Raw genomic sequence first — 115,343 nt, forward strand, 5'->3', positions numbered from 1 at the left:
CCGGCGGCGACTTCGGCCTTGCGCCACGAGTCGGCCGCCGTCTTCAAAGCGGTTTGCGCGGCGACGAGTTCGGGCGGCAACGGCCTGCCCAGTGCCTTCTCCGCCGCCTCGATCGGCAGGGGGACGTCGGCGGCGCCCGGCACGAACAGATCGACCACACCGGTCTTGCCGTCGCCGAGGCCGGCCACCACGCGGAACTCGAAGTCGTACCGCACGAGGCCGGTGCGGCCCTTGGTCGCGACTGAGCCGACCTTGTTGTGGGTCGGGCCGCCCGTGACAGCGGCGCTGTCCTCCCCGGCGAGCCGGACGTCCACGCCCCTCGTGAAGAACCGGACATCCGGGTTCTCCGCGGACGCACCACCGGTAGCGGCACTCGGCGCCACATCTCCGGACTCGGTGTGCTTGGCCTCGTTGGACGTGGCGAAGACTACCGTCGTCGAATCGTCGAGGTTGACGCCGTCGCTCAGCCCCTCGAGCCTCGGGTTGACGGCCTTGGCGTAGATCCTGAGGGTCGGGTGTTCCCCGCCGAACAGGTCCGCCGAGTGCAGACCGGGCACCTCGACCGCACCCGTTCTCATGCCCAACAGGTTGGCCTGCAACGACTCCGAGCTCAGCGCGGCCTGCAGCGCGTACCTCGGCGCGGTGCCCTTGCCGGTGATTTCCGCGGTGGCTCCCGCGTGGGTCAACGCCCGGACGCTCGCGCCCTGCAAGGCCGCGGCGACGCGTTCGCTCACCACGGTCGCGGACGGCGGCAGCTCCGCCGGATTCTCGCCGGGCAGGTGTGCCTTCTGCCAGGCTTCGGCGTGCACCGGCTCGCCGTGCGCCGGGCTCCGGTCCGTCGTTCTCCTCACGGGGAGGACGACCGACCGTCCGGTGATCTTCTGGTAGTCCGCCAGCAGCCGGACCGACAGGGTCCGGCCGGTCCCGGTCGAGACCCGGCCGACGACCTCGTCGCCCTTCTCCAGCACGAGCTCGAAGGTGACCGGAACGGCGTAACGGGCAGCGGGTCCCGTGCCGGCGACGAGGTGGCTGACCTGCTCGGTCACCGAGTCGGTCGCGGAGTTCGAGTACACCTGGCCGCCGCCGGCCGCGAACGCGCCACCCGCCGATCCCGCGACGTTCTCGCCGTCCTTCGGCGGCATTCCCACCGCGGGCGTCCAGAGCGTGGCACTCCACCCGGAGCCGGTCCCGCGTCCCTCGGACGACGTCCGGAGCCCGGTGATCGTCTGCTCCAGGTCGACGCCGTCGTTGACCACGTTCACGAACACGGGCTCGCCGAGCGTCGCCTTGAGCGTGACCTGGTACGAGTCGCTGTCGAACACACCGGGCTTGTGCAGGAGCAGCGGGATGCCGCCGTCGAGGGCGCTGTCCACCAACGCCTCGACGTCCGCACCCGACGTGAGGTCGGTGAGCCGGCGCAGGTTGTTCATCGAGTCGTCGAGGACGGACTCCGGCAGCAGATCGGCGCCGAGCTCGCCGAGCTCGGCCCGCAGCAACGGCGCCAGATCGGAGAGATCGGACAGGTTCTCCACGGCACCGAGCCCGAGCGAACCCGGCTGACCGGGGACGAGGGTGGACGGCGGTGCCATCGTGACGTCCACTGCCGGGCCGGCCGTGGTGTCCGGCGGAACTGGGGTGGGCAGCACGCCGAGATCGCGGGCGACCTGCTCACTGACCTGCAGAAAGACACCGCCCGGCAGCGTGACGACCGCGCCGCCGTAGCGCGTGGTGCCCTTGCGCAGGATGTTGCCCGAGCGGGTCTCGACGACCCCGGTGAAATCGCCGTCGAACTGGACCAGCACCTTCCGCTCCTCGGGCGGGGTGACCTTGTTGCGCTCGACGCTGCCACCGAGTTCCCTGCCCTCGGTGGAGGTCTTCGACCACGGGGTCCATTTCGCGGTCACGCGGGCGGTGGCGGTCGCGACGGCGTCGGTGGCGGCTTTCACCGCGGTGTTGACCGCGGCGATGAAGTCGACGGATCGGGAGTCGGTGGTGCTGTCGCCCGACTTGAACCCGCCCACGTGCGACAGCTCGTTGCCGGTGCTGTCGGCGAACGCCACGAACGTCGGCTTGGAGAGCTCCAGCGACAACGCGATGGCGCCGGTGCGGTCCTTGATCCGGCGGCTGTACTTCAGGCCGCCCTCCTGCATGCCCGTCCCGAGAATCGTGCGCAGGTTCGCCTTGATCTTCTCCGGGCTGAACATCTTGTCGATGCGGTTGCGCGAAGGAGTGCCCGGCACGGTGAGCACGTTGTCGCCATCGGCGGCCTCGCCGAACGCCCCGACGAACGCGTCGCGGAGCGCCTCCGTGTTCGTCACCGCTTCGACGTGCAGGAACTGTGGAGCCTCCGCCTTCTTCGCGCCGAGCAGCTCCTTGATGGTGATGCGCTTGGGCAACGGGCGCGTCGTCGGCACGCCGGGCGTGAACGGGGTCGGATCCGCGTCCATCGTGGAGCTGTCGGACACCCAGAAGTCCACCTTGCCGCCGATCGGGGGCAGGCCCGCGCCCGTGCGTGCCACCGTGACCGGAACGGGTACCTCGGTGGCCGGCGAGTCCGGTGTGAGGCGCCGGACCCAGGCGCGGCTGCGGCTGAACCGGGTGATCTCGACCTCGTAGTCGATGTCGTACCGGAACACTTGCGCGTCGGGGCTGCCCGTGTCCAGGCTGGTGCTGCCGGCCGTCGGGCCCGCCGCGCTCTTGACGGCCTCCGCGCTGGTGTACTTCACACCCGCGATCGGCGCCGGCGTGACACTCGCACTGCCGGGCACGGTCGGTATCACCGTCCTGCCCTCGACGCCCGCGGTCCAGCTCTTCTGCGTCGTCGTCGAGCTGTCCAGCACGGGGCTGGCGGTGGCGGCGTTCCGGACGTTGCGCTGGTTCACCTGTCCGAGGTGGACGGGGTTGCGCGCCTTGGCCTTCACCGTGACGTTGATGTAGTCGTTGGTGAAGAAGCCACGCCTCTTGAGCTGAATCGGGATGCCTGCCCCGAGCAGGCTGTCCATCTGCGTGCCCTGCGCGGCCGGTGACAACTCGGTCGCGAGCTTCCGCTGGTTGCCGGTCATGCCGGCCAGGTCTTGGGCGTTCTTGCCGATGCCGCGCGGATTGCTCGCCGGGTCGGCGAAGGCCGGCAGGAACCTGTCGAATCCGGGCAGCGCGCGCAACGCGTCCTCGACCTGCTTCTGCACCTCCGCGGCCTGTGGCAGGACACCGGGCTTCGCGTTGCCCGCCGCCAGCGCCGCCGCGAGGTACGGCGGCGGGAACTTCGGCGCCGGCGTCGGCACCGTGAGGCTGGGACTCGTGCCGGGAGGCACCGGCATCCCCGCGGCGGCCGCCTCGGCGAGACCGAGCCTGACGTAGCCGGTCGAGGGCACGCGGATCGTGTCACCGTGCGGCGTTTCGATCTCCAGGTCCATCGCGACCCGGTAGAGACCGGTGTCTCCCTTGACCTGAACTCCTGCCTTCACCGTCGAGGTGTTGCCTGTGTTGGTGTTCGTGCTGATCTTCGCCGCGTAGCCGCCGACGGCACCCGCCATGCCGCCGACCTGGTGGGGCAGGACGGCGCCGCCACCGAAGCCCGAGCCGACCTCGCCGCCGCGTGACGTCGAGGCCGAGACACCCGTGGCCGTCGCCAGCGACTCGTGCAGGCGCAGCGCGGCGGTCGAGTTGGTGCCGACCAGTTCCACCTGCGTCGCGATCGCACGCATGCGCACGACGCCGGCGCGGCTGCCGTGCGGGCTGACCAGGTCGGGGGAGAGCACCCAGCCCTGCAGCGCGGCGCCGAGGTTGTCGCGGATGGTGGCCGGGTTGAGGAAGTCCTTCAGCGTCGTGCGTCCCGGCGCGCCGAGCTTGGTGATGGACGGGTGCAGGCGCTTCTGCGCGGCCGCGAACGCCTGACGGGTGTCGACGTCCACCACAGCCTCGGGAACCGCGTGGTTCCACACGGCGGGTTCAGGCGCGGCCGCCGGACGCAGCGAGGGATCGGCGGGCGTCATCGTGTTCAGCTCGCCAGGGATCCGCAGCGTGACGTCCGAGCCGACCGTTCGCTGCCCCACCTGGTTACCGTGCTCGTCGGTGAGCGTCACGACGTAGGTGGCCGGGACGGTGGCCGTCGTCGACACGTCGCCGGTCCGGATGACGCGCTGGTCGGTCGTGCTCGTACCGGCTGTCATGGACTGGACGGGCCGCGCGAGCGCAGCCCTGCCCGCGGCCCAGAAGTACGGTCCGACCCCTGCCGAGACGAAGCCGCTGAGGCCGACGTCGTGGCCGGCGTCGAGGGTGTCGGCGGTGCCCGTGGCGCTGCCGCTCTGGGCGGTCATGTTCACGACCGGCCCGGTCGCCGGCGCGGTCACTCCCGTGTCCGCCGGGAGGTTCCGCACGGCCTGGACGGTGGCCTCATACCACCGCTTGCCGACCTTGATGGGGAAGTCGCGCCCGTCGTCGAGGAAGGACTCGAAGTCCTGGGCCAGCGCGGAACCGACCTTCTCGACCCCCTCCGGCGTGACGCCCTCGCGGGGCGGGAGCAGTTCGGTCAGGACGGCTTCGACCTCCGCGCCGCCGTTGACCTCGACCGGCAGGATCGTGCCGAGCGCCTTGCCTTCCCGTACGAAGGCCGGCAGCGGCCGCCGGGCCGGTGCCTCCGGTTGTGCGCCGGCCTGCTGTGGTTGGGAGGGTGCGGCGGCGCGGTTCAGGCCGAAGACGGTGTCGAAGGCCGCGTCGTCGAGGTCGAGGACGGTGTCGAGGTCCACGGTGTCGAGGTCGACGGCGGGGTCGACGCCGGCGAGGAGGTCGGGATCGACGTCACCGGGATCGGAGCCGAGGTCGGAACTGCCGAGCGGGTCGGTGTCCTGCTGCGGCCGGGGATCGGCGTGCCGGTAGTTGCCGGAGGCGGGTTCGGGCAGGGTGGCGGTGCCCAGTGCCCGCCTTTCGATCTTCCAGAGGTTACGGGGTTTGATCTCGGCGTCGGAGGCCTCGAAGTCGACGGTCATGGGTGCGTGGTCGTGGTGCACGCCCGACGAGGTCGCCCCCTTCCGGGAGATCGTGCTGCTGTCCTGGTACTCGTCGCCGAGCCCGAGGAAGTGCCCGATCTCGTGCGCGAAGGTCTGCTTGGAGGCACCGATCCACCACTCCTGCTGGCTCGAGCGGTGGCGGCCGGCCGTGTCGACGATCTCGATGGTGCCGTGGGCGTCCTTGGCCGAGACGAACTGGACGGTGACGTGGAGCTGTTCACCCGACGGCAGGCGGTGGCCCCGGTTGTAGAAGTCGTCGACGCCCGCGCGAACGCGGGTTTGGAGATCGGTGGCGCGTTCGCGTGTCACCGACGGCGGCAGATCCAGGTGGACCTTGACGGTGAGGTCGCGCACGGGGACTCCGTCGACGGTGAACCTGCGCATGTCGTAGGCGAGCAGGCCTTCGAAGGAGTACAGGGGGCCCTGCGGAGTGGAGTACTTCCCCTTGTCGTTGCGGTCCCTGGCGTCGTTGTAGATCGTGTTCACCTTGGCGACGGGTGCCCGGTCACGATGGCGTTCGATGTCGGCCTGCGACACCGGCTTGAGGGGCCGGGACCATGCCGCGGCCGGTGCGTCGCTGTGCAGCCACGATTCGTCGTCGATGATCGAGCGCGGGGCCGGGCGCTCGACACCGGTCGAGTGAGCGACCCGGTCACGTGATGCCGCGCCCAGGTTCTGTTCCGCGGTCTGGAAGTTCCGCTTGGCTTCAAGCAGTCGCGCGCGAGCGTCGGTCTGCCGCTCCAAAGCGTCCACCATGGCGGTGATGCCGTAGCTGCGCCAGCGGCTCTTCCTCACCTCGGCCGACGCATCGGCCTCCTCGTCCCGTGCCGCGCGCAGCTCGGTCCGCGCGGCCTGGAAACTCGCCCGCGCGGCCTGCAACGCGGCCTCCGCCTCGGCGGCCTTCTTGGCGGCACCGGCATCCGGATTCTTCGCGTCGGCCGTCGGTACCTCGTACCAGTCGGACCCGTCGGACCAGTCCGACTCGTCCAGCACCTCGAAGTCGTCGGAGTTCCTCCGCTGCGCCGCGCGTGGCTGCCGCGGTGCGCCCGTGCCGGACAGACCCGCATCGGTGTGGGCGGCGGGAAGCGAGTACCACTCGAACGGCCAGATCAGCGACTCGAACGTCTCGGAGTTCTCGAGAGTGCCGTCCTGAAGATCCGTGGCGATCGTGTCCAGGTTCTGCGTGTCGAACCTGAGCACCCGGCTCGCGTTGCTGCTGCTGTCCGAAATGGACACGCTCACCGTCGGAACGCCCTGCAGCACTTGCGTCGTGACTTCGACCGAGAGCGTGGCGTCCGCTCCAGGCTTGCTGATCGTCGTAGTCGTTCCATCTGGACCGTTCGAGGCTTCGATGACCGCGTCGCCCAGCATGTCCGGATACGCGTTGCGCAGCTTGTCCTTGTCGCCGAAGAAGTCGCTCAGCAGCTCGAACGCCGTGGGCACCGGCAACGTCGACCCGGTTTCGGACAGGAGCGCGTCGATCTCCGGTACGGAGAGCTCCTCCGCGCCGACCGAGATGATCGTGTAGCCGTCCTCCTCGCGCCGGCCCGTGACGCGGAGTCGCGTCGGGCCGACCACGACCTCGGACTGCTCCGCGTTGATCTCGGCGGGGTCACCAGCCCTGCCGCGCTCGCCCGCCGGGTAGGACAACGCCATGGTGCGGTGTCCGGCCGGAACGGACATCTCGAAGATCACGTAGTTGCGGCCGCCTCCGCGGTTCTCCGTCCACGCCTTCGCGAAATCGAGCTCGTGAGTGGTGGAGGAGGGCAGACGTTCGACGAAGACGTCGTCGGCTCGCGCTTCCTGAGCCATGCGCACGGCGCGGTACACCGTCACCGGCTGCCCGCCCGCGGACCGCAGCGGTGTCGTGAGCTCACGGAACTCGGCCACCGACCTCCGCAGGTCGACCAGTTCCTCTCCTCGCACGGTCACCCGGCCACCCGCACCTCGCTTGCCGGTGAAAGCGCCCGCGGCCACCTCCATCATGAACATCCGGAGCTTCGGGTCGGCCTTCGCGGCTCGAAGGTGTGCCCGTGCCTGGCGGTAGTTCGTCGACCCTGAGGACTCGTCCTCGTTCGCCCAAGGATCGTTCTGCTCGCCGGAGCCGTGCTGTTCGGCGTTCAGGTCGTCGGCGATCTGCTGGGCGTATTCCTCTGCCTGCTCGTAGGACAGCCCGCCGGTCAGTTCGGCCGCGATGACATCCGTCAGGTCGATCCTGACCTGGTCGTCGCCGAGGATCTCCGAACCGGCCGTGCGCGCGACTATCTCCGTTGCCTGCTCACGGCTCTGGCCGTCGTTCGGCTCTTGAGCCGCCCACTCGCGAGCTTGGTCCGCCTCCGCGGCAAGGAGTTCCCGTGTCCAGCTCTGATCGGGGTAGTCGTTTTCGAGGGCTGATCCGTCGTGGTCTTCTGGGGCTTCTGGTTCGAGTTCGTCGAGGAGCCATTCCTGGTCTGGTGCGGTGGTCATGTCGAAGAAGCCGCTGGGCGCTTCGGTCGGGTTCAGGTCGTCGGATGTCCAGCCCTGATCGGAGTGGTCGTTTTCGAGAGCTGATCCGTCGTGGTCGTCTGGGGCTTCTGGTTCGAGTTCGTCGAGGAGCCATTCCTGGTCTGGAGTGGCGGTCATGTCGAAGAAGCCGCTGGGGGTTTCGCGGGTGTACTCCTCGGTCAGCCAGGACGGTCCGCCCGCCGGCTGGTCCGGCCTCGGCGGCGCGGGGCGCGTCTGCGGTTCCGGCGCGGGGTGGCGCGGGGTGTGGCTGGTCGCCTCGGAGGGCTTCGAGTCGTCGGAGTCCGTCCGCTGCGGTGCGCGAGGCCGCTCCACCGAATCCGGCTCCGCGGCCGGGTTTTCGAACTCGATGTGGAGTTCCGCGCGCCGCGCGTTCGGGTTGTCGCCGTCGGCGGACGCGGCTTCCACCGCGCCGCGGATCTCGATCCCGATGTCCTGCACCCGCACCGTGGGGCGGCCTTCCTGCAGCTCGTCGAGTGCGGTCTCGAGCTCGCGCCGGAACAGCGCCGCCATGGTCGCCGCGCGCTGCCTGCCGGTCGCGACCGCGCGTGGCCGGCCGCCGCGGCCGCCCTGCCCGTAGCCGGTGACGGTGACCGTCGGCAGCGGAAGTCCGTTCTCCTGCCGCCACAACGCGGCTCGCGCCACCTGCTTCGCGACGGCCTTGGTCCCGCCGTGCTGGTCCGGAGCGATCTCCTTGCTCCTGGGGTCGAACCACACCCGCACTGGAGCGATCCTCTGGTATCCGCCTGCGGCGATGGACACCAGAGGGTTGGTGAGGTTTGTGGACGCGTTCGTGTCGTAGAGCACTGCCCACTGGTCGTAGAAGGTCTCACCGGGCGCCTCGCGGTACATGCGGAAGTACCACTGGTCGCCGAACCTGGGCAGTTTGAGGACGGACTGCATGGCCCGGGCGGCCGACTTGCGCACGGCCGGCGGAGGATTCTCGCCTGCATCCCGCAAAGCGATGAGCGCGGTCGCGAGAGTCTTCTTGGCCTGCAAATCAGCTGCCGTGTCGCCCTGCCGCGATGCGGCCGCGATCTCCGAGTCCAGGTCAGCGGCGATGGACTCCAGTTGCGGTCCGTGGTGCGCGAGGTTGGTGGCCACCGCCTCGTCGATGAGCCTCGCCGCTTTCATGCCGCGGCGGTAGTTCTCGAGGGTGATCACCGTCCCGTCCGAGCTACGGGCCACAACGCCGGCGAAGTGGTAGCCGTAGGGGTGCGCGGACGTGTCTCCGCGTGCGGCGTTGACCTGAAGTTCCCGATTGCCGTCGGCGGTCGTCGACGAGATCGACGACACGATGAAGGCCTCACCCGGCTTGGCCGAGGCGAACTGGTTGATGCCGGTACGGCGGGCGAGGTCGTCCATCCGCTGACGTGCCCTGTCGTTGGCCGACTCGTGGCTGAGCGCCGCGCCGTAGCGCAGGCCTGGTCGTGGCCGTCCCGGCGCGTCCACGGCCGGGTCCTCGTCCAGGTTGATGACGGACGCGGCCCACTGGGGGCCGGTGGCGTCCAGCTCGGCGTCGCCCTGTGCCAGTTCGGCCAGCTGTTCGGCGAGGTGGTGCGTGCCGCTCACCTCGATGCCGGACGTGGTGTCGACCGGAGCCAGGACTGGACGGCCGTCCTGCCCGCGCAGAACCAACGCGTTGAACGGGCTTCCGGTCACCTCCTGTGCCATGTCCCGGCAGATGTCGGGCATCCTCCCGGTGAACCGGGGCACTACCCGGTGCAGCACCGTTTGCTGCCCGTTGTCCGCGGTCACGATGACCTCGGGGCCTTCGGTGACGAGTTCGACGCTGCTTTGCGCGCGGTGCAACGCAACCCGGGCTTGCTCGAGAACTTCGCTGGTGGCGAAGAACTCGCGTGCCTGGGTGACGGTGGTGCCGGCGGCCGCCACCGTGCCGACGCCGTTGATGGCGAGGCTGCCGTCGCCGGAGAGCCGCAGCGGCGGCGTCGTGAAGGTGAGGTCGGCGGACGGTGTGGTGAAGGCGGGAAAGCCGGTGCCCTGGACGAGCGCGTACGGCTGGTTCGCGGTGAAGGGCAGGGGGTCGCCGGCGAAGCGGTAGTCGTTGGCGATCAGCGGCTGCGGTTTGGGAGCACCGCTGTGCGGCTCCGGTGTGAGCGAGCTGTCGTCCGTGGCCGTGACCTCCGGCGCCGCGGAGTCGTCCGATCGGCGCGGATCGCCTGCCTCGCCTTCGATCTCGCTCGCGCTGCCGGACGAACCCTGGCCTCGTGTGGCTTCGCTGCTCGCACCGGCGCGGGCGGGCAGCGGGTCAGCGAGCACGAGAGACGGTGGCTGACCGGGGTTGAACCGGACCAGCGGTTCGTCCGAGACGTGCTTCGCGACGACGGCGTCGAAGATCTTTCGATCGAAGTCGGTGACCGGATCCCAGTACAGGTGTGCTCCGTGCTGGACCCCCACGTTCCGGTTGACCAACAGGAAGACCGTGCCCTCGTAGTCCTCCTTGCCGAGCCGGTTGCCATCGGCGTCATACATGCCGTACATGTCGGCGTCGCCGGTCAGCCAGATGAAGTCGCCTCGCGAGTTCACGCCGTGGACGACACCGTCGATGACCTTGAACTTCCCGTCCTGTTCGTACTCCTTCATCGTGCTGATCAGTTCGGCGAACTCGGCGGTTCGCTCGTCGAAGCGCTTGGCGGCCTTCTCCTGGGTCTCCGGGTCGATGCCGGAAGACTTCGAGGGAGGGTTCGGCTGGAAGAACCCGACGAGTCCGGTGTACCTCGCGTCGGCGCCGAGCAGCACATCGGTCTGGTTGATGGTCTTGGACTTGATGTCCTTGGGCTTCGGCATCGCGCCGGCATGCAGCCAGCGAACGGACTCCGGGTTCGTGGGGCGGATGTCCAGCACGATGTTGAACCGGTCGACGAAGTTCTGGAACCGTTCCTGGTTGGTCTTCGGGATACCGAACTCCCGCTCGAGCCGGTCCGGGGTGAGTGGCGAGGTGTCGTCGGGAATCCGCCATTCCACCGAGTCCCGCAGGTCCACCGGGCGCGGTGCGGTGGACGTCCTGGCATCGATCTCGTCGAAGAGATCCTCGACGAACGGCGTGCCGAGGTCCACTTCGAGACGGTGTGGTGCCGCGGCGGTGGGGGCGACACCCGCGCTCGGGTTCGGCGAGGCGGGTTCTGTGGGACCGGAGACCGGCGGACCCGACACCGGTTGCTCATCGGTATTCCCGCGATTGCTGCTCGTGGGTGCGGCTTGGTCGGCAGGTGTGGGTTCCGGGTCGTCGTCGACCATGCCGTAGGACTGGAGTTCTTCGCGTAGCTCGGCCGTCCCGGCCTGCAGGCCGGCTGCGTGGAGTTCGGTGCGGTGCTGGTCGACGACGGCGGTGAACTGTTCCGGGTCGACGGCGGTGTCGGGCGGGATGAGTTTGGCGTCCTTGAGCACGTCGAACAGCCACAGCGCCTGCGCCGAGGTGTCGCTGCCGGGGCGGCCGCGGTGCTCGATGGCCTCGCTGACTGTCGGCGGCGCGATCAGGGCATCGAGCATCGGGGCCTGGGCGAAGTTGATGGCCCTGTTGTATCCCTTGTCGTGGTTGAACACCTTGTCGGCCAGTTCGGCCGCGTTCTCGGTGAACTGCGGCTGGTTCTCAACGGTGCTCCACAGCTGGCGCGCCCAGCCGTGGAACGCTGTGTTGCCCGCGTCGGTGCTCAGGTCGAACTCTTCGAGCTGGGCGTTCTCGATGATGGGACGTTCGAACTTGTCGTTGAACGCGCGCGCGACCGTTTCGACGCCGTGCCGTCGCATCATCGCGGCGATCTCGTCGGTCCTGGTGTGCAGGACCACGGACGCGTGCAGCAGCTTGGTGCCCGCGTCGGAGTGGACGTACTGCTTCGAGCCCGCTCCCTCCACGTCGGAGTTCAGCGCTGTCTCGACGTCCTTCACCAGCGACGTGGCGTTCATCATCGCGTCCGCGGTCAGCACCGCGAGCTCGGTGCCGGCCTCGATCTTCGGATCGCTCGGGGAGTCGACGCCGTCGTGGGTGACAGAGTCCGGCAGAGCCGGCTGCTTCTCGTCGCCGTCCTGGCGTGGCTGCGCGCCTTCTGCCGGATCGCTGGGACCGGCGGTCGCAGGTGGCGGTGTGACCACAATGGACGGTACGGCCGCGGGTTCGTCCGAACGCGCGGGCGCCGGCGCGGCGGTGCCCGAAGTGGTGACTGGGTGGACGTTGCTCATCGTGACGACGGGCGGCAGCACCGCTTCGGCGTTGTTGCTCTCGGCCCACTTGCCGAACTCGTCCGGTGTGACCAGGTCGAAGTGCTTCTTCTTCGGATCGCCGATCAGGTACGCCTCGGCACCTTCGTGCCGGATCGCCTGCACGGACACCACATGCGAGGTGAACCTGCCCACCAGCGTGACCGGCAGGGTGCCGTTGCGGTGCAGCCGCGACCAGAACCCGTCGCCCAGGCTGTCCGACAGCGGTTTCGGCCTGCCCAGCGGCGCCGATCCGGCGAGCACCTGTTCCGCGGTGACGCGGTAGTCCTTGGTCACCCCGACGCCGCGCCGTCCCGGCCGGTCGACACCCAGCGGCAGCGCCAGCACCGCGCTGAGTCCCCACGCGCCACCGATCAGCTTGCGGCTGACCACCGGGATGGAGTCCGCGCCCTCACTCGGATCGACGACCGCGGAGAGCTTCTGCAGCACGCGTCCCCAGTCGTCGCTCAACGCGGCCCAGTCCGGCGCCGCTGTGCCCGCCTGGGCCTCCAGGCGGTCGAACGTGGCCCGTGCTTCCGCGATCCGGTCGCGCACCAGTTGCTCGACGGTGCGCCCGCCGGGCTTGTCCTTCTTGGCCAGCGGCTCGGGGTCCTTCGCCAGGGCGAAGTCGAGCATCTGCTGCACGCTGTCGGCGACGGCGCGGCCGGCGTGTACCTGCGCGAAGATCGTGGGCAGTGTCGACCGCAGACCGGTGTTGACCACCGCGGGTTCGCAGGTGTTCAGGAACCGCTGCTCGTCCAGGCCCTTCCCGCCGAACAGCGCGTCCGCCAGCTGTGGTGAGTCGAGCAGCGCGGCGAAGGGTGGATGGGCGAACAGCTGCGTCCGGACCTGGGGCAGCAGGTTCAGCGTTTCCAGGACCGCGAGCCGCCGGGGCAGCGGATCGGTTGCCCGGTGGGGCAGATCGGGGAGCGGAGCACGACCTGCCTCCACGTCCGCGGCCATCCTCGCCAGCGTCTTCTCCAGTGCCGACGGCGTCAGTGGCCGGACCGACCTCCAGTCGTGGACGTGGCCGAAGTTCAGCTTCGTGATGTCTCCGACGAGACGGTGCCGCACCGGCACGGCACTCGTGGACACCAGAGCGTCGGTCACGAGGCCGCGCACCCGCTCGGCCTGCTCCGGGCCCAGCGAGGCGACGGCGGCCGAGATGCGCGCCACCGGGCCCTGCACACCCGGCGAGGACAAGACGTCCGCGACATGGTTCTGCACCGAGCCCAAGGTGGTGAGGCCGTTGAACGTGGCGACCGCGCGCACCGGATCCAGGCCCATGGCGGCGATCCGGTCGGCGATCTCGCGGCGCGTCACGTCGTCGCGCTGCTCCTGCGTCGTGCCGTCGTGCCGGCTCGCGGGCGGCGGGCTCATCGCCGGTGCACCACTGGTGGGCACCTTCTCGGTCCGAATCTCGGCGTCGGGCGCGGACCGCGCCGGCGTGTCGTGGTTCGGCCTCGGTGGCGCGGGGCGCGACTGTGGTTCCGGCGTGGGTTCGCGCGGGCTCTCGCTCCGGTTGGCAGACTGTGGCGGGTTGGCCGGGTCGTGCGGGGTGTAGCTGGTCGTGCCGTTCGGGTTGGGGCGTGCGTCGAGTTCCAGCGGAGCCGGGAACACCGGCTTGCTCCACTTCTCGGCCTTCCTCCTGACCGCCTCGGAGGACTTCGAGGTGATCTCGGGCTTGGGCTCGTAGAACGGCTCGATGGCCTTGACGCCGTCCGGGCCGTGGATCGTGAGCGGCCGGCCGATCTCGGTCGCGAGCAGCTTGGCGGCCAGTTCCTCCGCCCTGGCGGTCCTGGCGTTCTCGGCACGCTCGTCAGCGGTCGGAACCGTGCCGGCGTTGTCGGCGGCTGGGTCGTCCGTGCGGGGGTTGAACGTCGCGGGGACGCCGGTCGTGGGTGCCGGGCCCGGTTCGATCAGCGCGGTGACGAGGTGGCCGTTGCCGAGGCCGTGTTCCTGGCGGAAGTTCGCGATCTGCCTGGTGATCGCGGCGGACGCGATCGCACCCTTCTGGATCGCACCGGCCCGCAGGTCCGCCGCCGGCTTGAGCTCCGCAGCGGCGTTTCCCTGCTTCGAGCTCGGCGCGACGTCGGCCATGGCGTCGTGCACGGCGTGGTAGAGGCCGTCCGGCCGCGGGGCCCCCGCGATCGGCAGGACGCCGTGCTCGAGGGTGCCGAACATGCGGGTCACGTTGCTCGGGTTGGCCGACAGGGCCAGGTTGAGCATCGCGGCCATCTTCTCCTGCTTGGCCGCCGGGTCGATGCCCATGTGCCCGTGACCGTCGATCGGGGCGGAGACCGCCGCGTTGAGGGTGTTCTTGTTCTGCGTGCCGAGCTTCTTCGCGTCGGCGCCCGACGGGTTCCAGCCGCCCTGCGACCCGATGTGGGTGTGGACGCCGGTGCGGGGGTCGTAGCTGTACTCGTGGGTGATGCGCTGCTGGGACTCGCGCCGGCGGTGCTGCTTGTTCTTCGGGTTCGGTGCTCCGTCGTCGCCCGGTTTCTTGTCCTGGAACTCGTCGCGGATCTTCGCGCCGGACACGTCGGCCTTGGCCGCCCTGTCGGCGGACGGGGTGTCCCCGCCGTACATCCGGTTCGTCACCGAGGTGAGCGCGACGTGCGACTGCGGCCACGACTTGCCCTCGGACCTGGCGAAGCCGAGCGCGAGGCGGGACAGGTCGGTGGCGACCGCGCCGTTGACGAAGTCGCTGCTGAAGTTCTCACCGCGGTAGGGGTTGCGGTTGGTCTTCATGTCGACGGCGATGCCGGCGTCGACGACGAGCTTCTCGGTCTTGTGCCGGAACGCGGGGTCGGCCGCCGCGATGGTCTTGGCGTTGATCTCGGCCCTGAGCGAGGCCAGGACCTTGGCCTGGGCGGGGCTCGGCGTGCCGCCCCGGGCCGCGATGTCGGCTTCGAGCTGGGCCATGGCCTCGGCGACGTCCTGGTTGAACACCGGCTTCGGCAGGTGGTTGGTGTGGATGTCGACGAGCTCCTTGCCCGCGAACTCGTTGATCGACTGGCTCAGGCCGCCGAACTCGTTGCCGTCCTTGCTGAACTTCACGCCGGGGTCGACGACCGCGACGTTGGCGTCCAGGAAGAGGTTGGGCTCCGGCGAGTAGGGCAGCAGGGGCGCCGAGTCCTTCTGCCGGTTGCGCGCGTCCATGTCGTCGTTCATCGCCTGCTGGAACTTCGCGACGAACCCGCCGGGATCGCGGAGCTGTCGCTCCGCGATGTCCAGCTCCTTGAGCTCGGCCTTCTGCTTGGCCGACAGCTGGGGGCTGTCGTTGATCTTGGTTCGTTCGTTGTCGATCCGGGCCTGGGTGTCCCTGATGAGCGCGTCGGGGTCGCCGACGCGGTAGCCACCCGAGTACAGCAGCGGACGGATCGGGCCGGCGTCCGGCGGGTTCAGCGAGTTCGTGAAGTGGTTGAAGATGTCGATCTGGTCGCCGGTCACCTTGCGCGAGCCGGCGTCGAAGTCCTGGAACGAGATGTACGGATGCGTGTCCTTGCCGTTCATCGCGCCGATGGCGAATGTGGTGGCGGAGCTGTGCATCGTCTCGTTCCGCATCGTGCCGAACGGGAAGCCGCCCTTGGGGTCGAAGGTCGGCAGCGGGACCAGCGCGATCGGCTCGGTCCGGTGCGCGACGGCGTTGCTCGCCTGGTCGATGCTGCTGGTGATGGCGGTATCCGACCCGGCCGGGCCGTTGACGCCGATCACGAACACCATGTCCTCGCCGATGGGACCGGCGTCCTTGGTGACGGCGTCGATCACCTTGGCGAGGTCGACGTCCGGGCCGTTGAGCTGGCTGTGGCTGACGATCATGTTGACCACGAACGACGGGCGCTTGTCACCCTCGACGCTCTCCTTGAGCTTCGCGAGGTAGGTGTCCTTGGTGGGCACCTCGATCCTGCCGTCGGCGAGCCGCGCGAACGCCTCGTTGTACCTGGTGCCGGCTTCGATGTCGGTGATCGACATGGTGCCCAGCTGGTCGGCCAGGGCTTCGGCCTGGCTGTAGGGCTCGGCGTTCATGTCGACGTCGCTGTCGGAGTTCGAGCCGCCCGGATCCGGCTCGGCCCCGGCGGCGGGTCGGGGCGTGCGCTTGCCGGGCGGTTTGGTCTTCGGCCCCGCGTCGCTGTCGCTGGCTGGCGAACGCTCGCGCTTCGGCGCGCCACGGGCTTCGGTGTCGGTCGTCGAGCGAGAGCCCTGCGTGCTGCCGGTAGCCGGGTTCGACGTTGCTCCAGTGGTCGCGCCGGTGTTCGCGGGCGGAGGCACGGTGGCGGGGCCCGCGGGCCCCAGCCTGGTGTCGCGCACCATGACCTGGTTGTTGGCGGTGCGCTCGATCAGCCAGAGGTGCCGCGGCAGGATGCCGGCGCCGGGCAGGTACAGGTCGGTGCCCATCATGCCGCCGTCGTTCTGGTGCACGCGGGAGTTCGTGTCGTGCTGCTGGAGGGCGCGGCCCGAGTCCTGGTACTCGTCCGGGATTCCCAGGTAGTGCAGCGCCTCGTGGGCGAGCACCGCTGGGCTCGTGTCGGGGCGCCAGTGCGTCTGGTCGACGATCGGCTTGCCCGGGTCGACCGTGATGATCGTGTGCGCGTCGACCGGGTTCGTGTCGAAATCGAGGTAGAGGTGGAACTGGTCACCGCTGGGGAGCCGGAAACCCTGGTTCAGCAACGAGTCGACGCCGCTTCTGGCGTTCCTCTTGACCTGGTCGATCGTTTCCTGGGTCACGCCCTCCGCGGGGTCGAGGTACACCTTGACGGTGTACTCCTGCACGAACTTGCCGGCGGTCGTCTCGATGCGGCGCAGGTCGTACTTGATGGGGCCGGGGAGCACCTTGGGAGTCGAGGGCGTGCTGTCGCTGCGGATGTCGCCGATGTCGAGGTCGACGGTCTCCTTGTCGGTGTCGTTCCTGCGCTTTTCCCAGGTGGACCTGGCGGCGGGGTTGTCCGGCTCGGACCAGTCGGCCGTCCTGGACGTGTCGTGCAGCCACGACTCGTCGGTGATGACGTCCTTGCCCTGGTGGGAATCCGGGGTCGGCGGGGTCATCCTCGGCGGCGCGCCACCACTGCGCACCTGCCGTGCCGGCTTCTCGCCGTCCTTCTTGCGGGTGGGCGGCAGCGGCGGCGCTGGGGGCGGGGACGCGACCGGTGCGCCGGCGTCGCTCTCATCACCCTTCGCGCCGGGTGTGGTCGGAAGAGCCGCCGGTGGGGGCGTGGTGCCGGTGGCGGATGACGCTGCGGCGCTCTGCGGGACAGGAGGAGTCACACCGGCCTTGAGACCCGAGCCCGGTGCAGTGGCGGTCGGCATCGTCCTGGGGACCGATCCCGTGCCGCCAGGCGCACCGCCGGAACCCTTGGGAGCGTTGGAGCCTTGACCGGCCGAGGGGTCGCTCTTGGCCGTCGTGCCCGGTGCACTCGACGAATCCGCGGCGACCGGTCGAGGCGCGCCCGTGCCGGACATGACGTCCGGGGTCTTCGTGGAGTTCGGCGTGGCACCCGCCGGCGCGCTGCTCGCAGGCTGAGCGGTGTTACCGCTGACGGTCGCGCCAGTGGACTGTGGAGCGCCGACGCCGGGGGCTGTGGTGGCGGCGACGGGGGTCTTACCGGTTGCGGTGCCAGTGGGCTGGGCACCTTCGCCGCGCGAGGTGCCGGCGTGTGTGCCGCCGGCCGTCGTACCGGTCCCGCCGGCCGTCGTACCCGCCCAACCGGCCGGCGGGGCGAGCGGCGTACCGGCAGCGGTCGAGGTCGTGATCCCGGTGCTCTGACCGGACACCGGTGCCGGGGTGCCAGCGCCGGACGAGCCCGGACCGTCCACACCGGAACCGCCGGCCGCCGCGGGTTCTCCGGTGCTGACACCGGGCATCGTGCGGGCCGGGTCCGATACAGCCCCGTTTGCCGGGGGAGCGCCCCGGCTGCCGATGTCGTCGATGGTGCGGTGGTTCGCTCCGATCGCGGCGCCCCCGTCGGCTCCGTCCACTCGGGAACCGCCGGCCACCGCGGGTTCCCCGGCGCTGACACCGGGCATCGCGCGGGACGGGTCCGGCGCAGCCCCGTTCACTGGGGGAGCGCCCCGGCTGCCGATGTCGTCGATCGCGCGGTGGTTCGCTCCGACCGCGACGCCCCCGCCGACTCCGTCCATTCCGGACCGCGGAACGACGCCGGCGACCGGAATCGGCACCACATCCGCCGGAGGAGGGCCGTCGGACGGGGAGCCGCCCTCGACGGCCGGTGGTGCTCCGGCATCGGCGTACAGGCCTTCCGGTCCGTCACCGGTGAAGTCCGCTGCGGGGCCGGAGGAACCCGCGAGGGCGTCGCCGATCTCGGAGCCGATCACGCTGGTGGCGCCGGAGACCGCGCCAGAAGTGGCGGAGAACGGGTTCATCTCGAACGAACCCTCGGTGATGTAGGTGTAGAGCCCCTCGGTGAAGGTCTCCTGGAACGCCTCCATGCCGATCTCGTTGATGATGTCCGGCAGGTCCTTGTGCCAGTCACGGCCGCCGGCGACCTTGCCGAGCACGTCGTCGAGGCCCTTGGTGGCAAGGCCCGAGGCGATCTTGCCCAGGCCGCCCAGCGGCACGGCGAGCGCGGCGCCGAGCGCGCCGACGCCCACCGCGTTGACGGTGTTCTGGGTGTTCCAGGAGGTGCGCGTGCGCATGGCGTACTGGATGCCCTGGGCGAGCGCGTCGATGAGCACCTGGAAGGCGATGCCGAACACCATCGCCTGTGCGAAGTTGATGACCAACCTGCCGATCAGTGTCTGCAGGAGGTAACGCACGACCGCCATGCGCGCCGCGAGCCAGGTCATGCTCGCGCCGCCGGTCCAGAACGCCATCGCCACGGCCCAGGCCATCTCGGCGATCAACGAGACGATCGTCAACACCGACACGAGCTTGACGTACTCGACGTCCAAGGCCAGGTCGCGCAGGAACTTCGCGAGACCGCGGAACTGTTCGTCCGCGATCGACAGGTAGTTGTCCTCTCCCTCCACGAACGGACTCATCCGGGTGGCGAACGCCCGCTCGGCCTGGCCGTGGAAGGTTGTCCTGATGGTCGTGACGGCGTGCTTCAGCTGGGGCGCCAGGTCACCGGTGAGCCGGTTCGCCGCGTTCTCCCATGCGTCAGCGAGCGCGCGAAGCTTGTCCTCGTCCGCATCCGGCCATTCCTCGCCGGAAAGGACCTGGAACAGCACGCGCACTTCGTCAGGAACCATCATCGACATGGTGGTGCTCCTAGGCGGTGTTGCTCGCGGCCGCGTTGGCCTCGTCAGCCGAGTTCGAGAAGGACTGCGCGGTGTCGACCGTCCGCTGGCTGGCATCGCCGAGCGTGTCACTCAACAGGTTCACGAAGTCCACTCCGCGTTTCGCGCCGGGAACGTAACCCCGCTCGAACTGCTCGCCCATCTCGCCGGTGCCGCCCGCGTCGCGATAGGTCTCCACGGCTGACAGGAGGTCCCGGCTGATGGACTTCGCGAGCTCGGTCGCGCCGAGAACGTCCACTCCGCTTCGGAGCAACGCGTCGGTGTCGACGCTGAGCCTGTTCTCGCTCATCGGACCCTCCGGCCGTCGATTCCCTCGAGGGCGGCGGAGAGCATCGCGTCGAGATCGGGCGCGGTGTTGCGGAGCTGATCGAGGTCCATCCCGCCGGGCATCAACCCGGAGACCAGTTCCGCACTGTTCTGCGCGGACTCGTCCTGCGCGCGGCTGACGACGTCGACCAGTCGCGCGGCGAACTCCTTCGGCGCGAGGTCGCGCCACCGCCTGCCCGACAGTTTCAGCCCGGTAAGCTTGCCCTGGCCGTCGACGGTCGCCTCGATGAGCCGGTCGTCGCTCGTGACGGTGGTGCTCGCGGACTGCAGCCGGCCGATCGCGTCCGTGATGCGGGTCTGCTGTTCACGAAGACCGGCCATGGCCGCCGCCATCTCGTTGTGCAGCGGAGTGGACATTCGTAGTTCCTCTCTTTGCCGGTGGCGGGACTCAGGTCGTGGAGCCGGACTCCGCGCTGCGCTGTTCGGAGGTCCGCTCGCGCGGAGCGGTGGTCCTGCGTGCCGCGGTGGAACGGAGGTGAACGTGGCTCGGTGCCACCTGCTCGTCGTCCTCGACCCCGGAGTCGGGCAGACCGATGACGCCGATGCCGGCCCCGCCGTCCGTGCCCCACACCTCCTCGTCCTCGGACAACCAGGTCTGACGTTCGCGTTCCTGCTGGTTGTTGTTGCCGTTCTGGGCGCCCATCCCGCCCATGCCGCCCATCATCGGCGGCATGAACGGCATCCCCGTCCTGTTGTCATCACGGCCGGGGACCGCCGCGGGGTTCGCACCCGCGCCGGAAGAGTCGCTGGAGGCACGCCCAGCCCAGTCGGCCCAGCCGTCCCCGGCGTTCTGGCCGAACGCCGCGCTGCCCGTTCCCGTCGTGCCGGAGTCGGCCGCGCCGAACCCGGCGCCCCCGAACTCGCCACTGCCCGAGACGCCGGGCGGGCTGGTGCCGGGCATCGTCGGCAGATCGGAGGGCGACACGCCGTCCGGCAGGTCGGAGAGTGAGGAGCCAGGCGACGCACCTGGCCCGAAGCCGATGTCCCCGAAGGCCGGCCCCGGCGGGACGACGCCGGGCTCGCCGCCCGGTGGCTGGTTCACGCTGCCGTGAGCATCCGGTGCCCATCCTTCGCCGTCAGGCCCGGCATCGCTGCCGAGACTGCCGGGAGGGGGCAACTCCGGGAACGGCGGCGGTGTGAAACCTCCGGAGCCGTCGGCGGTGTCCCCGGCGCCCTTGCGGTCGCTGGAACCACGGCTCCCCGGGGAGCCCAGTCCGGGCAGGCCGCCGCCGAGTCCCACCACGCCGGGTAGGCCGCCGGACCCGAACGAGCCGTCACCGGAGCCGGGCAGGTCGTCGAGCCCGTCGGCGATGTCGGACCCGCCGGGTACGTCCGCGGTACCGCCGGAGCCGAAACCGCCGCCGCCGAAGCCGTCGTCGAGTCCTGACAGGTCGATGCCGCCGGGACCCGACCCGTTGGGCGGGGGACCGGCGCTGCCGGGGCCGTCATCGGCGAGCTTGGTGAAGATCTTGGGAGGCGGAGGGCCTCCGCCGTCGGCGCCGCCGTCGCCATCGAAACCCGGTGGCGGCTTGCTGATCGTGAACGTGGGTGGTGGGACGATGCCCGGCGGTGGTGGGGCGCCGCCACCGCCGCCGGGGATGTTCGGCGGAGGACTGCCGATGGTCGGTGGCGGGTTGGTCTTCAGATCGTCGAGCGACTGGTAGGTGGTGGTGTATGCCTGGGAGAGCAAGGACATCTGCGTGCGGGCCTTGGCGTCGAGCTTCTGCAGCTCGGTGCGCAGGTAGGTGCTCATCGCCGCGTTGACGGAGTCCCAGAACGCCGCGGTCGTGAGGTCACCGGAGATGGGAGGGAAGCCGGCAGGCAGCGGTTTCATGCCACTGTAGGTGGCCCCGCCCTCGTAGAGGCGCAGCCTTTGCTTGATGTGCGCCTCGCGTTCCGTCTGGCTGCCGAGGTCGTCGAGGACGTAGGTATAGGGACCGGTATGGCCCTTGTACGCGACGGACAGGCCCTGAGTTGCGATGTAGTCGCGGATGTTGGCGAAGATCGCCGTACTTGCGTTGTGCGCCTGTGTGAGCAGGAACTGGTCGTGCTCCGCCCAGCTGGAGGCCATTCTCTGACCGAAGATCGACAGTGCCGCCGCCGAGTCGTGCATCGCTTGCGGCACGGCGGGTCTGCGGTCTTCCATGATCTGGCCACGGATGTCGTCGAACGTGAACGCGAGCCTTCGCAGGTTGACCTGGATGGCGTACGCCGCCTTGCCCTTGAAACCGGAGTCGTCGCTCTCCAGACCCTTCACCCAGGCGTTCGTCGACGCCAGGCTCTCGGTCAGCCAGGTGACGTAGGCGTTGGAGACGTGTTTGGCGTCCCACAACCGCTGGACGTCCATCAGCCCGGTCTTGGCGGAGAACATCGGATACGTGAGCTTGTCCATTTCCCTCACCAGGCCGGCCCAGTTGAGGAAGGCCGAGGTGTTGACGTCCACGCCGAAGTAGTACTTGTCCCAGGCGCGGTAATGCATGTGGTTTTGCGGTCCAGGGGCAGCCGCGAACTTGAACCAGGCGTGCTCGCCGCTACTCGCGGTGTCGAGGTGCTGGTGCAGGTCGACACCTTGCCCGGACACAGCGAAGAGGATCTGCTCGAACGTCGCTCCGGAGTAGTCCCCGGTCCCGGGGAGAGTAGGCGGTGCCACGGTCCGCTCCTTTCTGTTTCGCCGCTGTTACTTGGATCCGCCACCGGCGCCGCCGGCGCCCGCACCGCCGACGCCGGCGCCACCCGCACCGCCGACGCCGCCGACGCCGCCGACGCCGCCGACGCCGCCGACGCCGCCGACGCCGCCGCTGAAGCCGCCCCCCGCGTTGAAGTCCGGGTACTCGGCGACGAACCGGCTGATGTCGTAGGTGGCGAGGTCGTCGGTCTCCTTGAAAACGGTCTTGGCCGCGACGAGCGCGTTGCGGAACTTCACGATCGCCTGGCGGAGCAGCTCGTTCTGCTGCTCGACCGAACCGCCGAACTCCCTGCCCTTGGCGACGAGGTTCTTCGCCGCTTCCCAGTGCTGCGTGCCCGGCTGGAGGGTCAGGTCGGAGTTGAGCAGCGTGGTTCCGTGCTTGGTGGCCTTGAACAGCAACCCCTGCTCGAGCTCGTCCATCGCCTTGATGAGCCGGTTGTACTTCTCCTCGTCGAACGTGATCTTCTCTGCCATGGTGCGACCTCTGCTGTTGTTGGTTGGGGCAGGAGAGGAGGCATCGGATGTCCGATGTGGACATCCGATGCCGGCCGCGTCAGCTCATCATGATCCTCGCGCCGGCGTTGTCGCCGTCCGTGAAGATCTGGTGCACGTTGATCGAGCTCATCGTGCTCACGTTGAGCTTGGTCTTCATCTCCTCGTAGGCCGCGTTCCAGTTTCGCTGCAGCTCGAGCCAGATCGGCGTCGCCTTGCTGTCGGTGGCCGCCGAGATGCCGGCCAGCGCGCCGTTGATCTCGTTGATGATCTCGCCCACGTTGTTCACGTGGCGGAGCAGCTGTTCGTTGACCTCGAGGTAACCGTTGTTGTTGATGTCGAACTGGCTCATTGGCCGGACGTCCTTTCGGAGTTGCGGTCGGGGAAGGATCAGCGGACGGTGTTGGCCGCACTGTCGGTGTCGGCGTTGACCGAGCGGTTCTGGTTGAGCAGCGCGTTGGCCTTCTCGTTGAGCGTCCTCAGGTCGTTGGACACGCGGGTGAAGCCCGAGTTGAAGTCGCCGAGAGCACCGGCGAGCTTGACACCCGAAGCCGAGTTGTTGACGACGGACATCTGGCCGGCGAGACCCAGGACCTGACCGTTCACGTGGCCCATCTTGTCGAGCGCCGCGTGCGTGGCGTTGATGATCGAGATGAAGACCGAGTCCTCGTAGGCGAAACGACTCACAGGTGTTCTCCTTGCAACGGTGGGAATCTGTCAGGTGATGCGGTCCAGGACAGGTCCGGTCGGCAGCAGGGCCAGCAGGTCCGCGGGGACCGGCTGGGCCGACTCGACCGGTAGTCCCAGTGCCGTGGCGGCATCACTGCTCGCCACGGGGAACTTGGCACCGGTTTCGGTGATCAGGTACAGACCGGCTCCCGGTACTCCGGGTGCGGGCCGGGTGCGCGCGAGCACGCCCGCGCCGGGGGCGATCTCCACCCGGTCGGCGACTCGGTCGTCGCGGGTGATGCCGGGCGGGTCGGCGCCTCGGCCGGGGCCACTCGGCAGTGGCGCGGTCACCAGCGTCGCCCTGTCGTCGGCCCACCGCACGCAGGGGGCCTGCTCCGTGGTGTTCATCGGTGATGGCGGAGCCGGCGGCAGTCGCGCCTGCCACTCGGGTGCCGGCAGCACCGGCTGTTCGGCGAGCTGCGCGGGCGTGATCTCCAGCTGTGGCGTACTTTTCGCGGCCGGGTCCGCGGCGGCGAGTGCGGCCACCGTGGGCGTCACCGGCACGAGACCGGCCGGCGCGACCACGTAGGCCGTGTCGCCGACCGCGTCGGGCACGGTGACCAGTTGCCCGGCGGTGGTCGGCATGCCGCCGACGACCGGCCCCTGGCCGCCGCGCTCCAGCTTGAGGGCACCGAGATCCGGTCCCGCCGAAAGCGCGTTGAGCCACGCGGGATCGACCTCCCGCGCGGTGTCCGGGTCGAGTCCCAGTGCGCGTGGTGCCCAGGTGGCGGTCACCCGGAACCTGCGGTCGCGCCACACCATGTGCAGGTCGCCTCCGGCCCGGACGAGCACGGCCTGCGGCCCCGCCGCCGACCATCCGGGGACCTCGCCCACGGTCAGCGTCAGGACGGTGCGGTCCTGCTGTGTTCCGGCGCACACGGTCCAGGCCTGCGGGGCCGACCGCGACGGCATCGAGTCCGGTGCGCCCGGAATGCCGATCGCGGTGCCCTGCGACGTCCCGCCGAGGTCCCGCGTGCGCACCTTCGCGACCTTCATGCCGCTGCCGAGCAACAGGCGCGCGGACGCGAAGTTGAGCACCGGCCGCAGCCGGTTGTCGATGAACAGGTAGCGGTTGCCGGTGTCCTCGTCGACGACGAGGGTGCCCGGTTCACGCCATTTGGTGCTGCCCCTGCCCGAAAGAAGCGTCACCACCAGGACGATCGCGATCACCACGCAGCCGACCACGACACCGCTCAGCAGTCCGACGGACGTCCGCCGCAACGGCCGCTCGGCGGAGTCGGGATCGGCGCGCAACACCGCGGAGACGAGCCTGTCGACCAGAAACGAGTGCGCCTGGACCTGGTCACGCCTTCCGTACACGGGTACCTCCTTCCGGATCTCTCACCAAAGCCACGTGCCGGCGGGCCGGCAGGGTTCACGCGATCGCGTTCGCGGCGGCGCCGTACACGTCACACAGGGAAAGCGCCAGCGGGATAACGGCCAGTGCGCACGCCCAGTGCGCGATGTCGCCCCAGCGGCCCCAGCGCGGCACCAGCTTCCGCCCCGGCAACAGGTGTGCGCCCGCGAGCGCCGCGAACGACAGCGCCAGCAGTCCTAAGAGGATGGTCGCCCACCAGGCGACGTGCAGCCGTGCGGCCCAGGTGCACGCCAGCACGGCGAGGCCGGTCGCCGCGGGGAACAGCACCGAAAGCCGGTGCCACGTACCGGTGAGCTCCCGCGCGTGCAGCAGCAGGAGCAGGGAGGCGGCACCGGTGAACGCCGCGCTGTCCCAAGCCGCTTCGAGTCCCACGACGGCGAGTCCTGTCGCGGTGAGCACGCCCAAGGCAGCGAGGAACGCCGTCAGCAACGCGTCCGCACGGGTGGCGCGGTCCAGCACGTCACCGCTGGGCAGCGGGTCGAGACCCTGCTGGAACTCCTCGGCGTTCGTGGGAACCGCCTCGATGACGAGCCCCGAGGCCCTGGCGGCCGCGGTGGGAGCTACCTTCGTCAGCAGTAGTGCCACCGTCACCACGATCGACGACGACGCGACCGCGCCGAAACCGGCGAACGCCACGACCGCTCCACCTGCCGCGGTGAGCACACCGGCCGCTGCCAGCGACGTGAACGCGGGGACCGGCGTGCGCAGCAGGGCCCTGGCGGCCGCGGCGGCCACGGCGATCGCGACGCCTGCCGAGAAGACGCCGGGTCCGCTGAACCAGTGTTCAGGTCGAGCACCGCCCATCGGCACCGCGAGGCCCGCGACCGCCGCCGCGAACATCGCCACCGCGGCGAGCACGACAGCGGAGGTCCTGTCGTCCAGCACCCGGCTCACCGCGGCGGCGGCCGCGAGCAGGGCGACGGCCAGACCGGCCGCGCCGGACACCGCCGCCCATCCGGAACCGGCCAGCGCGGCGACCGGTACGGCGGTCGCCGCGCACAAGCCCATCGCGGCCACGCACGCGCGGCGAGTCAGCGCCGGCCGCCACTTGTCCTCCTGTTTGGACAGTGCGGTGTGGACACCGTCGACGAGGTCGTCGAAGTCCACCAGCGGCAGCAACTCGTCGCGCGGGCGTAGGTGCAGCACGTCGCCGTCGTAGAGACCGGCTGCAGCGGTGCCGTGGTCCTCGTCGAGCGGGGGCTCACCGAGTCGTTGCAGCACCCAGCCTCCGTGCGGGAGGCCGGTGGTCGCCAGCGCCGGATCGAGGTGACCCAGCACGGTGGGCATGAGATCGGCGAGTGGTACGTGGGCGGGGACGGCGAGCTCCACCTGCGAGGCAGGCCCACAGATCGTGAGCCTGCACATCTCACCGGAGCTCGTGGCCGCCTTGGTCTGAATCGTGGCCATGCTCTGACCACGGTGTGGCGCCCGCGAAAGGTTCGTGGGTCACCGAGTGAACCCTCAGCAGGGGTGACGCCCGTGTAGGGCGTGGAGGCCGGACACCCGACCGGAGGAGCCCACCCACATGACGACGACGTTGTTCCGCAGGCAGGCACGTGAGCAACCGCCGGAGATGCCCGGCGGTGAGCTGTCGCTGCAGGAACCGCCCGTGCTGCCCGAAAGCGTCGGCGGGGGGCTCGGCTCGGCGCTGATCATGTTGCCGATGACCATCGGCGGCGCGGTCATGATGCTGGTGATGATCGGGCCCAGCAACCCCGCGATGGGCATGGGCATGGCGGGCATGATGGCCCTGATGGCGGTCGTCATGGTCGTCAGCCAGGCGGGTCGTGGTGGTGCCGAACGCCGGCAGCGCCTGCACGGGGAACGGCGTGACTACCTCCGCTATCTCGGGCAGACCCGCAAGCAGGTGCGGTCGGTGGCCGACCGCCAGCGGACGGCCCTCGCCTGGCGGCACCCCGATCCGGCGGGACTGTGGTCGGTGGCCATGACGAACCGCCTGTGGGAGCGGCGCGCGGCGCACGCCGACTTCGCGGAGATCCGCATGGGCGTGGGTCCCCAGCGGCTGGCGATGACCATGAGTCCGCTCAGCACCAAACCGGTCGCGGACCTGGAGCCGCTGTCCGCCCGTGCGCTGCGCCGCTTCATCAACGCCTACACGACCCTCGCCAACCAGCCGACGGCGTTGTTCCTGCGCGGCTTCGCCCAGGTCAGGTTCTCCGGCGACGAGGACGCGATCCGTGGCCTGGTGCGGTCGATGCTCGCGCAGCTGGTGACCTTCCACTCGCCAGAGGACCTCAGGATCGCGGTGTGCGCCGGCGCGGAGCAGGCCGGCACGTGGGACTGGGTGAAGTGGCTGCCGCACGCACAGCACCCGACCGAGCAGGACGGAGCCGGTCAGGTGCGGTTGCTCGCCGACGGAGTGGACGGCTTGACCGAGCTGCTGGACACCGAGCTCGGTGGGCGGGCGCGGTTCGAACCCGGCGCGGCGCCGAGCAGCGAGGAACCGTTCGTGGTGGTCGTCCTCGACGGCGTCGAGGCCCCGGCGGAGTCCCGCCTCGCCGGTGCCGGCTACCGCAACGTCGTGGTGCTGGACGTGTCCGGTCACCTCGGCGTGTCGGGCGGCAAAGCGCGGCTGCGCCTCGAAGTCGCTCCCGATCAGGTCCACATGATCCGCGTCGACCGCACCGGCCAGCAGGTGCGCAACGCGCTGTGCGTCCCGGACCGGCTGAGCACGGCGAAGGCGACGGCGCTGGCCAGGGTGATCTCCCCGTACCGGCTCGGCGGCACCACCGAGGTCTCCGAACCGATGGTCGTCGACTTCGACCTGCCGCGACTGCTCGGCGTCACCGATCTCGACGAGCTCGATCCGCGCACGCTCTGGCGCACGGAGTTCGACGCCGACCGGCTGCGCATTCCGCTCGGCATCGCGGAGGACGGCTCGAAGGTCGAGCTGGACATCAAGGAGTCCGCACAGGGCGGCATGGGACCGCACGGCCTGTTGATCGGCGCCACCGGCTCCGGCAAGAGCGAACTCCTGCGCACGCTCGTGCTGGGTCTGGCGATGACGCACTCGTCCGAGATCCTGAACTTCGTGCTGGTCGACTTCAAGGGCGGTGCCACGTTCCTGGGGCTCGACCGGCTGCCGCACACTTCCGCGGTCATCACCAACCTCGCCGACGAAGCGCCGTTGGTGACTCGTATGCAGGACGCACTGCACGGCGAGATGGTGCGCAGGCAGGAGCTGCTGCGGTCCGCCGGCAACTACAGTTCGTTGCTCGACTACGAGCGCGCGCGGCAGTCCGGCACGCCGCTGGATCCGCTGCCGACGCTGTTCGTGATCGTGGACGAGTTCAGCGAACTGCTGGCCGCGAACCCGGATTTCGCGGAACTGTTCGTGATGATCGGGCGGTTGGGCCGCTCGTTGGGCGTGCATCTGCTGCTGGCCAGTCAGCGCATCGAGGACGGCCGCATGCACAAGCTCGAGAGTCACCTCTCCTACCGGATCGGCCTGCGCACGTTCTCGGCGATGGAGAGCCGCTCGGTGATCGGCGTGCCGGACGCCTACCAGCTGCCGAGTGCGCCGGGAAACGGCTATCTGCGCAGCGATGTGGCCACTTTGGTGCGCTTCAAGGCGGCCTACGTGTCGGGCAAGCACCGTCGCCGCACCGCCGAGCAACGGCAGGAGGAGGTGCGCAGGCAGGTGGTGCCGTTCGGCGCCGCCAGGATGCCTCTGCCGGCCGCGCCCGAGCAGGAGCCCGCACAGAACCTGACAGAGACCAACGAGTCCGTTCTGGACGTGGCGGTGGACCGGTTGCTGGGGCAGGGACCGCCCGCGCACCAGGTGTGGTTGCCGCCGTTGGACACGCCGCCGGCACTGGACCAGCTGCTCCCTCCACTGGAGCCGGATCCGGACCTCGGGCTGTCGGCGGTGGGCCTGCCCTCGCGCGGCGGCCTCGTGGTGCCGGTCGGTGTGGTGGACAAGCCGTTCGAGCAGATGCGGGACCTGCACCTGGTCGACCTGTCCGGAGCCGGTGGCCACGTCGGTATCGCGGGTGGCCCGCAAGCCGGCAAGAGCACGTTGCTCCGGACGCTGATCACCACCCTCGCCGTCACGCACACGCCGGCCGAGGTGCAGTTCTACTGCCTGGACTTCGGTGGCGGCAGCCTGTCCGCGCTGGAGGGCCTGCCGCACGTCGGCGGTGTCGCCTCGCGGATGCAGGCCGAGCGCGTGGCCCGCACCATCGCCGAGGTGCAAGCGGTGCTCGCGCACCGCGAGCAGGTGTTCACGGAGCACGGCGTCGAAGGCATGGGCGCCTACCGGGCCCGTCGCGCCGGCGGTGAGTTCACCGACGATCCCCACGGCGACGTGTTCCTCGTCGTGGACGGATGGGGATCATTGCGCGCCGACTTCGAACAACACGATCAGACGATCCGCGAACTTGCTCAGCGCGGACTCTCCTATGGCGTGCATCTGGTGCTCACCGCCAACAGGTGGTCCGACATCCACAGCGCCTTGCGCGACCAGCTGGGTACCCGGCTCGAACTGAGGCTGGGCGACGCGATCGACTCGGTGATCGACATGCGCAAGGCGGCCCAGGTGCCGAAGGCGCCCGGCCGCGGTCTCACGGCGGAGAAACTGCACTTTCTCGGCGCGGTGCCCCGCGTCGACGGACATGCGGGCATCGACGGGCTCGCCGAAGCCACCCGTGACCTCGTGCAGGCGGTCGCGGAGAGCTGGCAGGGCGACCGGGCGCCGGCGGTGCGGATGTTGCCGTCGGTGCTGCCCGCGGCGGAACTGCCAGAGCCCATGCGAGGACCGAGGGTGGCGCTCGGCGCGGGCGAACTGGACCTGCAGCCCGTCTGGCACGACTTCGGGGAGAAACCGCACCTCACCGTGGTGGGCGACAGCGGCAGCGGCAAGACCGCGGTGTTGCGGCTCATCGCGGCCGCCGTGCCGAAGATCTACACGCCGGAGCAGGCCCAGGTGGTCGTCGTGGACCCCCGCCGTTCGATGCTGGAAAGCGTTCCGGAGGAGTACCGGCGTGGCGTGGCGGTGTCCGGTGCGGCCGGGGCCGAGGTGATCCGCCCGGTGGTGGAGGAGCTGAAGGCCAGGGTTCCCGGTCCGGACATCGCGCCGAGCAGGCTGCGGGAGCGGGACTGGTGGTCGGGTCCGGAGATCTTCGTGATGGTGGACGACTACGACCTGCTCGTGGGTTCTCTCGGTGGTCCGCTCGACTCGCTGGTCGAGTTGTTGCCCCAGGCGGGTGACATCGGGCTGCACGTCGTGCTGGCCCGCGCCGCCGCCGGGTCGAGCAGGACCGCGATGGACTCCGTCGTGCGCAGGCTCCAGGAGTCGAACACGCCGGACCTCGCGTTGTCGATGCCGCCCAACGAGATGCCACTGCTCAACGGCGGCAGGGGAAGGCAGCTGCCGCCGGGGCGCGGCATGTTGGTGACCCGGCGCGACGTCACGGGGCTGCAGATCGGGTGGCTGGAGGAGACGTCGTGACGAAGATGGCGGGTGTCGCCGTGGTGATCGCGTTGCTCACGACGCCGGCATGGGTGGCGGCGCCCGCGGCTGCGGCCCAGAACTGCGCGGCCGCCGAGGAGAAGGTCGTGGAGTCCGAGTCGTGGGCCCAGCGCCGGATGGCGGCGTCCCGGGCCTGGTCACTGGCCGAGGGGGCGGTGAGGGTCGCGGTGGTCGGCACGGGGGTGAGTGCGCAGGCGCCCGCGCTCGCCGGCGCCGTGCTGCGCGGCACCGACCTCGCCAATGGCGCCGGCGACAGCGACTGCTCGGGCCACGGGACGTTCCTGGCCGGGCTGCTGGCCGCGAGGCCGGTGGAGGGGAGCGCTTTCACCGGTGTCGCGCCCGCCGCCGAGGTGTTGCCCGTGAAAGTGACCGACAACCCCGCCAACGTCGACCCGGCGAGGCTCGCGAGGGGCGTCCGGGCCGCTGTGGACGGTGGCGCTCGGGTCATCGCCGTGGGCGTGGTGACCGCGGTGGACGACCAGGCGCTGCGGGCGGCGGTCGCCGACGCGGTGGCGCGCGACGTTGTCGTCGTCGCGCCCGCGGCAGTGCCGAAGGAGGGGGAGCGCGCCTATCCCGCGGCCCTTCCCGGCGTGCTGGCGGTCGCACCTGTGGGACCCGGCGGCGGCGACGCCAAGGGCTCGCTCGGCGCCGATCCCACCCTGGCCGCTCCCGCGGAGCAACTCGTGGGCATCGCGCCGAGCGGTGCCGGCCATCGGACGGGCTCGGCGCCGGAACTCGCGGTGGCGTTCGTCGCCGGTGCGGCGGCGCTGGTCCGCGACTACCACGACGCGCTGCCCGCGTCCGGAGTGGCGGAACGTCTGCTCGCCACGGCCGACCGACCGGCAGGCCCCGTGCCGAATCCCTTGGTGGGACACGGCATCGTGGACCCGGTGGCCGCCGTCACGACGGTGCTCGCCGCGGGGGAGTCCGAGAAAAGCCCTGCCGCCGTGGAACGACTGGTCGTACCGATGCCGGCGCAGGTGGATCCCGGCCCTGCCCGCCGTGCGATGTGGTTCGTGGGCATTCTCGTCGCCGGGGTCGCTCTGCTGGGTGGCCGCGCCGCACTGATCGCACTCGGCCGCCACCAGCGGACTGGGGAAAACCCTACCCCCGCGGCGGGGGAGTCCCCCTGAAGCCGGGGGGATCGCCCTGGACGGCAGGAGGGGTAGTCCTACTGATTTCCGCGCCGGGAACCGTGATCCTTTCCTCACCGCAGAAACATACGGGAGGGAAGAGAAATGTCGGCGATGGAAGCCATCATCAAGACCCACGGGCCTGGGTTGCTGTCCTATGCCGCGCGACTCACCCGCGGTGATTTCCATCGGGCCGAAGACGCCGTCCAGGAAACCTGGATCCGCGCGCTGCGCAACATCGACCGCCTCACCGACGACCTGGGTTCGGTCCGCGGCTGGCTGATGCGCGTGGTGCACAACATCGTCGTCGACCAGTACCGCAGCCGTCAGGTCCGGCCGAACGAGGTCGAGCTGACCGACTACGACCCGACCAGCATCGCCGAACGCAGCGACGAGGTGATCGAACGCATGGTCGTGGACAAGGCACTCGACGTGCTGCCCTCGTTGTACCGGCGCACGGTGGTCGAGGTGTACTTCGCCGACCGGACCGCCGCGGGTGCCGCGGACGTCCTGCAGGTGCCCGTCGGCACCGTGAAGAGCAGGGTGCACAAGGCGCTGCGGGTCCTGCGCACCTCCCTGCCGGAGTCCGGCCTGCTCGATGCCGCCTGACGCGGCAACCACCGGTGGAAGGGAAGTCAGATGACGCAGACCCATTCTGGTACCGGAGCGGGCCGTGTTCGAGCCCGCACCGCACCTCCGGCTGAAATGATTATGAGCGGGCCGACCTGGGCGCTGTACGTGGACGGCGTGATCACGTCGCTGCCCCTCGTGGACGAGGACGTCGAGGACGAATCGGCTCGACCTCCGGTCAGTCCACTCCCCGCACGATGACGGGTTCGAACATTTCCGGTTCCTCGAACCACCACGTCCGGAAGGGACGGAAGAAATCGCCGGCAGCGCGCGTGTCCGTGTTGATGTCGTCGTTCCGTTGTTCCACAGCTCCTCCTTCGCCGTGATTCATGCCGATGCGGGCGACGGTACGTGCGGGCAGGTGTGACGGCTATCGCATATCCCGCAGGCCGGGACGGACCGGTTGACCGGATGAGAACGCGGTGCAGGCACCTGTCCTGCACCGCGTTGTTGTTGCTGGGCAAGAAGAGTTCACGGTGAGTGCGGCTGCATCGGGAAGTAGCCGGCCGCACGGAACTAGGGCCTGTGTCGAAGGCCATGTCCGCGATAGCCGGGCCTGAGGCGGCCCCTGGCGGCACGGCCGGACGACCCACATACAACACCGGTATGCGGCCCGTCCGGCCGCACCACCAGAAACCACCTCAGGCGCGACTCTCATCGAACGGGACTTCGACACAGGCCCTAGTGCTCCGCATCCGCGGCTGCGGTTTTCCACAGTGTGCCGGCGGCCGGAGTGACTCACGCTCGTGGTGGTTGAGCGAAGGGACGTGCGACACATCGGTCCGACCGGCCCTCTGCCGCCCAACGGATGGAGCACCGTCAATGCACGCAGCGAGAACCAACGCGGAGTCGCGGGTCCAGCGCCGGGATCTGCGGCCGAACGCCTACCTGGACGTCGCCGCCGAGGATTTCCGCCGGACCAGGTTGCCGCTCACGATCCGGGAGTTGTACGTCGAGAACCCGGACGTGCCGCTGCGCCTGCAGTGGAAAGGCGGATGGGAGCACTTCGAGCCCACGACCGGCCTGCACCTGTCGGCCGACGGTCGCAACCTTCGAGTGATGAAGTTCCTCCGCCGCACCGAAACCGCCGACTGAACCCCCCGCTCGCCGGACCCTGACGGTGCTCGACTCGCCGGCGCCGGTTCGAGCGCATCAACGATCGCGAAACCCAGTCGACATCGTCCGCGCCCGGTAGTGCCTTCGCGCCGCTGACGATCCGCCTCCCCGTGCCTGTACCGCGAACCCGAAGGAACCCGCCCGTACATGAATGCCTCCGAGCACACTCCCGTCGCCTCTCAGGGTGGAATCGCCGTAGTCGGACTGTCGTGCCGCCTTCCCCGTGCGGCGAACCCGGACGCCTTCTGGCACCTGCTCGTCGAGGGCCGCGATGCGGTGGCCGAGACTCCGGCCGAGCGGTGGGACGCGAAAGCGCTGTACGACGAAGACCTGTCGCGGCCCGGCAAGGCGAACTCCCGCTGGGGCGGCTACCTCGACCAGATCGACCGGTTCGACGCCGCGTTCTTCGGGATCTCCCCGCGCGAAGCCACGGACATGGACCCGCAGCAGCGGCTCGCGCTGGAACTGGCGTGGGAGGCGCTGGAGAACGCCGGTGTCGTTCCGGCGGCTCTGCGCGATCGTCCCATCGGTGTGTTCATGGGCGCGTTCGGCTCCGATTACGCCACGCTCTCGCAGCGTCAGGGGATCGACGAGATCGGGCACCACACCGTCACCGGCCTCAGCCGAGGGCTCATCGCCAACCGCATCTCCTACACCTTGGGATTGCGCGGCCCCAGCTTCACCGTCGACTCCGCGCAGTCGTCCGCGCTGGTCGCCGTGCACCTGGCCGCCCAGAGCATCCGCGCCGGTGAGTGCGAGGTGGCGCTGGCCGGTGGCGTACACCTCAACCTCGCGCCGGAGAGCACTGTCGGTGCCGCCAAGTTCGGTGGCCTCTCCCCGGACGGGCGTTGCCACACCTTCGACTCCAGGGCGAACGGGTACGTGCGCGGCGAGGGCGGTGGAATGGTCGTCCTCAAACCGCTGGCCAAGGCACTGGCGGACGAGGACGACATCCTCTGCGTGATCCGCGGCAGCGCGGTGAACAACGACGGCGCGAGCGACGGCCTCACCACCCCGGACGCGCGGGCGCAGGCGGAGGTCCTGCGTGCGGCCTACCGTGCCGCGGACCTCGACCCCCAGCAGGTGCACTACGTGGAACTGCACGGCACCGGCACCAGGGTCGGTGACCCGATCGAAGCAGCGGCGCTGGGCGAGGTGCTCGGCGCCGGGCGTACTCCGGGCGACGCGCTGCGCGTCGGCTCGGTGAAGACCAACATCGGTCACCTCGAAGGGGCGGCCGGTATCGCGGGTCTGCTCAAGACCGTCCTGTCGATCAGCAGGGGGAAGGTCCCGCCCAGCCTCAACTTCGCGGCGCCCAACCCCGACATCGCGTTCGACGAGCTGGGCATCAAGGTGCAGACCGACACCGCGGACTGGACCGCCGAGCCGCGGCTGGCGGGGGTCAGCTCCTTCGGAATGGGCGGTGCGAACTGCCACGTGGTCCTCTCAGGACCGCCGCAGGTCCGTCGCGAGCCGACGGCTGTCTCCAGTGAGGCCACCCTCCCGTTCGTGCTCAGCGCGAAGACCCCCGAGGCACTGCGCGCCCAGGCCGCGAACCTGCGTGGCCGTGGATTCGACCACGCGGGCCTCGCGCACGCACTGCTCACCGGACGCACGCTGTTCGACCACCGCGCTGTCGTTCTCGCCGCCACCGCCGAGGAGCTCGAATCCGGGCTCGCCGAGATGGCGCAAGGCGTTCCCGGGACCGGAACCATCCTGGGGCGCGGCGAAGAGTCGGACGCCGGCCCTGTCTTCGTCTTCCCCGGACAGGGCGCCCAGTGGGTGGGGATGGGCCGCGACCTCCTCGACGCCTCCGAGGTGTTCGCCGAGTCCGTTGCCGCCTGCGAAAAGGCATTGGCACCGCACGTGGACTGGTCACTGACCGACGTTCTCCGCACCGGCGACGGTCTCGACCGCGTCGACGTGGTGCAGCCTGCGTCCTGGGCCGTGATGGTCTCGCTGGCCCGGCTGTGGGAATCGGCCGGTGTCCGGCCCGCCGCGGTGGTGGGGCACTCCCAGGGTGAGATCGCCGCCGCAGTCGTCTCGGGAATGCTCGACCTCGAGGACGCCGCGACCGTCGTCGCCGTGCGCAGCAAGATCATCGCAGCCGAGCTGGCCGGTCAGGGTGCGATGGCCTCCGTGGCACTGCCCGCCGACCAGGTGGGCCTGCGGCTGGCCGGCGTTCCCGGAGTGGCGGTCGCGGTGGTCAACAGCCCGCACTCGACCGTCATCTCCGGGGATGAGGACGCGGTCGACGCTCTGGTGGCGCAGTGGGAGCAGGAGGGCGCCCGCGTGCGGCGGGTCGCTGTGGACTACGCCTCGCACAGCCCGCATGTCGACTCCGTTCGCGAGCAGCTTATCGACGCCCTCGGCGGGATCCGGTCTCGGCAGGGCAGCGTCCCGTTCTTCTCCACTGTGGACTGTGACTGGGCAGACCGGGTGGACGCCGAGTACTGGGCGCGCAACCTCCGGGAGCCCGTTCGGTTCGGTGAGGCCACCGCGGCGCTGCTGGCTCAGGGCTTCCGCCACTTCCTCGAAAGCAGCTCTCATCCTGTCCTCGTCGGTGCCATCGAGGACACGATCACCGCTGCGGACGTTCAGGGCGCCGTCGCCGTCGGTTCACTTCGTCGCGACGAAGGTGACTTCCGCCGTTTCCTGACTTCGGCCGCGGAAGCCTTCGTTGGCGGTGTGGACGTCGACTGGTCCACTGTGGTCCCGCCGGCGGGCCCGCGGGTCCGTGCCGCCGACCTGCCGACCTACCCGTTCCAGCGGCAGCGGTTCTGGATCGGTGACAAGAGTGAAGCGCCGGTCGAAACGGGACCGGCCCTGCGCGGGATCGACCTCGTCCGAGCCCACGCCGCCGCCGTCCTGCGGACGACTCCGAACGCGGTCAGCGTGCGCGAGTCCTTCAAGCGCCAGGGTTTCGACTCCGTCATGGCCGTCGAGCTGCGCAACCGGATCAACGCGGCCACGTCGCTGCGCCTTCCGGCCAGTGCCGCGTTCGACCACCCGACCCCGGCAGCCCTCGCCGCGGAGATCGACCGGCTGCTGCCCGCCGTGACTCAGCTGAATCCCGTCCCGGTCGCCGAGGTGGAACGGTCCACCACAGCCGAGATCGTCGAGCCCGAGGACGACCCGATCGTCATCGTGGGCATGGGATGCCGGTTCCCCGGTGACATCCGTTCGCCGGAGGACCTCTGGCGGATCGTCACCGACGAGGCCGACGCGATCGGGCCGTTCCCGTCCGACCGCGGCTGGGACCTCCGTGCCCTGTTCTCCGCGAACACCGAGTACGCCCGCACCGGCGGATTCCTCTACGACGCACCGAACTTCGACGCGGAGTTCTTCGGTGTCTCGCCACGGGAAGCACTCGCCATGGACCCGCAGCAGCGGCTCCTGCTCGAAGTCTCCTGGGAAGCGCTCGAACAGGCCGGGATCGACCCGGAACTGTTGCGCGGCACCGACGCCGGTGTCTTCGCCGGTGCGATGGCCGGTGACTACGGCACCCGGCTCCACGAAAGCCCCGAAGCTGTCGCCGGCCACCTCCTCACCGGTGTCGCGGGCAGTGTGATCTCAGGCCGGATCGCCTACGTGCTCGGCCTCGAAGGTCCTGCCCTGTCGGTCGACACCGCGTGTTCCTCGTCGCTGGTCGCGTTGAACCTCGCCGTCGAGGCGTTGCGGCGCGGGGAGTGTTCACTCGCTCTCGCCGGCGGCGTGACGGTGATGAGCACTCCCGGCATGTTCGCCGAGTTCGGCCGCCAGCGCGGCCTCGCGCAGGACGGCCGGTGCAAGGCGTTCTCCGCGGACGCGGACGGCACCGGCTGGTCCGAAGGCGTCGGCGTGCTCGTGGTGGAGCGGCTGTCCGACGCACTCCGCCACGGCCACACCGTGCACGCCGTGATCAGCGGCACGGCGGTGAACCAGGACGGCGCGTCCAACGGCCTGACCGCGCCGAACGGACCTTCGCAGCAGCGGGTCATCCGCAGGGCGCTCGCCGACGCCGGCCTGACTGTGTCCGATGTGGACGCCGTGGAGGCGCACGGCACGGGCACGGCACTGGGCGACCCGATCGAGGCCCAGGCGATCATCGCCACCTACGGCCAGGAGCGCGACCGCCCGCTGTGGCTCGGCTCGCTCAAGTCCAACCTCGGCCACACCCAGGCAGCCGCCGGTGTCGCGGGCGTGATCAAGATGGTCATGGCCATGCGGCACGGCGTCCTGCCGAAGACCCTGCACGTCGACGAGCCGTCGCCGCACGTCGACTGGACCTCGGGTGCGGTGGAGCTGTTGACCGAAGCCCAGCCCTGGCCGGAAGGTCCCCGTAGGGCGGCCGTGTCGTCGTTCGGCATCAGCGGCACCAACGCGCACGTCATCCTCGAACACCGGCCGCAAGCGGACGCCCCGGAGCGGCAGGAGCGACAGGTCCCGTTCCTGCTCAGCGGCAAGACACCGCAGGCGTTGACCGCGCAGGCCAAGAGGCTGCAAGTGCACCTCGCGGAACACCCCGAGCTCGATCCGGCCGACGTCGCGTACTCGCTCGCGACCGGTCGCAGTGGGCTCGACCACCGCGCCACCGTTCTTTCCACTGACCCGGCCGGGTTGCTCGAACTCTGCGAAGGCCGCGGGACCCGCGATCTCGCCCGGCCGGGCGAACCGGTCGCCTTCCTGTTCACGGGCCAGGGCGCGCAGCGTCTGGGCATGGGCCGGGAGCTGCACGCCACCTACCCGGTCTTCGCCGCGGCCTTCGACCAGGTCGCCGACGAGCTCGACCGGCACCTGACCAAGCCACTGCGCGAGGTCATGTGGGGCGACGACCCCGCCGTGCTGGACCGGACCGAGTACGCCCAGCCGGCGTTGTTCGCCATCGAGGTCGCGCTGTACCACCTCGTGCGCTCGTGGGGCGTCGAGCCGGACTTCGTGACCGGCCACTCGATCGGTGAGCTCACCGCGGCCCACGTCTCCGGTGTGCTGACGCTCGCCGGTGCGGCGGAACTGGTCGCCGCGCGCGGCCGGTTGATGCAGGCTCTGCCGTCGGGCGGGGCGATGGTCTCCGTGCAGGCCACCGCGGACGAAGTGCGCCCGCAGCTGACCTCCGGCGTGGGACTGGCCGCGGTCAACGGGCCCAACGCGGTCGTGCTCTCCGGAGCGGAGGACGAGGTCCTCGCGCTCGCCGCACAGTGGGCGGAGCGCGGGCGCAAGACCAAGCGCCTCACCGTGAGCCACGCCTTCCACTCGCCCCTGATGGAACCGATGCTGGAGGAGTTCCGCCGCGTCGCCGCGCGGATCACCTGCGCGGCACCGTCCATTCCGCTGGTGTCGAACCTGACGGGTGCCCTCGCGACGGCCGAGCAGCTCCGCTCACCCGAGCACTGGGTCCGGCACGTCCGTGACGCGGTGCTGTTCCACGACGGCGTGCGGTACCTGCGCGAGCAGGGCGTGACGCGGCTGGTCGAGCTCGGCCCGGACGGCGTGCTCGCGGCGATGGCGCAGAACTGCCTGCCCGGCACCGGCCAGCTCGTCCTGCCCACCCTGCGCAAGGGCAGGCCGGAAGCCGACACGCTGGTGCTCGCGCTGGCACGGCTGCACACCGCCGGTGTCGCCGTCGACTGGACGGCGTTCTTCGCCGGCACCGGTGCTCGCCGCACCGAGCTGCCGACCTACGCGTTCCAGCACGAGCGGTTCTGGCTCGACCCGGTCGCGAAGACCGCGGACCTCGCCTCCGCCGGACTCGACGCCGTCGCACACCCGATGCTCAAGGCGGCGCTGTCCGTCGACGGCACCACGGTGCTGACCGGCAGGCTCGACCCGGCCGAGCTGCCGTGGCTCGCCGACCACCAGGTCGGCGGAGCGGTGGTCGTTCCCGGGACGGCGTTGCTCGAACTCGCCGCCCGCGCCGGTGCGCACGTGGGCCGGACGGCCATCACCGAACTGCTGCTGATCGCACCGATGGTCATTCCTGCCGGTAACGCGCTGGACGTCCAGGTCCGCGTGTCGGCGGACGGTGCCCTGCGGACGGTGTCGCGTGCCGCGGGCCAGGGGGAGTGGACCACCCACGTCACCGGCCAGGTCGACACCGCCACCGGCACCGGGCCTGCCCCGGTGCAGTGGCCGCCGACCGGCTGCGAACCGGTCGGCCTGGACTCGTTCTACTCCGGGTTGGCCGAGCGGAACCTGCGGTACGGCCCTGCTTTCCAGGGCGTGCGGCGCCTGTGGCGCGGCGACGGCGAACTCTTCGCCGACGTCCAGCTACCCGAGACGAACAACGACGACTACCTGCTGCACCCGGCACTGCTGGACGCCGTCCTGCAGCCGCTGGCGGCCGGTGAGCTGCTGCCCGACGGGGGAACGGCGCGACTGCCGTTCTCGTGGGCGGGCACTCGTCTCCACTCGGCCGGGGCGTCGGTCCTGAGGGCTCGGCTGACCCGGCTCGGTCCCGACACCGCCCGGCTGGCCGCCTGGGACGGTGAGGGCAATCCCGTCCTCGCCGCCGACTCGGTGGTGCTGCGGCCGGTGTCTGAGGCCCAGCTGCGCGATGCCGTGGCAGCGGACTCGCTGTACCGCGTCGAGTGGCGGCCCACCACCGCCGCGGCCTCCACGCAGGGCACCACGCGGCGGCTGCCGGTCCAGGCTGGAGGTCCGCTGGCGCACCGGGTGCGTGAGGGACTGGTCTGGGCGCTGACCACCGTGCAGGACTGGATCGCGGGCGAGCAGCGGGGCTGCCTGAGCATCGTCACCGGTTCCGACCCGGTCGGTGCTGCCGTGCAAGGACTCGTGCGTTCGGCGCAGACCGAGCACCCCGGTCGTTTCCAGCTGATCGAGGTCGACGGCACTGCCGCCTCCGAAGCGCTGGCGCCGTCCCTGGCCGGTGCGTCCGACCCGCAGATCTCCGTGCGGGAAGGCACAGCGCTGGTGCCGCGGCTCGTGCGCCACACCGCCGCGCCCGCCGCCCCGGACATCAAGTGGGACAAGGGATCGCTGCTCGTCACGGGTGCCGGTGGAGTCGTCGGTTCAGCACTGACGTTGCACGCCGTGACCACCTACGGGGTCGGCGACGTCGTCCTGGTGAGCCGTCGCGGCGAGCGGGCGCCCGGTGTCGCGCAGCTGGCCGACCGGCTGCGGGGGATGGGTGTCTCCGTCACCGTCGAGGCCTGTGACGTGGCCGAGCGCGCCCAGGTGGCAGGGCTGCTGGCGCGCGTTCCGAACCTGCGTGGCGTCGTCCACGCGGCCGGAACGGTGGCCGACACCGTCATCGAAACGCTCACCACCGAAGGCATGGACGCCGTCCTGAGGTCCAAGGTGGACGCTGTCAGCCACCTGGACGAGCTGAGCAGGGGACTGGACCTGGACTGGTTCGTCGTCTGTTCCTCGATCGCGGGGTGGTGGGGCACCGCGGGACAGGCCAACTACGCCGCCGCGAACGCATGCCTCGACGCGATCGTCCGCGACCGCGCCGCCGCCGGGTTCCCGGCGCTGGCACTGGCCTGGGGTCTGTGGGAAGAGCGCAGTGAGCTCTCCGGGCACCTCGGTGACGCCGACCTCCAGCGCATGGCCAGGGTCGGCATCGCCCCACTGTCCACAAGGGATGCCGTCGCCGCGTTCGACAGCGCGCTGCGCTCGACGGAGCCGGTGCTGGCGCCCGTCCGCCTGGACGTCGGTTCCGTCGCCGGGCAGCCCGTGCCGCTGCTGGCCGACCTCGTCCGCACGCCGGTCGTGGCCAAGCCCGCCGCGACCGCGCCGGAGACCTCCGGCGGTGCGTTCGACCAGCTGGCCGCGGACGAACTCCGGGCGGAGCTGACCCGGCTGGTCCGCACCAGCGCCGCCACCGTACTGGGTTACGCCCAGCTGCGTGACGACCAGGTCGAGCAGCCGTTCTCCGCGCTGGGGATGGACTCGCTGGCCGCACTGGAGCTGCGCTACGAGCTCAGCGACGCGACGGGCCTGAACCTGCCGCCGACCCTGCTGTTCGACCGGCCCAGCGCACTGGACGTGATCGACCACCTGGTGGAAGAACTGTCGACCGAGAAGGACACCACTGTGACCCAGGCGGTCCAGCGAACAGAACCCGAACCCGAAGCGGCCGAGGACGACCCGATCGTGATCGTCGGCATGTCCGCCCGTTACCCCGGCGGGGTCAGCACGCCGCAGGAGCTGTGGGACCTGGTCGCCACCGGCACCGACGGGATCACGCCGTTCCCCGACAACCGCGGCTGGGACCTCGACACCCTCTTCCACGACGACCCCACCCACCGCGGCACGAGCTACACCCGCGAAGGCGGTTTCCTGCACGACGCCGCCGACTTCGACGCCTCGTTCTTCGGCGTCGCACCCCGCGAGGCACTGGCCACCGACCCGCAGCAGCGGCTGCTGCTGGAGACCTCGTGGGAGGCACTGGAGAACGCGGGCATCGACCCGCTGTCGGTCAAGGGCTCTCCCACCGGCGTCTACGCCGGCGTGATGTTCCACGACTACTCCACCCGCGTCCAGGACGTTCACGACCTCCCGGACGGCATGGAGGGGATGCTGGCCCTCGGCAGCCACGGCAGCGTCGCGTCCGGCCGCATCTCCTACGTCTTCGGCCTGCAGGGGCCCACGATGTCGGTCGACACCGCGTGCTCGTCCTCCCTGGTGGCCCTGCACCTGGCCGCACAGGCGCTGCGCAACGGCGAGTGTTCGATGGCGCTGGCCGGCGGTGTGGCGGTGATGTCCACCCCCGTCACCTTCGCCGAGTTCAGCCGTCAGCGCGCACTCGCCGCCGACGGGCGGTGCCGGGCGTTCTCCGCGGACGCGAGCGGCACCAGCTGGGCCGAGGGCGCGGGCATGCTCGTGCTGGAACGGCTCTCCGACGCGAAGCGCAACGGGCACCGGGTGCTCGCCGTGGTCCGCGGCAGCGCGGTCAACTCCGACGGTGCCTCCAACGGCCTGACCGCACCGAGTGGCCTGGCCCAGCGCCGGCTCATCGAACAGGCACTGGCCGACGCGCGACTGGTCGCGTCCGACGTGGACGTGGTCGAGGCGCACGGCACCGGCACGGCCCTGGGCGACCCGATCGAGGCGCAGGCGCTGCTGGACACCTACGGCCAGGACCGCGACCGTCCACTGTGGCTCGGTTCGCTGAAGTCCAACACCGGCCACACCCAGGCCGCCGCGGGCGTCGGCGGGATCATCAAGATGATCATGGCGATGCGACACGGCGTCCTGCCGAAGACCCTGCACGTCAGCGAGCCGTCCCCGCACGCCGACTGGACCTCGGGATCGGTCGAGCTGCTGACCGAGGCGCGGCCGTGGCCGGAAGGCACCCGTCGAGCCGCGGTGTCGTCGTTCGGCATCGGTGGCACCAACGCCCACGTGATCCTCGAAAGCCCCACCGAACCCGCCGTTCCGGCGCCCGCGCCGGCGGCAGGGGCGATCACGCCGTGGGTGCTCAGCGGCAGGACCCCGGCGGCGTTGCGGGCGCAGGCGGCCAAGCTGGCGGACTTCCTCGACCGGGAGCCAGGCCACGACGACGCGGCCATCGCGGCAGCGCTCACGAGCCGGTCGCGATTCGACCAGCGTGCCGTCGTCCTCGGTGCCGACCGCGACTCGTTGCGGGCCGGCCTCACCGCCGCCGCACAGCGTGACGACGCGCCGAACCTGTTCCTCACCACCGAACGGCACACGGGCGAGACGGCCTTCCTGTTCGCCGGTCAGGGCAGCCAGCGCCCCGGCATGGGACGTGAGCTGTACGAGGCGTTCCCGCCGTTCGCGGCCGCGTTCGACGAAGCGGCCGAAGCACTCGACCCGCTGCTCGGCGTCAGCCTGCGCGACCTGGTCTTCACCGGTGACAGCCTGGACCGCACCGAACACGCGCAGCCCGCCCTGTTCGCGATCGAGGTCGCGCTGTTCCGTCTCCTGGAGGCCTGGGGAGTGCGGCCGGACCGCGTCGCCGGGCACTCCATCGGCGAGATCGCCGCGGCACACGCGGCGGGCGTCCTGTCGTTGAGCGACGCGGCCACCCTGGTCGCCGCTCGCGGCAGGCTGATGGGCGAACTGCCCGACGGTGGCGTGATGGTCGCCGTGGAAGCCGGTGCCGCCGAGGTGACCGCGCTGCTGGCTGGTCACGAACACGAGGCCGGGATCGCCGCGATCAACGGCCCGAGGGCCACGGTCCTGTCCGGTGCCGCCGGCCCCGTGCGGGCGATCACCGAGAAGCTGCGGTCGCAAGGCCACCGGACCAAGACTCTGAGGGTCAGCCACGCGTTCCACTCGCCGCTGATGGGACCGATGCTGGACCGGTTCCGGGACGTCGTGTCCCGCCTGGAGTTCTCGGCACCCAGCATCCCCATGGTGTCGACGCTGACCGGCCAGGCCGCCGGAGCGGGCGACTTCACCACCGCGGACTACTGGGTCCGCCACGTCCGTGAGTCGGTCCGGTTCCAGGACGCCGTGCGCACGCTGGCAGCGGGTGGGGTCAGCACCTTCGTGGAGCTCGGTCCGGACAGCGTGCTCTCGGCGATGGCGTCGGCGAGCCTGTCCACGCCGGCCGTGTTGCTGCCGGTGCTGCGCAAGGACCGCCTCGAACCGCGTGCTCTGCTGGACACGGTCGCGAAACTGTTCGTCGGCGGCATCTCCGTCGACTGGTCCGCCGTCCTGGGCGAGGCCGCGCGGCCGCACGTGGAGCTGCCGACCTACGCCTTCCAGCGGCAGCGGTTCTGGCTCGACGTCGTTCGCGCCACGGGAAGTGTCGCGGGCACCGGCCTCGGTGAGGTCGGGCACCCGCTGCTGACGGCGTCGATGTCCCTGGCCGGCAGCGGAGCGACCGTCCTCACCGGACGGTTGTCCACCGCACGTCCGGCCTGGGCCGGTGGTCACCGCGTCGGCGGTGCCGCCGTGGTGCCCGGTACGGCCTTGCTGGAGATGGCCGCCACGGCCGGAAAGCAGGTCGGCTGCCCGCGGGTGGCGGAACTGGTCTTCCGGGCCGCGGTGGTGCTTCCGGCGGAAGGCAGCCTGGACGTCCAGGTGGAGGTGTCGGCGCCCGAGGGCGACGGCAGCCGTGCCCTCACCCTGCACTCGCGGACCTCGGCCGACGCGCCGTGGACCGCGAACGCCACCGGTCGCCTCGTTCCCGGCGCACCCGGCGCGGGGGAGAGGCTCGCCGAATGGCCACCCGCGAATGCGGAGCCGATGGACCTCGACGGGTTCTACCCCCGTCTCGCCGAGGACGGCCTGGACTACGGACCTGACTTCCAGGGCGTGCGCAGGGCGTGGCGTCGTGGCGACGACGTCTTCGCCGAGGTGAACCTGCCCGCGACCGTGCACGGTGAAGCCGGCGACTACCTCGTGCACCCCGCGCTGCTCGATTCGGCGCTGCACCCGTTGCTGGCGGAGGCGTTGCGCTTGCCGTTCTCGTGGGCAGGGGTCCAGGTGCACGGCCCCGGTGCCTCGTCACTGCGCGTTCGCCTGCGGGACACCGGACCGGACAGCTTCAGCATCACCGCCTGGGACAACGTGGGCATGCCGGTCGTGTCCGCCGACGAGCTGGTCGCGCGGCCGGTCGTGCGCGAGCAGTTGCAGGTGATCGCCGCACAGGCGGCGGAGACCCTGTTCCGCATCGACTGGACGGCGCCCAAGGCGCTGTCCGGTGCACGAGGAACCGGGCACCTCACGCTGACCGTCGACAGCGGTGACCCCGCGCTGCCGCTGCCCCAGCGGGTCCGGTCCGCACTGGACTCGGCCTTGGACGCGGTGCGCACGTGGGTGTCGCAGGACCACGAACCCGGTGCCCGGCTCGTCGTGCTCACCCAGGGCGCGGTGGACGGCGACCCGGTCGCGGCGGCGGTGTGGGGCCTGGTGCGCTCGGCGCAGACCGAACACCCCGGGATGCTGCAGCTGATCGATCTCGACGGCACGGCCGCGTCGGACAAGGCATGGCGAGAACTGGTTGGCACGGACGAACCGCAGCTCGCAGTGCACCGCGGCCAGGTCCGCGTACCGAGGCTGGCCGGTGCCGGACCGGCCGGACCCTTGGGTCGCACCGAATGGCGCGGCGGTTCGCTGCTGGTCACCGGAGCGGGCGGGGTCGTCGGTTCCGCGCTGACCCGGCACGCCGTGCGTGAGCACGGTGTCCGCGACGTGGTGTTGCTGAGCCGTCGGGGCGCGAACGCACCCGGCATGGCCCAGCTGTCCACCGAACTGCGTGAGCTCGGCGCGTCCGTCACCGTGGAAGCCTGTGACGCGGCGGACCGGGAGCAACTGGCCGGAGTCCTCGCGCGGATCCCGTCCGACCGGCCGCTGGCCGGCGTCATCCACGCCGCGGGCACCTCGTCGGACGCGACGATCCAGTCGCTGACCGCCGAGGCCCTGGAAGCGGTCCTGCCGTCCAAGGTGGACGCTGTGACGCACCTCGACGAGCTGACGAGGGACTTGGACCTCACCTGGTTCGTCGTCTGCTCCTCCGCTGCCGCCTGGTGGGGCACGGCCGGTCAGGCCAACTACGCGGCCGCCAACGCCTGCATCGACGCCATCGCGCGGAGCAGGCACAACGCCGGGCAGCACGCGCTGTCACTGGCGTGGGGGCTGTGGGCGGAACGCAGCGAGCTGTCCGGGCACCTGGAAGAGGCGGACCTGCGCCGGCTCTCCCGGCTCGGGATGACCCCCCTGTCCACAGAGGACGCTCTGGCCGCGTTCGACACCGCGTTGTGCTCGAAGGACCCGATGCTCGCCCCGATCGGGCTGGACACCCGTCAGCTCGTCGACAGCGAGTCGGCGCCGCTGACCCCGTTGCTGCGCGGGCACGTGAAGTCCCGCCCGGCGGTGGAATCCGCGCCCGTGGCACCCATCGCGGGTGAGCTGGCGGGGAAGGACGAAGGCGCGCAGGAGACCTTGCTGCGCGATCTGGTCCGGGGACTGGTGGCCCAGGTGCTCGGGTTCGCGAGTGCCGACGAGGTGGAGGCCGACCGCGGCTTCTTCGAGGTCGGGTTCGACTCGCTGACGGTGCTGGAACTGCGCAACCGCATCGAGAAGGCGACGGGGCAGTCGGTGGCGCCGACGGCGATCTTCGACCACTCCACGCCCGGTGCCCTCGCGAAGTACCTGCGGATCCTGCTCACCGGCGAGCAGCAGTCGGAGCGACCGCTGGACGTGGACAGGCCGTCGCTGACCGGTCTGACGGTCCTGCTGACCGGTGCCACCGGCGGGCTCGGGCGGTTGTTCGCCGAAAGCCTCTCCGACGCCGGGGCGAACCTGGTGCTCACCGGCCGCGACCAAGCCGCGCTCGACGAACTGGCGGGTGCTGTAAGCGGTCCCTCTCTCGCGCTGGTCGCCGACGTCACCGACCGCTCGGCGCTGGTCAATGCCGTTGAGCGGGCGGAACAGGAGTTCGGCGCGGTCGACGTCCTGATCAACAACGCCGGGATCGGCGGTCCCGCGGGTCCGCTGTGGGAGGTCGACGAGGACCACTGGTGGGACACGATGGAGGTGAACCTGCGCGGGACCATGCGTGCCTGCCAGGCCGCGTTGCCGGGAATGGTGGAGCGCGGACGCGGGCGAGTGGTCAACATCGTCAGCTCGGCCGGAAAGCACCGCTGGCCCAACGTCTCCGGGTACTCGGTGTCCAAGGCCGCCGCCATCAAGCTCGGCGAGAACCTCGCGCCGGAACTGGCGGGCACCGGCGTCTCGGTGTTCAGCTACCACCCGGGACTGGTCGAGCTCGGCCTGACCCGCAGGCAGCTCGAAGCCGCCGAGACCGGCGACAGCCGGATCGACGGAGTGGCCGCGTGGATGGCAGACCAGCGCGACGGCGGCCGGTTCACCGCGCCGGAGGTCTCCGCGGAGATGCTCGTGCGGCTGGTGGCCGGTGAGGCGGACGAGCTGTCCGGCAGCTACCTGACGCCGGAGGACGACCTGAGCCGCCTGCTCCGGGGTTGATCGGGCGCCGAGCCGTGCCACCTGCCGTGGCACGGCTCGGACGCTGCCGGCTACCCGGCCGCGAAGGTTCGCCGGTCTGGTGATGGACGCGCGCCGCGGCATCCGCCACCCGGTGTGGTCCGCGTCGGCTGTTCCGGAGCGCGGAACCACTCGTTGACGTCCGGCCACATCCTCGGGTGGGCTGGGAAATCCGACACTGGAAGAGGCAGAGCATGGCGAACGTCGCACCGGGCGGCCGTTGGTTGAGGAACTTCCACGCCACGCCGGACGGAGTTCCGCACCTGGTGTGCTTCCCGCACGCGGGCGGCTCCGCCGGGTGGTTCACCAGGCTCAGCGCGGAACTCGCCGGTGAGGTGCGGCTGTCCGCTGTCCAGTACCCGGGCCGCCTGGACCGCCTCCGTGACCAGCCGGTGGACGACCTGGGCGTGCTGGCGGACCAGGTGTTCGACGGTCTGGACGTCGATGCCGGCCGGCCGGTGGCGCTGTTCGGGCACAGCATGGGAGCGGTGGTGGCGTTCGAGGTGGCGCGACGACTGCAGGCGGCGTCCATCCCGATCTCCCATCTCTTCGTGTCGGGACGGGCCGCACCGCATCTGCGGCGCGACCGCGGCGCACACCTCATGTCCGACGACGACCTGATCGCGGCGGTCGAGGCGCTGGGTGGCACCGAGCCGGGCCTGCTGCGGCACGCCGAAGTCAGGGCGATGGTGCTGCCCTCGATGCGCAGCGACTACCGGGCGATCGAGACCTACCGGTACGCACCGGCACCGCCGATCGCCACGCCGATCACCGCGTTGACCGGCACCGATGATCCGATCGTGTCCGTGGCGGACGTCGACGCGTGGGCGACGCACACCAGCGCGGTCTTCAACCTGGAAGTGTTGCCGGGTGGCCACTTCTTCCCGGTGGACCAGTGGGGAACGGTCGCGGGCCTCGTGCGGCGCGAACTCTTCGCCAGTGCCGGTATGCGCCGAGCGCAGGCCTTCTGATCGATCGGGCCGCCATCGAGAGCACGGCTCAGTCCGTGCTGAACGCGGCCAGCGCGGTGGGCAGCTGCGTGCGCCGGCGGACTCCCAGTTTGCGGTAGACGTTGGTGAGATGGAACTCGATCGCGCGCCGTGAGACGCACAGCTTCCGGGCGATCTCGTCGTTGGAGTTGCCGGCGACGACGAGGCCGGCCACGCGGTATTCGTGCGGTGTCAGGGGAATCGCGTTGGGGAGAGTCGGCTGCGGCATGGCCTCGGAGCGGCTCACCGCGTCGGTGGGCAGTTTCGCGAGCTCGCCGAGCAGAGGCAGCGAGCCGCATTCCTCGGCGAGGCGCTTGCCTTCGGTCAGATCGCCGCGCGCGGCCTCGCGTTGGCCGTTGTTCCACCTGGCGCCGCCGAGTTCGACGAGGACGCAGGCCAGGAGCAACCGGGCCGGTGACCGGCGCAGCACTGTCACGGCCTCCGTCAGCCACGGAATTGCGGCGGCGCCGCCGGTGACGACACCGACGGTCAGGAGCGCACGGCCAATGGCCGACGCGGCCGTCCACTTCCTGGCCAGGTCGAGCTCCTCGAGAGCGAGGTCGAGCGCTTCCTGCCGTCGGCCGAGGTGGAGATGAGCGAGCGCGGCGTAGGAACGCCACGGGCGGAACGCCGGGCTGGGAGCGCCCCACGACGTCAGACGTCCGCCGCACTCGAGTTGATCGGCTAGTGCGCCGACGGCATCACCCAGTCGCATGCGGAGCACACCCCGGGAGTGCAACAGAAGCGTGTGATGCCAGCTGTTGGGCAGGGTGTTGACCAGCCCGATGCGTTCGATCGTGCCGTGTGCGGAGTCGGCGTCACCGATGTACAGCTGCGCTCGCATCAGGGCCTCTGTCGCGTAGACGAAGGTGAAGTGGCGCTGGTGCAGGTCCGAACGCTGTGCCGCGGACAGTGCGAGCTGTGCGTCGGCGACGGCCTCCGCGAGCGAACCGCAGTGGTGATGTACGCGCGAGCGCAGCGCGTGACCCAGCACGCAGATCAGATCCAGTCCCTGGCGGTGTCCTTCGGTCAGGGCCTCGTTGGTGTACCGCATCGCGAGATCGAACTCATCCGCCCGGAGCAACGAGTTGATCACCGACAGCAGCCGCTGGGGATCCTGGATGATCTGCGCCGCCCCGGCGGACAGCGCGACCAGAGCGGCCTCACGGCACATGGCCAGGTCCTCGCCCCGGTTGCTCAGGTCCTCCGCGATCAACGCCGCCACCTTGCGGCCGCGTGCACCGCCCCGCCGCCACTCGGTGGGCAGTTCGTGCGGATCGATGTCGTACACCCCGGTCTTCCGTGTCGGCACGGTCACCCGAAGCGCGAGGCGGAGCTGGGCAGTGATCTCCGCATCGAAGGGCCGCACCTTGTCGATGGACCGGCACAGCACCTCACGTGCGTCGTCATAGCGTCCGTCGAGATAGAACACCTGAGACAGACGGCAGGTGACGTTGAGGAGATCCTCCGGATCATCGAGGTGCTCCATCGCCTCCTCGAGATGCGTGGCCGCCTGATGCGGATCGAAATACGTCTCGGCGAGACCAAGCCTGGTCAGCAGGTTCGTCCTGAGCTCACGAGGAAGTTCCTCGCGCAGGGCCCGCGAGAGGAAACCCGCGGCCGTGACCGGGTCACCGTCGCTGATCGCCGCATCCGCTGCCCGGCGCAGGGCATCGGCGGCCCAGGTGCCCAGCCGTGCGGTGGTGCGCTGGACGTGGCTCGCGACGAGCGTCGCGGGTGCCCGCCTCGCGTGGAGATGGCGCGCGGCGTCGGCGTGCAGCTCGTCGCGGTCGGCGTGACTGACCGAGTTCGCGATGGCGTCCTTGATCACGAAGTGTGCGAACGCCGGCTTGTCTCCCTCGGCCATCAGACCCATGCGCACCAGCTGCCGCACACCGTCAGCGGCCTCGGGTAACGGCATCCCGGCGAGAGCGGCCGCGAACTCCAGCTCGGTGGGTTCCGCGACCGCGATGGCCCTGGCGAGCCGAACCAGTTGGGAGGACTGGCGATTGAGCCGGGCTAGGACGGACTCGCCGAGTTCTTCCGGTCCGTACGACGTCAAGGAGCGCACGGCGCTCGCGTCAGGTTGTGTCCCTTCTTGCCGCATCGCGCTCAGAAGGTGTTGCAACACCAAGGGATTGCCGCCGGTGGCAGCAACGCACGCCGCGATGAACCGGAGATCGGGTGGGCGGCCGAGCATCCGATCGACGAACCGCGAGATGTCGGGCTCGGGCAGACCGCCGACCGTCACCCGCTCGGCGTGGATCTCCATCTCCGCGATCTCGAGCGGATCCACCGGATACACCCCGGTCGTGCGGCTGAGGAGGACCGCGACCGGCATCGCCACGGGGCGCCGCACCAGGTAGGTCAGCCACCGCAGCGACGGCACGTCGGTCCATTGCAGGTCGTCGACGATCAGGCACAGCGGTCCGTGTTCGGCGAGCGTGGTGACCAGTTGGTAGAGCCCGTTGTACGTCCGGTGGACCGCCATTTCGTCGATGTCGTCCAACGAAGGCCCTGTCATACCGGTGCCTTCGTCGTAGCTGTGAGGCTCCGCTGTACCGATGATCGCTTCGACGTGCCCGGCCAGCTCTCTATCGGCGAGATTCTCGAACAGCTGCCGCACCACGGAGAACGGTATGTTCTGCTCCAGGCTGGACGTCGATGCCTTCCCGACCCGGAATCCGCGATCCCGCGCGACATCCGCCGCCGCGCCGAGCAGGGTCGTCTTGCCCATGCCCGTGGCACCCTCCAGAAGCACCACGGCCGGTGTGCGCGCCTCAGCGGCATCGAGGGCTCCGGCCAGGCGGGCGAGTTCGGCATGCCGGCCAACGAGATCTGGCGCGTTCGCAGATACTCTGCCGAGGCCTTCGTGCTGAGCCATGTGGAGCGCTCCGTCCTCCGGTCCGCCTGTTCGCGCGTCGCTGATCTTGTACCGCCTCCGGATCAACCACCTGGGTTCCGGCTGGTGGCTACCCGTCTGGGCGGTGTGTCAATCGCTGTCGGATGGAAACGCTCACATGGGAGCGTTCCCGAGAGCGCGCTGAAGCCGTGCTCAGCCGGCGTTCCGCACAGTGGCGGACTCCCAGGTTCGACCCGCTTGACGGGAGGTCGAACGACAACGCCATCCCAACAAGCGGTACCGCTTCTTGTTGCTGATCTCCAGCGCCGTGACAGTGACCGGTGACCGGAGAAAAGCGCGGCGAATCCGCCTTCATCCTCAGACACGGGAGTGGCCCGATGACGATTTCGATCACGCCGGGTTCGACGTGGGCGCACGGGCTCGGACTGGAAACGTTCGAGACGCGTGCGCCGGTCACCGCGCTCGCGGACTTGGAGGAAGCCGTGTCCCGGCCGGCTTCGCAACAACCTGCGTGGGCCGACCCGGCGGAAGCCCGGCGCGTGCGGCACGTGCTCTCCGGCGTTCCACCGATCACGATTCCCGCGGAGATCGACAGGTTGCGGGACCGGCTCGCCGCGGTCGCCCGAGGAGAGGCTTTCCTCCTGCAGGGCGGCGATTGCGCCGAGACGTTCGCCATGAACACGGAGGCCCACATCCGGGCGAACGTGGACACGTTGCTGCAGATGGAGGTGATCCTCGCGCACGGTGCGAGCACTCCGGTGGTGACCGTCGGCCGGATCGCGGGTCAGTACGCCAAACCGCGTTCGAGCGACCTCGACGCCGATGGCCTTCCCGTCTACCGCGGTGACATGGTGAACGGCCATGAGCCGAACCCCGCGCTGCGCGTCGCCGATCCACAGCGGATGATCCAGGCCTACGCCCACGCGAGCAGTGCGATGAACCTGATCCGCGCACTCGCCGGTGCCGGCCGGCCCGGTCTCGCGGCGCTGCGGACGCGGCTCGCGACCTTCGGGTCCGGATCCCCTGCGGCAGACCGGTTCCGCGCCTTCATCGACGAGATCAGCAGGGCGTTGAAGTTCGCCGGCGCCTGTGGAGCCGATGACAGGCCCACCTGGTCCACCGAGGTGTTCTCGAGCCACGAGGCGCTGGTTCTCGACTACGAGCGCGCGATGATGCGTGCCGAGCCTGACCGCGACGCCGGAATGAGGCTGTACAACGTCTCCGCGCACTTCCTCTGGATCGGGGAACGCACTCGGCAGTGGGATGGCGCTCACCTCGCGTTCGCCGATCTGATGGCCAACCCGATCGGTCTGAAGCTCGGCCCGACCACCACCTCCGAGCAGGTGGTCGACTACGTCCGGCGGCTCGACCCGGACAAGGAACCGGGCCGGCTGACCCTGATCACGCGCTTCGGCAACGAGAAGGTCCGGCGGCTGCTGCCGGACATCGTGCGCGAGGTCGAGGCTTCCGGGCACCAGGTCGTGTGGCAATGCGATCCCATGCACGCCAACACAGAGGTGTCGCGCACCGGACTGAAGACCCGCAAGTTCGACCGGATCGTCGACGAGATCCAGGGGTTCTTCGAGGTGCACAGGGCACTCGGAACCCATCCTGGAGGCATCCATCTGGAACTCAGTGGCGACAACGTCACCGAGTGCACCGGAGGGGCGCTGTCACTCACCGACGACGATCTGCCCAGCCGGTACGAGACCGCCTGTGATCCTCGGTTGAACGCGCAGCAGTCGATCGAGCTCGCCTTCCTCGTCGCGGAGATGCTTCGTAGCTGACCTCGTCTTCCTGTCCGAGACGAACTCCGAGTCGCTGTTGTCGACCGCGCAGGTCCGTAATGGTGCCGGTGAAGCGGGGACTGTGGAGTTGGAACCGGGTCTGTGGAGCTCCGCAGTCACAGGTCGTGATGGCGTTCCTACGCTCGTCGGTGTCGGTAACCGGCGATGCTGAGGGAGATCCCGCGATGTTCGAGCAACTTGAGATCGAGCGGTCGCGTTCGACGGTCCTGCAGGCGGTGGACGGCGCTGACGGCCCACGCGACGCGCGCGGAGCGGCGACGAAGGTGCTGGCGGTGCTGGAGGCGTTCGGTGCGTACGACGGCCCGGCGTCGCTGGCGGAGCTGGCGCGTCACACCGGGCTGCCGAAGTCGACGACGCATCGGATGGTGGGGTTTCTGCGGTCCGCCGGACTTGTCGACATGGCAGACGGTCGTTTCATGCTGACCTCGAGGGTGGCGGAGCTGTCGGCGGCCGTACCGACGGACTTTTCCCGTGGCGTGCGGGAAGTTCTGTTGCCGGTCCTGACGGAGTTGTACGAGGCCACTCACGAGGCGGTGCATCTGACGGTGCGGTGTGGTGATGTGGCGCGGGTGGTGGAGCGGGTGCACGGTCGCAGGTCCGCAGGGCTGGTGACCCAGTTCCGCGGTGCGCTTCCATTGCACTGCACGGCTGCCGGCAAGATCCTGCTGGCCGGCTCCGATGGGCCTGACACCGGCATGCCTGCCCTGGACGCTTACACGCCTGCCACGATCACGTCTGGGCAGCGATTTCGTGAGGAACTGGCGAATGTGCGCAGGTATTGCGTCGCGTTCGACCGTGGTGAGTGGTCCTCGGGTATCACCGGGGTTGCCGCGCCGGTGTGGGGCCCCGGTCGCAGGTTGATGGGCGCGGTTTCCGTCGTGGGGCCGTTCGGCCGGTTGATGCCGGACGCGGTTGCTCCGAAGGTGCGCAAGGTCGCGGAGATCGCGTCGCGTGAGCTGCACACGGTCCGGTTCCTGTCGAAGCAGGACGTCGCAAGCTGACTTGAAGTGTCGTCACCATTTGTATGCGAACGCAGTTCGGCTACTGCTGGAAACATTCTTCCCTGAACTCGACCAGTACACGATCGGGTGATTCAAGTGGTCGATGTCATCTGTTGAGAACTGTTCTGCATCGGGTCGGTGTTCTGCCCGGAGGGGTCTCGTGCGGCGAACGCGCCATCTTAGCTCACTTCGGCCGGTGATTGTCCAAGTAGAGCGCTTTGGGCACACATGTCAGGCGGATCGGGCAAGTTGGCGGGCGTGAGAACTGGGTCGGTGTGCACCTGAACGTCTCCATCGAATATTCGGTTCCGAATGGATGGCTTCGTCTCCAGTCTTGTCTCAATTGACTCCTGAGTGAGTGCCTGGAATCTTGGGCGTCCGGTCGATCGTGGGATTTCGATCTGAGGTGTGGCGGAGTTCGCGAGGTGTGACGAGTGCGGCTGAGCGTGCGGTTCACAGCGATTGTCGGTGTGCGACATCGGCCGGCATCGAAGACTGATTCTCTGCGGAACTCGGCAAGCCATTTTCGCGAGCGCACGCCATTCGAGGTGAACTTCCGCATAGCAGATTCCGCTGCTCTTTCAGCCGTGTCGAGCGGAAAGATACGTCGAAGACCACCTGAACGGACTAGAGAACAAACGATGGAGCGCTCAGATGGTGGACGAGGCACGGGTCCAGCGCATTCTCGCCGCCCACCCTTCGCTCGTCGGCCGCCGGGCAGAGCTTGAACGGATCGCGCAAGAGCTCGAGTCGGCTGCCGCCGGCACGCCGTCGGTGCTGCGGCTCGAGGGATCCACCGGCATGGGCAAGACGACCCTCCTCGAAGCGGCGAGCACAGCCGCGCGCGAGTGCGGGTTCCAGATCGGCCGGGCGACCGCGTCACCGTTGGAGAAGGAGATTCCGTTCGCGGTGGTCCGGCAGCTCTTCGAGAGGATGCTCTCCGAGCAGCCCGCTGTCGTAGCCGTCGGTGTCGCGCGGCACGGGCACGACGTGATCACCGGCACCTTCGCCGACACGACGGGCAGCTTCGAGGAAGTGCACGTCCACAAGGCGATCCAGGGCGTCTACCGGATCGCGGCCGACCTCGCACAGCGCGCACCGCTGTGTCTGATCATCGACGACGTGCAGTGGACGGACGTTTCGTCGTTGCGCTGGCTGAACTACCTCGTCCACCGCATGACCAAGCTTCCGATCGCGGTCCTCGTCAGCCGGACGTCCGGGATTCATTCCAGCGACCCGCTCCTGCTCGCGGAGCTGGGAATCTACTCGGACCGGGTGAAGCTCGAAGGCCTCTCCCGGCAGGACGCCGCCCGCCTGGCCGAGCAGGTGCTCGGGCACGCGCCGGACGACGCGTTCGTGGCCGCTCTGCGCAGTGCCACCGGCGGCAATCCTCTGGTGATGTGCCATCTCCTGGCCGCGGTCCGGCGGGAGTCGGCGTCGACGGATGAGGCGGCCACGTCCCCGCTGACCCGCTTCGGTCCGGAAGAACTCGGCCGGGCGGTGCTCGCGCGGCTCAACCGGCAGTCGGGTGAGCTGGTCCGGCTCGCGAGAGCGATCGCCGTCGTCGCGCCGGGCGACCTGGAGCTCGCGGCCGCGATCACCGACCTGGAGCTGCCCGAGGCCGCCGATCACGTGCGGCAGCTCGAGGGCATGGGGTTCCTGGCATCAGGGAACAAGCTCGAGTTCACCCACTCGATCATCCGGGACGCGATCACGAACGCGGCTCGTCACACCGAACGCGATGCCTTGCACGCCAAGGCCGCGCGGTACCTGCACGAGACGCGGGCGCCGAGCGTTCTGGTCGCCCGCCACGTTCAACGGACGGCCTCCCGGCTGGGTGTCTGGGCGGTCGAGGCGCTGCGGGCCGCCGCCGACACGGTGATCGCCGAGGGCGATCCCCGCACCGGCGCGAGGTTCCTCGCCAGAGCGCTGCGAGAGGATCTGCCCGACCCGATCAGACGGGATCTGTTGCTGCGCCTGGGTTCCGTCGAGTCCTACTTCGATCCCCGCGTGGCGGTGGCGCACCTCGAGGAGGGGATGAGCGAGCTCGAGGATCCGGAGATGATCTTCAACGCCGCCTGCCGGCTGGCCCAGGTGCTGTACCTCGACGCCGACTACGAGAAGGCGAGCGCGGTGCTGAACCAGGCCGTCGACATGGTCGGATCGCGGCATCCGACGATCAAGGACCGGCTCTGCCTCACGCTGGGGGTGACCGTGCCGTCGGAGATCGGTCAGGCGGAACACAGCGATCTGCGCCAGTTCATCGACGAGAACTGGCGCAGAGAAGACGCCCGTAGCCTCAACCTCGCGGCGTTGAGCGCGGAGTACGCCAGCAACCGGGGCGAGAACCTGCCGCTGGCGAGGGAAGCGGGACTCGTCGCGATGTCGAAGGGCGTAGCCCCGATCATGGAGCATCCGCAGCGACTGCTCGCCGTGGTCAACGCGCTCATCCGCGCCGACGAACTGGAGCGCGCACTGCGGTACTGCAGCGAGATCGTGCTCGAAGCCCATCGCGAAGGGCTGTCGCTGATCGGGCTGCTCGGCCACGTTCTCCGGTCCCGGGTGCACTTCCACTGCGGATCACTCGCGGAGGCCGTCGCGGACGCCAGGCTCGGGCTGGCGGCGGCGCGGGCGCTGTCGTTGCCCCAGCACCACCTGGGGTCGGTCTACGCCGTCGACGCGGAGGTGCGTCCCCTGCTGCATCTCGGTGAGATGGACGCCGCGCGGGACGCCATGAGCGCCTGCGGCATGTCCAGCGCATTGCCGAACAGTTGGCACCACACGGTACTTCTGCACGCCCGTGGGGCGTTGCGCATGGAGGACGGCGACGTGGAAGGTGCACTCGCCGACCAGCTCCAATGCGGCGAACGACTGGAGACGTGGGGGATTCGCAACCCGGCGTGTCGTCCTTGGCGGTCCTACGGTGCCCTTGCCAGGTTTCGGCTGGGGCAGCGACAGCAGGCGCTCGACCTGGCGCTGGAGGAGCTCAGGCTGGCGCGCGAATGGGGCGCACCGACCACCATCGGCCGTGCGTTGCTGACCGTCGGCATAGTGACCGGTGGCGCCGCCGCCGTTCCCTGGCTGACGGAGGCACGTTCCGTCCTCGGCACGTCACCGTCGCGGCTGCTGCGAGCGAACGTGCTGCAGGAGCTCGGCGCCACGCGGTGGAAGCTCGGGCAGCACGAGAACGCGCGGCAACACCTCGCCGAGGCGAAAGCGCTGGCCGAGCAGTGCGGTGCCGTGTCGGTGCTCCGCAAGCTCGCGGAGCTGCCTGACGACGCGGTGAGCCTGTCCGTCGCTATTCCGCCGCCGCAACAGGGAATCCAGCTGTCCCTGACGCCGCACGAGTACCGCGTGGCCATGCTCGTCGTCGCGGGCAACTCCAACGACGAGATAGCGCACAAGCTCCATGTCTCCCGGCGCGCGATCGAGTTCCACCTCACGAACATCTACCGCAAGCTCGGCGTACGTCGCCGAACCCAGCTCTCCTCAGCGCTGCAGGCACTGTCCGGATGACGTTGTCTCGGAGAAGCGACAGCCACGATGGACTCGGCGGGCAGCGGATCTCGGCGTCACCGCGGACGAGACAGCGCCCCGCATCCGGACCCGGATACGGGGCGCTGCACCACGCGGTGTTCACGATCTTCAGGTCGAACGCGAACTCTCCGACCAGCTCACATCTCACTGCCCTGGGCGCCGTATCTTCCTGACTACCTAGGACAATTCCTCGCTGTACTGTGCTGGCGGCAACGGAAGCGCCATCGGGGCGGCGGCCCCCAGCTCCGGCGGAGGCCCCGCTCAGGCGGTGGGTACCAGGACGATGGCGTTGATCTGAGGCTGGTCGGCGGCGCCCCGCACGAAGTCGATCCACACCTTGCCGGTCTCGTCGGCGGTCACCGGGAGGTCCCGCTCGACTCCGAAGGCGGCAGGGCCGTCCGCGCCCGCGGTGACCGCGGTGCCGATGATGTCGAAGTTCTGCAACACGCGGACGCCGTTGACGTCGACGTCGAAGACGCGCTGGCCGGGGCGGCTGAAGTACCAGTCGAGGAAGTACAGCCGCAGCTCGTAGGAGCCACCCGCGGTGAGCCCGGTCAGTTCGTAGGTCGACTCGGTGTACCGCGCGGTGTACCAGATGTTCTCCGGGATGCGGTTCTTGACCGTCCGGCTGAACACGGTGTTCGCTCGTTTGTCCGCGGGCTTGGTGTCGACCATGCCTCCCGTGCCGAACGAGTCGGGGAGGAAGGTGGCGTCGCCGGCGCCGCCGACGTCGACCGAGACCGGGTCGGCCGCGAGTGCGGCGGGTGCGGTGCCGACGATCAGGGCGGCCGCCGCCGCGATCGCCGTGAGGAAACGTGAGAGCTTTTGCATGAGGGCAGTGTGGCACTCAGGCGACGGGATCGGTTCAAGAGAGCATCTTTGGTAATCGAAGTCGACGCAAACGGGAAACTTCTTGCCGACGGCAGGGATTCGTCCGTCGGCGTGGCTCGGTGCGGCCGTGATCATCGGCCAACGGCTATGCGGCGTAAGACAGTTCGGCCCGCCCATCGGACCCATGGACGCCGAGACTGGAACAGTTCGTCGGCTTCTGCTGCCAGGCCGGGTGATGCTTTGCGGCGAGGGCGATCCCGACGATCAGCGCGACCAGATCGGCGATGGCCCGCGTCCGCGGCCACGACGCCGTCCCGCACGACCGGCCGTGGCCGGCCGCGCTGCAGGAGGCGGAGGCGGGCGGGGTCGTCGTGGTCGTCGGCCCTCCGGGGGTGGGCAAGACGACGTTGGCGGTGACAGCCGCCCACCGGTTGTCGAGCCAGTTCCCGGACGGGTGCCTGGCGATCGACCTGCGGGGTGTCGACGACCGGCCGATGGCGCCCCACGCCGTGCTGGAGCGGCTGCGGGCTTGGCTGGGTGTGCCCGGGGGCCGGATTCCGGTGTCGGAAGCCGAGCGCGTGTCCCTCTACCGGACGCTGTTGCGGGACCGGCGGGTGCTGGTCGTGCTCGACGACGCTCTGGACGAGGCACAGGTCGCGCCCCTGCTCGGCGGCGGCGAGCACAGCCTGACGATCGTGACCTGCCGGCGGGCGCTGGTGCACCTGGAGTCCGCACGACACCTGCCGCTGGACGTGCTCACCACGGCCAACGCGGTCGAGCTGGTCGCGTCCATCGTGGGGGAGGACGTGGTGGGCGAGGAGCCGGAGGCGACGGAGGAGCTGGTCTCGCTGTGCGGCAACCTGCCGCTCGCGGTGCGTCTCGTGGGCAACCGGCTGGCCACGCGGAGGCTGTCGATCTCCTACCTGGTCCGTCAGCTGCACGACGAGCGACTACGACTGGACACGTTGTCGGCGGGGGACGTGCAGCTGCGGTCCGCGTTCGAGGTCTCGTTCCAGCGGTTGTCGCCGCAGGCCCAGTCCGTGTTCCGCCGCCTCGCGCTCATCCCCGGCCCGGACTTCGACGACGACCTCGCCGAAGTGGCGGCCGGCCTGCCGGTGGACGAGGTCGCGCGATCGCTCGACGAACTCATGGAGATGTCGCTGCTCAACATCACGTCGTCGCCGATGCGCCTGCAGTTCCACAACCTGCTTCTCATCTTCGCCCGTGAGCGGCTCATCGCAGACGAACCCGAGCACGTGCGGGACCGACTGCGAGACGCGTTGCATTCGTACGTGTTCGAGCGGGGCAGGGCCGCGGCGGAGATGTTCTACGCCGAAACGCGCGAGGTACCCGCCGGCAGCCCGTTCCACTCGCGGGAGGAGGCGGGTGAGTGGCTCAGGCAGGAGTTGGGGACCTGGACCGCCGTGCACCGCGAAGCCCTGCGGCTCGGCAGGTACCAGGAGGCGTACGACCTCGCGTGGTCCCTGCACAGGAACATTCCCGGCGGCGAGCTGGAGCACCACCGGTGGGACGAGGTGTTCGACGTCGGGCTGAGGGCCGCCAGGGCACTCGGCGACCGGGCGGCCGAGGCCAACATGCTCGGGGTGCTGGGCTGGTCGCTGAGCATGACCACGGGCGACGACGAGGGCGCGGTCGCCCTGCTGCGCGCGGCGAGCGAACTCACCCAGGAGATCGGCGACTCCGCGACCTTCGTGATGGCGCACGCGAGCCTCGGGTTCCTGCTCACCAGGCTCGGCCGGACGCAGGAGGCGTTGGAGCACGCCGAACTCATCCGCCGGCTGTCGCAGGGGCACGACTTCTTCCAGACCAGGCTGTGGGCCATGATGGCCGTCAGCGGCACGCTGGCCGCGGCGGGCCGCTTCGCGGAGGCGCTGGAGGTGAACGGCGACCTGCTCGCCGAGGCCGGGCGCCGCCGGGACGAGGCGAACCCTGCTTTCACGAAGAAGGCGGAGATCCTGCTGCGCGCGGCGATCGCCGACTGCCTCTTCGGTCTGTGCCGCTGGGAGGAGGCCGCACGGACCTACGGCGCCGTGCGGCAGGAGTCCGGCCTGAAACCGGTCGGCTACCGGACCGCGGCCGAGATGGCTCTGTCCGAGGGGAAGGCATGGCGCCGGGCGGGCGAGCCGGAGCGCGCGCGGACGTGCCTCGTCGACGCCCGCGAGATGCCCGACGGCCCGGCCGACGCCGTGGAATGCGCCGAGGCCGAGCTGGCGCAGCTGTTCTGCTGATCGCCTCGACGCCCCGGCCTCCGCCGCCCATTCCGGATCGATGCGACGGACGCCGGTGAACCGCTGCCGCACGGCTGCGGGAGGGCGGCGTCCGTCGCCGTGCTTGTCACTGCGGCATGTTGTCGTGCCGATGGCGTGGCTGCTGGGCACGCGTCAACGGGCGGATCACCCTGACGATCGCGTCGCGGGTCTCCGCGGGAGCGATCAGTGCGTCCACCGCCTGGCGGGAGGTCGCCAGCACCGGTGAGAGCGCCTCGGAACGGTAGTGGTCCAGCAGTTCCTGGCGTTTCCCCGGCTCCGCCGCGAGCTCACGGCGGAACACGATCTCCACCGCACCCTCCGCACCCATCACCCCGATCTCGGCGGTGGGCCACGCGAACACGCGGTCGGCACCGATCTGCTTGGAGTTCATCACGATGTACGCGCCTCCGTACGCCTTGCGCAGAATCACCGTCACCCTGGGAACGGTGGCTTCGGCGAAGGCGTACAACAACTTCGCGCCGCGACGGATGACGCCGTCGGTCTCCTGCGACCGGCCGGGCATGAAGCCCGGCGTGTCGACCAGTGTGACCAGCGGAAGGCCGAAGGCGTCGCACATCCGCACGAACCGCGCGCCCTTCTCCGCCGCCTGGGTGTCGAGCGTGCCCGCCAGCACGTTGGGCTGGTTGGCGACCACGCCCACCGGCATCCCGTCCATGCGGGCGAAGCCGATGACGATGTTCGCCGCGTACTGGGGTTGCAGCTCGAGGAAGCTGTCCGCGTCGACCAGGCCGCGCACGACCCGCCGCACGTCGTAGGTCTTCCGCTGCTGTGCCGGAACCTCGGGCACCAGTTCCGGGCTGCGCGAGAGATGAACCGGCAACTCGTCCCAGCAGGAGTTCGGGAGGTACGACAACACCTTCCGCACCAAGGGGAACGCGTCCTCGGGACGTTCGGTCACGAGGTGCGCGAGCCCGGACGCCGTCGAGTGGACGTGTGCCCCGCCGAGGTCCTCGGCGGTCACCTCCTCGCTGGTCACACTGCGGACGACCTTCGGGCCGGTGAGGAACATGTACGCCCGCCGGTCCATCACGATCAGGTCGGTCAGGGCGGGGGAGTAGGCGGCGCCGCCCGCGCAGGCGCCGAGGATCACGCTGATCTGCGGGACACGGCCGGACAACGCGACGTTGCGGCGGAAGATCGACGCGTAGCCGTCGAGGGCGGACACCCCCTCCTGGATGCGAGCGCCGCCGGAGTCCAGCACGCCGACGACGGGGCACCGCGCCCGTTCGGCCTGGTCCAGTACCTGGGCGATCTTCTGTGCGTGCGTGGCGCCGAGCGTGCCGCCCAGCACGGAGACGTCCTGGGCGAACACGGCCGCGGGCCGGGCGTCGATCTCGGCGGTGCCGGTGACCACCGCGTCACCGGCCGGTCGCTTGGCCTGCATGCCGAACGCGGTGCACTGGTGCTGTGCGTCCGCGCCGAACTCGACGAAGCTGTCCCGGTCGACGAGCGCGGCGAGCGCCTCGCGGGCAGTCGGCTTGGCCGGCTTCGCCGGCGCGGACTCGGCGGAGCGGTTGATCGTCGGTGTTGCCACGGGTTTCCTGTTCTGGGGTAGGGGCTCAGACCAGCGGCAGATCGGGCACGGGCAGCAGTCGCGCGTAGGCCTCGACGTAGTCCTCGGCCGCGATGGGGGCGCGCAGCACGTCGTTGGTGATGCCGAAGGCCTCCACGACGTCCTCCGCGTGCGGCAGGAGACGCTCGTCGAGTCGCGCGATGAGTGACGGGATCTCCCGCACCTGAGCGGGGGTCAGCGTGCCGCCGCACAGGTGCCAGGCCGCGTCGCCGTTCAGCTCGGCCAGGGCGAACCGCAGCAGCAGCGAGGTGAGCACCGCACCGGTCTCGGGCATGGTCGCCCGCCGAGCCACGGCGTGGAACTCCTCGAGAGCCCGCCGGACGCCGTGCAGCCTGCCCAGTTCGGCGGCGAGCGGCCCGACGCGGTTGGTCCGTTCGAACGGGTCGTCGCCGTCCCGGCGAGCCGCCCGCGCCCGCTCGTACACCGCTCGTTCGCGGTGCCGGAACAGCCGCAGCAGGAACTCCGGATCGTCGAGCGCGCCGGTACCGGGCTGGTCGGCGGGCGGAGCGTAACCACGGCCGAGCAGCATCTCGTTCGCGGCGTCCAGCACCACGACCTGGTTGTCGCCCTCGGCGGTGACCGAACCCTGAACCAGTGCCACGTAAGGCGAAATACGGTTGTGCGTGAACATGCCTCGTGCGCCGCAGCGTTCGATGCAGGTCGTCACCACGTCCTGCGCTGTCCACGTGACGAGCGCCTTGGTGATCGCGAGCGCCCGCTTCGTCTCGACCGAGGCGAGCGAGCCCTGCCCCGCGCGCCGCCTGGTGTCGTTGAGCAGCACCGTGACGGCACAGGTACGGGCCAGCGCGTCGAGCAGCTGCGCCTGGTGTGTGCGGAAGGCCATCACCGGCACGGAGCGACCTCCGGACACGGTGACGTGCCTGCTGTTGCTGTGCCGCACGGCGATGAACAGGCTCGCGCGCGCGGCCGCCGCGGTGGCGGAGGTGAGGCAGAGCTTGCCGGTCTGAACTCGGGTCATCGCCCGGTTGAACCTGCGGCGCAAGGACTTCGCCGCGCCCGTGCGGCTTCCGTCGGGCGCGATCACCGGCTCCGCAGCGTCGAGCAGCAACGCGCGGGGAACCCGCACACCGCGGAAGGTCGTGACGGCGTTGTCGAGTGCCAGACCCGGCTTGTCGCCGAGAGGCTGGACATCGACGCCGTGACACGGCCCGTTCTCGTCACGAATCCGCACGACGAAAGGAAAGACGCCTTCGTCGACGCCGTCGATCTCGAGCCTGGCCAGCGCCACGGCGATCTTCGGCACACCGTCCAGCCCGGTGTTCGGCATGAACTTGCGCGCCTCGTGGCTCGGTGTGGTGAGCACGAACTCGTCGGTGGAGCGGTCGTACACCGCACGCGTGCGCATCTCGGCGACGTTGTTGCCGTAGCCCAGCTCGGTCGCCAGGAACACTCCGACGGAGTCCATTCGCGACAGTTCATCGACCACCGCGGAGAGCTCGGGGCGGTCGTCGCCGAGCTCCAGGATCGCGCCGAGGCACAGGTTGTAGTGGATGGTGAGTACCGACACCAGGGTCGGGTCGAGCACACCCGCCCACTCGTGCAGCACGAGGAAACGTTCCAGGTCGGCGGTGACCAGCTCGCGAGCCGAACCCAGCTCGGCGTTGACGTGCCGCAGCCGCCGGTACGCCAGCGCGGCGTTCTCGGCGGGCGAGCGGCCCTCGACGTGGTCGAACGGCTCGGCGGAGAAGAGCTTGGCGAACCTGTCGTGTTCCTCGTCCGCGCCATATCGCAGCAGGCCGCGCAGTTCGGCCGCCCGGTCGGCGGCAAGCCGTGCGGGTGCCCCGGATCGGGTCTCGTGCTGGACCACTTCGTCTACTCCTTGGTGTCGCGTGGCTGAGAAATCAGGGTGCGCCGACCAGCAGCACGGCGTTCTGGCCGCCGAAACCGAACGACGTGCTCATGGCGACGCCGATCGACTGCCGCCTCGACACCGCGGCGAGGTCCAGGTCGATCTCCGGATCGACGTTCTCGAGGTTGGCCGTCGGCGGGACCAGACCGTGCTCGATGCTGAGCGAGGCGTAGATGGCCTCGGCCGCGCCGGCCGCCGCCAGCAGGTGACCGGTCACGCCCTTGGTGGAGCTGACGGAGATCCCGTCGCCGAACACCGCCCGCACCGCCTTCGCCTCGGCCAGGTCGTTGAGCTTCGTCGACGTGCCGTGAGCGTTGAGGTGGTCCACGTCGGCACTGGTGAGATCCGCGTCGGCGAGCGCCGCGCCGATCGCCGCCCGTGCGCCGGCACCTTCCGGGTGCGGACTCGTGACGTGATGGGCGTCGGCGGAAGCGCCGTAACCGAGCACGCGGCCCCGGATGGACGCGCGTCGCGCGCGAGCGTCGCTTTCCCGCTCCAGCACCACCACAGCCGCGCCCTCGGCCGCCGCGAACCCGTCGCGGTCGCGGTCGAACGGGCGGGACGCCCGTGCGGCGTCCGCCGAGCGCTTGGTCAGCGCACCCATCCTGGCGAAGGCCGACAGGATCAGCGGCACCAGCGACGCGTCGGCCGCGCCGGCGATCGCGATGTCGCACGCGTTGGCCTGCAACAGCTGCCGTGCCGTGCCGATCGCGGTGGCACCGGAGGCGCACGCGGTCGACACCGTCAGGTTGGGGCCGGTCGCGTGCAGGTGGATGGCGAGCTGGCCCGCGACCATGTTCACCAGGGACATCGGCATGGTCAGCGGCGAGGTGCCGCCTGGTCCCCGTTCCAGGAACGCGACGTGTTGTGCCGTCAGCGTTTCCACGCCGCCGACTGACACGCCCATGACGATGGCCACGCGGGTGCCGTCCCACTCGTCGATCCGCAGACCCGCGTCCTTGACCGCCTCGTCCGCGGCGACGAGACCGAGCTGGCTGTAGCGGTCGAGCCGCCGCGCGCCGTGACCGAGCAGCATTCGCGCGTCGAAGTCCGTGACGCGGCAGATGACCGGGGTGCCGAGCACCCCGAGATCTGGGCCGGGCACTCCGGTGGGCTCGCCCGCGCTGACGCGCTTCCAGTTGTCGTCGACGCCGAAACCGGCCGGGGTCACCATTCCCCGTCCGGTGATGACCACATCAGGACGCGAGATCATGCGGCGACCTTGGCGCCCATCAGCGCGACGACGTCGGCGATCGTGGTGACCGACGTGAGCTCTTCGTCGGAGAGAAGGGTGTTGTAGTGCTCGCCGACGATGACACCGAACTCGACCACGTCGAGAGAGTCGGTCAGCACCTCTTCGAGCGCGGTGCCCTCGGTGATCGCGTCCGCGGGAACGGCGAACTTGGTCGTGAGGATCTCGGTGATCATATCATACACGGTGGACAAGGAAGTTCCTCCTGCGGCGCGTGGTGGTCGCACACCGGATGATCGGTGGCGATACCGACTGTATGACGGGGAACGCGAGAGGAAACTGTGGAAATCCGCAGTGTGGGACAGCAGTTCTGCAGCCGTCGGTGCCCAGATCCGGTCGACGGAGCCCAGCCGTCGCAAGAGGATTCTTCTGAGAAGATCGGGCAGGTCTTCCTGCAGCGCTCTGGTGAGGAACCTCGCACCGGTACGGGGATCGCCCTCGGCGATCGCCGTACCGGCGGTCCGCAGAGCCTCGGGCGCCCACACGATCCGTTCAAGCTCGGCCCCGCGGCCGACGAGAGAAGTCCGGGTGTCGAGATTCCGCAGGTGTTCTTGTTCGGTGCAGGCTGCTGTCGTCAATGCCGTCCCGGGGAATGGGTTGCTTGGGCGTCTTGCTGGTGACGCGGTGATAGCTTCGTGCCGAAGAGATGCCGCCGTAACACATCGAGCCGGATCTCCAGAGGGCGCAGAACGTCGACGTCGCCGTGTGCGAGCAATAGGAGAAGTTATGACAGCGGATCACCGCCGCGCCGCGGTCCTGTGCGGGATCGGCACCTGGTTGCCGCCGAGGGTCGTGACCAACGACCATCTCGCCCAACGGCTGAACACGACCGACGAGTGGATCCGGACCCGGACCGGAATCCGGCAACGCCGCGTGATCGAACCGGGCATGTCCACCTCGACGCTCGCGGTGGAGGCCGGAGCCCGCGCGCTGAAGTCCTCCGGCGACGCGGACGTCGACCTCGTCATCGTCGCCACGACGACGCCGGACCACCCCTGTCCGTCCACGGCGCCGGAGGTCGCCCACCGCCTCGGCCTGACCGGCGTGCCGGCGTTCGACCTCAACGCCGTCTGCGCAGGGTTCGTGTACGCGCTCGCGACGGCCGCCGGGCACATCGCCGCGGGCATCGCCGAGCGCGTTCTGGTGATCGGCGCGGACACGTTCACCACGGTGCTGAACCCGGACGACCGCACCACCGTGGCGATCTTCGGCGACGGCGCGGGCGCGGTGGTGCTGCGCGCGGGCACCGCGGACGAGCCGGGTGCGCTCGGTCCGTTCGACCTGGGGTCGGACGGCTCCAACTCGGACCTGTTGATCGTGCCCGCCGGCGGTTCCGAACAGCGCGGTTCCGGGTTGCCTCTCGATCCCGCGGACGTCCACTTCCAGATGGACGGCCAGCCGGTGTTCCGCAACGCCGTCATGAGGATGAGCGAGTCGGCCGGGAAGGTGCTCGACCGGGCCGGCTGGCGGATCGAGGACGTGGACCGGTTCGCCTGCCACCAGGCGAACGCGCGCATCCTCACGGCCGTGGCCCGCAACCTCAAGGTAGAGCAGGAACGAGTGGTCATGAACGTCGACCGGGTCGGCAACACCGTGGCCGCCTCCATCCCGCTGGTGCTCGCCGACGCGGCGGCGGCCGGTGACATCGTCCCCGGTCACCGCGTTCTCATCACCTCGTTCGGCGCGGGCCTCGGCTGGGGATCCACCGTGCTGACCTGGCCGGAGCTCGAGATCGGTTGATCTCCGCCGCGACGGATCCGTTGCATGGCAACCCTTTCACGACAAGTAGGAGAGCACATGACCGCCGACGACACGCTGGACCGGTTGACGACGTTGCTCGTGACGCAGTTCGGTGCGTCCGCGCAGCGCGTGAACGGCGAGGCCACGTTCGAGGAGCTCGACTTCGACTCACTCGCGCTGGTGGAGCTCGCGATGCTGGCGCAGAAGGAGTTCGGCGTCGCGGTGGACGAGCAGGAACTCACCCCGGACCAGTCCGTCAGCGGAGTCGCCGAGTTGATCGGCACCAGGAGGACGGCGGCCTGATGTCGCGGTCCGGCACCAGGATTCACGCGGCGGTGAGGGCATGACCGCACGCGTCTTCTCCGCTCCGGCAGACCTGCTGGACGCCGTCGGGGACACGCTCGGCACGAGCGAGTGGCTCTCGGTGGGTCAGTCCACTGTGGATGGATTCGCGGACGTCACCCGTGATCACCAGTGGATCCACCAGGCGGGCCCGGCCGCCGACGCCGGACCTTTCGGAGGACCCGTCGCACACGGGTTCCTCACGCTGTCGTTGCTCATCCCGATGCTCGACGAGATTCTCCGCGTGGACGGTGTGTCGGCGGTGGTGAACAAGGGAGTCGACAGGTTGCGCTTCACCACGCCGGTACCCGCAGGCGGGCGAATCCGTGCCACCGCCGCACTTGCCTCGGCACGAGCGCGGCCGCGTGGCTTCACCGAGGTCGTCCTGTCCGTCACGGTCGAGGTCGAGGGCAAGCCACGACCCGCGTACACCGTTGATGTGCTGATGCTCTACCAAAGTTCGATCCAGCGCACCGCCGCATCGGACGACGGCCGATCGGCCGCAGGCGGTTGTCCCCCGTGAGGACTACAAAGAGGTGTCCACTCCAAGGGGATTCGTGGCGCGGCAGTCCTCCATAGGTTTGCTCACGACGACGTAAGTGCGTCGCGGCAAGCCGAGAGCTGGAGGGCAAGGGCGTTGAAGGCAATGCAACGGTCAGTGGGAGCCGGTATCCCCCGGAAGTTCACCAGGGTGATCGCGGTGGCGCTCACCGTCGCCGCGGTGGCGGGCTGTGAAGCCACGGAAGAAGCCTTGAGGAGTGAGGACGCACCACCGGCCGTGGCCGAGGCGTCCGCCCCGCCGCCCATCGCCTGGGGTGCGTGCCCGGCGTTGGCCGAGGGTGCCAGTCGCGACGCCCGGCTCACCTGCGGGACGGTGAAGGTTCCGCTCGACTACCGCGACCCCGGTGGCGAGCAGATCGAGGTGGCCGTGTCGAAGCTGCCGGCAGCGAAGTCCAGTGACCGCCGCGGTGTGCTGCTGCTGAACCCGGGCGGCCCGGCGCTGGCCGGTCTGGAGACACCGGGTGACGTGGCGAAGATCCTGCCGCCGTCGGTGCTGGCGGCCTACGACCTGATCGGTTTCGACCCGCGTGGGGTCGGGCACAGCACCCCGCAGAGCTGCGGTCTCGACGACCCGTCTCTCGCCGGCCTCTTCCCGTACCCGGCCGCGGACGGCTCGATCACCGCGAACGTCGACCGCGCCCGCACCGCCGCCGAACGGTGCGCGAAGAACGGCGGCGAGAAGCTCCGGTACTTCACCACCGCCAACACGGCCCGCGACCTGGACCGCATCCGCACGGCGCTCGGCGAGGAGAAGATCTCCTACTGGGGCCAGTCCTACGGCACGTACCTCGGCACCGTCTACTCGTCACTGTTCCCGGAGCGCGCCGACCGGGTGGTCCTCGAGGGCAACGTCGACCCCACGAAGGTCTGGGCCAACGCGAAGGACAACTGGGGCAAGGCCATGTCGGAACGCTTCCCCGACGCGGCAAAGGTCGCCGCGGCGCAGCACGCCACGCTCGGACTGGGCGGCACCGTCGACGAGGTGACCAAGAAGTACCTCGCACTCGCCGACCGCCTCGACCGCACCCCCGCGCCCGTCCCCGGCACTCAACTGGCCCTGGCGGGTTCGATGCTGCGCACCGTCACCTACAGCCTCCTGCTGGACAACAAGACCCTCCCGGTGCTGGCGCAGTTCTGGAAGGCCGCCGCCGGGCTGGCCGACGGCACGCTCACCGAGGCGGACGGCAAGGTGCTGCAGCAGGTGTTCGCCGCGCCGCCGCCCACGCCTGGCGTGCCGGCCGACAACCAGGCCACCATGTTCCTGGCACTAACCTGTGGTGACGCGCGGTGGTCCGGCGACGTCGACGACTACTCCCGCCGCACCGCCGAGGACCGCGAGGCCTGGCCGCTCACCGCCGGGATGCCCGCCAACATCTGGGCGTGCGCGTTCTGGCCGAAGCCGATCGAAGAGCCCGTCCAGGTGACCGACAAGGGACCGCGCAACACGCTGATCCTGCAGAACCGCAGGGACAACGCCACACCGTGGGAGGACGGCCTGGGGCTGCACAAGGTCCTCGGCGAGCGAGCGGCTTTCGTCGGCGCGGACCACGGCGGGCACTACGTCTACCACCAGGGCTCCACGTGCGTGGACGACGCGACCGTGACGTTCCTGACCACCGGCCGCCTGCCGGACAAGAAGGTCGACTGCACCGACTTCGCCTCGCGGTGACCGTGGTTGCCGGCGGTAAGTGTTTCTAGACGGGGAACTTCTGGTGGCTCGGCCGGTGTCCAACCGCCGTTCCACCAGGAGTTCCGTTGTCGTTCCGCCACGACAGTCCTCAATGGACCTGCCCGGCTCTTACGACGCAAGTGGTTCGTGGTGATGCCGCAGGAAGCCGGCCTGGCTTTCCAAGCCCCGTGCCTCAGCGCGCGCAGGAAGGCGATCCCACCCGCCGGACGGCAGCGGGAGCCGCAAGCCATCGGGTGCCGGAGCCCGCATCGCCTCAGCGATGGCAGGATGCGGAGTCTCATCCAGGACGCCGCGGACGAAGCACGTCACGACACCGATCCAGTCGGCCGGGCGGCGCAGCATGAAATGACCGCACCCCGGGACCTCGAAGCGGGCCACGCTCGCGGCGACCTGCCTGGCGCGCACCGCGAACTCGTACGACTGCGGGCAGCTCGTCCACTCGTCCAGGTCACCGTGCGCGATCAGGACCGCGCGGCCGGAAAGCTGATCGATCGGTTCGCTGGACTCCACCCACGGTGCCAGTGCGCACGCGCCGACGACATCGGCGTGGTCAGCGACCCTCAGCGCGACCCGGCCACCCATGGAGTGGCCGACCACGACCACGGGAACACCGGGATGACGCCGGGCCGCTTCAGCCAACGCCCATCGAGCGTCGGCGACGGCATCCTGCTGCGGTTCGTTCCAGCCGCGGACGCGGTTGCGCAACAACCACACCTCGCCGCCGGCCGGGCGCACGGCGTCGCGCAACGCCCGTGCGAACGGCACCATCCGCTGGTACGCGGAATGCCATGAGGCCGTGGGCCGGGCGCTCCACGGCCGTCCGCCGTGCAGGACGAGCACCAGCGCCTTCGTCGGCCCGGCAGGCTGGTAGACGCGGAGATCCGGTGTCATCCGCGTTCACCCCGTACCCGAAGTCACCACGGCCGTCACCGTCATGCCGCCCGCGATGCTGACCAGGATGTGGTGCCGGCCCTCGGCGGGCGCACCGTGTTCGGCCAGGTTCGCGATCAGGTCACCGGCTCCGACGTGACCGGTCTTCACGCCGAGCTGACGGACCTTGGCGCGCAGCGGTGCCGGCAGACCGGCGGTGATCAAATGGCGGAGCTGGCTTCGTCCGCCACGGGTGGGCAGCACGGCGCTGATGCCGAGGTCGTCGGCGGCGAGGCCGGCTTCGTCGAGCGCGCGGCCCACAGCGGTCCCGACGCACCGGCGGAATCCCCGGACGGCATCCGGGTGGCCGAAGGGGCTCACCGGCGCGTCCGTCAGCGGTGCGAACGGATCGCGGCCGGGGAACTCGAGTTCCAGCGCGGGTTCACCGACGGAGACCACCGAACGGATGATCTGCTCGCCAGGCTCACGGGTGAGCACTACCGCGGTCGCTCCATCGCCGAGCGGCGGAGCTGCCCGCCATCGGTCGTAAGGCAGGCTCCGGAACTCGTCACCGGTCGCCACGACCGCGGTGCGGCACGTGGGTTCGGTCAGCAGCCGGGCGACAGCGAGCTCCAACGCCGCCGCACCTCCGTTGGACATCTGCTGGACACCCAAAGCGACACAGCGGTCCGCGCCGAGCAACCGCGCGACGCGGTGGGCAGGCGTGGCGACGCCCGCGCCCTGGCGGAACACCCAGGCGTAGACGAGCGCGTCCACCTCGTGCGGCCGCTTGCCCGCCGCGGCCAGCGCGACCGCGCACGCTTCGGCTGCCATCTCAGGGGCGGTTTCACCGGTGGACACCGGCAACGCCTCGATGCCCTCGCCCCTGGCGTCCGGACCGCTGATCACGCCGTTCAGCACGGCATCGTCGGCCTGGTAGACACCCTCGGGCACCCACAGCGCGGCTCCGTTGATGTAGATCTCGCCGGTGACCTTCATCGTCCGGCCTCCATTCGGTCGGGGCAGCGGTCTCCCAACCCGCCGTGCCAACGGATCTCGTCGACGGGAGTGAGCAGTTCCAGCTCGGGGCAGCGCTCGACCAGCACCCGCAACGCTTCCGCCGTGAGATGCCTCGCCAGCGTCGCCCCAACGCAGAAGTGACGGCCGTGGCCGAAGCTCAGGTGCCGCCCACCCTCGGCCGCCGGGTCCTGGTTCGCCGCGGCGAACAACACCCGCACCGCCTCGCCGCGGTCCAGGCGCACACCGCCGATCTCCATCGGTTCGGCGGTGAACCGCCAGGAGCTGGACAGGGCGGGCGGCTGCAGCCGGACGATCTCCTCCACCACCTCGGACACCTGGCCCGCGGCGACAGCCTCGCGCAGGTCCGGCCGGACGAGGATCACCGCCACCGCGGTGGCGAGCAAGGTCATCAGTGGACTGGAGGCACCGGCGACCACGGTGCCGATCAGAGAGGAGGCCTCCCTCCTCGTGAGGCTTCCGTCCGCCAGCACCCCGGACACCACACCACCGGGCTTTCCGGTGCGGACGAAGTGCTCGGTCAGTTCGGCGAACTCCACCGAGGCCTGCTTCATCGCGGGACTCTCCGGGTGGTCCGCGTCGAGCAGGATCTTGCCCGCGAGCAGGGCGCGGACGACGGCGGCGGAGTCGACGCCCAGCACCTGGCCGAGGACAGCCGCGGCGAGCGGAACAGCGAAGTCCATGACGAGGTCGAACCGCTCGCTGTCGGCGATCGCGTCGACCTGGGCGCGGACCGCCGCCTCGATCTCCGGCCTCCACCGCTCCAACGCCTTAGGGGACATCAGTGGCGCGATGACAGCGCGCAACCGCGTGTGGTGCTCGCCGTCGGTGTTCATCACGTGCCTGCCGCTGATGAGCGTGAAGTCCTCAGGACAACGTTTCCTGCCGAGGCCGCCGGGCAGTTCGCTGAAGCTCAGCGGGTCCTTGAGCAGCCTGGGATCGTTCAGCGTCCGCTTGCCCTCGGCGTAGTCGGTGACCAACCAGACCGGCACGCCGCCGGGTGCGGTCACCTTGCTGATGGGGGCCGACGGGTCGACCTGGTCGAACAGTTCGGGATGGGTCTGGTGCGGGCACTTCCACGGCTGGATCGTCATGTCAGCTCCATAAGCTTGTTGATGTCCAGGACGAGGTGTTCTGGATGCCCAGGACGGCGGGGTGTGGCTGATGTCTGCTTGCCGCTGGGTGGCTCTCCGGGAGTAGCCGCCTCGCTGTTCTGGACGCCCTGGCCGCTGATTGAAAAGTGTGCGTGTGGTCGCTGTTTATGGAGCTGCTGGCGGGGCCGTCCACGGGGTTGAGCGATGGAAAGGGGAGGGCGGACCGCATGGCGGTGCGCGAGAGGATCTGGGTGGGCATCGACGTCGGCAAGGCCGGTCACCACGCGTGTGCGGTCGACGACTCCGGCAAGGTCGTGTTCAGCCAGAAGGTGGTCAACGGCCAGGCGGCGATCGAGGAGTTGATCGCCCGCGCGGGGCGCAAGGCCCGCGAGGTGGTGTGGGCGGTGGACATGACCTCGGGCACGGCGGGGTTGCTGCTGGCGCTGCTGCTGCAGACGGGACAACCGGTGCTGTATGTGCCGGGCCGGTTGGTCAACCGGATGGCCGGCGCGTTTCCCGGCGAGGGCAAGACCGACGCCAAGGACGCCCGCACGATCGCCGAGACCGCCCGCCTGCGAGGCGACCTCACTCAGGTGAGCAACCCGGACGAGATCGCGGCCGACCTGCAGATCCTGACCGCGCGCCGCGAGGACCTGATGGCCGACTGGGTGCGTGGGGTCAACCGGCTGCGTGAACTGCTCGCCTCGATCTTCCCCGCCCTGGAACGCGCTTTCGACTACTCCACCCGCTCGGCACTGGTCCTGCTCACCGGCTACTGCACCCCGGCCGGTATCCGGGACGCGGGCGCGGGCGGCCTGACCGAGCATCTGCGTGCCGGTGGCGCGTGGCCCAAGGGAATTCCGTCCATGGTGGACAAAGCGATTGCCGCTGCGGCCGAGCAAACCGTTGCCCTGCCGACAGAAACCATCACCGCGCCACTGATCATCAGACTGGCCCGGCAGCTGCTCGAGCTCGATCGCGAGATCAAGGATCTCGACAAGCACATCACCGAGCGCTTCGGTGAACATCCGCATGCCGGTCCGATCACCAGCGTCGACGGGTTCGGACCGATCCTGGGTGCGCAGCTGCTGGCCGACACCGGCGGCGACCTGCGCGCGGCGTTCGGCAACTCCGGCCGCATGGCCGCCTACGCCGGACTCGCCCCGGTACCACGCGACTCCGGGCGAGTGCGGGGCAACCTGCACCGGCCCAAGCGCTACCACCGCGGCCTGCGCCGCGTCTTCTACCTGGCCGCCCTGTCCTCGATCAAGGTCCAGGACGGCCCGTCCCGACGCTTCTATCCGCGCAAACGAGATGAGGGCAAGCGTCACACCCAAGCGCTCATCGCACTGGCACGCCGACTGGTCGACGTCATCTGGGCACTGCTGCGTGACGGCCGGGAGTTTCATCGCTCACCACTCACAGCCCAGGCCGCTTGACCTGATCATTGAAACTCCCATCGACCTTGGCCTGGACGATGGCGCAGAGATCGCTGACAGTGCGCACTTCGTAGGTCACCTCGTAGAGATCGACGCCGAGTTCGTCCTCGATGCGGGCAAGCGCCCGCACCAAAGCCAGCGAGGTCACGCCCGGCAGGGCGGTCAGCTCTTCCTCCGCCGAGGACGGGAAGTCGGCAGGATCGACCTCCAAAGCCTCCGCCAGAGCCGCACGGACGACATCGGGTACCGACGAAGAAATTGCTTTGGTCACAACGAACTCCGTGTTCATGCGTTGGTGAGGTTGCGGAAGTGGCGAGCGGTGAGGGCGCGCTGCCATTTCCCGCTCGTGGTGCGGGGCAACGCGTTGCGGGGAACGGCGTGCACGTCGATCGCTCCGAGGTCGAGCGTCGCGGACACCAGTTTCCGGACCTGGATGGACACGTCGGTGGCCTTCGCCATGTCCTGCGTCTCCACCGCGATGATGATGCGTTCGCGGTCGTGGTCGGCGAACGCGACGCACCTGCCGCGCCCGTCCTGCAAGCCCTTGCGGACGACGTCCTCGACGTCCTCCGCGAAGAAGTTGCGGCCGGCGACGATGATCATGTCCTTGCGCCTGCCCGCGACGTACAGCTCGCCGTCGACCCGCACACCCAGGTCGCCGGTGTGCAGCCAGCCGTCGCGGAACGCCGCGGCGGTCGCCTCGGGATCACGGAGGTAGCCGCTGGACAGCGACGGACCGCGCACCACGATCTCGCCGACAGCGCCCTCCGCGACGTCCAGCCCGCCGTCACCGACGAGCCGCAACGACAGACCGGGTACCGGTCGCCCGACCGACACCAGGCCGGTGCCGTGCTGGGCGCCGTCGGCGACACGGATCGCCTCACGCTTGCCGGCCAGGGAGTCGCGATCGAACCAGACCGCCTTCACCGGCCGGCCCGGCTGCGGGCAGGCCACCGACATCGTGGCCTCGGCCATGCCGTAAACGGGCAGCATCGCCGTCTCCCGCACACCTGCCGGCGCGAGGGCGAGGGTGAACCGCTCGGCCGTGGCGGGCTTCACCGGTTCGCCACCGTTGAGCGCGAGTCGCCACGAGCTCAGGTCCAGCCCGTCGAGCGGGCCGGAGCGAGGGACGTCCGCGATGCGGTCGTAGGCGAAGTTCGGGCCACCGAACACCGTGCCCCCGACCTCGCTGATGTACTCGAGCACCTGCCGCGGCCTGCGGACGAAATGCCACGCGCTGAACAGGTGCATCTCGTAGCCCTGCCACATCCCGAACAGGAGCGTGATCAGTCCGAAGTCGTGGAACAGCGGCACCCACGACACGACGACGTCGTCCGGGCCGACCGTGCTCGATTCCGCGGTGGCCGCGAAGCAGGCGAGCACAGCGGCGTGCGACAGCACGACTCCCTTGGGGCGCGCGGTGCTACCGGAGGTGAACTGGACGATCGCCGCGGACTCCGGCCGGGCGATCGGCTCCATCCGGGTGCCCTCGGCGCAGTCGCCGAGCCTGATGATCTTGAGCTCCGGCTGCCGCCGGTGCAGTTCCTCGGCCACGGCGAGCTGGGCGTCCGCGACGATGAGGTGGCCGAGCTCCCGCACGGCGGGCGCGAGGGCCGCCGCCAGATGCTCCGCCGGCGCCGGCATCGGCGGCACCGGCAGGACGGAGATCGCGCCGCCCGCCGCCCAGACACCGAACACCGCGGGGAAAAAACCGGGTTCGGTGCCCACCAGCACACCGACGACCGAATCCTCCGTCACGCCGGCGCGCAGCAGTTCGGCGGCGACTCCCCAGGCCTTGGCCGGGATCTCCGCTTGCGTCACCCGCACACCGCGCTCGGGGAACGCCACGACAGCGTCCCCGCGTTCCTCGGTGAGGTGGTCGAGCAACGCGGTCAACGTGGGGACCGTGCGGCGGCCATGCTGAACAGGACGCACTGTGCTCCTTCAGTGGTTTGGCAATCACTATTTGTCAGCGCCAAACCCACCCACTACACGGAGGTCGGCGCGAGCCAGGACGAATCCACGCGTGAATACTCAAGAACCAGTTCAGGGAGAAACGGGACAGCAGGTCTCTCCACACGCTTTTGCACGGCGGTACTCGATGTTGTGCCGGTGCAAGGAACTCACGACTTGAACGATAGGTACGCCAGGCCGGGCGACAACTACGGAAGTCCGCAAGAGGCTCGCGCCCAACCACAGTGGACTACTGCGGATCTGGGTGGCGGACCGCGTTCCGCCACCGGCTTTCGGTGCCTCAGATTAACGAACGCACCCGTCGTCGACTCCGGACGTACCAGATGGCGGAACGGGGGTTCCGCGTCGCGGTGCGGGCGAAAACCGGGCACCGCCGGCGCCGGCAGCAGGCCGCACGGCACCGAGCCGAGCTGACGGAGGAAGGTCACGTTTGGGTGGCTCCACGCCTTCTACCAGGGGCGCCCCGTCCTTCGCCGCTCCCGGCGGATCTGGCGACGCGCTGTTCCACACTCCTGGTGGATCTACTGGAGTAGGGCAGGACGTAGGTTGTTTCCATGTCGCCAGGCACGTCGCAGGACATTTGGATCGGTCGCGATGCGGAGCTGGCCGTACTCGAAGGAGCCGTCGAGCGGATCGGCGCCGGCACCGGGACAGCGGTGTGGATCGAGGGCGAGGCCGGGATCGGCAAGTCCGCGCTCGCGGCCAAGGGCGTCGAGACGGCTCGCGCCGCCGGGTACGAGGTGCTGACCGGGAACGCGGATCCGATGGCGCAGCGGTCGCCGTTGCACGTCATCGTGGACCTGCTCCGGATCTCCTCCCGTTCGGCCGACCCGCGGCGCACCGAGATCGCGAAGCTGTTACGCGAACGGCGACTCGGCCTGCTCGAACCGACCTACGTGGCGTGGGCGGAGATCGAGCTCCTCGTCGGGCTCGTGGACGACCTGTGCACGGGAGGTCCGACGGTGCTCGTCCTCGACGATGTGCAACATCTGGACGAGGCCTCGTTCCTGCTGTGGCACCGGCTGGTCTCGGCGGTCGACCAGCTGCCGCTGCTGCTCGTCGCCACCTGCCGTCCGACGCCACCGCGCAACGAGGTCCGCGACCTGCGCGCGACCATCGCCCGGCGGGGGCACCCCGTGCTGGAGCTGGCGCCGCTGACCGGCGTGGAGTCGGAGCGCCTGCTCACCAGACTGCTGGGCGAGGCGCCCGGCTCGACCCGCGACCGGCTGGCCTCGCTGGCCATGGGCAACCCTCTCTATCTGAGGGAACTGGCCAACGCCGTGTGGCTGGAGGGCGTCGAGGCGGACGACCGGCTGCCCGCGTCGTTCGGCGAGGCGCTGACCCGCAGGCTCGGCGTGCTGCCCGACGCGGCGATGGAGGTCCTGCGGATGGCCGCGCTGTTCGGCGGCAAGTTCTCGGTGACCGATCTCGCGGTGCTGATGCGCCGGTCCGCGTCCGAGCTGGCGGGAGCGCTGCAGGACGCCGTCGCGGCGGGGATCGTGATGGACGTGGGGACCGAGCTGACGTTCCGGCACCCCTTGCTGCGTCAGGCGTTGTACCAGTCGATCCCCGGCGCGCTGCGGTCCGCGCTGCACCGGGAGGCGGCCCAGGCGCTGGCAATCTCCGCCAGCCAGCCGCTGCGGGTGGCCGAGCAGCTCGCGGCCTCCGACCAGGTGGGGGACAGCTGGGCGCGGCAGTGGCTCGGGGTGCACGCCGCCCCGCTGGCCGCGCAGGCGCCCGACCTCGCGATCGATCTGCTGCGCCGCGAGGTGGACCAGGCCGAGGACGACCAGACCGAGGCGCTCCTGGCCGTGCTCGCGTGGGTGCTGCTCGGGGTGGGCCGGTACCGCGAGGCGGTCGACTGCGCGCAACGCGGTCTCGCGGTGGTGAGCACCGCCGGGCACCGGTCCGAGATGGAGTTCGTGCTGGTGCGGGCCCTGTTCAGCCTCGGAGAGCACCGGGAGGGCATCGACGCGGTGCTGCGGTCGTTGTCCCGGCCGGACCTGCCCGTCGTGTGGCGGGCGCGGTTGCTCGGCTGTCTCGCGATGGTGCAGCGCGGGGGAGAGGGCGACGTCGACGCCGCCGACATGACGGCCCGGCTGGCGCTGAACATGGCGGACAGCGTGCACGACTCGTTCGCGTCGGCGTACGCGCTGATCGTGCTGTGGTTGAACAGGTCGGTCCGGCGCGACCACGGTGAGGCGCTCGCGTTGCTGGACCGCGCGCTCGAACTGTTGCGGGTGGGCCCCGACCACACCGACATCAGGGCGATGACCGAGGACGGCCGGATCTTCAGCCTGCAGAACCTCGCTCGCTGGGAGGAGGCGGCCGTGGCACTGCGCCGCAGGACCCGCGGCGCCACCCAGCCCGGCATCACGGCCGCGGTGCTGCGGTACTGGCTGGGCGAGTGGGACGACGCGCTGGCCGAGCTGGACCTCGAGGACGCCGCCGCGGCCGGGTTCTCCTACTCGGGACTGCGGGAACCGGGACCGTCGCTGCTCTGGCACGGTGTCGCCGCGCTCGTCGCCGCCCGCCGGGACGACCGGGAGCTGTCGCGGCAGCACCTGGAGGCGGGGCTCGCGCTGCCGACGCCGACGGTCGCCGACCGCGAGAACCTCGACTTCCTGGTCGTGGCCCGCGCCGTCGTGCTGGAACAGGACGGCGACCGCACCCTGGCCAAGACGGTGCTCGCGGAGATCCTGCTGCACCGTGGCGATGCGGAGATGACCCTCACCCACCAGTGGTTGCCCGACCTCGTGCGCCTCGCGCTCGAAGACCGCGACGAGAAGACCGCGCGCGCCGCGGTGAACGCGTGCCGCGTGGAGGCGTCCGCCGAGGCCCAACCGGGTCGCGCGGCGTCGGCGCTGCTGCGCTGCGAGGGACTCCTGACCAGGGACACGGAGGCGCTCTCGGCGGCGGTCAGCTGGTACCGCGAGACGGGACCGGCCGTGGATCTGGCGGCGGCGCTGGAGGACCTGGCCGTGGTGCTCGCGGATCGCGGCGACCTCACGGCGGCGCGTGACGCGTTCGCCGAGGCCGTGGACCTCTACACCCGCTTCGGTGCGAAGTGGGACGTCCGGCGGGCGGACCGGCGGCTGCGCGCGTACGGCGTGCGGCGAGGCGTCCGGGGCAAGCGCGAAGCCCGCGACCTGTCCGGCTGGCAGGCGCTCACGTCGACGGAGCTGCGCATCGCGTCGATGGTCGCGGACGGCCAGTCCACGCCGAGTATCGCCGCGAACCTGTACCTGTCGCCGCGCACCGTGCAGACCCACATCTCCCACGTGCTGGGCAAACTCGGCGTCCGCAGCCGGGTCGAGATCGCTCGTGAGGTGTTCCGGCAGCGGGCGGACGGGGTCGTGGCGCAGAGCTGACCATCCGCGTCCGGCGTCCCGATCACCCGATCAGGTCCGCAGGGTGCACCGCAGGTAGGTCCGCAGGTATGCCCGCGGCCCCGTGCCCCGGTCTGGCCTGCCGCCTCCGTCAGTGGCGCTGACCTGCGGTGGGACCGCCCAGCCGCGACGCTGCACTTGGCACTGCGGCTGACGCGGCCGCGGAGCGTCAGCTGACCGATGTCTCGCCGGCCCCCGCGCGGCAATCTGGTTCCCAGCACACCTGGCAAGTACGGGAGAGAACAGTGGAGCCAGTTCGCGTCGCCGTGTACTCACCGGACCCGTTGACGGTCGCCGGCCTCTCGGGTGCGTTGTCCGCCGAGGCCGGTTTCGAGGTGCTGGAAGGCCTTTCTCCGTCCGATGTGGACGTGCGGATCGTCGCGACGTACCACCTCACGTCCGAGATCCTGGCTCTCCTGCGCCGGGCGGCGCCGACCGGCGTGCCGGTGGTGCTGGTGATCAACGAGATCACCGGGCCGCAGGTGCTCGCCGCCATCGAGTGCCGCGTCGTCGCCGTGCTCTCCCTGCAGTCGGCGACGGGTGACCGTCTCGCGCACAGCGTCCGCACCGCGGCCGCGGGCGGCGGTGTCCTCCCGCCCGCTCTGCTCGGTGAGGTGCTCAAGCACCTGGAACGCCTTCAGCGCGAGGTGCTGGAGCCGCAGGGGCTCAACGCGGCGGGGTTGAACCCGCGTGAGATCGAGGTTCTGGGCCTGATGGCCGATGGGATGGACACCGCGGAGATCGCCGGGAAGCTGTGCTACTCCGAGCGCACCGTGAAGAACGTGATCGCCGGTGTCACCAAGCGGCTCAAGCTGCGAAACCGCTCGCACGCGGTCGCTTACGCGATGCGCAGCGGCATGATCTGATGGTCTTCCCGGGTCCAGACCGCGCGGTGAGATGTTCGTGCTGACCTGCTCTTCAGCAACCGGGTCGAGGCACCGCCGGACCGTACCCCTGTTCGACCCCCGTTGGCGGCGTGCGTGCGTGTGCAGGAAAGACGCCATGCACACAAGTGCAGAGTGCTCCCGTTCCGGCTGGTCCCCGGCACCCGCACCGTGGTGTTCTCGGCAGACGAAGAGCAGGACGACCGGTGGGGAGATTCGCCGTGGCTGAGCACGACATGACGTTCCGGGGTGATCTGGTGCTCTCGCTCGCGGAGGACGGCAGGCTGATGCTCGGCGTGGCCGAGGCCGACGAGTTGATCGCCGGGATCGAGAACACGCTTTCGTTGCTGCGCATGCGCGAATGGGGCCTGCAGGTGTGGCGGCAGGCGTCGTGGCAGGAGCGCGGCGGGAGCAACCCGTCCGTCGAACAGTTCGTCTTCGACGCCGCGTTCTCCGAGCAGATCGCCCCCGGCCGGCTCGAGGCGGCGTTGCAGGAGCTGCCGAAGTACCTGGAGGCCTTCCGCATCGCCCGGCAGCGGGCGCTCGCCGCGCAGTGACACGGCCTCAACAGCCGCGTGTCACCTGAGGTCGTTGCGCGCCTCGGACATGGCCTGCTCCCACGCCTCCGCCGCGGACTGCCTGCCCGTCTCGACGCGGTTGAGCGCGGCGGTGAACTTCGGCCGCACCAGGAAGTCCCGCACGCCCCGGTAGTTCGGCCGCAACGCGTCGGCCGTCGTGGCGTAGATCGAGCCGACCGGTGCGCCGCTGAAGTAGTCGTCGGTCTTGGCGAGCACCTCGGGTGAGCGGTACACCTGCGGCTGGCTCGGCAGGTTGCCGGTCTCCAGGAAGATCCGCTTCTGCTGCTCCGGCGCGGTGAGGAACTTGGCGACGTCGTAGGCCTGCGCGGTGTGCTCGCCCTGCGCGGGCACGGAGAGGAACGAGCCGCCCTGGTTGCCGCCACCACCGGGCACCGAGGTCACGTCCCACCGGCCCTTGTTCTCGGCACCGCCCGCGTTGCGCAGCAGGGCGAGCGTCCACGCCGGGCACGGCACGGTGGCGAACGAACCTTGCCTGATCGCGATCGTCCACTCCTGGGAGTACGGCGTGAGCTTGGCCGTCCACCCCGACTCCGCGAACCTCCCCGCGAGGTCGAACGCGGCGCGCACCCGGGGGTTTCGGTCCCCGATGAACGAGTCGTCCGCGCGTGCGAAGTAGCCCTCCTCGGCCTGGTTCAGCGCCGAGGTGTAGATGCTGGCCGCCGTGTCGACGAACGCGATGTCGGGCTTGGCCTCGCTGAACCGCTTCGCGACCTCCGTGTAGGCCTCCCACGTCGGCCACAGCGCACCGACCTCGGTGCGGTCCGTCGGCAGCCCGGCGGCCGCGAAGTAGTCCTTGCGGTAGCACAGCGCGAGGCTGCCCATGTCGGTGCCGAGTCCGAGCACCACCTCGCCGGAATCGGCGAGCCCCTGGTCCCACTTCCACGGCGCGTACTGCTCGCGCAGGTCCAGCGCGCCGAGGTCGGCCAGGTTGACGAACTTGTCGGACGACTGCCGCAGCCGCGGCAGGTGGCCTTCCTCGATCGCGACCACGTCGGCCGCTCCCCGGCCGGCCGCGAGCTGGGTCGCGAGCTTGGTGTGGTGGTCCTCGAACTCGGTGATCCGGGAGACGAGCCTGATTCCGGGATGCCGTGACTCGTACTCGCGGAACAGCGACTCGTAGCCGAAGTCACCGAACGTGGCGACCGTGATGGTCAGCCGGTCGTCGTCGGCGGCTGAGCCACAGCCTGCCAGCAGCGCTGTGGCGGTCATGAGCGCGAGGGTGCTGAGGTGGCGTCTCACGAGGTCCTCCCTGTGCGCTGGTCCACGACTGCCGCATTATTGGTCGGCGCACGTCGTCGTGGCACGTCGTCGTGCCACGTGGTGGAACGCTCGGAGTTCCCAGGGCGGCACACCGCCCACAGTTCGGGACACCACCCGCCGGATCAGTACGGCAGATCGAGCGACATGCGCCGCCTGCTGATCCGCCAGACGCCGTCCTGCCGCGTGAGCTCGTCGTCGTGCTGGCCGGTGGAGAGCGGCACGACGGTACCGCCGCGGATCGAGAAGATGGTGAAGTACGAGGTGCTCGTGGCCCGGCCGTCTGCGGCGTGCTCGACGATCACGTTGCTCAGCACGTGGCGTCGCCGGTCCTCCTGGTGGTGCCACGTGGCCCTGGCGAGTTCGACGATCGCGGCACGTCCCGCGAACGACCCGCTGACCGGGTCGCCGCCCACTGACATCGTCAGCTCGGCGTCCTCGGTGAAGCAGCCGGTGAGCACGGCGGCGTCCTGGTGGTCGTAGCCCAACGCCCAGCGGTGCAGCGTGTTCACGATCTCGTGCCGGTGCGTGGGTGTCAGCATCGAGCTCTCCGAATGCAGGTGGCGCGGGAGGCGGAAGTCAGGCGGCGGTGGCGTGGGCGCGTCCGTCCTGCCGTTCGAGCCTGAGTGCGTGCTCGAAGCTCGCCGCCGCGAACGCGAGCTCCTGTGCGGAGTCCGGTCCGCCGGTCAGGCCGAGCATCTCGTGAAGCCTGCCCTTGGCGCGGTACCAGGCCGCCACGGCGTCCGTGGAGGTGTCCGGCCCTGGTCGCTGCTGGTACAGCCGCGTGAGTTCGATCATGGCGTTCACGGTGGTCTCCCGAGTGTGCTCAGTGGGGCGTCCTCGAATCGGTGAACTCGTCAGACGACGATTCTCACCGTTCGACGACGCCCACACGGGTCGGCGCGGGCGATGACTGTCCGCGCGGACCTCCGCCAGTGCCCTTCGGTGCTGACCCGTCGAGCCGCTCTCCCAGCGCCGTCACGGGTGAGGTACACCCGACGAGAACGTCCCGCCGCTGGCGCAGGCGGTCAGCGGTCGTCGTCCTGCGCGTCCCGCCAGTTGACGAGCTCCCGCCTCCCACTGATGCCGAGCTTGCGGTAGACGCCGGACAGGTGGAACTCCACGGTGCGCCGGGCCAGGGACAGCTCCGCGGCGATCTCGGAGTTGTTGCGTCCCATCGCCACCAGTCGCGCGATGCGCCGCTCCTGTGCTGTCAGCACGGGAGGCTGAAGGGCCGGTGCCCGCGGCGGGGATGTCCCGGTGTCGTCGTCGAACAGCACCGCACCGCATCGTTCGGCGAGTTCGCGTGCCCGCGCCTGCGCGGCGGCGGCATCGTCGGCGCGGCCTTCGGCGTGCAGGGCGGCCGCGAGGTCGCTCTGTGCCTGCGCCTCCTCCAGCTCGGCTCCGCAGTCGCGGAAGTACGCGGACGCCGTCACGAGCAACGCGGTGCGTTCCGATCGAGGCGCGGTCAGCGCCCGAGCGTGTGCGGCGAAACCCTTGGCGCGCGGGCTGTTCCACGCCGTGGCGGCCTCCTCGCCGGCCTCGGCGAGCGCAGCGGCGTCGGCGATCCGCCCCAGACGCAACAGGGTTCGCACCGCGTCGAGCCGCCACGACAGCACGTCCGCGTTGAGCGCGGCCCACCCGGTGGCAAGGCGTTCGCAGTCGAGCTGCTCGGCCAGCGCCCGTTCGTGGTCACCCAGTGCCGCGGCGACCGCGGCACGAGCACAGGCCAGCTGCATCGAGGCACCGGTGTGGCTGATGTCGCCGAGCAGGTCGTTGCGCACCAGCTCGTCACGTGCCTGCTCCGGCCGGCCGGCCCGTACGAGTGCCTCCGCGAGCTTGGCGGTCGCCGTGGCCACGATCGAGTGCGAGGCGGGCAGACCGAGAGCGCTGCTGCCGGCCAGCACCGCTCGTAACGACGCCTCGGCAGAGCGCAGGTTGCCGCGCCTGCGCTGGAGCGAGGCGCGCACGAGGCCGCAGCCGAGCCTCGGAATCTCCGCGCCGGAGCCTTGCAGCACGGCTTCCGCCTGCTCACACGCCCGTTCGGCCACCTCGTCGTCGCCGGTTGTCAGCACTGCAGCGAGCGCGAGCCAGCACGTCGGCCACTCCTGGTGTGCCGCGGCGTCGTCGAACGCGGAGACGGCCAGCTCGACCGCCGCACCGCCACATGGCTCGTTGAGGGCGGCCAGGCACGCCCTGGTCGCGTGCAGCGCGCGGCGGGACGGCTCGTCGGCCTGGCCGGTGGTTTCGAGCCACCGCTCCAGCTTCGCCAGCATCGCGGGGCCTTCCGGCCGGAAGACGCTGACGGCGGTTCTCGTCAGGTACAGCTCGACCGCCTGCGACCGTGACCTCTGGTGCACCTGGTCCGCCGACTCCTCGAACAGCCTGCCGGTCTCGGGAGTGCTGGGCAGCCACATCGCGAACCGGCACAGCAGTTCGACCGTCTCGGCGACGTCGTCAGGGGTGTCGTGCATCCGCAGTTCCTGCAGCAGGCACACCACGGCCGCCTGCGGGTTGCCCTCGGCGAGCACGAGCGCGAGCTGGCGGGAGATGCGCACCCGTTGCGCGGGATGAGGACTCTCCGCGAGCGCGGAACGCAGGTAGGCGGCGGCCGCACGCCAGTCACCGCCGTCCATCGCCTCGGCGGCCGCGACGGACAGCACCTCCGGCACCCACTCCAGTCCGATCGGACCGATCCTCGCGAGCTGGTCGGCCACCCGTTCGGCCGCACCCGGAATGCTACGCAGGCGCTCGACCGCCCGCAGCCGCAGTGTGATCGTCCTGGGCATCGTGAGTCCCGCGAGCACCTGGTCCGCGGTCCGCTCGTCGAGGAACCGCAACGGCATGCTGTTGGCCAGCACGCCGGCGCTGGTGAGCAGGTCGACGGCCGCCAGCGTCTGCTCGAGGCCGAGCCCGGCGACGTGCGTGGTGAGCGACAGCTGCGCGTCCGGGCCGAGCACCGCGATGGCACCGAGCACCGCTCCGGCGTGCGGGCCGAGCCCTTCGAAGCCGGCCAGCGGCGGCGACTCCACCGCCGCGTCCTGCACGACGGGCTGGTGGTCCTGCGCCTCGGCCGCGTGCAGCGCGGCGACGTTCAGCCCTGACCAGCGGTGCGGCACCGCGGGCTGGTCCCGGCCCTCGTCGCCTGTCCGACGTGAAGCCAACGCACTCCTCCGACTCGACCGAGAACCGACGCGTTCACTTTGCAGGCTGATGCTCCCGCGCAGGTCATGGTCGGCCCACCTGGTGGTACGCAACTCCGCAGGTCACCTCCGCAGGTACCTGGGCGCGGGCTACCCCGATCAGGTGACCAGTGTCGTCGCCGTGAGCGGTTTCCGCAGTTCAGGGCGGTGGGCGTGCGCACCGTCAGCTGGCCGATGTCTTGCGAGACCGGTGCGGCCAGCATTGGTCACGTTGCAAGTCCAGCGGTACGGGAGGCAGTCGTGGAAGCACTTCGTGTTGTGGTGCAGGCATCGGACCCGCTCACTGCGGCAGGTCTGATCAGTGGACTGAGCGCGGAGGAGGGCATCACGGTCGAGGAAGGTGCGGACGCGGACGTGCGGCTCGTGGCCGCGGCGACCCTCACCGCCGGTCTGCTTCTCGACCTGCGCCGCACCGCGGCCAAGAACCGCGTGCCGACCGTGCTGGTGCTGACCAGGTGCCGCGAGGCCGAACTGCTGGCCGCCGCCGAATGCGGTGTCGTCGCCGTGCTGCTCCGTGCCTCCGTGACCCCGGAACGGCTGGTGCACAGCGTCCGTGCCGCTGCGGCGGGCAGCGGCACGTTGTCCCCGGCCATGGTCGGTGAGCTGATCGACCACGTGGAACGGCTCCAGCACGAGGTGCTCGCGCCGGCGAGCGTGAACGCGCCCGGACTGAGCCCGCGCGAGGTCGAGGTGCTGCGGATGATGGCGGAAGGCCTCGACACCGCGGAGATCGCGGGCAACCTCTGCTACTCCGAACGCACCGTGAAGAGCGTCATCACCGGGTTCACCCAGCGGCTGAACCTCCGCAACCGCCCGCACGCCGTCGCCTACGCCATGCGCGAGGGCGTGATCTGACCTCCGTCACGACGACGTTCGCGCTGTCGGCCGCTGGTGTCCAGCGACTGACCACTCATCGTTACCGGCTTGAACCCACTGCCTCACTGTGCGCAGGGGACGACAGGAGCAGTTCTCCGGCCGGACCTCGCGTTTCCACCGTGACGGCAGAAGACCTGAGCAGGCTGCCGGAGCTCCGGACCCACTTGGCGGAGGTTGACGACATGACTGACCTGATCTCGACCACACGACAGACCTCTGCGGGCAAGGTGCTCGCCGTCCTGCAGGCATTCGGCGTGCACGAGGGCGCGGCGACCCTCGGTCAGGTCGTCCGGCACACGAAGCTGCCGAAGTCGACCGCGCACCGCATGCTCGCGAGCCTGCGTGAGGCGGGCCTGGTGGAGCTTGCGGACGGACGGTTCCTGCTCAGCAACAGGCTGGTCGAGCTCGCGGCCGTGGCGTCGGCGAACGCGGCCTCCGGCTTGCGGGAACTGGTGCTGCCCAGCCTGACGCACCTGTACGAGGCCACCAGAGAGGCCTGCCAGCTGATCGTCCGGCGCGGCGACGGCGCGATCGTGATCGAGGGCGTGCACGGGCGCCAGTCCGTCGGCGTACTGCCGCGCCTGAACGGCGTGATGCCGTTGCACTGCACGGCGGCCGGCAAGGTGTTGCTCGCGCACTCCACCCCGCTCGATCTCCAGTCACGGCTGGAAGGCCACACGGCCGCGACCATCACCTCACACGCCGGGCTGCGCGAGGAACTCGAGCGCGTGCGCAAGTACAGCCTCGCCTTCGACCGCGGCGAGTGGTTCCCCGGCCTGACCGGTGTCGCGGCACCGGTGTGGGGACCCGGCCGGGTGCTGATGGGCGCCATCTCGGTGATGGGACCGTTCGGCAGGCTCGTGCCCGACGCGATCGCCCCGCGCGTCCGCAGGATCGCCGAGATCGCTTCGCGGGAGCTGCACACGTCGAAGTTCGCGGTGGCGTGTGACCTCGCCAGCTGAGTACACAGTGGACAGTTTGACGGTTGCTCGTCGTGGGGCGAAGGTTTGGCGTTCGACGGGAGGTCTGGCGGGCTGGGTGAGGCAGCCCGTGTCCGGCCTGACGGACACGGTGCGGATCGTGGAAGACCCGTACCAGGAGGCCGCGGTGGTCGTCGTGCTGACCGAGTGGCCCGACTTCCGGGCGATCGAGTGGGCACGGCTGGCGGAGGAGCTGGACGGCCGGATCGTCATCGACACCCGCAACCACCTCGACCCCGACATGCTCGACCGGGCAGGCCTGCTCTGGCGCGGTGTGGGTCAGCGTGCCGCCGCTCCGATCACCTGATCCGCACCAACTCGGACCGCGTCATCTGGACGGACCGCAAGAATTCACATCACGTTCCACGATGTCGGGCACCGGTTGACAGGGCGCCAGGTTCGAATGGCCGAAGTCTGGTCGATGAGCGGGTGCGGTCGTCCGCGGAGGCGTCAGCGCCAGGGGGTCCTTCAATGCATTTTGTCGTCCGCGGTGACGGGCAGGTCGGCAGGCCGGCGCACGTGTATAGGCGATGTGGCGTTGCAGGGAAACCGTGGGTCCCGCATGTTGGAACGCTTGGTGCGTACGGGCCCGGACGGTCGTGATCGCCGTGGCAGGCCCTTGTTATCTTCGAAAACGCGTCTTCAGCGCTGTTTGTGCAGGTCAGAGCTGTTGCTCATGGTTTGGGACGCAGGTGCAGGTTTGGGCGGGTGCGGCACGTATAGGCCTAAAGGGTGAACTTCGGCCCTGTCGCTCGATCGTTTGGGACGAACGAGGGTTCAATGTGGCCGATTCGTCGACGCGTGGAAAAGGGGGGATGCTTGTTGCCTCTGTTTCAAGCTCGCTGAATCAAATCGCATCCGCGCGAGCCGTCGAATTTGTCGCGCGTATTGTAGTGCCGCAGGAGTGTGCATGATCTCGTCTGAACCGCGACTGGATGGCAGCGGCATGCTGCGTCCCGAGATCGAAGCCTCGTGGCGGCGTTCTCTGGGCACCGGTTTGAGCCCGTTGAGCACCGTGCACAAGCTGCCGATTCTGCCGATACGCGGAGACAGCGCGCTCTTGCACGCGTCCACCGAAGTGCTTGATCAGATGGCGCGGGACATCGGCGGCATCCCGCTGAGCGTGGTGCTGGCGGACGCCGACGGCAAGATCGTGGGTTCCCGGATCGGACGTGCGCGCCTGGGGGCGGATCTCGCGGCCAGCGGCGTCGTCGTCGGCCGCCGGTTCACCGAGGAGTCCAGCGGGACCAACTCGATCTCGCTGGCTCTGGCGCTGGGCCGGAAGGCCGCGGTGATCGGCGAGGAGCACTTCCTCAACAGCTTCAAGCGGTTCGCCTGCTTCGGGCATCCCATCACCGATCCCGCGACCGGCGATGTCGTGGGCGTGCTCAACCTCGTCTGCGCGGCCGATCTGGCGAGTCCGATGGGGTTTCCGTTCATCGCGAGCTACGTCCGGGAGATCGAGAACCGTCTCGGCGCTGGAGCCGGCACGCGGTCCGTGACCGGGAGCGCGCTGATCGAACTGGAACGCGACAGGTCAGCTCAGCGGTGGCTGGATCACAAGCTGGCGCGCTATCGGGAGTTGCGGCTGCCCGTACTCGTCGCCGGAGAGCGCGGGACAGGTCGCACGACGATGGCCCAACGGCTGGCCGGCGCGCATCCGGTCCTGGCGCTGAATCTCGACGAAACGGTTCCCACGGCGCACGAGGTGGTGCGACTCTGCAGGCAGAGCCCTGCGCATCGAGATCAGCCTCTGCTCGTCGTCGACGACATCGATCGTCTGAACCCTGAACAGGCAATGCGACTGGTGGAACTGCTCGATTCCGGCACGGAGTGGATCGCCATGGTCAGCAGGCCGGCGTCCGAGATCATGGGTGTTCATCGCGAGCTCGTCTCGCGCTGTGTGGGGCAGATCGACCTGCCCTCGCTTCGTGATCGCGTCGACGAGTTGCCCGCGCTGGTGTCGGAGTATCTGGCGCTGGCCGGAGCGGCGGGCAGGCTGAGCTTCGCGCCGAACGTCTGGCAGACGCTGCGCGAACATCCGTGGTTCGGCAACTTCCACGAACTGTTCGAGCTCGTCAACCATCTGCTGGCGTTGCGGATCAGTCGGGAAGTCACCGTTCTCGACCTGCCCGAACGCTTCCGCGGCAACCCGGAGAAACGACCGCAGAGCCTGATAGAGAAAGCCGAGTACGAGCTGATTCTCAAGGCCTTGCACGCCTGCGCGGGAAACCGGGGACAAGCCGCCAGGTACCTCGGTATCAGTCGCTCGACCCTGCATCGCAGGCTCCGCAGCTTCGGTATCGACGCATATTTGTCGAACGTGTCGGCGGGGGCCTGCCAGCCCGGCTCGGCAACGGCGGTCGGAACTGCCTGAGCGACTCCGCGTTTCGAAGACATGAACGCGGGTCAACAGCTTCTGGCGTTCAGGCTGCGGCGAAACATACTCCGGTTGAACATACCGCGGTGTTCACAGTGTGAACCTCCGGCCGCGTCTTCGTGATGCGTGGTTACGCCTATCAGGCGGGATCTCTGAGTCTGTTGTGTCAATCTGAGACAGGCCTTTTGCAACGCCTGGCCGTCTGATTGACTTCGATTGTTGACGACGCAACTTCCCTTGGGGGCACGGGGTGGTTCTGGTGGATGCGCATTTCCGTACGGCGGTGGCCGTGAGCGACAGCTGACACCGCCACAGCCGCATCTGTCCACGCCGTGACACAGGAGAACCAAATGTCTGCTCCGGTCGAACCAGGGTCCGCGCACGTGAACGTGCATTTTTCCGGCGGATCGCAGCAGCCGGAACGGAATCGTTCTCTGCCGCGAAACCGCGGCGTGAGGCGCCGTGCGAGTGCCGCTGAACCGTCGGCAGCCGGTCGAAGTCGCTTTCCTGATCATCCGATGGTGTGCAACGTCGGGCTTGGTGTGCGAGCTGGAGGACGGATGAACGTCGAGCAAGGCGGGTACGCGGAGTGCGAGTCCGCACTGGAGTACTCCGTCGCCGATGGCGAGAGAGGTGGCCGTACCGCCGCGACGAAGGTGCTGCAAGTGCTGCAGGCCTTCGCTGCGTACACGTCACCGGTGTCGCTGGCTCAGCTCGCTCGCCACACCGAGCTGCCGAAGTCCACCACCCATCGGATGGTGAAGTTCCTGCGCGAAGCCGGCTTCGTCGACATGGTCGACGGCCACTTCCTGCTCACCACCAAGATCGCGGACCTGGCGCTCGCCGTCCAGTTTCCCCGGACGGAGGGCATGCGCGAGGTCTTGTTGCCGTGCCTGGCGGAGCTGTACGAGCTCACCCACGAAGTCGTACAGCTCGTGGTGCGCTGCGGCGAGATGGGCCGTGTCGTCGAACAAGTCCACGGCCGGCGTTCGAACTCACTCGTCAGACAGCTCCCCGGCATGATGCCGCTGCACTGCACGGCTGGAGGCAAGGTGCTGCTGGCCTGCTCCGAACCGGCGTCGCTGCGCCGGACGGGAAAGCTGCATGCCTACACGTCCGCCACCATCACCTCCGAGACGCGGCTGGCCGCCGAACTCGCGAACGTCGACAGGAACGGTCTTGCGTTCGACCGGAGTGAGTGGATCAGCGGGATGACGGGAGTCGCGGCGCCGTTGTGGGGTCCTGGCAGGACTCTGCTGGGGGCGATCGCGGTCGTCGGACCGGTGGAGAGGTTCGTGCCGGACACCGCCGCGGCACGGGTGCGCCGCATCACCGACATCGCGGTGCGGGAGTTGCAGGCCGCCGGGTATCTGGCGCGTGAGCAGTCGGCCAGCTGACCGAACCGAAGATTCAACGCTCGATCTGTGCCATCCAGTGGGATGGACGCCCCGGTTCTCGCGAAACGTTTGTAGGTTTTACTGCAGCGTTCGGGCGCGGAGCAGACCTGTACCGAAGCGGGAAAGAGCGGTGCTGCGGTTTCCTGGATCCGCGTCGAAGAAAAGTGGTGCGCTGGTGCGTGAAATCGCAAAGCTGGAGATGCACTAGTCGTTCGAGTTCGAATCTCTGGTTCTAATACGATCTCTTGGGGATGTGTCGATGTTCTCCTCTCGTCGAGTTGACGGAAGTCACTACGCCCAGTATCTGAACCTCGATGTACTCCTGGATCTGCAAAGCCCGAGATCTTCTGCCGAGGACCCCTGGGTTCATGGCGATGAACACCTGTTCATCGTCGTCCATCAGTGCAGCGAGTTACTGCTGCGGCAGGTGCTGGTCGACTTGAACGAGGCGGCTGCCGTCATGGGCTCCTCGTCTTCCGGTCACGACCTGAGGCGGTGTGACGACAACTTGCGGCGTGCCGGGGAACTGTTGAACCTGCTGGGCGCTTCGATGACGGCGCTGCATTCGATGCGAGTGGGTTCCTTCGCGGCGTTCCGCCCCCTGCTCGGCAGTGCCAGTGGCGTGCAGTCCGCCCAGTTCCACGAGCTCCGGCAGGTGCTGGGCATGGCGGGAACGGGAAAGAGCGTGCTGTTCGACGCTTTTGAGAAACTGCTTGCCGCGAACGGGTTCGAGATCAGTGAGATTTTCCGGAGCGTGGATTCGGATCACATCGTCCGGCGCGTGGCGGAATCGATGCTGAACCTCTCGGAGGCGGTCTGGCAGTGCCTGAACCAGCACGTGCGGTTGGTCGCGTGGACGCTGGGGGACGCCAGGGGCACGGCGGGCAGTCGCGGAGTCACGTATCTGGAGAAGCGGGTCGCGGCGCCGTTCGACGAGTTGTGGCAGGCGCGATCCGTGCCTTTCGCCGAAGGTGCGTGACGCCATGCAGCTGAAGATCGACGGTGAGAGTCTCACCGTCCTGGGCGTGTGTCAGGCGTCCGCACAGCCAGGTCCGCGCATCGTGTTCACACCTTCCGCCGAGAACCGGATGACCGCGTCGCGTCAGGTGCTGTCCGACCTGCTGGCGGCGGGAGCACCCGTGTACGGCGTGACGACCGGTCTCGGGGACAGCGTGGGGCGGAAGTCGGACCCCGCCTCCGGTCCCGTGCTGCAGCAGTTGCTGATCACCTCCTACCTCAACGGAACCGGCCCGATCGCGTCACCGGAGCTGGCGAGGGCGACGATGCTGGTGCGGCTCAACTGCCTGGCGCGGGGAGATTCCGCGATCGACCCGGCGGTGGTGGACCGCTTGGCACTGTTGCTCGAGCACGACGTACTGCCGCTCATCCCGGAGCGCGGATCGGTCGGCGCCAGCGGCGACCTGATGCACCTGAGCTACCTGGCCGCCCCGCTCGTCGGGGAAGGGGAGGTCTACCACCGGGGTGCGCCTCGCCCGGCGCGACAGGTGCTCGACGAACTCGGCCTGGAACCCCTGCGCCTGGCACCGAAGGACACCATCGCGCTGGTCAACGGGACTTCGTTCTCCACGGCCCTGGCCGCGCTGGTGACCGGCGGGGCGGGCGACCTGGTGGCGGCCGCCGAGGCGGCCACGGCGCTGGCGACCGAGGCGTTGCTGGGCAACCGTGGCCACTTCGCGCCGTTCATCAACGAACGCAAGCCACACCCGGGACAGGTGGCGAGCGCGAAACAGATCATGAGTTACGTCGACGGGTCACGCCTGGCACTCGACCACAGCGTCCACGACGACGGGACAGGTCGCGCCGTCGCGCAGAGCCGCTATTCGATCAGGTGCGCGCCCCACGTCATCGGCGTGCTCAGAGACACCGCGTCCTGGGTGACGCGCTGGGTCGACACCGAGATCAACTCGTCGAACGACAACCCGCTCTTCGACAGCGCGGCCGTCACCGTCCACAGTGGCGGCAACTTCTACGCGGGTCACATCGCGCAGGCGATGGACTCGCTCAAGCCGGCCCTGGCCAACGTCGCGGATCTGCTGGACCGGCAGCTGGCACTGCTGGTCGACGAGAAGTTCAACAACGGGTTGCCGGCCAATCTCGTGCCGCACGACCTCGCGACGGGACCGGATGCCGCACTGCACCACGGGTTCAAGGGAATGCAGATCGTCGCGTCCGGCCTCACCGCGGAGGCGCTGAAGCTGTGTGCGCCCGCGGGTGTGCACTCCCGATCGACCGAATCGCACATGGAAGACAAGGTCAGCATGTCGGGTATCGCTGCGCGAGACGCCCGCACGGTCCTGGAACTGGTAACGGAGGTCACGGCCATCCAGCTGCTCGCCGCGTGTCAAGCGGTCGAACTGCGAGGTGTCGAGGCGGCGGCATCCGGTACGGCCGCGGTGCTTCGTGCTGTGCGCGAACGGGTCGCTCCGATGCACAGCGGACGCCGCATGGACCGCGACATCCAGGAGGTCGTCGACCTGATCAAGACAGGGCGGCTCACCGAGCGCAAGATAGTGGGGGACAACGATGTCTGACCGGATCGTCGTGGGCATCAGTGGCTCGACGGGCATCGTGTACGCGGTCGAGCTGCTGAAGATGTTCCGCGCCAACAACATCGAGTCCCACGTCGTGATGTCCCGGGCCGCCCGGCTCACCCTCGCGCACGAGAGCGACCTCACGGTCGACGACGTCGCGGACCTCGCCCACACGATGTACGCGCCGAACGACATCGGCGCCGCCATCGCCAGCGGCTCGTTCATCACGAGGGGCATGGTCGTCGCGCCCTGTTCCGTCAAAACCGTCGCCCAGATCGCGATGGGCAACAGTGACAGCCTGCTGCCGCGTGCGGCGGACGTCGCACTCAAGGAACGACGACGTCTGGTGCTGATGGTCAGGGAGACCCCGCTTTCCCTGATCCACCTGCGGAACATGGTCGCCGTGACGGAGGCCGGCGCCATCGTGGCCCCACCCATGCCCGCCTTCTACACCAGGCCGGAATCGATCGACGACATAGTGCGTCACAGCGTGAACAGAGTTCTGGATCTGCTCGGCATCGCGGACAACGAGTACTCGTCGCGCTGGGACGGGCAGATGACCACGAGGAGAAAACGTGAACCTGCGGCGCCTGCACAGCCTGCGTGAGTACATCGACGCGCTGATCGCGCTGGACGATCTCCAGGAATGGCCGCACGAGGTCGATCTGGACCTCGAGGTCGGAGCGGCGATCCGGCACTGCTACGACAAGTCGGCGCCCGCACCGCTCTTCACCCGTGTCCGCGGGCGGGACGGCGGCTTCCGGATCCTCGGCGCGCCCGGTGCGCTGAGCTCCGTGCCGGGCGCTCCGTTCGCCAGGATCGCGTTGTCGCTCGGGCTGCCGGTCTCGTCGTCCGGTCCGGACATCGTGCGCGCCCTCGCCGACGCCCGATCGGTGCCCCCGATCGCGCCGGTCGTGGTGGATTCCGGTCCCTGTCAAGAGAACGTGCTGCTCGGCGACGACGCCGACCTCACCCGGCTGCCGGTTCCGTTGTTGCACGACGGCGACGGAGGCCCGTACATCAACACCTGGGGCACGATCATCGTCGCGACCCCGGACGGGCGCTGGACGAACTGGTCGATCGCTCGCATCATGCAGCTCGACCGGAACCGCATGACGGGCATCCTGCACTTCCGCCAGCACCTGGGCCAGATCTACCGCCAGTGGGTCGACCTGGGGCGCCCCATGCCCTTCGCGCTCGTCCAGGGCGCCGAACCCGCCGTGCCGTTCGTCGCGGGCATGGCGTTGCCGGACGGAGTCGAGGAGGTGGGCTTCCTGGGCGGGTACTTCGGTCAGCCGCAGTCGTTGGTGCGCTGCAAGACCGTCGATCTGCACGTGCCCGCCGACGCCGAGATCGTGATCGAGGGTCACGTCGCGGTGGGGGAGACGGCGCTCGAAGGTCCGATGGGCGAGTACACCGGCTACATCTCCGGCGGGGCACGCCCGCTTCCCGTGTACCACGTCAGCGCCATCACCCATCGCGACCAGGCGGTCCTTCCCGTGGTCGTGGCGGGCGAGCCGGTGGAGGAAACCCAGACGGCGAGTGGGATCACGGCGTCGGCGGAACTGCTGTACCAGCTCCGCCAGACAGGTTTGCCGGTGACAGACGTCTGGTACTCACTGGAAAGCGCACTCCACTTCCTGGTGGTGACCGTGCCTCGCGACTGGAACGAGCGCACCGGGCTCGACTCCGAGAAGCTCAACCGCGCCGTCGCGGAGGTCGTCGCCAAGTCCAAGGCGGGCATGTGGGCGTCGCGTGTGCTGCTGCTCGACGACGATGTCGACCCGACCGACGCGAACGAGGTGTTGTGGGCGTTCGCCACCCGGTCCCACCCGACCAACCGGCAGCACGTGGTCGACGAGAAGCCGATCGTTCCCCTCATGCTCGGTTACAGCCCGGCTGAGAGGCAGGCGGCGGCGGGCCCGTTGAAGGCATACGACTGTCTGTTGCCCACGGACGACAGCCGCCCGCGCCGAACCGCCTTCACCCACAACTATCCGGCCGAGGTCCAGCGGCGAATCGCCGACATGACGAGTGCTACGTCCGATGACGCAGGAGGAACGGTATGAAACTCGGAGATCGCCTGTTGCGCACGCCCGAGTACCCGGGCCTCGCGCCGGTCAGCGCGCGCACCGCTGACGGCCGCATGCGCGTCGTCGTCGCCGAACGACCCGGCGAGCCCGAAGTGTTGCAGCTGCGGGAGATGGACAGGCCCGCGCCTGAGCTCACCGAGATCCTCGTACGGGTGCGTGCGGCGGGAGTGAATCCCTGCGACTGGAAGACCCGCAGCGGACAGGGCGGTCTGGGACATGACGAGTTCCCGATGATCCTCGGCTACGACGTGGCCGGTGTGGTCGAGGCGGTCGGGCCGGGAGTCACCCTGTTCGCTCCCGGCGACGAGGTGCTCGGCATGCCCAAGTTCCCCGCGCTGCCCGGCGGTTACGCCGAGTTCGTCACCGCCGCCGCCCGCCAGTTCGTGCGCAAGCCCGCGAGCATGACGTTCGAGGAGGCGGCGGGTCTCCCGCTCACCGGTTCGACCGCCTGGCAAGGTCTGGTGGACACGGCGAAGGTCTCGGCCGGCCAACGGGTTCTCGTGCACGCGGCGGCGGGCGGGGTCGGTCATCTGGCAGTGCAGATCGCCAAGAGCCTCGGCGCTCACGTCATCGGCACGGCGAGTGCGGCCAAACACGACTTCGTGCGCGCGCTGGGCGCCGACGAGGTGATCGACTACCGCGGCGCCGACTTCGCCGAGGTGCTCGCGGACGACCCGGTGGACGTGGTGTTCGATCCGGTGGCCGGTGACTACGGCATGCGGTCGTTGCGCGTGCTCGCGGACGGCGGAGTGCTGGTTTCCGTGCTGCCGCCGGAGGAAAAGGTCGTCGCCGAGGCCCAGCGACGCGGCATCGCCGTCCGGTTCTTCCTGGTGGAACCGGATCAGGTGGCACTCAACGCACTCGTCGAGCTGGTGAACGCCGGCCGGCTTCGCGTTGCGGTCGACTCGGCGTACTCCTTCGACGAGGCGGCTCGGGCGCATCGGCGCGGCGAGACGAACGGCGCCACCGGGAAGATCGTGCTGCGCGTGCACTGAAGCTCCGGCTGCTCTCCCTGGTGCGGTAAAAGGACTTCGTGCGGCCGACGGTGCGAGACGTGCCCGATGGCAGTAACAGGTCACGGTGTGGATCACGGCCCACCGCGGCGGAACCATGGTCGGTGTCCGCGAGGGAGGGACCACCATGGATCAGCCGATGTTGCCCGAGGACCAGACCAGCCGGGTCGACGATCCACAGGTCGCCGTCCTGCTCGGATCGACCGGCTGGTCCCGGGACCAGCCGGTCCTCGCGCCGGAGCCGGTGTTCCGGCCCCGCGACGCGGTGGCCGCCGCGATCGGCAACGCCTCCCTGCTCGGCGTCGGCTACCTGGTGCTGGGACGGCGCATGCTGGCCTTCCAGACCATGCTGGTGACGTTCGTGCTGCTGATCGTCGTCGCCGCCGTGCCGTCGGTGTGGTCCGAGGTTGCGGTGGTGGTGTGGTGGGCGGCCATGATCTTGCACGGCTGGTACCTCGGCGGAGGGCGGGACGGTTCGGTGGTGCGCGGGCACCGGCGGATCGCGCTCGCTGTCACGGTTCCCGTGCTGCTGGTCTTCGGGCTGGTGCGGTTCGACGCCGCGCGGCTCGAGGGACACGTCGCCGAGGCCCGGCAGGAGGGTGACTGCGCGCGGGCGGAGACCGAGCTGGCGAAGGTGTGGTTCGGCCACCGCGTGGTCGACGCGCCGATGACCGTGCGCACTGACCGGACCGTCGAAGCGTGCCGGCGGCTGGAGCGGGCGTCGGCCAGGCTCGACGACTCGTTGGTCGAGGGGGACACGGCCGCACTGGGCGAAGGTTTCCGCGACCTCGGCGCGGTGCTGACGGAGCTGCCCGGCCACGACAGGATGGTCGACGTCGCGCTGGACCGGTTCCTCGGCGGCCTGCCCACGAAGGACGCCTGCCGCACCAGCTCGCTCACCGACTGGCTGAAGGAGCGGAAACCCACCGGCGACGGGCTGGACCGGGCGGCGGCCGTGGTGGCGCGCGTCGCACCCCCTGCGCTCCTCGGGTGCGGTGACGCGCGGATGGCGGTCAACGACTTCCGCCTGGCCCAGCAGCGGTATCAGCAGCTGCTCGACCAGTACCCCGGCCACGAGCTGACCGGCAAGGCGCAGGAAGGTGTCACGAAGGCCAGGCTCGCGGCCGAGCTGGCGCACGTCCGCACCCTGCACGGCGGCTACTGCGCCCGGCCCGCCGCGTACAGCGGTGCGCCCGAGTTCCGCAGGGGCGCCGTCAACCGGGCGGTGATCTGGGGCAACCGCCAGTACGTGGACAAGCTGCCCGGTGACTGGCTCACCCACGACGTCGGCGAGGCCGTGCTCGTGGTGTGCACCGGCCAGACCGAGTTCGGTGCCCCGACCGAGACCTGCCCGTACCGGAGCTCCAGCACGGGCCGGTCCGGCAGCGTGACCTTCCGCAAGATCGCCATCCCGGTCAAGGCGTACGAGCTGCGGACCGGCAAGGTCGTGGTGGAGACCAGGGTGGAGATCGGTGGCACGAGCTGCCCGAGCATCTTCTTCGCCTCGGGTGACGGCCCGCCGCCGAACAAGTACGTGAGCCCTTCCGACAGCGACGTCCGCGCGGGCTACGCCGCGGTGATCACCCCTTGACGGGCTGACGCGGACCGGCCGGGCGCCCAGCCCGCCCGGCAGTGAGGTTGATGAAAGCTGCCCTCATCGACGTTGTCTCGCGGAGTCCTGGGCGGACTGTTCACGGCCCCTGTTTGCACGCCCGGTGACGTCGCCGGCCAGCTCGGGTTCGAACTGGCCGGCCGGCTGACCCCCGAACTCGGCGGGGAGCTGACCAGGGCGCTGCGGGACACCGGGCATGTGTGCGGACGCTATCCGTGCCCGTTGCCTCCTCCCAGCCATTCCGGGGTTCACGATCAGGTCTGTCGCGAAGCCCTGACCTTGGGCTTCACACGCACCCGAGCACGGCGGCGCGGGCGCGTGCGCGGCGTGGGCTGCTGCGGGTGCCCGGCCGGGTGTGCGACGCCGCGTTGCCGGCGCAGCACCCGGTGGGCGAGTGCCGTCCGGTGTTGCGGTGACGCGCCGAAGAGGGTGGCCGCGCTCAGCGTGACGAGCAGGGTCACGGTGCCCGCCAGCACCAGCGTCGTGTTCGCTCCGACCCGCTCGCACAACCAGCCGAGCAGGGGAGCGCCGATCGCGCCCGCGGCGGCGCCCACGGACCCGCTGATCGCGAGCATCCGGCCGCGCATGCCGTCCTCGGAGTCGAGTTGCAGGCGGGCGCTCATCGTGGTGTCGATCAGCACCGCCGCCGCCGCGATGGGCACTAGCACGATGGCGAACGTGATGGATCCCGGCATGACGCCGCTGATGGCCTGCAGCAGGCTGGCCAAGCCGGCGGCCACGAGCAGCAGCCGCACGGACAGCGTGCTCCGTGCCGCCGCGACCAGTCCGCCGATGACGGTTCCGGCGGCGAACACCGACGACAGCACGCCGTACATGGCGGCGTCCGCACTCATCGCCGCCATGGTGACCTGGTAGTTGCGGCCGAGGCAGGACAGGACGAACCCGAGGGTGACGAGCAGCAGCAGACGGCCGCTGGTGGCGACGTACCGCAGGCCGTCCCACACTCCCGCGCGGTTCGGGGTGCTGGTGGCGAGCGGGTGGAACTCCGCGCTGCGGATGGTCAGCACGGTGGCGATGACGGCGACGAAGCTGAGACCGTTGAGCACGAACAACATCGGTGCGCCGACGAGCGCGGTCAGCACTCCCGCCGTGCTCATGCCGAGGATCCGGCCCACCGAGTTGATCACTGAGCCGAGCGCGACCGCGTTGGCGAGTCCGTCCCGCGGCACGATTTGGCTGCTCAGCCGGCCGAACGCGGGACCGTCGAACACGGAGATCAGCCCGGCGGTGAAGGTGAGCGCGTAGATCGACGCCATCGGCAGGCCGGACCAGACGGCGAACGCGAGCGTGCCGGCCAGCACCGCGTGCAACGTCTGACAGACCAGCACGATCCGGCGCACCGGCAACCGGTCGGCGAGCGCGCCCGCCCACGGGCCGAGGAGGACGGCGGGCAGCGTGCTGAGCAGCACCGAGAACCCGACCGAGGTCACGGATCCCGTGCGCTCGAGCACCAGCCAGTTCAGGCCGATGACCTGCATCCATGAGCCGGTCACCGAGATGAGGTCCGCGGCGGCCCATCGGCGGTAGTTCCGATGGCGCAGCGCACGGAACATCGGCGGCATAGTTCGCCGCAAAGTACAACTCCTCGAACGGGGGTTTGGGCCAGACATCGTGGCCCGGACAGTCAACAAGCCTAGGTGCGGCTGCGCGGTGTCCAAACGTGAGAACGTTCACGCCTCGGCCGTAACACTTCTCCTGCCCTGGGTACGGCCGCCTGGGCCTCCACAGTGGAGGCCGTCGCATGGCTGTGATCAGTGCAATTCGCCACAGCTGAGTACGGACAACCGATGAAATCGTGACGTGGACGACGCGCGGTCACCGCCGCAGTGCTCCCGTCCATCAAGAGATGGTTCGGGACCAGAGGTTTACCGTCAGGCGGACGCGGAAGCCTCTCCATGTGAACGCGGGTGAACGGCTGCGTGCGGCCTCACTGGTGTGCCTGCAGCTGCTGATCATCGGCGTCGCCGTGTGGGCCGTCTGCCACCTGCTGGCGCGACTGGCGGTGGTCGTGGTCCCGTTCGCCATCGCGGTCCTGCTGGCCGCCCTGCTGGCGCCCGCCGTGTCGTGGCTGTCGGGGCGAGGTCTGCCGCGTGCCCTGGCCACCGCGCTCGTCCTGCTGGCCGCGATCGCCGTGCTCGGCGGGTTCCTGACGTTCGTGGTCAGCTCGCTGGTCAGCGCTATCCCGGAGTTGCGCACGCAGCTCGACGACAGCCTCGCCCAGCTGCGCGGCCAGTTGTCCGGCGTCGGTTGGGGTGACGAGGCGCTCACTCAGGCGCGCGAGTGGCTGGCCCGCAATCGCGAGTCGCTGGCCTTTGGCGCGTGGGGCGTGTTCACCAGCGCGGGGTCGATCCTCGGCGGGCTGGTGTTCGTCCTGTTCATCACCCTGTTCCTGCTCTACGACGGACGCCGGATCTGGCGCTTCGCGCTGCGCGCCGTGCCCGGCGAGTGGCGGCTGCGCGTGCACCGCGGTGGCCTGCACGCCTTCCGCGACCTGTCGGCCTACACGCGGGCGTCCATCGCGGTCGCGATCATCGACGCCGTGGGCATCGGCCTGGGTCTGTGGATCATGGACGTGCCGCTGGTGCTGCCGCTGGCGGCGCTGGTGTTCCTCGGCGGTTTCGTTCCGCTGGTGGGCGCGTTGTTGTCCGGCGCGGTGTGCGTGCTGGTCGCGCTGGTCAGCGGCGGACCGGTGACCGCCCTGGTCATCCTGGGTGTGGTGGTGCTGGTGCAGCAGATCGAGGGCAACGTCCTGGAGCCGCTGCTGATGGGCGGTGCCGTCACCCTGCACCCGCTGGCCATCATTCTCGCCGTTGCCGTGGGCGGCAGTCAGGCGGGCATCATCGGCGCGGTGCTGGCCGTGCCCGTCGTGACGACGGTGCGGGCGCTGCTCGGTGCGGGCATTCTCAGAGCAGCGCCACCACGCCACATGCCACGGCTGCGACGGTGGCCGAGGCGGGCAGGGTGAGGACCCGGCCCTCGGCGACCGAAGGCACCGACGTTCGTGCTCATCTCGGTGAAAGTTCGAAGAACCTCGCGCCCGCCGGCCTACGGCTGATGCGTGTGCCGTTTTCTCACGCCGCGCCCATGCGCCGTCGCAGCTCCGGCAGGAACTCGGCGTCCTGGCCGACGAGCGCGGCGGGATCGAGTTCATGTGGGACTGTCGTGTTGGGCTCCCGGTCGAGCAGGTACCGCAGGATCTCGCCGACGAGGGTGGTCTCGTCGAATTCGGACAGTGCGAGGTCGTCGAGGAAATCCTGGGACAACACGACGTGGTGCGTGGTCGTCTCCATGCCTTCGTGGACCTCCGCCGCGTACTCGCGGTCGGCCATGGGCATGACTCGGACATTCGTGCTCATGGCGGTTGTTTACCCGTGGCCGGGTAGCGGAAACGCGCGACTCGCGCCGGGTGCCGCGTCGTTTGAGTTGAGCGGTCAACTACTGACGGTCAGAAGGTCTCACGGGTTGTAGCAAGACCGGATTGGTCGTAACGTCCATCGGAGAGCAATGCATTTGTGGGAGGACCGCCTGGGTCGGTTGGAGCAGCGACAACGGGGAGTTGCGTCGCAATGGACGGGTTCGACGCCGAAGATCTCGTCAACGTCACCACCACAGTGGTGGATGGGGTCGTAGTCACGCGCGCAGCCGGCGAAATCGACATTTCCAGCGTCGACCTGGTGCGTGAGGAGCTGGCGAAGCAGCTCGACCGGCATCCGGTTTCGCTGGTGCTCGATCTCGGTGCGCTGACGTTCATCGGGTCGACCGGTATCAACATGCTGATCGAGGAACAGCTACGCGTGCAGGAGCTCGGTACCGCGTTCGTGGTCGTGGCCGACCAGAGCGTTGTGCTGAAACCACTGGAAATCGCCGGTGTGCTCGACGTGCTCGTGGTGTGCCCGAGCGTGCCGGAGGCGATTCGGCTGCTCCAGGGCCATCCAGCGAGCGAGTAGCCGGCTTCAGCGGCAACCCGTCGGTGCAGCGGCGTCGATAGGACTGTGCAGGCCGATCTGGGCCCACACGGTCTTGCCTGCCGCCTGGGCGGTCGTTCCCCATCTCGTGGTGAAGTTGTCCACGAGCCGGAGTCCGTTCCCTCGGGTCTCGTCCAGTTGCGACAGGCCCAGCACAGGCGGATAGGGAGAGATGTCGTCGACCTCGACCAGGACGACATCCGGCCGCCGGATCCGCCACAGCCGGATCTGGCAGGCGAACCAGGCGTGCTCGTAGGCGTTGGTCACCAGTTCGGTGGCGACCAGCAGCACGGCATGCCGTTCGTGCGTGGACAGGTCCGCCAAGGCGTCGGCGATCCGGCGCCGTATCGCGGCGAGCGGTGGTGTGCTGGCGTCCAGGTCCATCAACACGAGCGGCGGCTCGGCGGAGGCTTCGTCGCGGCTTGCCATCGACTGCGTCCTCTCCCTGAAGACGTTCTTCCAGGGCAATACCCGGGACGTGAGTCGCGAAACGGCGGCGGTCACCAGGCCACCGGCTGGGGCTTGGCCGGAAATCCCCGTACGTGGCGCAACTGCGCGGGCGGTTGCCGTGTACGCGTCCGCGTGCCGGGTAACACCGCTACATGGACATGTCGAAGTTGCGAGATCTAGCCCTCGCACCCGGTCCGTTCGCGTCGGTCTACCTCGACGCGTCGCATGACACGGAGGACGCGGTCAAGGTCGCCGAGTTGCGGTGGCGGGGACTGCGAGACCGGCTCGCGGACGAGGGTGCACCGGAGGAGACGCTGGCCGCGCTGGACGAGGCCGTGTCCGCCGCCGAGCCTCCCGCGGGCAAGGCCGGGCGCGTGCTGATCGCCGCGGGTTCCAGCGTGGTGGTGAACCAGACGCTGCCGGTGCCGCCGCCGGCCGACACCACGCGGTTCTCGTTGTTGCCGGACCTGCTGCCGCTCGCTTCCTACCTGCCGCCACCGGTGCCGCACGTCGTCGTTGTCGCCGACTCGTCCGGCGCCGACCTGCACTCGTTCGACGGGCAGGTCGAGCTGGTGGAGTCCGTTCGCGGCAAGGAGCACCCGCTGCACAAGGTCGGTGGGGGCGGATGGGCCCACAAACGGCTGCAGCAGCGCGTGGAGGACACCGTCAAGCACAACGCGAAGCAGGTGGCCGACGCGGTGGAACGGCTGGTCGACGAGGTGCACGCCGAACTCGTCGTGCTCGGCGGCGAAGTGCAGGCACGCAGCGCGGTGCGGCACGAGCTCGGCCTCGACGACGATCTCGTCGTGGAAATCGAGGGAGCGGGCCTGGCAGGAGGTACCGACGAGGAAGAGTTCGACAACGCCGTGCGCGCTCTCGTGGCGCAGCGCCAGCAACAACACGACGCCGACATCGTCGAACGGTTCCGTGCCGAACTCGGCCGCGAGGGGCTCGCCGTCGAAGGCCTCGCCCAGGTGACCGACGCGTTGCGTCAGGCCAATGTGGACACGCTGGTCGTCAACACCGACGTGCTCGCGGACCAGCTGGTGTGGACGAGCGGTCAGCCTGACCAGGTCAGTGTGGACGAGGCCAGCGTCCGTCAGTCCGATGTGGAGTCAGGTCCCGTCGAACGCAACCGTGCCGACGACGCATTGACGCGTGCGGCTGCCGTGACCGGCGCGAACGTTGTCGTCGGGGACGACATCAAGGTGCTCCAGGGCGTCGGGGCGATCCTGCGCCACCGTCCATAGTGACCGGCGTCAGGACCACGGGATGTCGGCCAGGCGGATCCAGCGGAAGCCGTAGCCGTTGAGCTCCAGCGAGAGCAGGTCGATGTCGTTGTCGTAGGGGCCGTCCGCCACGACGTTCTGCGGCGGCTCCTCCTCGGGCGACAGCGGCGGCACGGACACCCGGCAGGCGTCCGGGGCGAGGTTGTGCGCGAAGAGCATGATGCCGCGCGGCCCGCGCGCCACGTGCACGAGCACGTGCGGTGGGCCGATGTCGAGCACCTCGTGCTCGCCGGTGGCGATCTCCTCGCACTCGCGTCGAGTGTGCAGAATGCGTTCGAACCAGGTGAGCAGGCTGTGCGGGTCGCTGCGCTGGCGGGCCACGTTGACCTCGGTGTAGCGGTGCCGTCCGGTGCTGATCACCGGCCTGATCAGGGAGGCTGCCCTGGAGAACCCGGCGTTCGTCGCGTCCGACCACTGCATCGGGGTGCGGATCGCCTCACGTTCGGGCAGGCTCAGGTCCTCGCCCATGCCGATCTCGTCGCCGTAGCGGATGACCGGCGTGCCGGGCAGGGTGAGCTGCAGGCTGTACGCCAGCTCGATGCGGCGGCGGTCACCTCCGAGCATCGGCACCAGCCGCCTGCGGATGCCGCGTCCGTACAGCTGCATGTCCGGCTCCGGCCCGAACGCGGCGAACACGTCGTCCCGCTCGTCGGGTCGCAGCCTGCCGAGGTCCACCTCGTCGTGGTTGCGCAGGAACGTGGCCCACTGCGCGTTCTGCGGCAGATCCGGCAGTTCGCGCAGCACCGTCGCGATCGGACCGCCGTCGCACCGTGCCAGTGCGAGCATCACCGCCTGGTTGAGCCGGAAGCTGAACAGCATCAGCGCCCTGCTCGCCCGGTTGTCGCTGTGCCCGAAGTACTCCAGCACCTCGCCGTCCTCGACGTTCGCCTCGGCGAGGACCACCGCGTCCCGGCGCTCCCACGACGCGGTCTCCCGGATGTCCCGCAGCAGGCTGAAGTCCTGGCCGGACCTCGACGAGACCAGGAACGGTGCCGCGTCGACCCGGAACCCGGACACACCCAGCCGCGACCAGAAGCTGACGATCTTGCGGATCTCCGCGCGCACCGCGGGGTTGTCCGTGTTGAGGTCTGGCTGGAAGTGGTAGAACCGGTGCCGGTACCAGGCGTCCGAGCAGTCGTCGTAGGTCCAGGTTCCTGTTTCGGTGCCGGGGAAGACCGAACCTTCCCAGCGGTCGGCGGGTTCGGTGTCCGACCAGACGTACCAGTCCCGCAGCGGCGAGTTCCGGTCGGCACGTGCGGCGCGAAACCACGGGTGCTCGTCGCTGGTGTGGTTCACGACCAGGTCCATCATCACGCGCACGCCCCGTTCGTCGGCGTGGTCGAGCAGTTCGGCGAAGTCACCGAGAGATCCCAGCCGGGGATCGATGGAGTAGTAGTCGGTGACGTCGTAGCCGCCGTCGCGCCGCGGTGACGGGTGGAACGGGTTGAGCCACACCGTGTCGACGCCGAGCCGGGACAAGTAGTCGAGCCGGCTCATGAGGCCGGACAGGTCGCCGACGCCGTCGCCGTCGGAGTCCTGGAACAGGCACACGTCCAGGGAGTAGATGACCCCGTTGCGATACCAGCGCTCCACCATGGCGGCAGGATTCCCGCCGTCCGCCTGGTGAACCACGTCGTGGTCATGGTGGTCTGATCGTGTGTCCCCCTGTCGCACGGTGCCCGATTGACCACTTCATGGCACCAGGCGCGACCGGACGCAGCTCTCACAAGCCAGGTCCCCGGAGCCGCGCCGGTTTCGGGTGCGGTCGTCAGGGCAACCGTTCCGTACTGCGTGGCCTCGCCGAGGAAAGGAGGGTGTGATGTCGCGGCCGGAGGTGCGTTCCGGGACTATCGTGATCTACACCGACATCGCCTGCGCGTGGTCCACCGTCGCGATCGTGCGGTTGCTGCGCACCCGTGCCGACCTCGGCCTCGACGAGCAGGTGTACCTCGACCACCGGTGCTTCCTGCTGGAGGACGTCAACTCCTTCGCGATTCCGAAGAAGTTCCTCGACGCGGAGATCCCGGTCGTCGGCGCGCTCGAGCCGGAGCTGGGCTGGAAGAACTGGCAGGGCGACCCCTCGGAGTGGCCGGTCACGACGGCACCGGCCAACGAGGCCGTGCATGCCGCGAAGCTCCAGTCGGCCCAGGCAGCGGAGGAGCTCGACATGGCGTTGCGGGTGGCGTTGTTCCGCGACAGCCGGTGCATCTCGTTGCGGCATGAGATCGTCGACGTCGCGCAAGGCTGTCCGCACGTCGACGCCACCGAACTCGGTGAGGCACTGGACGACGGACGTGCGCGCGGTTCGATGATGCGGGACTACCGCACCCACCGCGATGCGGTGCAGGGCAGCCCGCACCTGTTCTTCGCCGACGGCTACGACGTGCACAACCCGGGCATCGAGCTGCACTGGGAAGGCGAACAGGGCGCCGGATACCCCGTCGTGGACTCCGACGACCCCACGGTGTTCGAGCACCTGCTGCGGCGCGCGGCCGATTCGCGGACCAAGGAGGCACGATGAGCAAGCGACCGAAGGCCCGGCGGCACAACGAGAAGGCGCTCGACGCGCAGGCCGACATGGAGCGGGCGGTGATGGCCCGATCCGGTCTCACCGCGGTCGCCGGGCTGGTCGTGGTCTGGCTGGTACTCCGGTGGATCCGCCACGGGTGAACTACACGGACAACAGCCGGTCACGCCCCGTCCGCAGCGAGCAGCAGGCCCTGTTCCGCCTCCATCCGGCCCGTGAAGCGGTCGCCCTCGTCCGCGTCGGCGCTCGCCACCAGCACGCGCCAGGCGCCGTCCAGCCTCAACGTCCTCGGTCCGTCGGCGAAGTTGATCGCGGCGACGCACATCTCGTCGCCGGCGCGGCGTGCGTACGCGAGCACCTCCGGCGGCGACGGCAGTTCCTCCCAGCTACCCTCCCGCAGCGCCCGGCTGCGCCGGCGTTCGGCGATCAACCGCCGGTACAGGGCCAGCGGCGAGGGCGACTGGCCGGCCGCACGCTCGACCGACAACTCTCCGGCGTCCGGCGGGAAAGGCAACCAGGGCCGGCCTCCTGACCAGCCGTGCGGTGGCTCCGCCAGCCAGGGCAACGGTGCCCGCGGCCCGTCCCGGCCACCCGGATCCACCCGCTCCCGCGGCCCTATCTCGGCGTCCTCCAGGCCGAGCTCCTCGCCCTGGAACAGAAACGGTGTCCCGCGCAAAGTCAACAGCAGCACGGCAGCCGCTCGGGCCCGCCGCATCGAGCCGCCGTACCGGGTGCGGTGCCGCTCGTTGTCGTGGTTGGACAGCACCCACGTGGGCCACGCGGCCATGGTTCCCAGTTCGTGCTCGACCTCGCGCACGCACATCCGGAACACCACGGGATCCCAAGGTGCGTCCAGCGGCGGGAAGTTGAACGACATGTGCAGCTCGTCGCCCGCGCCGTAGTACTGCGCGACCTGCTCGGTGGACCGGATGTTCACTTCCCCGACGACCATCCGTTCGCCGGGGTAGGAGTCCACCAGCCGCCGGATGCCGCGCAGGACCTCATGCGTGTAGGGCTGGTCGTTGAAGTCCGACAACGGTTCGCCCGCGGCACACCGAGGGTCGTCGGCGAAGTCCGGGTCCTTCGCGATGCAGTGCGCGACGTCGATCCGGAACCCGTCGACGCCGCGGTCCAGCCAGAACCGCAGCACCCCGTGCATGGCGTCGACCACCTCCGGGTTGCGCCAGTTCAGGTCGGGCTGCTCCGGCAGGAACAGGTGCAGGTAGTACTGACCGCTCGGCTCGTCCCAGGTCCAGGCACTGCCCGCCCCGAGAGCGGCCCGCCAGTTGTTCGGCTCGTCCCGCCAGATGTACCAGTCACGCCGGGGGCTGCTGCGGGAGGAGCGCGAGTCGACGAACCAGGGATGCTGGTCGGAGGTGTGGTTCGGCACGAAGTCCATCAGCACCCGCAGGCCGCGCTGGTGCGCCTCGGCGAGCAGGCCGTCCATGGCGGCGAGGTCGCCGAACACCGGGTCGATGTCGGTGTGGTCGCTGATGTCGTAGCTGGCGTCGGCCATGGGGGAGCAGTACACCGGTGACAGCCAGATCGCGTCCACGCCCAGGTCCTGCAGATGGTCCAGATGGCGGCGCACACCGTCCAGGTCACCGACACCGTCCCCGTTGCCGTCCGCGAACGACCGCGGATAGATCTGGTACACCACCGCGCCCTGCCACCACGGTCCAGTGCCTGTTCCCGCCATGCCAGCCCTCGCTTGTCCACTCGACACGGAACCGCCCCTCCACGCGAACGTTCGTGTACGGGTTCACCTGCGGCGACCGGATAAACATCCGGTCACACCGGGCGGTTGCCGCCGACCTGCTGACGTGGTGGGGCTCTCCAAACACCGTCAGGCAGGTATGTCCGTCCGGGCAAGAAGTGCAGCCGCGGGTACTCGACCGACTCCACCTCACCCGGTGCGGCGGCCGGCCGGGGTACCGTTGATCTTCATGGAAAGCGAGAAGCCGAGGACTTTCGTCCTCGTGCATGGTGCCTGGCACGGCCCATGGTGCTGGGCGAGGGTGGCCGAGCACCTGAGGGCGCGCGGTCACGAGGTCGTGTGTCCACAGCTCCCGTCCGACACCGCCGGCGCCGGCCAGGACGAGTACCTCGCGGCGATCGAAGACGCCCTCCCAACCCGGTCCGACGTCGTTCTGGTCGCGCACTCGATGAGCGGGCTGCTGGCGCCACTGGCGGCCGGCAACCCCGCGGTGACCTCTCTCGTCCTGCTCGCCGCCCTGGTGCGCCGGCCAGGGACCACCTGGGCGGACAACGGACTCGAGCCGTTCCCCGAGCCGATGCGGAAGGTGCTCGCCCGCGCCACCTTCGACGAGTCCGCTCGCCTGGTCCTGGATCCGGCCGACGCGACCGAGCTGTTCTACCACGACTGCCTCCCGGCCGACGCCGCCGACGCGGCCGGCCGGTTGCGCCCCGACGCGACGTTGCTGTATCGGCAGACCTGCCCGGATCTGCCGGAGCGCAAGGTGCCGACCACCTACGTGTCGTGCCGTGACGATCGTGCCGCGGACGGCACGTGGAACGCCGCCATGGCCCGGGAGTTGCTCGATGCCAAGGTCCTGGAGATCGACGGTGGCCACTCGCCGTTCTGGTCGGAGCCGGAACGACTCGCCGCGCTGCTGGCCGAGCTGGCCTGACTCGCGCCGCTCAGCCTCGGCTCGAGCGTGCCGGTGAAGAACGTGACGTCGACGGGCGCAAAGTCGCGCGGAGGCGATTGAGACGTTGGCCGAGGCCTCAGTTTGGTCTGCCACCAGGCAGGAAACCCTTTTCCGACAGTGCTTTCAGCGCATCGCGGCGAAGGGTCCCCCATGACCACGGTGAAGGATGAGGCCACCAGGAGGACGAGCGTCTGGGCTGTCGGCATCACCGGCCTCGCCTCGTTCATGGCGGGCCTGGACAGCCTCGTGATCGTCACCGCGCTGCCCACGATCAGCGAGGAGCTGGGCGGGGCCCTGGATGATCTCGAATGGACCGTGAACGCCTACACGTTGTCGTTCGCGGTCCTGATGATGCTCGCGGCCGCGGTGGGGGACAGGTTCGGCCGGCGCAGGGTCTTCGTGGCCGGGCTGATGATCTTCACCCTGGCGTCGGCCGGGGCCGCGCTCGCACCGGACATCGACTGGCTGATCATCGCCCGTGCGGCTCAGGGGGTGGGTGCGGCCGTCATCGTGCCGTTGTCGCTGACGTTGCTGACCGCCGCGGTTCCAGCAGAGAAGCGTGGCGCCGCACTGGGTGTGTACGCCGCGGTCAGCGGAGTCGCCGCCGCGGCCGGCCCGATGGTCGGGGGACTGCTCGTGCAACATCTCTCCTGGCACTGGATCTTCTGGCTCAACGTTCCGGTGGGGCTGCTCCTGGCGCCGGTCGCGTTGCGCGGGCTGCGGGAGAGCCGAGGTGCCGGCGCCCGGCTGGACGTGGTCGGCACGATCCTGGTCAGCCTGGGGATGTCCGGTGTCGTGTTCGGTCTGATCCGCGGCAACGTCGGAGGGTGGGCTTCTCCGGCCACACTGGCCAGTCTGGTCGCGGGCGCGGTTCTGCTGGCCGGTTTCGTCGTGTGGGAGCGGCGAACCCGTGAGCCGATGCTGCCGCCGTCGATGTTCCGCAACCGGGCCTTCAGCGGCATCAACGCCGCCAGCCTGCTGATGGGCGCCGGCGTGTTCGGCGCGATCTTCCTGCTCACCCAGTTCCTGCAGAACGTTCAGGGCTACAGCCCGACGCAGGCGGGCCTGCGGATGCTCGCGTGGACGGCGGCGCCGATGATCGCCGCGCCGATCGGAGGCCTGCTGTCCGACCGGATCGGTGGCAAACCGGTCGTGCTGGTGGGACTGCTGCTGCAGACTGCCGCGCTGGCCTACTACGCGGCGGTGATCAGCCCGACCGTGCCGTACTCGGTGCAGCTGCCCGCGTTCGTGCTCGCGGGTATCGGGATGGGCTTGTTCTACGCACCGCTGGCACACGTGCTGATGGGCTCGGTGCGGCCGCACGAGCAAGGGATCGCGTCGGGTGCCAACGCGGCGACGCGCCAGCTCGGTGCCACGATCGGGGTCGCCATGCTCGCGGCGATCTTCAGCGGCTTCGGCGATCTCACGTCCCCGCAGCGGTTCGTCGACGGGCTGGAGCCCGCGCTGTGGGTGGGTGCGGGCGCGCTGGCACTGGCCGTTGTGGCGATGGCCCTGGTGCCCGGCTCACAGGTCGAGATGGGTGCGGAGGAAGTCCGTTGACACACCGCCGCGCTGGAAGACGGGGTGGCGCAACAGGGTCCGGTGGAAGTCCGACGTGGTCCGCACTCCCGGTCCCTCCACGCGCAGCTCGCCGAGCGCGCGGTCCATGCGGTTCAGCGCCGCGTCGCGGTCCTCGGCCCACACGATGACCTTGCCGATCAACGAGTCGTAGTTGGGCGGGATCGTGCATCCGGACGTGCAGTGCGAGTCGAAGCGCACCCACGGACCGCCCGGCGGCTGACAGACCTCGAGAACGCCGGCGGTGGGGGCGAAGTCGCGATCGGGGTCCTCGGCGTTGATGCGGCACTCGACGGCGTGCCCGCGCAGGATCACGTCCTCCTGTTTGACCGACAACGGTTCGCCCGCCGCGACGCGCAGCTGCTCGGCGACGAGGTCCACCGACGTCACCATCTCCGTCACCGGGTGCTCGACCTGGATCCTGGCGTTCATCTCCATGAACCAGAACCGGCCTTCGGTGTCCAGCAGGAACTCCACGGTGCCCGCGCCGCGGTAGCCGACCGCTCGGGCACCGCGCACCGCGGCTTCACCCAGCCGTTCGCGCAACTCGGAGTCGATGACCGGTGACGGTGACTCCTCGAGGAGCTTCTGGTTGCGCCGCTGCACCGAGCAGTCGCGTTCGCCTAGGTGGATCGCGTTGCCGTGGTTGTCGCAGAAGATCTGCACCTCGATGTGCTTCGCGGGGTGCAGGAACCGTTCGAGGTACACGGACGGGTCATTGAACAGCGCCTGTGCTTCGGCGCGGGTGGCGCGCAGCGCGCCCGGCAGCTCCTCCGGTGTGCGCACGATCGTGATTCCCCGGCCGCCGCCACCGGCGGATGCCTTGAGCAGCAACGGAAAACCGATGTCTTTCGACGCCTCGACCGCTTCCTCGATCGACGTGGGAGCGGACGTCGTGCCGGGCAGCAGTGGCAGGCCGGCCTCCGCCATCAGGCCCCGTGCGATCGCCTTGTCGCCGAGGGCTTCCATGACCTCGGCGGGCGGGCCGATGAAGGTGATGTCGTTGTCGGCGCAGATCTCGGCGAAGTACGGATCCTCCGACAGGAACCCGTAGCCGGGATGGATGGCGCCGGCCCCGGTCTTGACCGCCGCGCCGATGATGTTGGGGATGTTGAGGTAGCTCTGCTTCGCGGGCGAGTCGCCGATGTGCACGGCCTCGTCCGCGAGCGTCACCGCCATCGACGACGCGTCGGCGGTGGAGTGGACCGCCACCGTGCGCACGCCGAGCTCGCGGCACGCTCTGATCACCCGCACCGCGATCTCCCCGCGGTTCGCGACGAGCACCTTCTCGAACACGGCTCAGCTCCCGTTCCCGTCGGTGTCGAGCACCAGGAGCGGCTGGCCGAACTCGACCATCTCGCCGTCCTCGACGAGCACGGCGGTCACCGTTCCCGGTCGTTCGGCCTCGACCGCGTTCATCAGCTTCATGGCCTCCACGATGGCGACCTGCTGGCCGGCCGTGACCACGTCACCGACCTGGACGAAGGGTTCCTCGCCGGGACCGGAGGAGCGGTAGAACGTGCCGACCAGCGGAGCGGCGATCGGGTGACCCTCCGGCTTCGGCGAGGAGGAACCGGAGTCCGGTGACACGGCCGGTGGCGCCGGGGGTGCCGCCGTCGTGTCCCAGTCGATCTCCAGGGAGCTGCCGGCCGTCTCGACGCGCAGGTGCTGCGGTGTTCCCGGTAGTTCGCTGGCGAGCCGCACAGCCTCGGAACGCAGTTCCGGCAACGCTTCCACGGCCGCCGCGATGGTTTCAGGAGTCATTTCACGCGGATCTTCGGTCATGCGGGCACCTCGGTCTCCTGCTCGAGTTGGGCGCCGTACCGGGCGAACCGCGCGTAGCGGTCCTCGGTCAGCTGCTCCGGTGTCATGCCGGCCAACTCGGCGAGCGCCTGCAGCAGACCGGATCGGACGTTGTGCGCGGTGGTCTCCCAGTCGGCGGGAGCGCCACCCTCGGGTTCGGCGACGACGCCGTCGACGAGTCCGAGCGACAGCAGGTCGTGCGCGGTGATCTTGAGGGCCTCCGCCGCGCGGGACGCCTCGGCCGAGGTGCCCCAGAGGATCGACGAGCAGCCCTCCGGACTGATCACGGAGAAGTAGGCGTTCTCCAGCATCAGCACGCGGTTGCCGACGCCCAGGGCGAGCGCGCCGCCGCTGCCGCCCTCACCGGTCAGCACGGCGACGGCGGGGACGGGTAGCCGGGACATGCGCATGATGCACTCCGCGATCGCCGTGCCCTGGCCGCTGCGTTCGGCGTCGGCACCCGGAAACGCCCCCGGTGTGTCGACGAACGTGAGCACGGGGAACCCGAACTTCGCCGCGTACCCCATGAGTCGCCTGGCCTTGTGGTAGCCGGCCGGGTTCGGCATGCCGAAGTTGTGCCGGACGAGCTCCGACGGCGAATGCCCCTTCTGCAGGCCGATCACGACCACGGTGTGGCCGTCGAGCTGGGCGAGCCCGCCGACCACCGCGCGGTCGTCACCGGTGCGCCGGTCGCCGTGCAGCTCCACGACACCGTCGTCGAACACCGCGGCGCAGTAGTCCAGCGTGGTGGGGCGGCCGAGGTCACGGGCGGCCTGGACGACCTCCCAGGCGTCCCGTGACGGCAGTGCGTCCGGGTCGGTGATGAGCGTTAGCGGCGGCGAACCCAGCGGTGCGGCGGGCGCCGCGTGCATCCGCAGCAGCCTGCCGAGCACGGGACGCAGCGCGGCTCGCGCCACGACCATGTCGAGCATTCCGTTGGCCAGCAGGAACTCCGCGGTCTGGAAGCCTTCCGGCAGATCCTCGCGGATGGTCTGCGCGATGACGTTGGGACCCGCGAACCCGATGCGGGCACCGGGTTCGGCGATGACGACGTCGCCGAGGGTCGCGAACGACGCGGTGGCTCCGCCGTAGGTCGGGTCCGTGTTGAGGTTGAAGCACGCCACCCCGGCCTCGTGCAGGCGGGCGATCTCCTGGCTCGTCTTGACGAGCTGCATCAACGACAGCGAGCCCTCCTGCATCCGCGCACCGCCGGACGCGCAGATCAGCATCAGCGGCGTCCGCGCCTCCAGTGCCCGCCGCGCCGCCAGTGCGATCTTCTCGCCGGTGGTGCTGCCGATGCTGCCGCCCATGAACCCGAAGTCCAGTGCCGCGACGACGACGTCCTCGCCGTCGATGGCGGCCGTCCCGCAGATGCACGCCTCGGCCCCACCGGTGCGGTGCTCGGCGTCGGCGAGACGCTGGCGATACGGCAGGCTGTCGTGGAACGTCAGAGGATCCCCAGGTCGCAGACCGGCGCCGAACTCCTCGAACGATCCCTCGTCCAGCACCAGGTCCAGCCGCTCCCGCACGGGCATCCGCCAGTGGTGCGAGCAGTCGGGACACACCTTCGTGTGCTTGTCCAGCCGCTTGAGGTACACCATCGTCTTGCAGGACGGGCACTTGGCCCACTGGACGTCCTCGGTCACCGCGGTTCACCTCCTGTGATGTGCGCGGAGCGCTTGGCGAGCGCGAACTGGCGATAGCCGAACGAGCGGTTCTCGTCGTGCAGGCGCAGCAACACCGACGCCATCTCGTCCACATCGGACTTGTCGATCACGGTGTCGAGCGGGTGCGACAGTTGCCACAAGCGTTGCAGGCACAGCAACAACGGAGCGGCATCGTCGAGCGGCGGCGTGATCCACGACGAGAACGCCCGGTGCGCGAGGCACGCAGCCGCCGCGTGCACGACGCAGTACCGTTCGGCCAGCAGGAAGAGCTCGGCCGAGTCGCCGTAGCCGCGTCCGAGCCGGGTACGCAGGTCTTCACACTCCTGCCGCATCCGGCGTGCCTCGGCCAGGAACCGCCTGCCGAGCTCCACGCACGTCGCCCAGCGGTCGTTCCCGGCTCGTCGGGACAACAGTTCGAGCGCGTGCGGCAGCGCCAGCAGGGCGTCGTCGCCCGTCCTGCTCACCGTCTGCGCGGCCCACGGCCGGATCTCCGGCAGCTCCGCGTCCCAGTCGAAGATCACGCGGGCGCGCTCCAGTGCCCGCGTGTCAGCCGCGGAGGACAGCAGCTTCTCCAGTTGCAGTGCGATGTTCTTGAGGTTTACCACCGTGTTGCCGTCGGCGAAGTTCGCCACCAGCAGGTCGCGTTTCGCCTTCTGGAACGCGCCGTACAGGTGGTGCCCGCGCAAGTAGTGGCGCGCGCCGAGGACGACGGCGAGCGCGCTCACCGAGCGGTCCAAGGTCGTCGGCACCAGGTACTTCGTGACCGACGACCAGACCGAGCTCTGGTCGGGGGAGACCTGCAGGCTGCGGGCGGAGCAGTTCGCGAGCACGTCGCACAGCAGCTGGTCGGCGAAGCACTCCACCAGCTTGCGGCGTGAGTACGGCACGTCCACGACGTTGCGGCCGAAGATCCGGCGACGGGTGGTGAAGTCCAGCGTGAGCCGCAACGCCGTGTCGGCGCAGCCGAGCGCGATCCCGGTGATCATGACCCGGACCGGGTGCGAGCTCTTCAGCGCGATCTCCAGCCCGCGGCCCTCGTCGCCGATGCGGGCGGACTCCGGGATGAAGCAGCCGGTGAGGCGGACGCCGCTCATGTCGATGCCGCGCAGGCCGTGCAGCCGTTCGTCCGGCACCGCGCTGACCTGATGGGCGGGCGTGGAACGCTTGTCCAGCACCAGAATCGTGAACCCGGCCGGTCCGCCGCGCTCCTCGGTCCTCGTGAACAGCACGATGTGGTCGGCCAGCGTCGAGTTGCCGATCAGCCACTTCTCACCGTCGACGACGTACCCGCCGGGCACGCGGCGCGCGGTCATCTCGTTGGCCAGCAGGTCGCTGCCGTGTTCGCGTTCGGACAGCCCCCAGGAGATCTTGGCGCCGTTGCACACCGCGCGCCCGTACCGTTCCCGCTGCTCGTCGGTGCCCGCCACCCAGATCGGCAGGTACGCCAGCATGGTGATGCTCAGCGCGGTCGCCAGCGTCGCGTCGCGGCGG

The 115,343-nt window shown here is 69.7% G+C and carries 70 protein-coding genes (2 of these 70 cut by a window edge); 36 read left to right on the forward strand and 34 right to left on the reverse strand.

The window, feature by feature from the left end; all coding sequences use genetic code 11:
- The 9 genes from ACRSBM_RS15695 to eccD all read right to left on the reverse strand — a co-directional run.
- Positions 1 to 18,932 carry the 5' portion of a toxin glutamine deamidase domain-containing protein gene (locus ACRSBM_RS15695; RefSeq protein ID WP_434444123.1) on the reverse strand. 4,297 nt of this gene lie to the left of the window's left edge, so 18,932 of the gene's 23,229 nt are visible here — the first part of the coding sequence; it begins with the start codon at positions 18,930 to 18,932; its stop codon lies beyond the left edge, outside the window.
- 19 nt (positions 18,933 to 18,951) lie between these two features.
- Positions 18,952 to 19,269, reverse strand: a complete 318-nt coding sequence (locus ACRSBM_RS15700; RefSeq protein WP_434444124.1) for a hypothetical protein — start codon at positions 19,267 to 19,269, stop codon at positions 18,952 to 18,954.
- Positions 19,266 to 19,664, reverse strand: a complete 399-nt coding sequence (locus ACRSBM_RS15705) for a YbaB/EbfC family nucleoid-associated protein (protein WP_434444125.1) — start codon at positions 19,662 to 19,664, stop codon at positions 19,266 to 19,268. Before ACRSBM_RS15705 ends, ACRSBM_RS15700 begins: the two co-directional genes overlap by 4 nt.
- A 31-nt stretch (positions 19,665 to 19,695) precedes the next feature.
- The gene (locus ACRSBM_RS15710; protein ID WP_434444126.1) at positions 19,696 to 21,957 is read right to left on the reverse strand and encodes a hypothetical protein; all 2,262 of its coding nucleotides are present in this window, start codon (positions 21,955 to 21,957) and stop codon (positions 19,696 to 19,698) included.
- A 27-nt stretch (positions 21,958 to 21,984) separates the two neighbouring features.
- A complete protein-coding gene (locus ACRSBM_RS15715; RefSeq protein WP_434444127.1) occupies positions 21,985 to 22,467 on the reverse strand; it encodes a hypothetical protein in 483 nt (160 codons plus the stop codon).
- Between the two features lie 79 nt (positions 22,468 to 22,546).
- A complete protein-coding gene (locus ACRSBM_RS15720; protein ID WP_434444128.1) occupies positions 22,547 to 22,837 on the reverse strand; it encodes a WXG100 family type VII secretion target in 291 nt (96 codons plus the stop codon).
- A gap of 38 nt (positions 22,838 to 22,875) precedes the next feature.
- The gene (locus ACRSBM_RS15725; RefSeq protein WP_434444129.1) at positions 22,876 to 23,172 is read right to left on the reverse strand and encodes a hypothetical protein; all 297 of its coding nucleotides are present in this window, start codon (positions 23,170 to 23,172) and stop codon (positions 22,876 to 22,878) included.
- A gap of 30 nt (positions 23,173 to 23,202) precedes the next feature.
- Positions 23,203 to 24,534: a type VII secretion protein EccB gene (eccB, locus tag ACRSBM_RS15730; protein WP_434444130.1), complete on the reverse strand. Its 1,332-nt coding sequence runs from the start codon at positions 24,532 to 24,534 to the stop codon at positions 23,203 to 23,205.
- 55 nt (positions 24,535 to 24,589) lie between these two features.
- Positions 24,590 to 25,999 (reverse strand): type VII secretion integral membrane protein EccD, encoded by a 1,410-nt coding sequence (eccD, locus tag ACRSBM_RS15735; protein WP_434444131.1) that lies wholly within the window; start codon positions 25,997 to 25,999, stop codon positions 24,590 to 24,592.
- Positions 26,000 to 26,117: 118 nt separating this feature from the next.
- On the opposite strand from eccD, the gene eccCa reads away from it, so the two are divergent.
- The 3 genes from eccCa to ACRSBM_RS15750 all read left to right on the forward strand — a co-directional run bounded on the left by eccCa (position 26,118) and on the right by ACRSBM_RS15750 (position 31,825).
- A complete protein-coding gene (gene eccCa / locus ACRSBM_RS15740) occupies positions 26,118 to 30,062 on the forward strand; it encodes a type VII secretion protein EccCa (protein ID WP_434444132.1) in 3,945 nt (1,314 codons plus the stop codon).
- A 5-nt stretch (positions 30,063 to 30,067) separates the two neighbouring features.
- Positions 30,068 to 31,216 (forward strand): S8 family serine peptidase, encoded by a 1,149-nt coding sequence (locus ACRSBM_RS15745; protein WP_434453092.1) that lies wholly within the window; start codon positions 30,068 to 30,070, stop codon positions 31,214 to 31,216.
- A gap of 105 nt (positions 31,217 to 31,321) precedes the next feature.
- Positions 31,322 to 31,825: a sigma-70 family RNA polymerase sigma factor gene (locus ACRSBM_RS15750; RefSeq protein WP_434444133.1), complete on the forward strand. Its 504-nt coding sequence runs from the start codon at positions 31,322 to 31,324 to the stop codon at positions 31,823 to 31,825.
- A 199-nt stretch (positions 31,826 to 32,024) separates the two neighbouring features.
- Here the strand turns inward: ACRSBM_RS15750 and ACRSBM_RS15755 are convergent, their stop codons facing one another.
- Complete coding sequence (locus tag ACRSBM_RS15755) at positions 32,025 to 32,153, reverse strand: hypothetical protein (RefSeq protein ID WP_434444134.1); 129 nt, start codon at positions 32,151 to 32,153, stop codon at positions 32,025 to 32,027.
- Positions 32,154 to 32,668: 515 nt separating this feature from the next.
- Here ACRSBM_RS15755 and ACRSBM_RS15760 point away from each other — a divergent pair.
- The 3 genes from ACRSBM_RS15760 to ACRSBM_RS15770 all read left to right on the forward strand — a co-directional run bounded on the left by ACRSBM_RS15760 (position 32,669) and on the right by ACRSBM_RS15770 (position 47,853).
- Positions 32,669 to 32,941, forward strand: a complete 273-nt coding sequence (locus tag ACRSBM_RS15760) for a DUF5988 family protein (RefSeq protein ID WP_434444135.1) — start codon at positions 32,669 to 32,671, stop codon at positions 32,939 to 32,941.
- 168 nt (positions 32,942 to 33,109) lie between these two features.
- Entirely contained in the window at positions 33,110 to 46,864 is a 13,755-nt protein-coding gene (locus ACRSBM_RS15765) for an SDR family NAD(P)-dependent oxidoreductase (RefSeq protein ID WP_434444136.1), read from the forward strand.
- Between the two features lie 212 nt (positions 46,865 to 47,076).
- Positions 47,077 to 47,853, forward strand: coding sequence for a thioesterase II family protein (locus ACRSBM_RS15770; protein WP_434444137.1), 777 nt, complete (start codon positions 47,077 to 47,079; stop codon positions 47,851 to 47,853).
- 28 nt (positions 47,854 to 47,881) lie between these two features.
- On the opposite strand, the gene ACRSBM_RS15775 is transcribed toward ACRSBM_RS15770, so the two are convergent.
- On the reverse strand, positions 47,882 to 50,755 hold the full coding sequence (locus tag ACRSBM_RS15775) for a helix-turn-helix transcriptional regulator (RefSeq protein WP_434444138.1): 2,874 nt from the start codon (positions 50,753 to 50,755) through the stop codon (positions 47,882 to 47,884).
- A 356-nt stretch (positions 50,756 to 51,111) separates the two neighbouring features.
- On the opposite strand from ACRSBM_RS15775, the gene ACRSBM_RS15780 reads away from it, so the two are divergent.
- The 3 genes from ACRSBM_RS15780 (at position 51,112) to ACRSBM_RS15790 (ending at position 57,059) form a co-directional block, all read left to right on the forward strand.
- Positions 51,112 to 52,521, forward strand: a complete 1,410-nt coding sequence (locus ACRSBM_RS15780; RefSeq protein WP_434444139.1) for a 3-deoxy-7-phosphoheptulonate synthase class II — start codon at positions 51,112 to 51,114, stop codon at positions 52,519 to 52,521.
- Between the two features lie 185 nt (positions 52,522 to 52,706).
- On the forward strand, positions 52,707 to 53,543 hold the full coding sequence (locus ACRSBM_RS15785; RefSeq protein ID WP_434444140.1) for an IclR family transcriptional regulator: 837 nt from the start codon (positions 52,707 to 52,709) through the stop codon (positions 53,541 to 53,543).
- Positions 53,544 to 54,197: 654 nt separating this feature from the next.
- Entirely contained in the window at positions 54,198 to 57,059 is a 2,862-nt protein-coding gene (locus ACRSBM_RS15790) for a helix-turn-helix transcriptional regulator (RefSeq protein WP_434444141.1), read from the forward strand.
- Between the two features lie 282 nt (positions 57,060 to 57,341).
- On the opposite strand, the gene ACRSBM_RS15795 is transcribed toward ACRSBM_RS15790, so the two are convergent.
- Entirely contained in the window at positions 57,342 to 57,911 is a 570-nt protein-coding gene (locus ACRSBM_RS15795) for a malectin domain-containing carbohydrate-binding protein (RefSeq protein ID WP_434444142.1), read from the reverse strand.
- Between the two features lie 284 nt (positions 57,912 to 58,195).
- Between ACRSBM_RS15795 and ACRSBM_RS15800 the strand changes: the two genes are divergently transcribed.
- Positions 58,196 to 60,160 carry an NB-ARC domain-containing protein gene (locus ACRSBM_RS15800; RefSeq protein ID WP_434444143.1) on the forward strand — a complete coding sequence of 655 codons (1,965 nt, stop codon included), beginning with the start codon at positions 58,196 to 58,198 and terminating at the stop codon, positions 60,158 to 60,160.
- A gap of 106 nt (positions 60,161 to 60,266) precedes the next feature.
- On the opposite strand, the gene ACRSBM_RS15805 is transcribed toward ACRSBM_RS15800, so the two are convergent.
- From ACRSBM_RS15805 to ACRSBM_RS15820, 4 genes are read right to left on the reverse strand one after another with little or no spacing between them, the layout of a single operon-like run.
- Complete coding sequence (locus ACRSBM_RS15805; protein WP_434444144.1) at positions 60,267 to 61,736, reverse strand: acyl-CoA carboxylase subunit beta; 1,470 nt, start codon at positions 61,734 to 61,736, stop codon at positions 60,267 to 60,269.
- A 25-nt stretch (positions 61,737 to 61,761) separates the two neighbouring features.
- A complete protein-coding gene (locus tag ACRSBM_RS15810; RefSeq protein WP_434444145.1) occupies positions 61,762 to 63,603 on the reverse strand; it encodes an acyl-CoA dehydrogenase family protein in 1,842 nt (613 codons plus the stop codon).
- Positions 63,604 to 63,637: 34 nt separating this feature from the next.
- Positions 63,638 to 64,858: a beta-ketoacyl-[acyl-carrier-protein] synthase family protein gene (locus ACRSBM_RS15815; protein ID WP_434444146.1), complete on the reverse strand. Its 1,221-nt coding sequence runs from the start codon at positions 64,856 to 64,858 to the stop codon at positions 63,638 to 63,640.
- On the reverse strand, positions 64,855 to 65,073 hold the full coding sequence (locus ACRSBM_RS15820) for an acyl carrier protein (protein ID WP_434444147.1): 219 nt from the start codon (positions 65,071 to 65,073) through the stop codon (positions 64,855 to 64,857). The genes ACRSBM_RS15815 and ACRSBM_RS15820 overlap by 4 nt, the downstream gene beginning before the upstream one ends.
- 550 nt (positions 65,074 to 65,623) lie before the next feature.
- Here ACRSBM_RS15820 and ACRSBM_RS15825 point away from each other — a divergent pair.
- The 4 genes from ACRSBM_RS15825 to ACRSBM_RS15840 all read left to right on the forward strand — a co-directional run bounded on the left by ACRSBM_RS15825 (position 65,624) and on the right by ACRSBM_RS15840 (position 69,209).
- Positions 65,624 to 66,637 carry a beta-ketoacyl-ACP synthase III gene (locus ACRSBM_RS15825; RefSeq protein WP_434444148.1) on the forward strand — a complete coding sequence of 338 codons (1,014 nt, stop codon included), beginning with the start codon at positions 65,624 to 65,626 and terminating at the stop codon, positions 66,635 to 66,637.
- A 57-nt stretch (positions 66,638 to 66,694) separates the two neighbouring features.
- Complete coding sequence (locus ACRSBM_RS15830; protein WP_434444149.1) at positions 66,695 to 66,940, forward strand: acyl carrier protein; 246 nt, start codon at positions 66,695 to 66,697, stop codon at positions 66,938 to 66,940.
- Between the two features lie 40 nt (positions 66,941 to 66,980).
- Entirely contained in the window at positions 66,981 to 67,502 is a 522-nt protein-coding gene (locus ACRSBM_RS15835) for a MaoC family dehydratase (protein ID WP_434444150.1), read from the forward strand.
- Between the two features lie 123 nt (positions 67,503 to 67,625).
- Positions 67,626 to 69,209: an alpha/beta hydrolase gene (locus ACRSBM_RS15840; RefSeq protein WP_434444151.1), complete on the forward strand. Its 1,584-nt coding sequence runs from the start codon at positions 67,626 to 67,628 to the stop codon at positions 69,207 to 69,209.
- 129 nt (positions 69,210 to 69,338) lie between these two features.
- Here ACRSBM_RS15840 and ACRSBM_RS15845 read toward each other — a convergent pair whose 3' ends face one another.
- The 3 genes from ACRSBM_RS15845 to ACRSBM_RS15855 are packed head-to-tail and all read right to left on the reverse strand — an operon-like array spanning position 69,339 to position 72,232.
- A complete protein-coding gene (locus ACRSBM_RS15845; protein ID WP_434444152.1) occupies positions 69,339 to 70,121 on the reverse strand; it encodes an alpha/beta fold hydrolase in 783 nt (260 codons plus the stop codon).
- A gap of 6 nt (positions 70,122 to 70,127) precedes the next feature.
- The gene (locus tag ACRSBM_RS15850; protein ID WP_434444153.1) at positions 70,128 to 71,099 is read right to left on the reverse strand and encodes a hypothetical protein; all 972 of its coding nucleotides are present in this window, start codon (positions 71,097 to 71,099) and stop codon (positions 70,128 to 70,130) included.
- Entirely contained in the window at positions 71,096 to 72,232 is a 1,137-nt protein-coding gene (locus ACRSBM_RS15855; RefSeq protein WP_434444154.1) for a hypothetical protein, read from the reverse strand. The genes ACRSBM_RS15850 and ACRSBM_RS15855 overlap by 4 nt, the downstream gene beginning before the upstream one ends.
- Positions 72,233 to 72,459: 227 nt before the next feature.
- On the opposite strand from ACRSBM_RS15855, the gene ACRSBM_RS15860 reads away from it, so the two are divergent.
- Complete coding sequence (locus ACRSBM_RS15860) at positions 72,460 to 73,671, forward strand: IS110 family transposase (RefSeq protein ID WP_434444155.1); 1,212 nt, start codon at positions 72,460 to 72,462, stop codon at positions 73,669 to 73,671.
- On the opposite strand, the gene ACRSBM_RS15865 is transcribed toward ACRSBM_RS15860, so the two are convergent.
- Both ACRSBM_RS15865 and ACRSBM_RS15870 read right to left on the reverse strand, forming a co-directional pair.
- Entirely contained in the window at positions 73,652 to 73,960 is a 309-nt protein-coding gene (locus tag ACRSBM_RS15865) for an acyl carrier protein (RefSeq protein WP_434444156.1), read from the reverse strand. The genes ACRSBM_RS15860 and ACRSBM_RS15865 overlap by 20 nt on opposite strands.
- Positions 73,957 to 75,606 (reverse strand): AMP-binding protein, encoded by a 1,650-nt coding sequence (locus ACRSBM_RS15870; protein ID WP_434444157.1) that lies wholly within the window; start codon positions 75,604 to 75,606, stop codon positions 73,957 to 73,959. Before ACRSBM_RS15870 ends, ACRSBM_RS15865 begins: the two co-directional genes overlap by 4 nt.
- A gap of 593 nt (positions 75,607 to 76,199) precedes the next feature.
- On the opposite strand from ACRSBM_RS15870, the gene ACRSBM_RS15875 reads away from it, so the two are divergent.
- The 3 genes from ACRSBM_RS15875 to ACRSBM_RS15885 all read left to right on the forward strand — a co-directional run bounded on the left by ACRSBM_RS15875 (position 76,200) and on the right by ACRSBM_RS15885 (position 80,475).
- Positions 76,200 to 79,016, forward strand: a complete 2,817-nt coding sequence (locus tag ACRSBM_RS15875) for an ATP-binding protein (protein WP_434444158.1) — start codon at positions 76,200 to 76,202, stop codon at positions 79,014 to 79,016.
- A gap of 263 nt (positions 79,017 to 79,279) precedes the next feature.
- Positions 79,280 to 79,900 (forward strand): helix-turn-helix transcriptional regulator, encoded by a 621-nt coding sequence (locus ACRSBM_RS15880; protein WP_434444159.1) that lies wholly within the window; start codon positions 79,280 to 79,282, stop codon positions 79,898 to 79,900.
- A 239-nt stretch (positions 79,901 to 80,139) separates the two neighbouring features.
- Positions 80,140 to 80,475 (forward strand): hypothetical protein, encoded by a 336-nt coding sequence (locus ACRSBM_RS15885; protein WP_434444160.1) that lies wholly within the window; start codon positions 80,140 to 80,142, stop codon positions 80,473 to 80,475.
- Between the two features lie 21 nt (positions 80,476 to 80,496).
- Here the strand turns inward: ACRSBM_RS15885 and ACRSBM_RS15890 are convergent, their stop codons facing one another.
- From ACRSBM_RS15890 to ACRSBM_RS15905, 4 genes are all read right to left on the reverse strand, one after another.
- Positions 80,497 to 81,726, reverse strand: a complete 1,230-nt coding sequence (locus tag ACRSBM_RS15890) for an ABC transporter substrate-binding protein (RefSeq protein ID WP_434444161.1) — start codon at positions 81,724 to 81,726, stop codon at positions 80,497 to 80,499.
- A 173-nt stretch (positions 81,727 to 81,899) separates the two neighbouring features.
- Complete coding sequence (locus tag ACRSBM_RS15895; protein WP_434444162.1) at positions 81,900 to 82,316, reverse strand: nuclear transport factor 2 family protein; 417 nt, start codon at positions 82,314 to 82,316, stop codon at positions 81,900 to 81,902.
- A 37-nt stretch (positions 82,317 to 82,353) separates the two neighbouring features.
- Complete coding sequence (locus tag ACRSBM_RS15900; protein ID WP_434444163.1) at positions 82,354 to 82,572, reverse strand: hypothetical protein; 219 nt, start codon at positions 82,570 to 82,572, stop codon at positions 82,354 to 82,356.
- Positions 82,573 to 82,802: 230 nt separating this feature from the next.
- Positions 82,803 to 84,938, reverse strand: a complete 2,136-nt coding sequence (locus ACRSBM_RS15905; protein ID WP_434444164.1) for a helix-turn-helix transcriptional regulator — start codon at positions 84,936 to 84,938, stop codon at positions 82,803 to 82,805.
- A gap of 279 nt (positions 84,939 to 85,217) precedes the next feature.
- Between ACRSBM_RS15905 and ACRSBM_RS15910 the strand changes: the two genes are divergently transcribed.
- The 11 genes from ACRSBM_RS15910 (at position 85,218) to ACRSBM_RS15960 (ending at position 97,859) form a co-directional block, all read left to right on the forward strand.
- Positions 85,218 to 85,832, forward strand: a complete 615-nt coding sequence (locus tag ACRSBM_RS15910; protein WP_434444165.1) for a helix-turn-helix transcriptional regulator — start codon at positions 85,218 to 85,220, stop codon at positions 85,830 to 85,832.
- A gap of 203 nt (positions 85,833 to 86,035) precedes the next feature.
- Positions 86,036 to 86,815: an IclR family transcriptional regulator gene (locus ACRSBM_RS15915; RefSeq protein WP_434444166.1), complete on the forward strand. Its 780-nt coding sequence runs from the start codon at positions 86,036 to 86,038 to the stop codon at positions 86,813 to 86,815.
- A gap of 76 nt (positions 86,816 to 86,891) precedes the next feature.
- The gene (locus ACRSBM_RS15920; RefSeq protein ID WP_434444167.1) at positions 86,892 to 87,140 is read left to right on the forward strand and encodes a UDP binding domain-containing protein; all 249 of its coding nucleotides are present in this window, start codon (positions 86,892 to 86,894) and stop codon (positions 87,138 to 87,140) included.
- A gap of 603 nt (positions 87,141 to 87,743) precedes the next feature.
- Positions 87,744 to 89,210 carry a helix-turn-helix domain-containing protein gene (locus tag ACRSBM_RS15925; RefSeq protein ID WP_434444168.1) on the forward strand — a complete coding sequence of 489 codons (1,467 nt, stop codon included), beginning with the start codon at positions 87,744 to 87,746 and terminating at the stop codon, positions 89,208 to 89,210.
- A gap of 563 nt (positions 89,211 to 89,773) precedes the next feature.
- The gene (locus ACRSBM_RS15930; protein ID WP_434444169.1) at positions 89,774 to 90,610 is read left to right on the forward strand and encodes an IclR family transcriptional regulator; all 837 of its coding nucleotides are present in this window, start codon (positions 89,774 to 89,776) and stop codon (positions 90,608 to 90,610) included.
- Positions 90,611 to 90,869: 259 nt separating this feature from the next.
- Positions 90,870 to 91,589 (forward strand): tryptophan 2,3-dioxygenase family protein, encoded by a 720-nt coding sequence (locus ACRSBM_RS15935; protein ID WP_434444170.1) that lies wholly within the window; start codon positions 90,870 to 90,872, stop codon positions 91,587 to 91,589.
- A gap of 4 nt (positions 91,590 to 91,593) precedes the next feature.
- Positions 91,594 to 93,162, forward strand: coding sequence for an HAL/PAL/TAL family ammonia-lyase (locus ACRSBM_RS15940; RefSeq protein WP_434444171.1), 1,569 nt, complete (start codon positions 91,594 to 91,596; stop codon positions 93,160 to 93,162).
- Positions 93,155 to 93,769, forward strand: coding sequence for a UbiX family flavin prenyltransferase (locus ACRSBM_RS15945; protein WP_434444172.1), 615 nt, complete (start codon positions 93,155 to 93,157; stop codon positions 93,767 to 93,769). The genes ACRSBM_RS15940 and ACRSBM_RS15945 overlap by 8 nt, the downstream gene beginning before the upstream one ends.
- Positions 93,738 to 95,231 (forward strand): UbiD family decarboxylase, encoded by a 1,494-nt coding sequence (locus ACRSBM_RS15950; RefSeq protein ID WP_434444173.1) that lies wholly within the window; start codon positions 93,738 to 93,740, stop codon positions 95,229 to 95,231. Before ACRSBM_RS15945 ends, ACRSBM_RS15950 begins: the two co-directional genes overlap by 32 nt.
- Positions 95,228 to 96,250 (forward strand): NADP-dependent oxidoreductase, encoded by a 1,023-nt coding sequence (locus ACRSBM_RS15955; RefSeq protein ID WP_434444174.1) that lies wholly within the window; start codon positions 95,228 to 95,230, stop codon positions 96,248 to 96,250. The genes ACRSBM_RS15950 and ACRSBM_RS15955 overlap by 4 nt, the downstream gene beginning before the upstream one ends.
- 145 nt (positions 96,251 to 96,395) lie before the next feature.
- Complete coding sequence (locus ACRSBM_RS15960; protein WP_434444175.1) at positions 96,396 to 97,859, forward strand: hypothetical protein; 1,464 nt, start codon at positions 96,396 to 96,398, stop codon at positions 97,857 to 97,859.
- A 275-nt stretch (positions 97,860 to 98,134) separates the two neighbouring features.
- Here the strand turns inward: ACRSBM_RS15960 and ACRSBM_RS15965 are convergent, their stop codons facing one another.
- Complete coding sequence (locus tag ACRSBM_RS15965) at positions 98,135 to 99,454, reverse strand: MFS transporter (RefSeq protein WP_434444176.1); 1,320 nt, start codon at positions 99,452 to 99,454, stop codon at positions 98,135 to 98,137.
- Between the two features lie 344 nt (positions 99,455 to 99,798).
- Between ACRSBM_RS15965 and ACRSBM_RS15970 the strand changes: the two genes are divergently transcribed.
- Complete coding sequence (locus ACRSBM_RS15970; RefSeq protein WP_434444177.1) at positions 99,799 to 100,866, forward strand: AI-2E family transporter; 1,068 nt, start codon at positions 99,799 to 99,801, stop codon at positions 100,864 to 100,866.
- A gap of 106 nt (positions 100,867 to 100,972) precedes the next feature.
- On the opposite strand, the gene ACRSBM_RS15975 is transcribed toward ACRSBM_RS15970, so the two are convergent.
- The gene (locus tag ACRSBM_RS15975) at positions 100,973 to 101,257 is read right to left on the reverse strand and encodes a hypothetical protein (protein WP_434444178.1); all 285 of its coding nucleotides are present in this window, start codon (positions 101,255 to 101,257) and stop codon (positions 100,973 to 100,975) included.
- Between the two features lie 210 nt (positions 101,258 to 101,467).
- On the opposite strand from ACRSBM_RS15975, the gene ACRSBM_RS15980 reads away from it, so the two are divergent.
- Positions 101,468 to 101,848, forward strand: coding sequence for an STAS domain-containing protein (locus ACRSBM_RS15980; protein WP_434444179.1), 381 nt, complete (start codon positions 101,468 to 101,470; stop codon positions 101,846 to 101,848).
- A gap of 6 nt (positions 101,849 to 101,854) precedes the next feature.
- Here ACRSBM_RS15980 and ACRSBM_RS15985 read toward each other — a convergent pair whose 3' ends face one another.
- Complete coding sequence (locus ACRSBM_RS15985; RefSeq protein WP_434444180.1) at positions 101,855 to 102,295, reverse strand: ATP-binding protein; 441 nt, start codon at positions 102,293 to 102,295, stop codon at positions 101,855 to 101,857.
- Positions 102,296 to 102,468: 173 nt separating this feature from the next.
- Between ACRSBM_RS15985 and ACRSBM_RS15990 the strand changes: the two genes are divergently transcribed.
- A complete protein-coding gene (locus ACRSBM_RS15990) occupies positions 102,469 to 103,566 on the forward strand; it encodes a Vms1/Ankzf1 family peptidyl-tRNA hydrolase (RefSeq protein WP_434444181.1) in 1,098 nt (365 codons plus the stop codon).
- Between the two features lie 9 nt (positions 103,567 to 103,575).
- On the opposite strand, the gene ACRSBM_RS15995 is transcribed toward ACRSBM_RS15990, so the two are convergent.
- On the reverse strand, positions 103,576 to 105,201 hold the full coding sequence (locus ACRSBM_RS15995; protein WP_434444182.1) for an alpha-amylase family protein: 1,626 nt from the start codon (positions 105,199 to 105,201) through the stop codon (positions 103,576 to 103,578).
- A gap of 223 nt (positions 105,202 to 105,424) precedes the next feature.
- Here ACRSBM_RS15995 and ACRSBM_RS16000 point away from each other — a divergent pair, with 223 nt between their 5' ends.
- Positions 105,425 to 106,126: a DsbA family oxidoreductase gene (locus tag ACRSBM_RS16000; protein ID WP_434444183.1), complete on the forward strand. Its 702-nt coding sequence runs from the start codon at positions 105,425 to 105,427 to the stop codon at positions 106,124 to 106,126.
- The gene (locus ACRSBM_RS16005) at positions 106,123 to 106,275 is read left to right on the forward strand and encodes a hypothetical protein (RefSeq protein WP_434444184.1); all 153 of its coding nucleotides are present in this window, start codon (positions 106,123 to 106,125) and stop codon (positions 106,273 to 106,275) included. Before ACRSBM_RS16000 ends, ACRSBM_RS16005 begins: the two co-directional genes overlap by 4 nt.
- A 20-nt stretch (positions 106,276 to 106,295) precedes the next feature.
- Here ACRSBM_RS16005 and ACRSBM_RS16010 read toward each other — a convergent pair whose 3' ends face one another.
- Entirely contained in the window at positions 106,296 to 107,831 is a 1,536-nt protein-coding gene (locus ACRSBM_RS16010; RefSeq protein WP_434444185.1) for an alpha-amylase family glycosyl hydrolase, read from the reverse strand.
- Positions 107,832 to 108,078: 247 nt separating this feature from the next.
- Here ACRSBM_RS16010 and ACRSBM_RS16015 point away from each other — a divergent pair, with 247 nt between their 5' ends.
- Together ACRSBM_RS16015 and ACRSBM_RS16020 are read left to right on the forward strand one after the other, a co-directional pair.
- The gene (locus ACRSBM_RS16015; RefSeq protein ID WP_434444186.1) at positions 108,079 to 108,783 is read left to right on the forward strand and encodes an alpha/beta fold hydrolase; all 705 of its coding nucleotides are present in this window, start codon (positions 108,079 to 108,081) and stop codon (positions 108,781 to 108,783) included.
- A 171-nt stretch (positions 108,784 to 108,954) separates the two neighbouring features.
- On the forward strand, positions 108,955 to 110,364 hold the full coding sequence (locus ACRSBM_RS16020) for a DHA2 family efflux MFS transporter permease subunit (RefSeq protein ID WP_434444187.1): 1,410 nt from the start codon (positions 108,955 to 108,957) through the stop codon (positions 110,362 to 110,364).
- Here the strand turns inward: ACRSBM_RS16020 and accC are convergent.
- The 4 genes in view from accC to ACRSBM_RS16040 are tightly spaced (at most 3 nt apart) and all read right to left on the reverse strand, a layout consistent with a single transcriptional unit that may run on beyond the window.
- Positions 110,329 to 111,678, reverse strand: a complete 1,350-nt coding sequence (gene accC, locus ACRSBM_RS16025; RefSeq protein ID WP_434444188.1) for an acetyl-CoA carboxylase biotin carboxylase subunit — start codon at positions 111,676 to 111,678, stop codon at positions 110,329 to 110,331. The genes ACRSBM_RS16020 and accC overlap by 36 nt on opposite strands.
- 3 nt (positions 111,679 to 111,681) lie before the next feature.
- Positions 111,682 to 112,167 (reverse strand): acetyl-CoA carboxylase biotin carboxyl carrier protein, encoded by a 486-nt coding sequence (gene accB, locus ACRSBM_RS16030; protein WP_434444189.1) that lies wholly within the window; start codon positions 112,165 to 112,167, stop codon positions 111,682 to 111,684.
- The gene (locus ACRSBM_RS16035; RefSeq protein WP_434444190.1) at positions 112,164 to 113,831 is read right to left on the reverse strand and encodes an acetyl-CoA carboxylase carboxyltransferase subunit alpha; all 1,668 of its coding nucleotides are present in this window, start codon (positions 113,829 to 113,831) and stop codon (positions 112,164 to 112,166) included. Before ACRSBM_RS16035 ends, accB begins: the two co-directional genes overlap by 4 nt.
- Positions 113,828 to 115,343, reverse strand: partial view of an acyl-CoA dehydrogenase family protein gene (locus ACRSBM_RS16040; RefSeq protein ID WP_434444191.1) — the 3' portion only. It continues 245 nt past the right edge of the window; only the last 1,516 of its 1,761 coding nucleotides appear in the window; its start codon lies beyond the right edge, outside the window; it ends in the stop codon at positions 113,828 to 113,830. The genes ACRSBM_RS16035 and ACRSBM_RS16040 overlap by 4 nt, the downstream gene beginning before the upstream one ends.

The sequence above is a fragment of the Lentzea xerophila genome, assembly GCF_051094245.1.
GTDB classification, from domain to species: domain Bacteria; phylum Actinomycetota; class Actinomycetes; order Mycobacteriales; family Pseudonocardiaceae; genus Lentzea; species Lentzea xerophila.

Coding starts and splice junctions, on each gene's coding strand:
- ACRSBM_RS15800 (WP_434444143.1), top strand. CDS start 58,196: ATGGCCCGCGTCCGCGGCCACGACGCCGTCCCGCACGACCGGCCGTGG.
- ACRSBM_RS15830 (WP_434444149.1), top strand. CDS start 66,695: ATGACCGCCGACGACACGCTGGACCGGTTGACGACGTTGCTCGTGACG.
- ACRSBM_RS15990 (WP_434444181.1), top strand. CDS start 102,469: ATGGACATGTCGAAGTTGCGAGATCTAGCCCTCGCACCCGGTCCGTTC.
- ACRSBM_RS15915 (WP_434444166.1), top strand. CDS start 86,036: ATGACTGACCTGATCTCGACCACACGACAGACCTCTGCGGGCAAGGTG.
- ACRSBM_RS15955 (WP_434444174.1), top strand. CDS start 95,228: ATGAAACTCGGAGATCGCCTGTTGCGCACGCCCGAGTACCCGGGCCTC.
- ACRSBM_RS15815 (WP_434444146.1), bottom strand. CDS start 64,858: ATGATCTCGCGTCCTGATGTGGTCATCACCGGACGGGGAATGGTGACC.
- eccD (WP_434444131.1), bottom strand. CDS start 25,999: ATGGCCACGATTCAGACCAAGGCGGCCACGAGCTCCGGTGAGATGTGC.
- ACRSBM_RS15765 (WP_434444136.1), top strand. CDS start 33,110: ATGAATGCCTCCGAGCACACTCCCGTCGCCTCTCAGGGTGGAATCGCC.
- ACRSBM_RS15860 (WP_434444155.1), top strand. CDS start 72,460: ATGGCGGTGCGCGAGAGGATCTGGGTGGGCATCGACGTCGGCAAGGCC.
- ACRSBM_RS16000 (WP_434444183.1), top strand. CDS start 105,425: ATGTCGCGGCCGGAGGTGCGTTCCGGGACTATCGTGATCTACACCGAC.
- ACRSBM_RS15820 (WP_434444147.1), bottom strand. CDS start 65,073: ATGATCACCGAGATCCTCACGACCAAGTTCGCCGTTCCCGCGGACGCG.
- ACRSBM_RS15825 (WP_434444148.1), top strand. CDS start 65,624: ATGACAGCGGATCACCGCCGCGCCGCGGTCCTGTGCGGGATCGGCACC.
- ACRSBM_RS15865 (WP_434444156.1), bottom strand. CDS start 73,960: ATGAACACGGAGTTCGTTGTGACCAAAGCAATTTCTTCGTCGGTACCC.
- accB (WP_434444189.1), bottom strand. CDS start 112,167: ATGACCGAAGATCCGCGTGAAATGACTCCTGAAACCATCGCGGCGGCC.
- ACRSBM_RS15790 (WP_434444141.1), top strand. CDS start 54,198: ATGGTGGACGAGGCACGGGTCCAGCGCATTCTCGCCGCCCACCCTTCG.
- ACRSBM_RS15850 (WP_434444153.1), bottom strand. CDS start 71,099: ATGAAGGTCACCGGCGAGATCTACATCAACGGAGCCGCGCTGTGGGTG.
- ACRSBM_RS15720 (WP_434444128.1), bottom strand. CDS start 22,837: ATGAGCCAGTTCGACATCAACAACAACGGTTACCTCGAGGTCAACGAA.
- ACRSBM_RS15705 (WP_434444125.1), bottom strand. CDS start 19,664: ATGTCCACTCCGCTGCACAACGAGATGGCGGCGGCCATGGCCGGTCTT.
- ACRSBM_RS15835 (WP_434444150.1), top strand. CDS start 66,981: ATGACCGCACGCGTCTTCTCCGCTCCGGCAGACCTGCTGGACGCCGTC.
- ACRSBM_RS15785 (WP_434444140.1), top strand. CDS start 52,707: ATGTTCGAGCAACTTGAGATCGAGCGGTCGCGTTCGACGGTCCTGCAG.
- ACRSBM_RS15965 (WP_434444176.1), bottom strand. CDS start 99,454: ATGTTCCGTGCGCTGCGCCATCGGAACTACCGCCGATGGGCCGCCGCG.
- ACRSBM_RS15855 (WP_434444154.1), bottom strand. CDS start 72,232: ATGACGATCCAGCCGTGGAAGTGCCCGCACCAGACCCATCCCGAACTG.
- ACRSBM_RS15715 (WP_434444127.1), bottom strand. CDS start 22,467: ATGGCAGAGAAGATCACGTTCGACGAGGAGAAGTACAACCGGCTCATC.
- ACRSBM_RS15775 (WP_434444138.1), bottom strand. CDS start 50,755: ATGGCTCAGCACGAAGGCCTCGGCAGAGTATCTGCGAACGCGCCAGAT.
- ACRSBM_RS15995 (WP_434444182.1), bottom strand. CDS start 105,201: ATGGTGGAGCGCTGGTATCGCAACGGGGTCATCTACTCCCTGGACGTG.
- ACRSBM_RS15760 (WP_434444135.1), top strand. CDS start 32,669: ATGCACGCAGCGAGAACCAACGCGGAGTCGCGGGTCCAGCGCCGGGAT.
- ACRSBM_RS15900 (WP_434444163.1), bottom strand. CDS start 82,572: ATGATCGAACTCACGCGGCTGTACCAGCAGCGACCAGGGCCGGACACC.
- ACRSBM_RS15745 (WP_434453092.1), top strand. CDS start 30,068: ATGGCGGGTGTCGCCGTGGTGATCGCGTTGCTCACGACGCCGGCATGG.
- ACRSBM_RS15840 (WP_434444151.1), top strand. CDS start 67,626: ATGCAACGGTCAGTGGGAGCCGGTATCCCCCGGAAGTTCACCAGGGTG.
- ACRSBM_RS15795 (WP_434444142.1), bottom strand. CDS start 57,911: ATGCAAAAGCTCTCACGTTTCCTCACGGCGATCGCGGCGGCGGCCGCC.
- ACRSBM_RS16005 (WP_434444184.1), top strand. CDS start 106,123: ATGAGCAAGCGACCGAAGGCCCGGCGGCACAACGAGAAGGCGCTCGAC.
- ACRSBM_RS16010 (WP_434444185.1), bottom strand. CDS start 107,831: ATGGCGGGAACAGGCACTGGACCGTGGTGGCAGGGCGCGGTGGTGTAC.
- ACRSBM_RS15895 (WP_434444162.1), bottom strand. CDS start 82,316: ATGCTGACACCCACGCACCGGCACGAGATCGTGAACACGCTGCACCGC.
- ACRSBM_RS15890 (WP_434444161.1), bottom strand. CDS start 81,726: ATGACCGCCACAGCGCTGCTGGCAGGCTGTGGCTCAGCCGCCGACGAC.
- ACRSBM_RS15980 (WP_434444179.1), top strand. CDS start 101,468: ATGGACGGGTTCGACGCCGAAGATCTCGTCAACGTCACCACCACAGTG.
- ACRSBM_RS16015 (WP_434444186.1), top strand. CDS start 108,079: ATGGAAAGCGAGAAGCCGAGGACTTTCGTCCTCGTGCATGGTGCCTGG.
- ACRSBM_RS15975 (WP_434444178.1), bottom strand. CDS start 101,257: ATGAGCACGAATGTCCGAGTCATGCCCATGGCCGACCGCGAGTACGCG.
- ACRSBM_RS15935 (WP_434444170.1), top strand. CDS start 90,870: ATGTTCTCCTCTCGTCGAGTTGACGGAAGTCACTACGCCCAGTATCTG.
- ACRSBM_RS15845 (WP_434444152.1), bottom strand. CDS start 70,121: ATGACACCGGATCTCCGCGTCTACCAGCCTGCCGGGCCGACGAAGGCG.
- ACRSBM_RS16020 (WP_434444187.1), top strand. CDS start 108,955: ATGACCACGGTGAAGGATGAGGCCACCAGGAGGACGAGCGTCTGGGCT.
- ACRSBM_RS15985 (WP_434444180.1), bottom strand. CDS start 102,295: ATGGCAAGCCGCGACGAAGCCTCCGCCGAGCCGCCGCTCGTGTTGATG.
- eccCa (WP_434444132.1), top strand. CDS start 26,118: ATGACGACGACGTTGTTCCGCAGGCAGGCACGTGAGCAACCGCCGGAG.
- ACRSBM_RS15700 (WP_434444124.1), bottom strand. CDS start 19,269: ATGAGCGAGAACAGGCTCAGCGTCGACACCGACGCGTTGCTCCGAAGC.
- ACRSBM_RS15925 (WP_434444168.1), top strand. CDS start 87,744: ATGATCTCGTCTGAACCGCGACTGGATGGCAGCGGCATGCTGCGTCCC.
- ACRSBM_RS15770 (WP_434444137.1), top strand. CDS start 47,077: ATGGCGAACGTCGCACCGGGCGGCCGTTGGTTGAGGAACTTCCACGCC.
- ACRSBM_RS15960 (WP_434444175.1), top strand. CDS start 96,396: ATGGATCAGCCGATGTTGCCCGAGGACCAGACCAGCCGGGTCGACGAT.
- ACRSBM_RS15930 (WP_434444169.1), top strand. CDS start 89,774: ATGAACGTCGAGCAAGGCGGGTACGCGGAGTGCGAGTCCGCACTGGAG.
- ACRSBM_RS15940 (WP_434444171.1), top strand. CDS start 91,594: ATGCAGCTGAAGATCGACGGTGAGAGTCTCACCGTCCTGGGCGTGTGT.
- ACRSBM_RS15780 (WP_434444139.1), top strand. CDS start 51,112: ATGACGATTTCGATCACGCCGGGTTCGACGTGGGCGCACGGGCTCGGA.
- ACRSBM_RS15750 (WP_434444133.1), top strand. CDS start 31,322: ATGTCGGCGATGGAAGCCATCATCAAGACCCACGGGCCTGGGTTGCTG.
- ACRSBM_RS15945 (WP_434444172.1), top strand. CDS start 93,155: ATGTCTGACCGGATCGTCGTGGGCATCAGTGGCTCGACGGGCATCGTG.
- ACRSBM_RS15875 (WP_434444158.1), top strand. CDS start 76,200: ATGTCGCCAGGCACGTCGCAGGACATTTGGATCGGTCGCGATGCGGAG.